Origin of the sequence: Paenarthrobacter sp. NPDC091711 (assembly GCF_044756605.1) — a bacterium.
Classification (GTDB): domain Bacteria; phylum Actinomycetota; class Actinomycetes; order Actinomycetales; family Micrococcaceae; genus Arthrobacter.
Window position 1 is genome coordinate 1 of the sequence record NZ_JBIVTF010000010.1, and the last position, 113508, is coordinate 113508.

A 113508-nucleotide genomic window follows, 5' to 3' on the forward strand; every position below is an offset into this window, starting at 1 on the left:
CACCCGGGAGGGTGTGGGAGAGTAGGACACCGCCGGACAACCATTAACGGGGAGCCCCGACCAACACAGGTCGGGGCTCCCCGCATTTAACAACCAAAAATCACCAACAGGCCGCCCACGAAGACGGCCGGAACCCAGCTAGAAGCAGCCGCGACTGAGGGTTGAAGGACCCCCCAGTCGCGGCTGACATGCGTCGGGTCAGTGCCAGAACGCGCTGAGCGGACCGGCCAAGGCTTTGCCCTGATCGAAGCCGGCTTGGGCAGCTGCCGGCCGAAGCGACAGGTCCATGGCGTTGACGCCAAACAGGTGCTCAGCCTCCTTGACCGGGAAGACCGTTTCAACCCGGCTTCCGCTGCGGCGTAGTTCGTCTACCTGTGCGGTTAAGTGCATGCCCCATTCCATGGGAGTTCGCGTCCTACCTCCAAAGGGTGACAGCACCAGCACGCGACTGTACCCGCCCGCGAGGTCGGCGTTATCGGCGTTGGAACGGTAGCCGCCGTCGATATAGTGATTGCTGCCGATGCCGTAAGCGAACCCACTGGCACAGCTGGCGGCCACAGCGTCAACCAACTCCACTCCGCTATGGCGGTCGAACACCACCGGTTCACCGGTGCGGGCTTCAACCGCCGTGAGGAGCACTAATCGTTCCGGCCACTCCTGATGGGGTAGTCGGGCAGCAACGGTTTGGCGCCAGCGTGCACTGGAGCCTTCCATCGCTTCGGCCATGTCCAGAGCCGCGGCACCCATGCGGCGTCTCATATCGGCCATGTCCGTGGAGTCCTCCAGGATTCTTCCGGTTCGTTCCATATGGTCGGTCACAGCCCGGGCTCCGTTCCTCCCGCCGGCGTGCTTGGCAGGAGCTGATGGCGCGGAATCGGCGCCAGGGATCACTGCGGGCATCACTGCGGGCTTCCGCGGGGCCGCGGCAAGGACGGCATCAAAGAGCTCGGCTGGAGTTGCCCCCACCAATTGGGCCGCCGCCGTCGAACCGGCCGACGTGCCAACGGTGAGGTCCGCAGCGGTTACGTCCAACCCGGCGTCGAAAAGTCCAGCGGCGACGCCGATCAGCCATGCGTTGCCTGTGGACCCGCCGCCACCGAGGATCAGCGCCCGCTCACCAGCGGGCACTCTTTGTGAGGCGTCAATAGCCGGGTGGGGCTGGTGAGACACCAGCTGAGCGGAATCCTGCAGATGGGAGGGTGCAGGGACGTGCAAAGAAGAAGGAGTTGTGTTCATGGGAGTCGCCTTTCGCGATGTGCCTGTTTGGCGCTCCCAGTGGGCGACTAACTCAGTCGCGGGATCGTGGACAGGGGAGCGCCCACTGTGGATACTGCGTTCATGGGACTCACCTCCTGTCGAAAATCACGATCACCGGAAAGTTATCACCCTGCTGAATCCTGCGCAATCTTTGTGGGTGCCCGCCGGTAGAGTCCAGAGATGATTCTCACGCGAAACCTGGACATTGAATCAGCGGGCGAAGATGCCGCTCAGCTCCTCCTACGACCACTGGAAATTTCGGATGCGTCCTGTCTGGCCGCTGCCTACCGGCGGAACCGAGAGCACCTGGCGCCGTGGGAACCAGTCCGGGCCGACGATTTCTTCAGTACCGCAGGTCAGTCGGCGGTAATAGGGGGCAAGTTGGACCTTTATGAACAGGGCCTGGAGGTGCCGTGGGTTTTGACCACCGCACAGGGGGTCGTCGGGATGTTTACGCTTTCCGGCATCGTCCGGGGTCCCTTCCTGAGTGCCAACCTCGGCTACTGGGTGGATGAGGGATGCACCGGTAAGGGCGTGGCGTCCGGCGCGGTAGCCGCCGTCGTCAGCATGGCCACCGAGGAACTCGGCCTTCATCGAATCCAAGCCGCTACGCTGGCGCACAACGCGGCCTCCCAAACCGTCCTGAAACGGTCCGGTTTCGAGCGAATAGGGATAGCGCCGTCCTACCTCCAGATAGCCGGGGAGTGGCAGGACCACGTGTTGTTTCAACGTATTTTGTTCTAGTCGAGGCGGCCAGTGAGTGCCCGGCTTGGGTCGATCGCCAACGCCATAGGGTACGCCAAGGGCGTAAAGCACTCCTAAAAACCCCGAAAATCCGGTGATTTTGGTCAAAAAGGCGCGGAAACACGCGGAATTTGCTGGCCATGCCAGCCCAAGCTGGTAAGTTTTCGAACAGTGGCTTGCTCGCATTCCGCTTGAAAGCTCAAAAACGTATGAGTCCAGGAGGACGTAAATGGCTAAGAACCGTAGTGAACTCGTTGCAGAGGTAGCAGGCAAGGCTGGCACCAGCCAGGCAGCAGTCAACTCCGTGCTCGATGCACTGTTCGAAGTTTTCGAGACTTCTGTCGCCGCCGGCGAAAAGATCACCATCCCGGGCTGGCTCGCAGTTGAGCGCACCGACCGTGCAGCTCGCACCGGCCGCAACCCGCAGACCGGCGAAACCATCCAGATCGCAGCCGGCCACAGCGTCAAGCTGACCGCTGGCTCCAAGCTGAAGGCTGCTGTCGCCAAGAAGAAGTAACTACTCTTCGGCGAATGCCTAAAAGGGACGGCAACCTGCTGGTTGCCGTCCCTTTTGTTAGTTAATGCATATAGCGCCTCTTCCGATTCGCAGCCCGGCGGCAGGTAGCGGACAATGGATAGGTGCCATCAGCAAGAAGTTCCGCTACTGCCCCTTCGCCTGTTCCCAAGCCCGGAACGCGGGGAGGCACTACAGTCGCGGGCATTTCCTTGCCGTGGCAACTGGCTGGTCTGGCGGTGCTGTTCCTGACTCTCGCAGCGGCCCTTATCTTCTCCGGCGCCTCAGCTGCCCGGCAGGTCTCCGACCCCGGCGAGTTGGTCCGGTGGGGCCTCCCCATCGCGAAAGCCATCCACAATGTGTCAGTTGCAACGGTGGTTGGCGGCCTGATCTTTGCCGTCGGCATCCTGCCCAAGAACATCGGCGGATCCCGGTCCCGTGAAAAGGACCTTGACGCCCCCGAACATCCGGCCTTCGCACGGGCCTTGGCCGTTGCCGCGGCAGCAGGCGCAGCCTGGACATTGTCCGCAGTGGCGGTCCTCGTACTGACCTACGCAGATGTCGCAGGACAGGGGCTCTCCGGAGACGCGGAGTTCACACGTTCCTTGGTCTACTTCATGACAGACATCGAGACCGGCAAGGCCTGGCTCGCGGTCACCATCATTGCCGCCGTTGTCACCACTGCGTTGTTCGGCGTGAGGTCGCTGACAGGCCTGGCGTTCACGCTCCTGTTGGCCCTGATCGGCCTGATTCCCACAGCCCTGATTGGCCACTCCTCCAGTTCAAGCGACCATGAAGGCGCCATTAACTCCCTGGGCCTCCACCTGGTGGGTGTGTCCACTTGGGTTGGCGGCATCATCATGCTCGCGGTCCTCTCCGGCATTCTCACGGGTTCCCGGAGCAAGGGAACACCGGACATCACCGAGCAAACCCTGCGCCGCTTCTCGTCGTTGGCCGGTTTCGCCTTTGTCTTGGTGTTCGCTTCCGGTGTCATCAACGCAGCCATACGCGTGACAAACCCTGCCGACCTTTTTGGCTCCGCCTATGGCCAGCTCATTATCGCCAAGTCCCTAGCCACCCTGGTGCTCGGTGGTATCGGCTTCATGCACCGCCAGTGGGTCATCCCACAGCTTGGCAAGAACGGTTCCCTGTCCGCCCGCCGAGTGCTGTGGCAGCTCGTCTTGGTTGAGCTGCTGGTGATGGGCGCGACGTCGGGACTCGCCGTTGCGCTCGGACGCTCGGCGCCGCCGCAGCCCACCACCTACGCACCCGATGCCTCGCCGTCGTTCATCCTCTCCGGCTACGAGCTCCCACCGGAGCTCACCCCGGAACGCTGGTTGACTGAATGGCGCTTCGACTGGCTGTGGGTGGGCGTCGCCCTGTTCGGTGCCGTTTCCTACATCCTTGGCATCATCAAGGTCCGTAAGCGTGGCGACAAGTGGTCATGGTTCCGGACGGTGAACTGGCTCATCGGGCTGGTAGTGCTGATGTATATCACGTCCGGTCCGCCCGCCGTTTACGGGCGCGTGCTCTTCTCTGCACACATGGTGGATCACATGGCTCTCACCATGGTGGCTCCCATCTTCCTGGTCCTCGGTTCCCCCGTGACGCTTGCCTTGCGTGCCTTGCCGGCCCGGGGTGAAGGCGTTCACGGCTCGCGGGGGCTACGCGAATGGCTGCTGCTGTTCGTGCACTCAAAGTTCTCGCAGATCGTGACGCACCCGTTGTTCGCCGCTGCCAACTTCGCGGGCTCGATCGTCCTGTTCTACTACTCGGACCTGTTCAGCCTGGCGATGCGCGAGCACGTGGGCCATGAGCTCATGAACGTGCACTTCCTGCTGACCGGCTACATCTTTGTGCTCAGCATGATCGGTAGCGATCCTCTTCCCCGCCGCGCCCCGTACCCTATGCGCCTGCTCCTCCTGCTGGCCACCATGGGCTTCCACGCATTCTTTGGCGTGGCCATCATGGGTGGCACAGGGCTGCTGGCCGCGGATTACTTCGGAAACCTGGGCAGGGCCTGGGGCCCGTCGGCTATTGGGGACCAGCAACTGGGCGGTGCAGTGGCTTGGGGCATCGGCGAGGTTCCCACCCTGCTGGTGGCAATCGGCGTCGCAGTGATGTGGTCCCGTTCGGACGAACGGGAGACCCGCCGGGTGGATCGGGCCGCCGACAGGAATAACGACGCCGATCTCAGTGCTTACAACGATATGTTTGCCCGGCTCGCCGACCGCGACGCCAAGATCATCAATCGACCTACCCAGGCAGCCAGGACCCCTCAGGCGTCCATGGAGGCCCAAGGATCCACGCCGGCGCGGTCGGAACGCGGCAACGCCGAACACGCCACCACAGACTCTGCCGGGCAGACCGAACCGAACACCAAGCTGGAAGGACGCTGATGAGCGAAACCGTACGTACCCAACTCCGGGTCCGGGCCTCCGAACTGGAGGGCCGCGGCTGGCTCAACACGGGCGGGAAATCGCTGGACCTCGAGTCCTTGCGCGGCAAGATCGTGCTGCTGGATTTCTGGACCTTCTGCTGCATCAACTGCCTGCACGTGCTGGACGAACTGCGCCCCCTTGAGGAAAAGTACTCAGACGTCCTGGTGACGGTCGGCGTGCATTCGCCCAAGTTCGAACACGAAGCGGATCCCGTGGCACTGGCATCCGCCGTTGAACGCTACGAAATCCACCACCCCGTCCTGGATGATCCCGAGCTGGCAACGTGGAAGGCTTACACCGCCCGCGCGTGGCCCACACTGGTAGTCATTGACCCCGAGGGCTACATCGTGGCCCACCTCTCCGGCGAGGGGCACGCAGGCGGCCTCGCCGTCCTCCTGGAGGAACTCGTAGCCGAGCACGAGGCCAAGGGTACGCTCCACCGCGGTAACGGACCGTACGTTGCTCCCGAGCCGACGTCGGGCACTCTGCGTTTCCCCGGAAAGGCCACGCAGCTCGCCAACGGCAACTACCTGGTAGTGGATTCCGGCCATCACCGGTTGGTGGAGCTCCGCCCCGATCTTGAAACCGTGGAGCGCATCATCGGCTCCGGCACCAAGGGGTTCCTGGACGGGCAATCGGAGATCGCGCAGTTCAACGAACCCCAGGGCGTGACCGTCCTGCCGTCGGAATTGGCGTGGAAGCTCGGCTACGACGCAGTGGTTGCCGACACCGTCAACCATCGCCTGCGTGGCGTCACGTTGAGCTCAGGCTACGTGCAGACCCTCGCCGGCAACGGTGTTCAGCGGCTGCTCGACGCCGGCCCCGCCCGAGTGACGGACACCGGTGCCGGAACGTGGTCTGAACACCACGACGGCGGCCCGGCTGACTTCGCTGCCGACGCGATCGATGTTGGGGCGTTGGGTCTCGGCACCGAGGTTTCACTGTCCTCGCCGTGGGACGTGGTCTGGAGCGAAAAGCTGCAGCGAGTGGTCATCGCCATGGCAGGAACCCACCAGATCTTCGCCTTCGACCCCCTGGCCAACGAGGTTTCCATACTCGCCGGTTCCGGACTCGAGGGACTCCTAGACGGCAAAGCGGAGGAGGCATGGTTCGCCCAGTCGTCCGGTTTGGCCATTGATGGTGAAGACAACATCTGGGTTGCCGACTCGGAAACGTCATCCTTGCGTCGCCTGATGGTCAGCGATTCCGGCGTGACCGTGGAAACCGCAGTGGGCAAGGGCCTGTTCGATTTCGGATTCCGCGATGGCGGGGCCGATGAAGCACGCCTGCAACACCCCTTGGGTGTCACGGTCCTGCCGGACAATTCCGTGGCCATCGCGGACACCTACAACGGTGCCGTGCGCCGATACGACCCCGCAACCAAGTCCGTATCCACCTTGGCGAGGGGCCTCGCGGAGCCCAGCGACGTCGTCGTGGTTCAGGTTGAAGGCAGCGACCCGCTGCTGGTGGTTGTTGAGTCCAACAAGCACCAACTGGTCCTGGTTCCCATTCCCAAGGAAGCCCTGCAAGTGGATGAGGGAGCCTCGCAGACGCACCGTCCCAAGAGCCCGGTGACCCCCGGCACCCTGGAGCTCGCGGTGCGTTTCAAGGCACCCACCGGCCAGAAGCTGGACGACCGTTGGGGCGACCCCACGCAGTTGAAGATTTCCTCCACACCACCGGAGCTTCTGGTCTCAGGTGGTGGCACCTCGGTGGGCTTACTTCGCACTCTGGAACTCTCGGCCGACGTACCTGAGGGCATCCTGCACATCACTGCCCGCGCGGCCGCATGCGATGGTCCCGAGACTGAGGACGGCGAAATCCCGGACCACGCGGCCTGCCACCTCTACCAGCAGGACTGGGGCATTCCCGTAGTCCTGCAGGCCGACGGTGAGTCTGAGCTGGTGCTGGACCTGCGCGGCATGGACTAAGTCTCGTCACGCTGTCTCACTACACGGGAATGGCCCGGGTTTGACCTCTCAGGAGGTTGCCCGGGCCTTTTTCATGCCGTGGCAGCAGTCCCACGTGGACCGCTCGTGAGCCGCGGATTATCCACATAGCCCACTTGGGCAGTGCCGGCTCTATGCCTGGAACGACAGGCTGAGGGGATGGGAGTCGAGGAAGCCTTGCACCGTCTAGGGGGCGCGGCTAGACGGCCGGCTATGACCAGTCTCGGCGTCACCGACGCAGCGTTGAGACGTGCCAGCCGTGGAGGAGTTCTCCAGCCCGCGCGGGGAGTGTATGCCTTAGCCTCGGCTGATGCCGCCCACGTCGGGTTAGTTACCAACCGTCAGCTGCTCACGTGCATTAGTGCGGCCGGTTTCTACAACCTCTGGGTGCTGGCGAGCAGTGATTCCGTGCACGTGTACCAAGCCCGTGGAGATGCCGGCGCCGCAGTAGTCCAGCACCGTGGGTTGCTGTTGCCTCCCCACCCATACCGCCCGGTCGCCTCCCTGGCCGATGTGCTGATACATGCTGTGCGGTGCCGGCCGTGGACGGAGGCCTTGGTGATGGTGGAGTGCGCAGTGGGCAGGGGTGACATGACAGTGGACTTCCTGCTGATGCGTCTGGAGGGCAAAAGGAACGGCAAAGCCCGGGCTGTCCTCGGGTGGGTGGACCGCGGAGCGGAATCGCTGTTGGAGACGCTGGCCAGAACGCACTTCCGGCTGGCGGGGATCAGCGTGCAAACACAGTTCTATCTGGAGGGTGTGGGCTACGTGGATCTAATTCTGGAGGGCTGGTTGTTAGTGGAGCTTGATGGTCGTCACCACTCTGACTGGGCTCAGGTTAAAAAGGACCATCGTCGAGGGAATGTCTCAGCTGTGAAGGGGTACACAGTGCTCCGCTACTACTATGCCGACGTAGTCCATCATCCTGAGGAAATGGTTCAGGAGGTCTTGGCGGTGCTGGCCCGGGGGAAACCGCTCAAGACACCGTCACGCTGAGCAAGGTTTTGCCGGCTCTGGAGAGGCCCATCCCCAGGAATCCAGGGAACTCGGGTGGGAATCAGGCTAAAAAGTTGCGGGGCGTGACACGGCTGGGCCACGGACGGGGAAGAAAAGTCAGAAGGTCAGCATCGGGGTGACCGTCACAGTGTCAGCGCCCACGTCCAACTGGGTGGTGAAGCTGAAATCGTGCTCCACATTGAGGTCGTTGACGAACCCGGTGAAGAGGTTGATCTCCCGGGCGGTCAATGTGGCCTTGCCGTTAAGGGGGGCCACTACCCACTTGCCGCCGAACGGCTCAATGGTGATCTTGGGGTACTCCGTGATGGCCCACTTGATGGTTCCATCCACCACGCGGGCATTGCTGGCGTGATAGAACGGGCAATCGGGCTGGAGGCGCTGCTGTTCAGTGGCTTGGGCGGCACACGTGTCCAGGAATTCCCGGACCTTGCCTGCGACGGCTTCATTCATGGCCTTGGTGGACCGTGTCTGCAGGTTCAAGGGTGCCTGGCCGCCGTCGCGCGTTGCCACCAGTGCGGAGGCCGACGGAGCTTCGAAGTAAGTGCCGTTCAGGCTTGCCTCGTACTTACCGGGGAAGAAGACGGCAAAGTTGTTGCGCCCATTGGGCATGTTCACGGGTACACCGTTGAGGGTGGCCTCGCTGGAATTGACCACGGTGACTTCAATGGTGGGAAGCGTGGTGGGGACGAACGCCCATTTAGCGAAGAACAGCCACTGGGTCCCGGTCCGTTCCATCAGGAATTCCGTGTGGAGGCGGCTGCCGTCAAGGGTGTAGTCCACAGGCACAGCCATCCGGTTGCTGCCCCGGGCTTCGGGGTTTCCCACCTTGATGTCGGTCATCTTGGATGCGGCCGTTTGCAGGGCTGTGCCGTCCAGCATGGCGGCGTTTGCGCTGGGTACTTTGGCGCGGAGCAGGCCCAGCGCTTCTTCGCCTTCGCCGTGCTGCAGGGCTGTCAGATACTCCTTGACAGGCTGCTGCGGACTGGCCACGGAGGAGCTCACCAGGTTGATGCACACGATGGCTCCGGCGGCAGCAAGCATCAGACCGAGCAGCCATCCGGCTGCGGTCTTGACGAACGCTTGACTCAACTGCACGCCCTTTACGTTACCTGCCACCGCAGCCAACCCCGTGCAGGAAGACCTTGGAACGACATATATCCACCGATTGGAGAAGGCTCGACGCCGGGTGGCAGCGGGCGTTGCTGCCGCCCGGCGTCGTGGTTCCGGCCTTCAAACAGGACTAGCGGCGACGCCGCGAGGACGTGCCGAAGACCCCACGCATGAGGTCGCGGCCCAGCTGAGTTCCCATGGAGCGGACCATGCTCTTGAGCCCGCCACCCAGCGCTCCACCGAGGGCACCGGCGATGTCGCCGAACATGCCGTCCTGTTGTGAGGACTGCGGTGCCGGAGCGGGAGGAGCAGGCGGTGCCGGGAAAGGCTCAGGCGACGAGGACCGTGAGCTGGGACGGCCCAGGATTTCCTCTTCGATCCGGCGCGCTTCGGCGTCGATGTCCGCCTGCGAAGCCCCGAGAGTACCGGAGGCCCCAGGGGTTCCGGAAGAGGGCACCGGGGGCAACCCCGGCGCAGCATCTCCAGTAGGAGCGGTTGCCTGGCCAGTGAGTTTCTCGTAGGCGGACAGGTTGTCCACGGCGGTGCCGTATTTCGCCAGCAAGGAGGATGCGGCCACGGCGCTTTGGATAAGTTCGTTAGTGCTGGGCCCCATCACGGACTCGGGAGCGCGGAGCCGGGTCAAGGCAACGGGCGTGGGTGCGCCTTTCTCGTTCATGACGGTGATGACGGCCTCGCCGATGCCTGCGGAGGTGAGTGTCTCTTCCAGGTTGTAGTCGCTGACCGGGAGGGTGGACACCGTGGCCTTCAAAGCCTTGGCATCTTCCGGGGTGAAGGCGCGCAGGGCGTGTTGGACGCGGTTGGCGAGCTGGCCAAGGACATCGGCGGGAACATCCTTGGGCGTCTGGGTGACGAAGAAGATGCCCACGCCCTTGGATCGGATGAGCCGGACCGTGGTGGTGATCGCTTCGAGGAAGGCCTTGGACGCGCCGTTGAACAGCAGGTGCGCCTCATCAAGGAAGAAAACGAGTTTAGGTTTGTCCAGGTCGCCGGCTTCGGGCAGGTCCTCGAAGAGGTCGGCCAGGAGCCACATGAGGAACGTGGAGAACAACAGCGGCTTGGTCTGCAGCGTGGGAAGCTCCAGGCAGCTGATGACGCCGCGGCCATCGGGTGCCGTGCGGAGGAGTTCGGCGGTATCGAATTCGGGCTCGCCGAAGAACTTCTCCATGCCCTGCGCCTCAAGGGTGACCAGCTCGCGCAGGATCACGCCGGCCGTGGCTTTGGACAGCCCGCCGAGGTTGGCGAGCTCGGCCTTGCCTTCGTCCGAGGTGAGGAACTGGATAACAGCCCTCAAGTCCTTGAGGTCGATCAGTTCCAGGTTGTTCTGGTCCGCGAAATGGAAGATCAGCTGGAGGCTGGACTCCTGCGTGTCGTTCAAATCCATGATGCGCGAGAGCAGGATGGGCCCGAACGAGGTGATGGTGGCGCGGACGGGGATGCCGTGGCCGTCGCCGCCCAAGGAGAGGAACTCCACCGGGAAGTTTTTGGCCTGCCAATCCTGCCCAAGCGCTTGCGTGCGTGCGGTCAGCTTCTCACTGCCGGTGGCGGGCGTCGCCAGTCCGGACAGATCACCTTTGATGTCCGCGAGGAAAACCGGAACACCCGCCGTCGACAATTGCTCGGCAATCATGTGCAGCGTGACTGTCTTACCTGTGCCCGTGGCGCCAGCCACCAAACCGTGCCGGTTCATCATGGCGAGCGGAAGCCGGACCTGCGCTTCTTTGTGGATCTCGCCGTCTACGATCGCGGCGCCGAGTTCTATGGTGGCACCTTCCAGGGTGTATCCCTGCTGGATGGTGGCGAGTTTTTCGGCAGTCGTCTTGTTGGCCATGCGCATAGCTTAGCTCTGCACGGCAAGATCCTTGCTGAAGGCCAAATGCTTGATGTCTTCCGGGTCCGCGGCGAGTTCGAACAGTGCTTTGTAGCCTGTGGCGAGGTAGAGGTTTTTGGCCTCAGGCTGGCGCGGCCCGGTGGTGAGGTACAGCTTCCGGTAGCCCCGGCGTCGAGCTTCATTCTCCAGTTCTGTCAGCACCAGCCGTGCCAGACCGCGGCGGCGGTGGGCCGAATGCGTCCAGATCCGCTTCAGTTCCGCGGTGTGCTGGTCGTAGCGCCGGAACGCGCCGCCAGCCACTGACTCGCCGTTCTCCTGGATGATGATCAGGGCGCCGTGCGGGGCTTCGAATTCCTCGGCCGGGTACCTGTTCAGTTCTTCGGCAGCGCCGCCGGTGCCGAACAGGTTGCCGTAGCGGGTTTCGTATTCGACGGCGAGCTCGTCCAGGAGCGGACGAACGCGGGGATCGCGCATGGGCAGGCTGAGGACGGTAAGGCCCGACGTCGGCAGGGTTGGCGTGGAGGTCATGTCAGGCCTTTCGTAGGTGGATCCCAAGTAGGTAGCAGTTGACGTCGTTCTGAGGGCTCATAACGACGTCAACTGCGACTCAGTTGGGTGGGTGGCGGCAACTGTGGAGAGGATGCGGCGTGCCAGGGCATCGTTTTCCCTGAACGGTGCCGCGTTGGTGTTGGGACGGGCAAACGCACCCGCGCCCCAGCCGGACGTCCACGGCCCCACCGCGAACAGCCCCTTCTGAGGAATAGCAACAGGGGACAGGACCTCGTGATTCCCGGACACCAGGAGTTTGCCGGTGGAGTGGGCGCCCTCCGAGGTGAGGAGTCGTTGTTCGGTGCCCCATCCGGCGTGGTGCAGGTCAGCCAGGGCGGGGTTCGCGGAGCGTTCCACGGACGCGGAAGGCAGCCGAGCCTCAATGTACGCGGACGCATCCACCACCACGGGCGATTGGAACGTCCCGGCAACGAACCTCCCCATGGAGTCGTCGGCGCGGACCCACATGCCAGGGCCAAGGAACTTCAGGAGCCCGGCCCTGTGCAGTGCGAGCATTTCGCGGAGCCGGTGCGCTGGCGGCCCCGAGTCCACGAAGCTGAAGAAGCCGTGCCACCAACCGTGAATGGTCTGTTGAGAGCGTGCATTGAGCCGGTCTTGCGGGACCAAACGCCCCAAGTCCATGTACACGTACAACAACGCCGTGAACAGGGCGAGGGTTTCGGAGTGGTCCGGGCTGGTCCTGAGGTTCAGGTCGTTCTGGATGTAGGCGGCCACGGAGCGCTGGACAGTTTCATGGTCGGCGAAAGCGCAGCCGCTCAGGGGGTGGTCCAGCTTTTCGAGGTCCAGGCGCAACGCAGGATCCGGTATGGAGAAGGCCGCCAGTTCTTCCCGGGCAGCGCTGTACCAGTCAACGGCATCCAGGCGCGCCTCAAAGCTTGCCCACGTCCCCAACACCCGCGACGGGTAGCCGGTGAACAGCTCGCGGTAGTAGGCGTAGCCGGCGTCTTTGGCGATCAGCGGCCACAGGTGTGTGCGGAAATCGAGTTCCTGGTGCGTGGCCAACAGAGCGTCAATGGCGGAGGACGTGAAGTATCGCGGACGGGCCACCGCTTCACCCCGCAGAGCCGAGGAGATCTTGGAATGGTACGGCACACCGCGCCGTGACCCGGCCCAGACCCGCGGCTCGGCGCCGGAGGGCACATAGTCCAGTTCGCCGTCGGGCCTTTCTTCAAAGCGGCCGCCACGGCCCTCAAACAACAGCACCAGCAGGTCCACGAAGGCGAGCCCCATGCCGGAGACAATCACATCCTGCCCTGCTTCAATCCCGGAGTAGTCCACATCAGTGGTGTACGACGGCGGCGCATGGAACCCGCCGTGCCGGGCAGCGAATTCACTGTGGCGCGCCGATTCGGGATCAGTCAAGGAATCGGTGTGGCCCAGCGCGTACACCACGACGTCGGCAACCACGTCGGCGCCGGAAGCCAGCCTCACGCGGTGCGCATCGTCGTGGTGCGTTGCAGTTGAGGCCGCGCTGCTGCCAGAAGAACGCTCGACGCCGGTGGCTGTGTCGCGGTGAACGGTCACGGTGACCTCGGGGCCAAGATTGCTCACGGCCCGGCGGAAGAACCACTCGAGGTACTTGCTCTGCAGTTGCCGGGTGGGAAAGGACGATGGTGTCAGCGCGCGGAGTTGGTCCAGAAGGTGCGGCTCCAATGCCGGGACGTCGCGGATACTGCCATCCAGGACGCCGGCCGCCCATGTGAACAATCCGGGTCCGTCAGCAGCGGGCCCATCGCAGGCCACGGAGGCATCGGTGAACATGGTGACGTCCGCGGCCGTGGAGTTCAGCAGCAGCCCGGGATCCTGGTCATAACGCCAGATCCTCCCGGAGCCGGGCTCATGGGGTTCGATGACATGGATGTGCAGGGGGCCGCCGAAAAGTTCGGGACGGTTGGCTGCAAGCCGTTCAAGGACGCCGGCCGTGCGCGGGCCGCCGCCGATGAAGGCGATGGCGGGTACTCGTGACGGCATGGGATCTCCTGAAAAACAGTGGTTGGTGATGCCCAATCTAGGGACGTTGAGCCATGCCGGTCGAGGCGGCGGTAACCGCCGTTCACCACACGTCACGCAGCGTTAACGAGCGCAAAATCCCGACTCATAAGGCGCCCCGTGACCACGATTGTGACGCCGTGAGAACTCCCGAGAAGCCGCGCGAAGTCCAGTGAAGAAGTGCAAATTCCCGCCTTGCTGCCGGGTTTCGCGCGGCCCTAGATTGGCAGCCATCCGATAGACAACAACCGATCTGAATTGAGGTGGCGCATGAGTGCAATCGCACCGCCTGCCACGGCGGAAACTGCACCGCCCACCCCGGACTACTCCGAGTACAAGGTGGTTCCGGCCCGGCAGCCCTGGCGCTGGGTGGGAACCGTTCTTGTAGCCGCCGGCGTCGCAGCCATTGCGTGGTCGCTGGTTACCAACCCGCGCTGGGAGTGGGGCGTAGTGGCCGAATGGTTCACCGCTCAGTCGGTAGTAAACGGACTGATCGAGACCCTCAAGCTCACGGCCATTTCCGGTGTCCTCGGTTTCGTCCTCGGATTCATCCTGGCCCTCATGCGTCTGTCCTCTTCGCCGCTGTTGGTCTCGGTGTCCTGGACGTTCTCCTGGATCTTCCGCTCCACGCCGCTGCTGGTCCAGCTCCTGCTCTGGTACAACCTGGGCTACCTGTACGAGAAGATCAGCCTGGGCATCCCCTTCACGGACGTCCGCTTTTTCGAAGCACAGACCACCACGCTCATCAGCCAGTTCGCTGCTGCGGTGCTGGGGCTCACGCTGAACCAGGCCGCCTACTCTGCCGAGATCATCCGCGGCGGTATTCTCTCCGTGGACCAGGGCCAGCTCGAGGCCGCCTCCGCGTTGGGCATCCCCGCGTGGAAGCGATCCACCAGGATTGTGCTGCCGCAAGCCATGCGCGCCATCCTGCCCAACGCTTTCAACGAGATCATCGGCCTGGTCAAGGGCACCTCGATTGTTTACGTCCTGGCCTACTCCGAACTGTTCTACACGGTCCAGGTCATCTACAACCGGACCCAGCAGGTTCTTCCCCTGCTGCTCGTGGCCACGCTCTGGTACGTGGTGATCACCTCGGTGCTGAGCGTTTTCCAGTACTACATTGAGCGCCACTTTTCCAAGGGCGCCCTGCGGACTCTGCCGCTCACGCCGTTGCAGAGGGCCCGGAAGTTCTTCACCACCCACGTTGCTGCCTCTCCCACGAAGGACGCCCGATGAGCATCATCGCTGCACGCAAAGATTCCGCCGCGGCTGCCAAGGTCGCAGACACAACCGCAAACAAGGTCGCAGACAAAACCCAGGGCGAAAGCCCGGCTGCCGGTGCGGCAGGGGAACATGCCGGCACGACGACGGCGCAGCCCACCTCAGTGGACAGGCCGGCAACCCGCGGTCAGGTGGACATCACGAATGTCCGGAAGTCCTTTGGCACCACCGAGGTCCTCAAGGGTGTGTCCTTGTCCGTGCCGCCGGGTGGCGTGGCCGTGATTGTTGGCCCGTCCGGCTCCGGCAAGTCCACCCTGTTGCGCACCATCAACCACCTGGAAAAGGTTGACGGCGGTTACATCACCATCGACGGCGAACTGGTGGGCTACGAGGTCCGCGGCAACAAGCTTCACGAGCTGCGTGAAAAGGACATCCTCAAGCAACGCACCCACATTGGCATGGTGTTTCAGAGCTTCAACCTGTTCCCGCACCTCACCGCCCTGGAGAACGTGATCGAGGCGCCCATCGTGGCCCAGAAACGGTCCAAGGCTGAGGCCCGGAAGCGTGGCCTGGAACTCCTGGACAGGGTGGGCCTGAAGGATCGCGCCGATGCCTACCCGCGACAGCTTTCCGGTGGCCAACAGCAGCGCGTTGCGATTGCACGGGCGCTGGCACTGGATCCCAAGATTCTCCTGTTCGACGAGCCAACATCGGCACTGGACCCGGAACTCGTGAACGAGGTCCTGGACGTCATCCGTGAACTGGCCAAGTCCGGCACCACCCTGATTGTGGTGACGCACGAGATGGGTTTTGCCCGGGACGTCGCGGACACCGTGGTGTTCATGGACCAGGGCCAGATTGTGGAGTCCGGCACTCCTCAGGACATCTTCGCCAACCCCCGCGAGGAACGTACCCGCAGCTTCTTCTCCAAAGTCATCGAACCAGCTTTCAACATCTAGGACATCCCCATGCTTCGCACCACCAGCTCCACCAAGAAACGCAAGATCCTGGCACTTGCTGTCCTTCCCGCCGTCGTGCTTCCCGTGCTGGCCGGGTGCTCCGATCCTGGAGCGTCGGCAGCCCAGCCGGAGTCCGAAGCTGCTAAGAACGGGATTGTCTACAACACGTCCGTGGACCAGAACCGGATCCGGAGCGAGAAAGACACAGCCGCAGCCGCCACTGTTCCTGCGGCAATCGCCAAGGACGGAAAGCTGACCGTAGCCACCACAGCGGGTTCCATTCCGCTGTCCTTCCACGCCACGGATGACAAGACGCCGATCGGTGTTGAGGTGGACATCGCCCAGCTCGTTGCGGACAAGCTCGGGCTGGAACTGGACCTCCAGGTGACGTCCTGGGAGAACTGGCCGCTGAAGACCCAGTCCGGTGATTTCGAAGCAGTCTTCTCCAACGTGGGCATCAACGCAGCACGCGTGAAGCTGTTCGACTTCTCCACCTACCGTGCGGCGTACATGGGCTTTGAAGCGAAAAAGAGCTCCACGTACGACATCAAGGGCTCAGATGACATTTCCGGCCTGAAGATCTCCGTAGGCTCCGGCACCAACCAGGAAAAGATCCTGCTTGCGTGGAACCAGGAACTCGAAGCCAAGGGCAAGGCGCCGGCCACACTGCAGTACTACTCCTCGGACGCCGACACCATCCTGGCGCTCTCCTCCGGCCGCACCGACCTCAACATTGCCCCGTACCCGTCTGTGACGTACCGCGAAAACACCCGCGATGACCTCAAAGTGGTGGGCAAGGTCAACGCTGGCTGGCCTGCAGAAACACTGGTTGCCGCCACCACCCTGAAGGGCAATGGCCTGGCCCCGGCCATCACCGACGCCCTGAACTCCACCATCAAGGACGGCTCCTACGGCAAGGTCCTGGAACGCTGGGGCCTCTCCGAGGAAGCCATCCCGGAGTCCAAGACGGTCACTGAAGCCACCTTTGTTACGCCGGCCGGGACCACCAAATGAAGTTCCAAGTCCTGGACATCATTCCCCACCTGAAAAACCCGGTGACAGGGGAGATTGTCTCCACCGCTGACCGGCTGAACCAGGTGGTGGAAACGGCGAAGAGGGCCGAGGAACTCGGTTTTGACAGCTTCTCCGTGGGCGAGCGTCATGCCGGTGAGTTCGTCTCGTCATCCCCGACGACGGTCCTCGCCGCGATTGCCGCCGTCACCCGCCGCATCCGCCTCCAAACCGGCGTCACCGTGCTCTCCGTGCTGGATCCCGTGCGCGTGGCCGAGGACTACGCCACCATCGACCAACTGAGCCGGGGCCGCCTGGAACTGGTGATCGGCAAAGGCAACGAGGTCCTGCAGTACCCGCTTTTCGGCCTGTCCCTGGACGAGCAATGGGACCTGCTCGCAGAGAAGTACGCGCTGCTCCGGGCACTGTGGCGCAAGGAGAGCGTCACCTGGTCCGGCCGCTTCAGGCCCGCACTCACCGAGCCAACCACCACGACGCCTCGCCCCTTTGCGGGCTCACCCCGTATTTGGCACGGCTCGGCTACAACCCTGACATCCGCTGCGCTCGCAGCCAAGTGGGGTGACCCGCTGTTCACGGCCAACGCCATCCAGCCCCGTGAGAACTACAAGGTCCTGATCGACCACTACCGAGAAGAGTACGAGCGCCACGGGCACGATCCACGGCACCAGTACCTGGGCTCGGGAAGTGGCGCTGGTGGCGTGTTCATCGCGGACACCACGCAGGAAGCCATCCGTCAGTACGGTCCGGTGTACGAGGGATTGACCGCCAACCGCAACGTCCCCGGCAACAACTCGCCGTTCCGGGACATCCAGCACGCCGTAGCCGAGGGCCCGGCCCTGGTAGGCAGCCCGGAGCAGGTGATCGACAAGATTCTCAGCTACCACTCGCTGTACAACCACGATCTTCAGTCCATTTCCTTGCCCACCACGCTGCCCTTCGAACAGCAGCTGGAAATCCTGGAACGCTTCGCGGTGGAGGTCATCCCTGCCGTCCGGGCCGCGGCGCCCACCACACTCTGGGAAGCCGGGGATCCTTTCGCAGGCCGCCCGGAGTTCGCCGGCGCCACCGAGCCGGACGCAGCAGCAACCGTCACCGCCGACCATGCCTTCAACAGGAGCGACAACGCACATGTCTTTGCACACTGAAACAGCATTCGAAGCCTTTGACCAGGAATGGCAGGAGTGGCACGACTCCCACGAGCGGCACCGTGCCCACCCGCATGGCTTCCTCGCCGTGACCCACCTTCACTGGCTCAGCAGCGACGCAACCCGGCTGGAAGGCGCGCCGGGCACCTGGAGTGCGGAGGACGACGTCGTACGCGTTGTGCTGGAGCCCGGCGAAAGCCTGCAGCAGGACGGGGTGGAACTGAAAACACCCGTCGTACTGGGGCCCATTGAGGAACGCGGCGGGATCAACCTGGTCTCCGGCGACACCGTGATTGAGGTTGCCAAGCGCGGCGGCGAGTACATTGTGCGCCCGCGGAACCCGTCCAACGCCCTCCTGCAGGAGTACCAGGGGACGCCCGCCTACACACCCAACGCGGCGTTTGCCGTGGCGGGTACGTTCGTGCCCTTTGAGGCGCCGCGTCCCACCACGGTGGGTGCCGCCGTCGAGGGTATCCAGCACGTGTACGAAGCGCCGGGTGAAATCCGCTTCAAGCTCGCTGGCGAGGAATTGGCGCTGACGGCGTTCAACGGCCACGCACCGGGCTCGTTGTCCGTGCTGTTCACCGACCAGACCTCCGGCAAGACCACCTATGCAGCCAACCGCTCGCTGTCCGTGGTCCCCGCCGCCGATGGCTCAGTCCAGCTCGACTTCAACCGGGCCGTGAACCTGCCATGCGCCTACACAGACCTCGCCACCTGCCCGTTGCCGCCTGCCGAAAACCGGCTTCCGGTGGCCATTGAAGCCGGCGAAAAGATTCCCTACGAACGTCAGGACCAGAAGTGAGTACCTTCGAAGAACGCAAGGCCGGGTTCCTGGCCGTTGAACTCGACGGCGCGGGATATGAGGGCATTGCCGCCGCCGTCCTCGCAGCCGAATCAGCCGGTTTCCACGCAGCAACCTTTAAGGACACCCCGGAAGCCGGACGTGCCAACGCCCTGCAGCGCGCGGCCTTTGCCGGACCCGTCACTCGCACCATCGCCGTCGTGCCGGAAATCGACACCGTCTACACAGAGCCTTTCCACGTTTCCACGCAGCTCGCCAGCCTGGACTACGTGTCCGGCGGCCGGGCCGGCTGGATCGCTACCGCAGCGGTGTCACCTGAGGCTGCTGCCGCCGTCGGACGTTCGTTTGTTGAGGGTGACGCGCTGGCCCAGGAGGCCGCCGCGTCCATCGAGGTGGGCCGACGTTTGTGGGATTCCTGGGAGGACGACGCCGTGATCCGCGACGTCGCTACGGGGCGGTACATCGACGTGGACAAGCTGCACTACGCGGATTTCGAAACGCCCGCTGACTTTTCCGGGGCCGCCTATTCCGTGAAGGGCCCGTCCATCATTCCGAGGCCCCTGCAGGGACAGTTGCCCGTGCTCGCTGCTGCCTCATTGGTGGGCGAGGGCCTGGTTCCATCCGATGCCGTGGACGCCGTGCTGGTGTCCGCTCCCACACCGGAGCTGCTGGCCGCCGAAGTCCGCGACGCGCGGGCACGGCTTGGTTCTTCGGTGGCGATTGTTGCGGAGCTCGACGTCGTACTGGACGCCCGCGGGCAAAGCGCAGCTACGCGGCAGGTACCGTCGCCCGAGAGCGGCCTTGCGCGGTTTGTTGGCTCGGCGGCAGGCCTCACCGAACTGCTCGACTCCCTTCTGAGCGAAGCCGACGGCGTTCGACTCCACCCCGCTGTCCTTGACGTGGAGCTGGAAGAACTGTCACGCCTCGTCCTGCCTGAGCTGCGCCGCCGTGGGGCCTTGCGGCTACCGGTCCAGGACGGCACTTTCCGTGATGTCCTCGGGCTTGTACCTGCGGAGAACCGCTATTCGACCACTGCCGCGGCTCCTCTTGCCGCCGGAAAGTAGGGGAACACCATGACACGCGACATTTTCCAGCCGAGCGGCCAGATCCAGTTCGGGATCTTCTTCCAGGGCGTCAACTCCGGCACCATCTGGAAGGCACCCGAAGCGGGCTCGCAAACGGACTTCGAATCGTTCCGGCACATCGCCCAGACAGCCGAGCGCGGGAAGTTCGCAGCCTTCTTCCTGGGCGAAGGACTGCGCCTGCGCGAACACCTCGGACGCCCCCATGCACTGGACGTAGTGGGCCGGCCTGACGCCCAGACCATGCTGGCCGCACTTGCTGCAGTCACCAGGAACATCGGCTTGGTAGCCACTCAAAACACCACGTACAACGACCCCGCGGACCTGGCACACCGATTGTCCTCACTGGACCTGATCTCCGGGGGCCGCGCCGCTTGGAACATCGTCACCACTGACAACGCCTGGACGGGTGCGAACTTCCGCCGCGGTGGATACCTGGACCACGCCGACCGTTACAAGCACGCCGAAGCGTTCGTGGAAACCGCCAAGCGTATTTGGGACTCCTGGGAAACCCCCACCGGACCCGCCCGGCGGGTCCTCCACGAAGGCCAGCACTACACCGTTGACGTCACCCCCCGCCTCCCGCGCAGCGCCCAGTACCGCCCGGTGCTCTTCCAAGCCGGTGATTCCCCGGACGGCCGTGACTTCGCAGCCCGCCAAGCTGACGTGATCTTCTCCGCCCACCCCAAGTTCGATGACGCTGTGGAGTTCCGCCGCGACATCGTGGCCCGCTCCATCGCAGCCGGCCGCGGTGCCAACGCCGTGCAGATCATGCCTGCCAGCGAATTCATTCTGGCCGCCACCGAACAGGAAGCGCAGGAAAAGAAGGCCTGGGTCCGGAGCCTGCAGATCGGACCACAGCAGGCCATCGCCTACCTGGAACAGTTCTGGGGCAGGGAGCTCTCCTCCTACGATCCCGATGGTCCCCTTCCGGAGATCGACCCCGTGGTGGAGGAAACCTCGGAGACGCGCGGCAGCGGCTTCCACGGCGCCAAAGCACGCCAGCTTGCGGATCAGTGGAGGGCCGAGGCCAAAGACAAAGGCCTCTCCATCCGCCAGTTTGTCACGTCCAAAACGGCACGCATCGACTCCACGTTTACCGGCTCCTACACCGCCGTGGCGGACCACCTCGCAGAATATGCGCGGGTTGGGGCCGTGGATGGCTTCAACATTTCACCGTGGCTCATCCCCACAGGTCTGGACGACATCGTGAACCATCTGGTGCCCGAGCTCCAGGAACGCGGCGTCTACCCCACGGAATACCGGGGCACGACGCTGCGCGAGAACCTGGGGCTGGAGACTCCGGTGCGGTCCGAAGAGCCGGCGCACGTCTGATGAAGGCATTTTTTGCTGGATCATTCCCTCGCTCCGGACCGAAAACCGCTCGATTCCGAGGGCTGTTCTCGGGGCTTAGGGCAATAATCCAGCAGAATTCAGCCGCCGCGCAGGGGACAGGGCCCGACGGCGGCGGCTCGAGTGCCGCCGTCGTCGACGTTTCGCGCGGCACCGTCACCTTGCAGCTGACGGTGTGGGCGCAGCCGCTGTAGTTCTACAGCAGTTCTCTGAACACGTTCCAGCCATTGCCAACGGGCCCGTACGGGCCGTAGAGGCCTGTGGTGGCGGCACCGGTGGAATACAACACGAGGTCGCCGTTCTGGTTGACAGCTGCAAGGTTGTTGTATTTCTGGTGGGCGTAGCTGCCCATGCCCGCCACATCCTGGAATTCATTCCAGCCGCCGCCCATGAATGCTTGGGCACCCCAACCGCCTTGGCCGTTGGCTGAGTAGAGCTGGAGACCGCCGTTGATGTCCCGGCCGAAGACCTCCACGGTGCCGTCACCGTTCATGTCGCCGGCGGGAATGATCTTGTTCATGACCTGCCAACCCCAGCCCACCTTGGACGGGGCGAGCCATCCGCCGTTGCCGTCGCCGGGGTAGAGGAACAGCTCCCCGGCAGCATTTCTGGCCAGGACGTCGTTGGTGCCATCGCCCGTGAAATCCCCGGGACCCACAATGGAGTCGAAGACATTCCAGCCGGAGCCGACTTGCCGTGGTGGAAGCCAGCCGCCGTCGCCGTCACCCGGATACAGGAACAACTGGCCGGACGCGTTCCTCGCCAGGAGGTCATTGAATCCATCGCCGTCGAAATCTCCCGGAGAGAAGACGATGTTGAACATGTTCCAGCCGACGCCCACCTGCCGGGGTTCATCCCACGAGCCGAAATAGACCGGGCACGGGCCCTCGCACATGCCCTTGTAGTACGAATAGGTGCGCGGGTACAGGACGAGCCTGCCGTCATGGGTGCGCGCCAGGGGCTCAAAATTACCGCGCCCAGTCCAACCCATGGCGCGGCTGGACGCCTTGATCGGTGTGGTTTCGGCGCTGAGTTGCGTCCCGGTGGGGCAGCCCGGTTCGCCAGGAGTGAGCGGGTAAACCCTCAAAGAGATGCGGCTGCCCTGGTCTTCAGGGAGGACACGCAAAGTTTCACCCTGACGCTCCGCGGGCAGGGGTTCTCCGTCACGCAACCACTCCAAGGTGATCGCGTCCCCGGAACCATCCGGGTTTCGGCAACCCCAGTAGTCGTAGTTGTACTGCCGCCTCATCTCAGAACCGACGTACGGGACGCCGTCGATGAACGGTGTCGGCTGGGATGCCGCAGTGGCCGGACCCGCCGCAAGCAGCCCGGAGCCCAGCAGTCCCATGGCAAGTGCAGTGGTGATGGCGTGCCTCAATGAGCGCGCTTCAAAGATCCCCATTTTTCCCCCCGGAAAGTATCGCGACGTAGCCGCGTGGCCTGTGCTGAGGTTACCGCACTTCCGTCCGTGGGGTCAGGGGTAGGGGTGGCGCTCAGTGGTTGGTGGTTCAGGGCTTGGCGGGAGCCACCATGAAGACATCAACGGCGTCCTCGGATTCCAGCACGAAGCCGTGGCGCTCGTAGAGGCGACGGGCCGGGCTTCCTTGCAGCACGTCCAGGCGGAACGGACGCTCGTCTACCGAAGCCGACATCACGTGGCGAAGCACGGCACCGCCCAGCCCTTTGCCCTGATGCGCCGGGGCCACATAGAAGTGTTCAATCCAGCGGCTGTCCGGGGCGGGGCGGACAGCGATCACGCCCGCGTCCACGCCGTCCGAATGGATGATGTACGTGTGCTCGGGCTGGAAGCTGTTCAGGAAGCGCTCGCGGACCCGAACAGGATCGAAACGCTGCAACCGTTCGAGGTCCGGGCGCATCACCACGGCGCGCAGTTCGGCAATCCAGGCAGCATCGGTGGCAACGGTGGGGCGGAGGACGAAGTCGACGGACATGGGTTCAAGCCTATGCCCGGCAGGACGTCTCCCGCCCACACAAACCATAGGATGAAACGGACGGAAAGGTGCAGCCACGATGGTCACACGCGAAGAAGTAGAAGCAGCGTATTCACGGACGGCAGGGTGGGTTCGGCACACGCCGCTGGCCGAGAGCGGAGGCCAGGAGGCTTACCACCTGTGGTTCAAATGCGAGTACATGCAGCACACCGGCTCCTTCAAAGCACGCGGCGCCTTCAACAGGCTGCTCACGGCGAAGGAAAGCGGCGAGCTCAACCCTGAGGCGGGCATCGTGGTGGCTTCCGGCGGCAATGCCGGACTGGCCAATGCCTACGCCGCTGCCAAGCTTGGAGTCCCGGCAACGGTGTTCGTCCCGGAATCCGCCCCGGCAAACAAGGTACACAAGCTCTACGCAATCGGCGCCACAGTGGTCCAGGGCGGAGCGGAGTACGCGGAAGCCTATGCAGCTGCGATCCGTTTCGCCGAGGAAAAGGGCGCTGTTTACTGCCACGCATATGATCAGCCCGAGATCGTGGCCGGCGCGGGTGGCGTGGGCCTTGAGCTCTTGGATGAACTGCCCGACGTCGATACCATCCTCGTTGCCGTAGGCGGCGGCGGGTTGATGGGCGGCATCGCCGCAGCCACAGAGGGCAGGGCTCAGGTGGTGGGAGTCGAACCCGAGACTGTACCCACTTTGCACACCGCGTTGGCCCAGGGCGAGCCAGTGGATGTGGCCGTGTCCGGAATCGCTGCGGACTCCCTTGGCGCCCGGCGTATCGGCGAAATCGGCTTTGGAGTTGCCCGGCGTACCGGTGTGCGCAGCGTCCTCGTCAGCGATGAAGACATTGTGACCGCCCGCAGGGCCCTCTGGGAAAATTACAGGATTGTGGTGGAGCACGGTGCAGCAGCGGCTTACGCGGCACTGCTCTCAGGCGCCTACGCTCCACGGGCGGGCGAAACCGTTGCAGTGATCCTCTGCGGAGCCAACACCGACCCCGCCCACTTCTAACTGCACCCAACTAGACCCGCACCGCACCCAAGTAGGTCGCAGTTGAAGCCGTTTTGGACGCTCAGAACGGCCTGAACTGCGACCCAGTTGCGGCGGCGGGCACAAGAATCCCCGCCGGTTGATGTCCGGCGGGGATTCGTCGTCGGCAGGTGGCCCTGCCATAGCGGTTCCTACTTCTTGGGCAGGCCTGCCGGGTTCAGCTCGGACGCAGGAATCGCCTCCGATGAGAGGCCCCAACGGTCCAGGATCTTCGCGTAGCTTCCGTCCTTGATGAGGGTGTTCAGTGCAGCCTGGGCAGCCACCGCAAGGCCGTTGCCCTTCTGGGTGGTGAAAGCAATTTCAGCCTTCAGCGGCCAGCCGCCTTCCAACGTGCCCACTTCCTTGGTCTTGCCATCCTTGGCAGCTTTGTAGGCCGCGGATGCGTTGGGGCCGAACGTCAGGTCCGCACGGCCCGACTGAAGCGCGAGCTGGGAGGCGGAGTCGTCGTCGTAATACTGGAACTCAACCGGCTTCAAGCCGTTCTTCTTGTTCTCCTCGTCCCAGCGCACCAGGATGGCTTCCTGGTTGGTGCCCGAGCCCACGATGATGCGCTTGCCGGCAACATCCTTGGCTTCCTTGATGGTGGAGATGTCCGAGTCGGTCTTCGCGTAGAAGCCCAGGAGGTCGTTTCGGTAGGTGGCGAAGTCGAACTTCTCCTTGCGCGCCTCGGTGACGGTGACGTTGGAGAGGACGGCCTCGTACTTGCCGGACTCGACACCCAGCGGCCAGTCCGCCCAAGCTACCGGCAGCACCTCAACCTGGAGGCCCAGGCTCTCGCCAACTGCATAGGCAATGTCCACTTCGCTGCCGATCAGCGTCTTGTTGTCCGTGGCGAACGTGCTCAACGGGGGAGTGCCGCCCGTGGTCACCACGGTCAGCTTGCCGTCGGCCTTGATGGCGTCAGGAACCAGGGCGGCCGCGGCGGAGTCCACCGTCACCTTGATGCGGTCCTGCTGCGGGGTCAGGTTGAATTCTTTGGTGGACGAGCTGGATGAAGCGTTCGACGCCGGGGCAGACGCTCCCGTCGCGGCGGTCGCCCCAGGATCGGAGCAGGCAGCCAGCCCCAGTAGCGCCGTAGCGGCCAGCGCCGCGGTGGCGCCGGTCTTGAGAGCGAAGCGTGCCATGTGTTTCTCCTTGGGTTTCCCCTGATCATCGCGACAGGGAGGTCTGATGCGTACTTGTGGCTGCAACTATCCGGCAGCCTCCGGGAGCGGGTCAAAGTGTTCTGAAACGCTGGGATACAGGGGTTCACGGCAGTTAATCGGGCGTCGAACTGGGTCACAAAACTGGTCCGAAACCGTGGGAAATGAACGCGCGACGCAACTCACAGAAATAAGCCGGGTGCCGCCGTCGTTGTCGCTAGAGTGCCCGGCAATCAACCGTGCGGGCACCAAAACGTACCGAAAGGCCTTCCTGTGACTGTTCCTCTTTCCATCCTCGACCTGGCAACCATCGGGAAGGGCCAGACGGTGGCGGAAAGCCTTGCGGGCAGTGTTGCCATGGCGCAGAAAGCCGAAGAGCTGGGGTACCGCCGCGTTTGGTACGCCGAGCACCACAACATGTCCGCGATCGCCTCGTCCGCTACCAGCGTGCTGATCGCCCACGTTGCCGCGCACACCAACACCATCCGCCTCGGCGCCGGTGGTGTGATGCTGCCCAACCACTCGCCGCTGACCATCGCCGAGCAGTTCGGCACCCTGGAGACCCTGCACCCGGGACGGATCGACCTCGGCCTGGGCCGCGCCCCCGGCAGCGACCAGAACACCATGCGCGCGCTGCGCAGGGACCACACATCCTCGGACCGATTCCCCCAGGACGTTCTGGAACTGCAGGGCTACCTCACCGGTCCCACCCGCATCCAAGGTGTTGAAGCGACGCCGGGCAAGGGCACCAATGTGCCGCTGTACATCTTGGGCTCCTCGCTGTTCGGCGCCCAGCTGGCAGCCCAGTTGGGTCTTCCTTACGCTTTCGCTTCACACTTTGCCCCCGCCGCGCTTCAGGACGCGGTTGCCGTTTACCGCCGCGAATTCAAGCCCTCGGATCAGTTGTCCGAGCCGCACGTGATCGCCGGCGTGAACGTTACTGCCGCGGACTCAAACGCCGAGGCACAGGCCATCCATCTGGCTGTGAAGCGCGCCCGCGTCTCACTGTTCTTCGGCGGCGGCCGCGAGTTCACCGATGATGAAGCGGACATGGTGCTCGATTCCCCACAGGGCCAGCACATTGCCCAAATGATGAAGTTCTCCGCCGTAGGTACCAAAGATGTGGTGCGGGATTATCTCGACGAGTTTGCATCGTTCGCTGACGCCGATGAACTGATTGTGGCTCACCAGAGCATCGGCACCGAAGAGCGCCTGCGGTCCGTTGACCTCGTGGCTGAGGTTGCGGGGCTTGTGAGCGCGTAGGGCCGCTTATTGCCCCGTTCACTGCCCCCGGATGAGATGCGCCAGGAGCGCCACATGCAGTGAGGTCCGCGACTCGGCGTCCTCCAGATCCACGCCCAGTAGTTCCTCCAGTTTGGCGAGCCGGGCATAAAGCGTGGGCCTGCTTAGGTATCCGCTGCGTGCCATGGCGGCCTTATTGCCACCGGAGCCGAGGTAGAGCCCCAGCAGTTCCAGGTATTCGCCTTTGCCTTCCGCCTCGGCTTGGAGGACGGCGGACAACTCCGATTCCACGAATTGCTGAACACGGGGATCTTTGCGGAGGAGCGCCAGCAGCCCGCGAAGGCGTACGTCCGTAGCCCGGAAGTAGGGCTTGCCCGTGTTCCGGAGCGTAGCAGCGCTTTCGGCCACATGGGCCGCTTCGTCGATTCCTGCCGCGGCCTCCAAAAGCGTCCCTTTCATGCGGCCGACGCCGATGATCCAGGGAGGGGGTGCCGCCAGGTTGGCTTCAATCCCTGGCCCGGCGGCAGCCCCGGTGGCGGCCCCGGCGGCGGCCTCTGCCAAGATCTGCAGCGTCGGCTCTTCCTGCTGGCGGGCGGGGAGGGCGAGGATCATCCCGACTGAACCGGATTGGATGCTTGCCGCCAAGGCTGTACCCGCGCTGGACTTCAATCCCTGTGCCAGCCGTTCAAGGAGCTCGCGCTCGTCCTGCTGCCCGGCCAAGGGGTCACCGGGGAGAATGGGGGAACCCCAGGCTTGGAGTGCGGTCCTGAAAACGAGCGGTACGTAGTAGGACGAGCGTTTCAAGCCCAAGGAACCCGCGCGTGCCAGTGCCTCCGCTTCACTGAGTCCACGGGGCTGGCGGAGCGCGTTGAGGAGTCCGGCTTGTGCGTGGTGGCTGAGCTCGCGCTGATCCCGGTCCGCCAGTCGGTTGATCGCCAGGGTCTGGGCCGCCCGTTCCAGAACCATGATGGCCATGTCCTCATCGGCATCGAATGCCGCGGGTGGCATGGGCACCACCAACCTGCCCCACACTTGTTGACGGACTCCCACCGCCGCCTGGAGCCACTGCTCCGGTCCGGACCTCGCGGTGTGCGCGGGGAAGGGCGTGGTCCGTGATCGTCGCACCCAATCGTCCAGAAGTTCCGTGGTGGATACCCCCTGCCCGGCGTAAGCGAGAACCAGGTGCGAGAGGTCTTCCAGCACCACCGAGGCACCGATCATGGTGGCCGCTTGCTCCACCACACGCTGGGTGTCGGCGCTTTCCAAGCTCAGAACAGTGAACGCTTCGTGGACGTCCCGGGCACGTTCCACGCGTTCCAATTGTTCGGCCACGATCATCCTGTGGACGATCTCCGTGACTTGGACAAACCTCACCCGCTGTTCCACTACAATCACGGGCATTGAGGCGGTGCGGGCAGCTTTCTCCAGGGCCTCCCGGCTGCGGGGCCGCTGGCCGACGAGTTCCACGATTAGTCCGGCCGCTCCGGCTGCTTCCAAGGAGCGGATGAACGATGCCGATTCTTCGGGGGACTTCTCCAGCTCCAGCCCGGTGGTCAGCACCAGTTCTCCGCCTGACAGAAGGCCGCCGACGTCGAGTATTTCGCTGACGTGAACCCAGCGAACAGGCGTGTCCAAGCCCTTCAGGCCGCCCAGCACGGTGGGTGCGGCGGCACGCAGCACAGGGAGCTCAAGGATGGCACTGACGGTGGGCAGCATTTACACAGTGTAAGGCTCAATGAAGATTCCTTTACAGATCGGCCCTACTGTGCCGGCTCGTGGGCGGACAGACTGATTTCAGTCTTCAAACCACCCCGCACCAAGGAGAACTCTTGAACACCATTGAGCACTGGATCAACGGCAGCTACGTCCCGGCTGGAGACCGCACCGCTCCTGTCACCAACCCGGCCACGGGAAAGGTCACCGGGCAGGTTGCCTTGGCCAGCGTCCAGGAGGGCAACGCCGCCGTCGCCGCCGCCAAAGCTGCCTTCCCGGCATGGCGGGATACCTCCCTCGCCCGCCGCACCCAGGTCCTTTTCGCTTTCCGCGAGCTCCTGAACTCCCGCAAGGACGAGCTCGCCGCGATCATCACCTCCGAGCACGGCAAGGTCCTGGATGATGCTCTGGGCGAAGTGAGCCGAGGCCAGGAAGTGGTGGAGTTCGCCTGCGGTATTCCGCACCTTCTCAAGGGCAGCTACACCGAAAACGCCTCCACAAAAGTGGACATCCACTCCATCCGGCAAGCACTGGGCCCCGTGGCAATCATCAGCCCGTTCAACTTCCCGGCAATGGTCCCCATGTGGTTCTTCCCGATCGCCATCGCGGCAGGCAACACCGTGATCATCAAGCCCAGTGAGAAGGACCCCACGGCCGTCAATTGGGTGGCCGAGCTCTGGAAGGAAGCCGGCCTGCCCGATGGCGTCTTCAACGTCCTTCACGGCGACAAGGTAGCGGTGGATACACTGCTGACGCACCCGGATGTCAAAGCCGTTTCCTTCGTGGGCTCCACGCCGATCGCCAAGTACGTGTACGAGACTGCTACCGCCCACGGCAAGCGGGTCCAGGCGCTTGGCGGCGCGAAGAACCACATGATTGTCCTGCCCGACGCCGATCTTGACCTCGCTGCCGACGCCGCCATTAACGCCGGATTCGGTTCCGCTGGTGAACGCTGCATGGCTGTCTCAGCGCTCCTGGCCGTCGGCGACATCGCCGATGCTTTGGTGGATAAGATCGCTGACCGTGCCCGCTCGCTGCGCACCGGCGATGGACTGCGTGGTTGCGACATGGGCCCCTTGGTCACGTCCCAGCACAGGGACAAGGTTTCGGGATACGTCGACGCCGGTGAAGCAGCAGGTGCCACGCTCGTCGTCGACGGTCGCGGCGTTGTCCCGGACGCTGAAGGCGACGGCTTCTTCGTAGGCCCCACCCTGTTCGATAACGTCACCACGGACATGTCCATCTACCAGGAAGAGATCTTCGGACCCGTGCTCTCTGTGGTCCGGGTGGACAGTTACGACGACGCCCTGGCCACCATCAACGCCAACCCGTACGGCAACGGCACCGCAATTTTCACGAACGACGGCGGTGCGGCCCGCCGCTTCGAGAACGAGGTTGAGGTGGGAATGGTGGGAATCAACGTCCCCGTTCCGGTGCCCATGGCCTACTACTCGTTCGGCGGATGGAAGAACTCCCTGTTCGGCGACACCCACGCCCACGGTTCTGAAGGTGTCGGATTCTTCACCCGGGGCAAGGCCGTTACCACCCGCTGGCTGGATCCCAGCCACGGTGGCATCAACCTCGGTTTCCCCCAGAACTCCTAAGCGCCAGAAAAATTGTCAGTGCCAACGTCAGGACAATCAATATGACCGCCATCCTTGAACCACCACAGACGGACCGCGACGCAGCGCTCCGCGCCTACGAGCTGGACCGTAAACACGTGTTCCACTCCTGGTCCGCGCAGGACACGCTCGATCCCATGGTCATAAGCGCAGCTGATGGCTCACACGTCTGGGACGGTGAGGGCAACAAGTACCTGGACTTCTCTTCCCAGCTGGTCAACACCAACATCGGCCACCAGCACCCGGCCGTTGTAGCAGCCATCGCCGCACAGGCCGCCAAGCTGTGCACTGTTGCTCCCAGCTATGTCAACGAGGCCAGATCGGAGGCGGCGCGGTTGATCGCCGAGCGAACCCCTGGGGAGCTGGACCGGATCTTCTTTACCAACGGTGGAGCGGATGCCAACGAACACGCCGTCCGGATGGCCAGGCTCCACACGGGCCGCCACAAGGTCCTCTCCGCCTACCGCTCGTACCACGGTGGAACGCACTTGGCCGTCAATATCACCGGCGACCCCCGGCGCTGGGCCAGCGACAACGCATCCACAGGCACCATCCACTTCTTCCCGCCCTACCTCTACCGCACGGCGTTCCACTCCACCACCGAGGCAGAAGAAGCCCAGCGCGCCCTGGAGCATCTGGAGCAGCTCATCGAGTTCGAAGGCCCTTCCAGCATCGCGGCCATCATGTTGGAGAGCATCCCCGGAACGGCGGGGATCTACGTTCCTCCGGCCGGTTACATGCAGGGTGTGCGGGAACTGTGCACCAAGCACGGAATCGTCCTCGTCGCAGACGAGGTCATGGCTGGCTTCGGACGCACGGGCAAGTGGTTCGCCGTGGAGCATTTTGATGTTGTCCCGGACCTGATCACCTTCGCCAAGGGCGTGAACTCCGGCTACGTTCCCCTGGGCGGTGTAGCCATCAGCCCTGAGATTGCAGCCACCTTTGGTACGCGCGCCTACCCCGGCGGGCTGACCTACTCCGGCCACCCACTGGCCACCGCGGCCGCCGTCGCCACCATCAACGCCATGGAACGCGAAGGCATTGTGCAGCATGCGGCAAGGCTCGGCACCGAGGTGATCGGCCCGGCGCTCGCCGGATTCGCCGAACGCCACCCCTCTGTGGGTGAAGTACGGGGCCGGGGCGTTTTCTGGGCCATCGAGCTGGTCAAGGACCGCGCCACCCGCGAACCGTTGGCTCCGTACGGTTCTTCCAGCCCTGAAATGAACCAACTCGTGGCGGCATGCAAGTCGCGCGGACTCATCCCGTTCGCGAACTTCAACCGCATCCATGTGGTTCCGCCGTGCAATATCAGTGATGAGGACACCCGGGCGGGCCTGGCCATTCTGGACGAGGTCCTGGATATCGCGGATACGTTCGCGCAGTAGTTGTACCGCGACAGGTCCTGCTCCCCGAGCCGGTAGGAGGCGCTCGGGGGCGGGACCTGCCGCGGATAGATCCAGCCGCGTTTAAATCCATGGAAAAGCTTTACGCGTTTGCAATCTACTAGGTAGTCAAGCGAAACCGTTGGGGCGGAGACTGTAACTATCCGCCCCGGAAGGATTCGCCATGCCTACTCACCTGAACCAAGCAGTAGCCGACTCGGCGCTGCTCATGAAGTCTCTCCCGCTTGGCCTCCTCCGTACCGTCCTCCAGTCTGACGCGGAGAATGGAATCACGCCGCAGCTTTTTGCGGAACTCAGGGAACTCGCCCGCGTCCCCGGCCTGCTCGTGGCATGCAACTACGGCGGAACACTTTGCTCCGCAGAGGGAGTATCCACCGAAACGTTGCCTCTGGATAGCGCGGCGGTGGCGCTCCGTGCGCTCGCAGCCTTGCCCAACACTCACACGGCCATCATTTCCGGACGGTCCTTGCGGGATCTTGCAGCGGTCTCCCGGCTTCCGGCCGAGGTCCATCTGGTGGGTTCCCACGGTGTGGAGTTCGACATGGGCTACGCCTACACCCTTTCCCTGGCCACGGAACAGTTGCTCCAACACGTGGCTACGGCGTTGACCGAGGCGGTGGGCTTTGAGAAGGGCATCAGCATTGTCCGCAAGCCCGTGGGGGTGGCGGTGCATACCCGGCCGGCCACACCCGAGGTAGTGGACAGGGTGATTTTCCTTTCGCAGAAGATCGCCATCGAGTTCGGGCTCTACTTCATCATCGACGGCTCCGTCCTGGACCTCACCGTGGAGGAGTCGGCCAAAGGCCAGGCGCTGGAGCAGCTGCGCGCCCGGCTCGGAGTGAGCGCGGCGCTATACGCAGGTGACGCCGAGAGCGACGAAAAAGCGATCGCCACCCTGCGAGGACCGGACCTCGGCCTGCACGTCGGTCCGGGGAATACGACGGCGGCGCACACCATTGCGGACCCGGAAGCCTTTGCGCGTGTGCTGGCTTTGTTGTTCGAACTCCGGCGGGCGTGGCTGTTCGGCGAAGATGCGGTGGGGCTGGAACGGCACTCCATGATCGGCAACGGGAGCTCCACGGCGCTGCTGACCCCGGACGCCAAGGTCTGTTGGATGAGCCACCCCCTGCCTGATTCAGGATCTATTTTTGCCCACATTCTTGGCGGTGAACCCGCTGGCCACTTCAGCATAGAACCGGTGAAGCCGTCGCAGGTGCTGGCGCAGCGGTATGTGGATAACACCATGATCGTGGAGACGCGCTGGGCCGACGTCACCGTGACTGACTATTTGGAGCCGGCGCCGGAAGGTATCACCAGCCTGGTGCGGGTGCTTTCCGGGACGGGCACCGCGCGCGTGGTTTTTGCGCCCAGGCCGGACTATGCCAATGCGCCCTTCAGCATGGAGATCCGCGGCGACGACGTCCACATCATGGGTACATCGGACCCCATCATCCTGTCCGCGCCCGGGGTTCCATTCCGGATCACCAGCGACGGCAAATATGCCACGGCCACGGCTGAAGTTCCCCTCAGCCATGGTCCTGTGGTGCTGAATCTGCGCTGCGGTGACACCGAGCCGCCACCCGCGGACCCAGGCGGCGAACCAAACCGGCGTACCGCCGTCGGGCAGTCTTCCCGGGAGTGGATCAAGGCACTGCAACTGCCCAGCATCAAAACGTCGTTGGTGCGCCGATCCGCCCTGGTGCTGAAGTCGCTCGTTCATGAGCCCACCGGCGCCGTGTTGGCCGCGCCCACCACTTCACTGCCTGAGGGCATCGGCGGTACCCGGAACTGGGATTACCGCTACTGCTGGCTGCGTGACGGTTCCATGACCGTGAATGCCTTGGTGTCATTGGGCTCAACGCAGGAGGCCGACGGTTTCCTGGCCTGGCTGGACCGTATCCTCCAGAATGCGCCGGGGCCCGAGTGGCTGCATCCGCTCTACTCGGTGACCGGGGCGCCGCTCTCCACGGAGGCAATTGTGGAAAGCCTGCCCGGTTACGCGGGCTCGCGGCCGGTGCGCATTGGCAACGCGGCAGACCACCAGGTGCAGCTGGACGTGTTCGGGCCCATCGCCGAGTTGATCCATGATCTTGCCGAACGCCGCGGGTTCCTGCCCGATGAACACTGGTTCCTGATGGAGCAGATGGCCCATGCGGTGCTGGCCCGCTGGCACGAACCTGATCACGGGATTTGGGAAGCGCGGCGGGCCCCAAGGCACCACGTTTACACCAAGGTGATGTGCTGGGTCACGCTGGACCGGGCCCTCCGGGCTGCCGCTTTGCATGGGCGCACACCCCACGCCGATTGGGAGCCCACTGCCCGCACAATCCGGGAGGAAGTCCTTCGCGAGGGCTGGGACTCGTCGGCAGCTTCTTACACTGTGGCTTACGACAGCCCCGACCTGGATGCCGCCGTCCTCCACATTGGGCTCTCGGGTCTGTTGGATGTTCAGGACCAGCGCTTCCTGGATACCGTCACTGCGGTTGAGCGCGAGTTGCGCGTGGGACCCACCGTTTTCCGGTACAGGTACGACGACGGGCTGCCGGGTTTGGAGGGCGGCTTCCACATTTGCACCACCTGGCTGATTGAGGCGTACCTTGCTGTTGGCCGTCTGGATGATGCCTTGGAGTTGTTCAACCAGTTGGTGGCATTGTTCGGACCCACGGGCCTGTTGCCGGAGGAATACGATCCCGGCACGGAGACGCATCTAGGCAATCATCCTCAGGCGTACTCGCATCTGGGCTTCATCCGCTGCGCCCAGCTCCTGGATTATTACCTGGCCAGCGCGGACGTGGAGTAACCCAACTGAGTAGCAGATCAGGTCGTTCTCAGCGCTGGGAACGGCCTGATCTGCTACCTACTTGGGCGGGAGGGCGCTAGGCGAGCAGCAGCGCCACGGCGATCATGGCCGGGACCGCCACGATGGTGGTGATGAGCACTGTGTCCTTGGCTACGGTGATGCCTGCTTGGTAGCGGTTGGCCGCCACGAACACGTTCTGGGCTGTGGGCAACGCGGAGGTGACCACCACGGCAAACAGTGCGTGACCGTCCATGCCCAACGCGAAGCGAGCGAACAGGTACGCGATCAGCGGGTGGACCACCAGCTTGAATCCGCTCGCCAGCAAGGTATCCAAACGGCGTCCTGAGGCTTTCTTCAGTGGTTTGGATCCGTTCAGGCTCATGCCGAAGGACATCAGCATGGCCGGAATCGCTGCACCGCCAATGAGATGGATGGGCTCCAGAATCAGCGCCGGGACCTGGAAGCCAGTACCGGCCACCAGCAACCCGAGCGCTGAGCCCACGATCATGGGGTTCTTCACGATCATCAGCAGGAAACGCAGGGGAGTGGTGCGGTGCGAGCTGGTGCTGGCATCGAGCGCCATGAGGTACATCGGCGTGAAAAACGCCAACTGGAAAATTAGCAGCGGCGCCACATAGCTGGCGTCACCCAGCACGAAGACAGCAATGGGGATGCCGAGGTTGGCGGAGTTGGCCAGCGACGCACTCATGGAAGACATGAGCGACTCCGGCATACTGCGTTTGAGCCAGAACTTCACCATCAGGAAGAACAGCAGGCCCGTCAGTACGGCGCCCACGGCCGTGACCAGGAGTGGAGCCGCAAAAACGTCGTGCAGTTTGGCCTTGCTCAGGGTCTCGAAGAGGAGCGCCGGGCTGGCCACGAAAAACGTTAGCGAACTCAGCACGGACCGGGCGTTCTCACCCAGGATGTTACGACGTCCAACAAACATGCCCACCAGGATGATGGCCCACACCACGAAGAACCCGGACAGGACGCCGATCATGGCGTTGCGCGGCAGCGGATTCGTTGGGTCACGAATGACAGCTTAGCCACAAACCCTGGCCGAGTAAGCGTTTTCTCGTGAGAGTTCCGTCATGCGGACGTCCCGGCATTCGAGCAGTTCACGCCCACTTGGCGGACTTCAACTGCACAAAAACGCGCTCGACGTCGGCACTTCGGTGAGTGTCGACGTCGAGCCTTATGCCCGGGTTGGCTCTTCTGGGGTGCCATTCGCCTTCTCGAGGGCAGACAGCAAACGTCCCACCTGATTGACGGCGGACCTGATCCGGTCCGGATCGCTGATAGTGAGGAATTGAAGCATGAGGCCGTCGAGCGCGGCGAAGACGGCAAGGGACGCTTCGTTGCCGGTGTCCAGTCCGCGCCGTGCCAAGGCTTCTTCCACTGTGCTGACGTAGTTGGCGTAGAGGCGCTCCACCATTTTCCGGATCTTGGGGTTTCGCCTGGACTCAAGGATCATCTCGAACTGGAACAGCTGCAACTCGGGTTCTGCGGAGACGGTAGCGATGAGGGTGTCGGCGAAGTGTCCGTCGAAGTCCGCAATCCCGGATAGTCCGGTTTCGTCAATGGATCGCTGGACGGACCATTCCATGGTGGCTGCAAGGAGTCCTTCCATAGAACCGAAGTGGTGAGTGACCAGTGCGTGGTTGACCCCGGCCCGCGAGGCCACTGATCTGTAGGTTGCCCCACGCAGGCCTTTCTCGGCCACGACTTCAAGCACGGCGGCCAACAGGGCATCCCTGCCATCTCCGTAGGGCAGCTTGCGTGCTTCCTGGCTCATACAGCGAGTCTAGCGGTGAATAAATCGGGGCGCGGAGCCCATTGACACCTCAAACTATACAAACGTATAGTTCTGCATGTGGCCCGGATCACCCGCCACCTAAAACACCCAAAACCCAGAGCAGCTTCAGCCTCGCCTCCCGGACACTTGCGTCGGGCCGCAGGGCACCCTATCCCTCCGCAGTGGCGATGGCGCCAATGCATTTCGGAAAGAACAGCCTCATGAACGAATCCAGTCAGACCTCGGCCCCACTCGGTCAGCCGGGTGCGGGACCCCTCAGTGCCGGCCCCCAGAATGCTGGCGCCAAGAGTGCCGGCCCCCAGAATGTCGGCGCCTCGGCCCGTGGCGTCCGGCTCAGGGCCAACAAACTCGGCGTCGTGGCCATAGCCTTCTTCGCCATTGCCGCAGCTGCTCCCATGGCCGCTGTTGTGGGGGCCAGCCCCGTCATCTTCTCCGCGAGCGGTCCTGGGACGCCGGTGATCTATGTGATTGCGGCCCTGTTGGTAGCTCTGTTTTCGGTGGGATACCTCAGGATGAGTCAACACATCACCAACGCCTGCGGATTCGTTGCCTACATTGCCAAGGGCCTAGGCAACAAATGGGCCACAGGCGGTGCTGGAATCGCCATTCTTACCTATCTCAGCCTTCAAATCGGATTGTGGTCCCAATTCGGCGTTTTTGCCCAACAGCTCACCGAAAGCCTCACCGGCCTTGGCCTGCCGGTCTATTTCTGGATTGTGGTTGTTATGGCCATCACCACGGTGCTGACCATGAAGGGCGTGGATGCCAGCTTGAAAGTGCTGGGAGTCCTCATACTCGGCGAAACGTTGGTAGTGGCCGCGCTTGTCGTTTCCCTGGTGGCGCAGAAGGGCTTGGGGATCTTCACGTTCGCCGGGTTCACGGGCGAGAACATTTTTGGGCCTGGTCTGGGGATCTCATTGCTGTTCGCTTTTGCCTGCTTCACCAGCTTCGAGGCCACAGTGGTCTTCGCCGAAGAAGCCAAAGAACCCCGGCGTACCATCCCGCGTGCCGCGTACCTGGTCATCGCTTTCATCGGAGTCTTCTATATGGTCTCCACATGGGCCATCAGCGGCGCCGTGGGCATCGATGGGATTCAGGCCGTTGCCACTGACAACCCCTCCGGGATGATCTTCGAGCTCGCAGAATCCAGCGCCGGGGCCTGGCTGAGCATCGCCATGCAGGTGCTGGTTGTGACGAGCTTCATCGCGATGCTTCTGGGCCTGTCCAACATGTTTTCCCGCTACCTCTTTGCCCTCGGCAGGGCGGGCGCTCTCCCGGCCAAGCTGTCTTCCGTTTCCGCAACGGGGGCGCCGTCCTTTGCGGGCTTGGTCAATTCCTCGGCTGTCCTTGCAGTGATCAGCGCCTTCCTCCTGGCAGGAGCGGACCCAATCGCCACAGTCTTCACTTGGTTTGTGGCTTTGGGAACGGCAGGCTTCATCTCCATCCTGCTGCTGACTTCAGCGGCAGTCCTGGTGTACTTCGCCAGATCCGGGACCCGGGACAACCTCTGGGTCACCGTGATTGCGCCCGCTCTTTCCTTCCTGGCGTTTGTGGTGGTGGGTTACCTGACCCTGGACAACTATGACGTCCTGCTTGGCGGCGCAGGAGGGGCGGCGCGGTGGCTCCTTCTTGGCATCCCGCTGATCTTCGTGGCCGGACTGATTCGGGGAAGTCAAAAGCCCGCCATCAATTACGCCGCAGAAATTCTCTGACCTGAACTGTCCACACACTGAAACCAACTTTCCACCTAAAGGACCTGACTCATGACCACCACTGAACTGCAGGACTACGTTCCCGAGGAAGAATGGCCGCCTGTTTCCACCATGCTGGACGGCTTCGGGGATCAGACCCTGCCGGCGTCTCCAGCACTGGCCGACACAAAGATCGTCCTTGTTGCAGCTGACGGCACTCCTGTTGAGTACAACTTCCTCACTGCTTCAGAACTCGCGTGGGCCGAGGACACTGCCACCGGAACCGCTCACTACAAGGCCATTGAAGCCCGCCCGGGAATCTTCATCATCGATTTCGTCCGTGGGCAGGGCGACGGTAAGGACGCCGACGCCCAAAACGTCACCATCATCCTGGATCAAACCACAGGTGCCGTGACCACCGCCGTCTCCGGATTTGTCGTCTCGGATGGAAAGGTGCGGGGAATTACCCACTTCACGCACTCAAACGCCAGCGGCCAACCGACGGTGCACCAGAGGTCCGCAGACCTTGTGGGGAAGCGCATCTTCTACCGTTACAGCGACGTCGAGTCCTATGAGCACATTTACCTGAATCAAGGAACCTTCACATGGCACTGCGTCCGGGGAGGGGAGGCGGGACTGGCTGATACTGACCGTTGCATGACGTGGGCTGTCGCGGAGGATTTGTACATCTTCTTCTGGACCGAACAGGTGATGACCGTTGAGGCCGTGCTTTTGATCGATCTTCGCGAACAGCGGTCCATTGGCCGGATGTTCGGTTGGGACAATCCTGCCGCGGAACCAGTCACGCTGCCGTTCAATTCCAGGCTCACCGTCCTCAACGCCACGAGCTACCCCCAAGACACCCACAAGCACTGACACGCACAAGCATTGACACCCACAACCCACCACACCAGAGGAGCAACCCATGTCCCAGGTCTTCCACGCCCACCTCGACCATGCAGCGTTTGAACCTTTTGCGCTCGGTGCCGTTCAATGGCTTCGGCGTCCCGGAGACAACGGAAACGAGGTCCTGAGCGGCGGCATCTGGAAAGTCTCGCCCGAGGAAGCACCGGAACCCTTCGACCTTCCCATTGACCAGGATGAAACCATTTACATCATTTCCGGCCACCTCCGCATCGAGGTCAAGGGTGGGAGCATCCTGGAGCTGAAGGAAGGTTCCATGGCTTCACTGTCCAAGGGGGCGATGACCCGCTGGACGGTGTTGGAGCCCACCATCGAATTCTTCGTTTACAGCTGAGGATTGGGCACGTGGAAACATCCGACGTCATTGTCATAGGCGCTGGCTTTGCTGGGCTCACAGCGGCAAGGGAACTGTCCCGCAGCGGTTACGGCACTATCTTGCTGGAAGCAAAAGACCGGATCGCCGGGCGCACCCATCTGGACGAACGTCTTGGCCGGAACCTGGAACTAGGCGGTACCTGGGTGCACTGGACCCAACCGTATGTTTGGGCGGAAATGGGCCGTTACGGTATCAAGGCACTGGCCGGACCAGAGTTCACCAAGGCCTTCTGGACGGTGGGCGGCCAGCGGCACGAAGGCACTGCAGAAGGTCTGCTGGAGTTGCTTGATGGCCCGAACCGGATGCTCTTGGCCGACACCCGACGCTACTTTCCCATGCCGTGGGCGCCTCTGGAAAACCCTGATATTGCGGACATTGATCAGCTCACACTTGCCGAAGCCATTGACCAGCTGGGCCTTCCCGAGGACCAGCGTCAACTCCTCAGATCATTCTGGACCTTGAATTTCAACGGCAGGCTGGACCAGGCAGCCTATACCCAGGCGTTGCGCTGGTGCGCGGTGGCAAGCGGCGACTGGCAGCTGATGTTTGAGGCGTGCGCCAGTTTCAAGATCGACGGCGGTACCCGCCGCCTCGCCAAGGCGATCCTTGATGACTCAACGGCCGAGCTGCGGCTGAACCAAGTGGTGGCGTCCATCCACCAAGGTGACGAGGGAGTCTTGGTGACCACCAAAGCCGGAAAGCAGTACGCAGCGCGTCAGCTCATTCTCGCCATCCCGCTCAGTGTGCTCAATGACATTGACGTCCAGCCGGCGTTCTCTCCCGGTAAGAGGGCAGCGGCAGCAAGGGGACAGGCAGGGCGCGGTGCAAAATTGTGGGTCAAGGTGGAAGGTCGTCAGGAAAGGTTTGTGGCCTTCGGGCCCGAGACCGCTGCCCTGAACTTCGTCCAGGCCGAATACATCGACCAGGACACCACCACCCTGGTCTGTTTTGGTCCCGACGCCGGGGCAGTGGACACCGCCGATGTCAGTGCAGCTCAACAGCACATCGACGCACTGGTCCCGGGATTGAAAGTGCTTGAGGTCGCGGGTCATAACTGGGTGGCCGATGAATACGCACGCTCCACCTGGCCCATGCATTACACCGGCTTCCTCACCCGGTATCTGGCCAAACTCCAGCAGCCGGAGGGCAGGATCCGGCTCGCGGGATCTGACATCGCCAACGGGTGGGGAGGCTTCATTGACGGCGCCATTGAGAGCGGCCTCGACGCTGCCCGCCGAACAGCATCCGCACTCGGCAATGATGCCGGATTGCACCTCAAGGCCCGCGTCGCGGCTGTCTGAAGTCCGGTATAAGTCAGCCCACAACGCGCTCGACGTCGGCACTTCGGTAAGTGCCGACGTCGAGCGTTGCTGTGGTTACTTTGTTGTGGAGCTTTAGCTGAGGTGCGCTGCGTTGCTGAGCGCGTGCGGCGGGCGCATGAGGCCGGGAGTGTGGCCCTCGGCGGGGTCGTTGCCGAGCTGCAGGATCTTGTTGTCCTTGCCTACATGGACCACCCGGGGCTCGTAAGTCCGGGCCTCTTCGGTGGTCATCTCCGCGTAGGTGATGAGAATGACGGTGTCACCAACGTGGACCATGTGGGCCGCTGCACCGTTGATCCCGATCACGCCGGAACCGCGCTCGCCGGCAATGGTGTACGTCTCCAGCCGGGCACCGTTGGTGACGTCCACAATGGAGACGAGCTCGCCGGGAAGGATGTCGGCCGCGTCCAGGAGGTCCAGGTCGACAGTGACCGAACCGACGTAGTGGAGGTCGGCATGGGTCACCGTTGCACGGTGAATCTTGGACTTGAACATTGTGCGGATCATAATGCGATCAGTTTAGCGCGGCACCCTCACCCGGCGCTGTGACGTACCAGACGTTCGCGTTCTGAGCGCTGGTGAAGGGCTACCCTCGGGGCCGACGCAACGCCCTGGCTGCGGCCATTGCTTCTTCAGCAACGATTTCGTAATTGTCTGCCGGTGCGCTGAGAGCTACAGAGTGCTCGCCGTATTTCTCGAAAGCGAGTTGTACGAGGAAGCGTATCGTGCATCAATATCACCGGTCGCACGGTCCAAGATGCCATGGAGCAGGAGTGCGGCGCCACCTACGATTTGGATGTCTAAGGTGACGCCGCGGGCTCCAAGCCGGGCTTCCAATTCGCGAAGCAGTTCAACCACGTCGTCACGTCGGAATTCGAGCACCGTCAAACCGTGGCCAGATCTCTCTCGCGGATCCAAACGTTCATGGCAGCGATTTCAGCGGGAGTTTCACTCCGGATGAGGTCTTTCATCCGGTCACTGACCGGATGAAGCTTCTCGGCCAGAAAGACCGGCTGCGACGATGCCTTGGCGTTTCTCGCCCACTTTGGTGCGGGAGAGCCGGTTTTGGCCGACACCCAGAGAGTCACCGCGCCAAGCGCTGCCCGGTAGGCGTCGTCATTGAAGGCAGGGGCGGCAGGCATCAGTGCCCGGCCCGCAGCAAGCGAGGAATTGGTGTATTCGCCCAGCAACCGAATGGCGTAGTGGTAGTCGCCTTCGTTTAGAGTGCGTGCGAAGTCCCCCGCAAATTCATGGGACGCGCTGTCATTGGAGGTTATTTCCAGGCCAAGGACGCGCATCGCCTTCAGGGCCAACCCAAAGGATGCTCCTTCCTTTCCTGATTCCAGGTCCACAACAAACTTGCGGGAAGACCCAATGGAATCGGCCAAGGCTTGCTGGGTATAGCCACGGGCTTTTCGTCGCTCGCGAATGGTCCGGCCAATAGCCTCCGCGTTCATGTCCATCTATACATTATGGCACCATTCGGTTACTTTTTTGTCCGTATGATGCGCAGCTTCCTAAGAGCCTCCTGGAAGGGCCGCATATGCATCTCTGAACTCGTAGCGCACCAGCTCTTCGCCTGCCACCACCAGCGCACGCAGCTCAGCCAGCCCGCCGGCCACCACGCCCGCAGCGCGTGCTTGGACCAGGACATTGCCCTGCGCGGTCGCTTCCACAGGGCCCGCGATCACGGTTTTGCCCGTGGCGTCCGCAGTGAGCTGGCAGAGGAGCCGGTTCTGCGAACCTCCCCCCACAATGTGCACCACTCCGGTGCTGCGGCCCGTTAGCCGCTCGGCGTCGGCCAGAGTCCGCGCGTAACCGGCCGCGAGGCTGTCCATGATGCAACGCACGACGGCGGCGGGCCGGTCCGGGAGCACAGCACCGGTGTTGCGCACGGCAGCGCGGATACGGTCCGGCATGTTGTCCGGCGCCGTGAACGCGGGGTCGTCAGCGTTGATCTGTGGACCGCCGGTTGGCAGTGCCGCCGCCGAGTCGAGCAACGCGGGCAGCGACCGGCTGAATCCCTGCGCAGCCCAAGCCCTCTGGCATTCGCTGAGCAACCACAGGCCACCGACATTGCGGAGGTATCGAATGGTGCCGTCCACGCCGCGTTCGTTGGTGAAGTTGGCCTTACGGCTCGGTTCAGTGAGCACGGGCTTGTTCAGTTCCACGCCCACCAGCGACCAGGTGCCGGAAGAGATGTAAGCAAAGTCTTCCTTATCAGCGGGAACGGCTGCCACGGCAGACGCGGTGTCATGTGAGCCCACGGCCACCACTGCGGTATTTGCGGGCAGGCCTGTCTGCTCAAGGATCGCCGGCAACAGTGTGCCCACGGTTTCTCCGGGCTGGATGAGCTCAGGGAAGATGGTCCGGGGCAGGCCCAGAGCGTCCAGGAACTCCGTAGCCCACTGGCCCGCAACAGCGTCGAACAGTCCTGTAGTGGAGGCGTTGGTGGCCTCGGTCCTGCGCTCACCCGTGAGCAGGAACGCGATCAGGTCCGGAATCAGAAGAGCCTGCACACCGTCCAGATTCGGTTCTGAAGCGAGCTGATACACGGTGTTGAACTGCAAATACTGCAAGCCGGTGGTGGCGTACAGCTTCTCAGGGGGGATGACTGCATGGACCCGCTCCACCGTGGCCCGGCTGCGCTCGTCCCGATAGCTGAACGGAATCGAGGTGAGTTCGCCGGCGTCGTTCACCAGGCCGTAGTCCACAGCCCAGGTGTCGATGCCGATGCTCACAATGCGTTCCCCGTTGGCGCCCGCCACGGAAGCGGCGGCTGCCAAACCCTTGAGTACCTCAGCGAACAGGGCGTCGAAGTCCCAGTGGAGGCCGCCGTCGAGCTCTACCACCCCGTTGGGGAAGCGGTGGATCGTCTCGAGGGAGACGCCTGTGGAGGGGGAGACACGACCCAGCATCACGCGGCCGGAGGAGGCGCCGATGTCGATGGCGGCAAAAACCTGGTTTGTCTGCGGAGCGGACACCGCCCCGGAGTGTGCCGGGGCGGTGTCCGTGGTGGTTCCGTTGGTCACTGTCGGTCCTAGCGGAGGAAGGCTGCTGCCACGCCGGCGTCCACGGGGATGTGGAGGCCGGTGGTGTGGGAGAGCTCGTTGCTGGTGAGCACGGACGCGGCGTTGGCCACGTGTTCCGGGAGGACTTCGCGCTTGAGGAGCGTGCGCTGGGCGTAGTACTTGCCCAGTTCCTGCTCGTCCACGCCATATACAGCGGCGCGCTTGGCGCCCCAGCCGCCGGCGAAGATGCCGGAGCCGCGGACCACGCCGTCGGGGTTGATGCCGTTGACGCGGACACCGTACTCGCCCAGTTCAGCAGCGAGCAGGCGGACCTGATGCGCCTGGTCAGCCTTGGTGGCGGAGTAGGCGATGTTGTTGGGGCCGGCGAACACGGAGTTCTTGGAGGAGATGTAGATGATGTCTCCACCGAGGCCCTGATCGATCATCACCCTGGCCGCGGCTTTGGACACCAGGAACGAGCCCTTGGCCATGACGTTGTGCTGGAGGTCCCAGTCTTTTTCCGTGGTTTCCAGCAGCGGCTTGGAAATGGACAGGCCGGCGTTGTTGACTACCAGGTCCAGGCCACCGAACGCGAGCACGGCTTCCTGGATGGCGGCAGCGATCTGGGCTTCGTCGGTGACATCGGCCTGGACGCCGATGGCGACGTCGGAACCGCCCAGTTCCTCGGCGACCTTCTGTGCGTTCTCAAGGTTCAGATCGGCAATCACTACGCACGCGCCGTCGGACGCCAGTCGGGTGGCGATCGCCTTGCCAATGCCCGACGCCGCTCCGGTCACCAGCGCGATGCGGGTGGCATGGGACTTGGGCTTGGGCATGCGGGCGAGCTTGGCTTCTTCCAGTGCCCAGTACTCGATGCGGAATTTCTCGGATTCCTCGATAGGCGCGTAGCTGGAGATGGCCTCGGCGCCGCGCATCACGTTGATGGCGTTGATGTAGAACTCGCCGGCCACGCGGGCGGTCTGCTTGTCCTTACCGAAGGAGAACATACCCACGCCCGGAATCAGCACGATTGCCGGGTCAGCGCCACGTAGCGCGGGCGAATCAGCGTCTGCGTGCCGGTCGTAGTACGCCTGGTAGTCCTCGCGGTACGCGGCGTGCAGGTCCTCGAGGCGGTTGACCGAGTCTTCGATCGACGCGTCGGCCGGCAGGTCCAAGACCAGGGGCTTGACCTTGGTGCGCAGGAAGTGGTCCGGGCAGGAGGTGCCCAGCGCGCCGAGGCGCGGGTGCTCTGCGGACTCGAGGAATTCAAGCACGACGGCGTCATCACTGAAGTGCCCCAGCTGCGGTTTGTCGGTGGAGGCCAGGCCGCGGATCACGGGTGCCAGGGCGGCCGCCTTGGCTTTTCTTTCAGTTTCCGGCAGGGCGCCGTAGCCGGGGAGCTTGGCGCCGAAGGGCTCGGTCTTGCCGTTGTCCTTGATGTAGTTCTCGGCCTGGTCAATGATCCAGTGCGAGTTGGCCTCTGCTTCTTCGCTGGTGGCGCCCCAGGCGGTGATGCCGTGGCCGCCCAGGATGGTGCCGATGGCCTGCGGGTTGGCTTCCTTGATCGCCGCGATGTCCAAGCCGAGCTGGAATCCGGGGCGGCGCCAGGGAACCCACACCACTTTGTCGCCGAAGACCTTGGAGGTCAGGGCTTCGCCGTCCACCGCCGTCGCGATGGCAATCCCCGAGTCAGGGTGCAGGTGGTCAACGTGAGCAGCGTCCACGAGCCCGTGCATGGCGGTATCGATGGACGGCGCAGCTCCGCCCTTTCCGTGCAGGCAGTAATCAAACGCGGCCACCATTTCGTCTTCACGCTCGACGCCGGGGTAAACGGACTTGAGTGCCTGCAGCCGGTCCAGTCGGAGTACTGCGAGGTTCTCAGCCTTCAGCGTGCCGAGGTCTCCGCCGGAGCCTTTGACCCACAGGAGTTCAACGTCCTGGCCAGTGACAGGATCCTTCTCGGTGCCCTTGGCGGAGGTGTTGCCGCCGGCGAAGTTGGTGTTGCGTTTGTCCGCACCGAGGCGGTTGGAACGGGAAATCAGGTCTTCAACAGTGGTGTTGTCTGTGTTCTGCATGTTCATGCCTTTATGCGCCCCATCCGGCTTGCTGGCCGCCTGCGCGGTCCTCGTTGATCTTCTTCTGGTATCCGCTGGCCTTGTACGCGGCCATCGGGTCGGCGGGCAGGCCGCGGGATTCGCGCCACTCGGCCAGGACCGGGCGGACGTCGGTGTAGAAGGCATCGTTGAAGATGCCGTTGGCGGCCAGGACATCCCCGGCACGCTGGGCTTCGGAGAGTGCGGCGGTGTCCACGAGCAGGGCGCGGGCGGTCATTTCCTGGACGTTGAGGACCGAGCGGATCTGGCCCGGGATCTTCTCTTCGAGGTTGTGGCATTGATCCAACATCAGCGCGACACCGGAGTCCTTGCCGAAGCCGCCGCCGCGGATGACCTCGTGCATGATGCGGAACAGCTGGAACGGATCAGCTGCGCCAACAATCAGGTCGTCATCGGCGTAGAAGCGGGAGTTGAAGTCGAAGGATCCCAGCTTGCCCAGACGCAGGAGCTGCATCACGATGAACTCGATGTTGGTGCCCGGGGCGTGGTGGCCGGTGTCGAGGCAGACGAAGGCCTTCTCCCCGAGAGCAAGGGTCTGAGCGTAGGAGGTTCCCCAGTCCGGAACATCGGTGTGATAGAAAGCGGGCTCGAAGAACTTGTACTCCAAGACCAGGCGCTGCTCGTCACCGAGGCCCGCGTAGATCTCCTGGAGGGACTCGGCAAGGCGGTCCTGGCGGCCTCGGATATCGTCTTGGCCCGGGTAGTTGGTGCCATCCGCCAGCCAGATCTTCAGGTCCTGGGACCCGGTGGCATGCATGATCTCGATGCACTCCAGGTGGTGATCGATGGCCCGGCGACGCACTGACTCGTTGGACGAGGTCAGGGAGCCGAACTTGTACTCGTCATCCTGGAACGTGTTGGAGTTGATGGTGCCCAGCCCCACGCCCAAACCTGCAGCGTACTCACGCAGCGCTGCGTAGTCATCAACCTTGTCCCAAGGAATGTGCAGCGCCACAGTAGGAGCGAGCCCCGTGAGTTCGTGAACCTTGGCGGCGTCGGCGATCTTTTCCTGAACGGTGCGCGGAGTACCCGGGGTGCCGAAGACCTTGAACCGGGTCCCGGAATTTCCATAGGCCCAGGACGGCACTTCAATGGCCAGTTCCCCTAGACGGCCCAGGGCCGATTCTGTGGTGTTCATGCTTGTTCCTTTTGGTATTCGTGGGCGGCGTGCTTATTGATGTGTGTGGGGTCGGCGGCATCTGTGACGCCTGCTGCGGCGAGCTGATCCTCAAGGTTGAAAACTTCCTCGACGATTTCGAAGCCCTGGTCTGGAGGGAGGTCACTGTTGGCGAACAAGGTTGCCATCTCGGCCTGCCAGCGGGCGTTAACCTCAGTGATTGCCATGCGGGCCTGCGCTTCCGCGTAGTCTTCGCATTCCAGGTAGCCGATCAGCTGGCCATCGGGGGCGAGGAACAGGGAGTAGTTGTTCCACCCTGCGTTTTTCAGTGCGGACAGCATCTCCGGCCATACGACGGCGTGGCGCTGCTTGTACTCGGCCATCAGTTCCGGCTGGACTGAAGAGCGGAAACAAACCCTCATGTGCGGATCTCCAGGGTTACTCGTCTTTGAATCGTTTCATTTGTTACGATTCAAATTACCCTCGTAAACGGGAGGGTGTCAAGGCGTTTCCAACACATTGACGTCAGCCAGCGGAGATCGGAAAGCATGTCCCAGACAGCCAGCATCAAAGACGTTGCCACTCACGCCCAGGTAGCAGTGGGAACTGTTTCCAATGTGCTGAACTATCCGGACAGGGTTTCGCAGAGGACCAAGGAACGCGTCCTGAAATCCATCGCTGAGCTCGGCTTCGTCCGCAACGACGCCGCCCGTCAGCTCCGCGCCGGCCAAAGCCGCACCATTGGCCTGATCGTGCTGGACGTTGGAAACCCCTTCTTCTCCTCCGTGGCTCGCGCGGCGGAAGATGCGGCGGCGGCCCTGGGCAGCGTGGTGCTGGTGGGGGACAGTGGGCAGGACTCCTCCCGCGAAGCCCACTACATGGACCTTTTCCAGGAGCAGCGCGTACAGGGTCTCTTGATTTCTCCGGTGGGCGACGTTTCGGGACGCATTGATACGCTCCGCGAACGCGGCGTGCCCACGGTTCTGGTTGACGAACTCGCGGACACCGATCGCTGCAGCTCAGTCTCCGTGGACGACCAAGAAGGTGGCTATTTGGCCGCCAAGCACCTGCTGGACACGGGCCGCCGTCGGCTGGCTTTTGTTGGCACCCCCACCATCCGTCAGGTGGCCAGCCGACTCAAGGGCGCGCAGCGTGCCGTGGGCGAGGTGACCGGTGCCAGCATTGAGGTGCTCGACTCCGCCGGGCAGACAGTCCTCGCCGGGCGGCAGGTGGGAAACAAGCTGGTGGAGCGCTCGCCGGAAAAGCGTCCCGAAGCCGTGTTCTGCTCCAACGACCTCCTGGCGCTCGGCGTCATGCAATCGCTGACCATGCTGCGGACCGTCCGGATTCCGGAGGACATCGCGCTCATTGGCTATGACGACATCGATTTCGCCATTTCTGCGGTGGTCCCTCTGTCTTCCATCCGCCAGCCCACTGAGGCGCTGGGCCGGACCGCGATCGAGCTGCTCGCGGAGGAGCAGGATAGCGGCGGAACCAAGCACAGGTCCGTAGTGTTCACCCCCGAGCTTGTGGTCCGCCAAAGCACAGCCGGCGCTTAAAATCGGCCGCGGCGAACCCAACTAGGTAGCAGATCAGGCCGTTCTGAGCGTTCAGAACGGCCTGATCTGCTACCTACTTGGGTCAATTACAGCGCGTAGATGCTCCACGCGGCCGTGCGCTCGGCCCCGGGTTCCAGGCGGATCAGGTCTGTTCCACTGTTGAAGGCATCCGGCGGGCAGGTCATGGGCTCCACGGCCAGGCCGATCCTGCCCGGAATCGGTGCCGGCTTGTCAGCCGTATGGATCTGCAGCCACTGGCAGCTTTCGTCCCAGGACATCCCGACGCCGGACCCTCCGACGCCGGTGCCCGCCGGGTCCCGTACGGAAAGCCGCGCCAGCCCGTCGTCGAACGTTATTCCTGTGAAGGCGTGGTCGATCTCGGTGCTGCCGATGGCGCGCGGGGAACGGAAGTCGTAGGCGTGCCCGTCCACGCCCGCAATACCAACGGGCAGCAACCTGTCGGGCGTGACCTCAAGGAACGAGTCAGCAGCGAACTCAAGGATCCACTCGTCCAAGGCCGAAGATCCTGCCACGAGGTACGGGTGCGGGCAGACCCCATAGGGCGCCGCGATGCTGCCGGCGTTCCGGGCCGTGACCGACGTGTGAAGCCCGGCGTCGTCCAGCACAAACCGGGCCGAGAGCTCCAGCACGAACGGGTACCCCGCCGGGGGCCCCACGGTGCAGGTCAATGTGAGTGACCCGGCGTCGGCTTCTTTCGAAGTCCAATCGAGCGGGAAGGCCAGTCCGTGCAGGGCAGTGCGCCGCTCAGGTTCGTTGACAGGCAACTGGTGATCGACGCCGTCGAACGTGTATTTGCCGTCCGCGATCCTGTTGGGCCACGGCGCAGCAATGATGCCGCGGTAATCCGGGATCGGACCGCCCTCCGGAAACGGGACAACCAGGTCCCTGCCCTGGAACTGCAGAACGCGCAGCGCGGCCGCGCGGGCGGTCACAACTGCTGTGTAACCGCCCGCGCTCAGCGTGAATTCAGTGCTCACAGGCCGCCGGCCAGCTTGTAGTACGCGGCGTTCCAGTTGAGTTCCTTCTTGAACTGTTTGATGGTGGTGTCCTCGTCGATGGTGAGAAGCTCGGTCTTGGCGATTTCGGCGAAGTCCTCGAACACCTCCAGACCCACCTGCGTGGACAATACCGTGTGGTGCGCGGCGCCGGCAGTGAGCCACGCGGCGGCGGATGTGGCGAAGTTGGGCTTCGGTTCCCAGAGCGCGCGGGCCACGGGCAAGTTGGGCAGCGGCTGGTCGAGGTCGACGACGTCCACCACGTTCGCCACCAAGCGGAACCGGTCGCGCATATCGGACAGTGCGACGACGATTCCCGGCCCGGCGTCGGTATCGAACACCATGCGGACGGGGTCTTCCTTGCCGCCGATTCCCAGCGGGTGGATCTCCACACGCGGTTTCTTGGCGGTCAGCGATGGGCAGACCTCCAACATGTGGGCACCCAGGATTTTCTCGCTGCCTGGCTCCAAGTGATAGGTGTAGTCCTCCATCAGCGAGGCACCGCCGGGCAGATCCCCGCCCATGACTTTCGCCGCGCGGACCAGAATGGCGGTTTTCCAGTCGCCCTCCGCGCCGAAGCCGTAACCGTCGGCCATGAGGCGCTGGACTGCCATGCCAGGGAGTTGGCGCAGTTCGCCGAGGTCCTCGAAGGAGGTGGTGAAGGCCGCGGAACCGTTGGCCTCCAGGAAGCTGCGCAGTCCCAGCTCGATCTTGGCGCTGTACCGCAGCGACTCGTGGCGGGTACCGCCGGCCTTCAGCTCGTCAGCCACTTCGTAAAGGTGCTCGTATTCGGCAACCAAGGCGTCGACGTCGGACTCGTTGGCACCGTGGACCGCTTCGGCGAGCTCGTTGACGGACCACGTGTTCACCGAGACGCCGAAGCGCAGCTCGGCTTCGGTCTTGTCACCTTCGGTGACGGCGACGTTGCGCATGTTGTCGCCGAAGCGGGTGAGCTTCAGCGTACGGACGGCGGCCCAACCGGCCGAGGCACGCTGCCATGCGCCAACTTGGCGGGCGACCTCGGGATTGCTGACATGCCCGACGACGGTCTTCCGCGGCACGCCGAGGCGCGACTGGATGTACCCGAATTCACGGTCACCGTGGGCCGCCTGGTTGAGGTTCATGAAGTCGAAGTCGATGTCAGCCCAAGGAAGGTCCCGGTTGGCTTGGGTGTGCAGGTGCAGCAGTGGCTTGCGGAGCAGGTCCAGGCCCTGGATCCACATCTTTGCGGGGCTGAAGGTGTGCATCCATGCGGTCACGCCGATCACTGCGTCATCGGCATTGGCTTCCAGTGCGGTGCGGCGGATGGCATCAGAATCGGTGAGGACCGGCTTCCACACAAGCTTCACCGGTACGTCGCTGCTGGCGTTCAGGGCGTTGGCAATCTCCTGCGACTGCGCTGCAACCTGCTTGAGGACGTCCTCGCCATACAGGTGCTGGCTGCCCGTGAGGAACCAGACCTCGAACTGTTCGAGGGACGTGTTGTTGGCGGATGATGTGGTGGCGCTGGGCATTTTCATGGCTCCTGGGTGTGGTCCGGGTTTGGGCGCTGGCGGCTGCCGGCTGAGGCGGGTTAGCGGCCGTAGACGTTCTGGTATCGGTGGTAGAGCGACTCGATCTTGGCTGGGTCGATGGGCAGCGGTTCGCCGAGTTGGCGGGAGATGTGGACCGTCCTGGCCACTTCCTCGCACATCACGGCGGCTTTGACTGCGCTGCGGGCGTCCTTGCCGATGGTGAAAGGCCCATGGTTCTGCATGAGCACCGCGGGGGAGTTGGAGTTCTTGAGGGTCTCCACAATGCCCTGGCCGATGGAGTCGTCGCCTATGAGCGCGAACGGTCCCACGGGAATGGATCCGCCGAATTCGTCGCCCATCATGGTCAGTACGCAGGGGATTTCCTCACCGCGTGCTGCCCAGGCCGTGGCATAGGTGGAATGCGTGTGCACCACGCCGCCCACCTCTGGCATGTGCCGGTACACGTAGGCATGTGCGGCGGTATCAGAGGACGGGGAGAGGTCCGGGTTGCCCCAATCCACGGTTCCCGCGCTGCCGGTGTTCATTCCCCGCACAGGTGTGCCATAAAGATCGGTGACCACCATGAGCTCCGGTGTGAGCTCGTCGTAGGAAACGCCGGAGGGTTTGATAACCATGAGATCGTGCCCGGGGATGCGACCCGAGACGTTGCCCGCGGTCCAGACCACCAGTTCGTAGCGGGTCAGCTCGGCGTGGAGTCCGCAGACTTCCTTGCGGACCCGGGAGATGGTTTCCAGCAGGGCGCTCATGCGGAGGCTCCTTCCAGGGCGGTGGCCTGGGGCTGTGAACCCTGAATCGCGGCGCGCTGGATGGCCTTGAGGCGGTGCATAACGTTATTGGTGCCGCGGCCAAAGTAGTCGTGCAAGGTCCGGTATTCCTGGAAGAGGACCTCGTAGGCGGCCACGTTTTCCGGGATCGGCGTGTAGACAGCGCCCGGAGCTGAGGCCATGGCGGCGGCGGCTTCACGGATGTCCTTGTACTTCCCGGCAGCCACTGCAGCATGGATGGCCGAGCCGAGGGCGGGGCCCTGTTCGGATCCGATGGTGGAAAGCTGCAGGCCGGTGATGTCGGCGTACACCTGCATCAGGAACTTGTTCTTCAGCAGCCCGCCGGCCACGATGAATTCCTTGACCGGGACGCCGGAATCGCGGAAGGCATCCACGATGGTGCGGGTGCCGAACGCTGTGGCTTCAAGCAATGCCCGGTAGGTGTCCTCGGGTTTGGTGGCCAGCGTTTGGCCCACCACGGTGCCGGAGAGTTCGTGGTCCACCAGCACGGAGCGGTTGCCCGAGTGCCAGTCCAACGCGATGAGGCCGTGCTCGCCAATGGCCTGCTTCTCCGCGAGTTCGGTGAGGTATTCGTGGATGCCCAGGCCTTTATCCTTGGCGGCCTGGTGGTATTCGGGTGGGACGCCGTTCTTGGTGAACCAGCCGAAGATGTCGCCCACTCCTGACTGGCCTGCTTCGTATCCCCACAGCCCGTCCACGATTCCGCCGTCCACCACACCGCACATGCCCGGGACTTCACGCAGGACATCGCCGTTCATGACGTGGCACGTGGACGTGCCCATGATCGCGACGAGCTGTCCGGGCTGGACCGCGTTCGCGGCCGGGGCGGTGACGTGGGCGTCCACGTTGCCCACAGCCACGGCGATCCCTGCCGGAAGCCCGGTCCACGCTGCTGCTTCTTCGGTCAGATAGCCCGCGGCATCTCCCAGACGGCCGATGGTGTGTTCAAGCTTTGCGGACACAAAGTCCTTGTAGTCCGGGTTGAGTGCAGCCAGGAAGTCCTCGGACGGGTAGTTGCCGTCCTGGTAGATGCCCTTGTACCCAGCGGTGCAGGCGTTGCGGACGTACCTGCCGCAGAGCTGCCAGACGATCCAGTCGGCGGCCTCAACCCAATGATCCATTGCGCCGTAGACTTCAGGGTCTTCCTCGAGGAGCTGCAGGCCCTTGGCGAACTCCCATTCTGAGGAAATCAGTCCACCGTAGCGCGGGAGCCAGGACTCGCCGCGTTCTTCTGCGAGTTGGTTGATGCGGACAGCCTGCGGCTGGGCCGCGTGGTGACGCCAGAGTTTCACGAACGCGTGCGGCCGGGTAGCGAAGCGTTCCAGTTCGTTCAGCGGCGTGCCGTCCGCCGTCGTCGGAACCATGGTGCACGCGGTGAAGTCGGTGGCGATGCCCACCACGTTGGCCGGGTTGATACCGGCGTCAGCGACGGCGGCCGGTACAGCATTGCGCAGGACGTCGCGGTAGTCGTTGGGGACCTGGAGCGCCCAGTCGGCCGGGAGTCGATGGCTGCTGCCGGGGACTTTGTCTGTCACCACAGCGTGCGGGTACTCGAACACGCCGCTGCCGAGTTCGGCGCCGTCGGATACGCGCACAACGACGGCGCGGCCGGACAACGTGCCGTAGTCCACGCCGATGACGAACAGTTCGTCGAGCGGGAGATTTTCTGGGGTATTCATGGGGTCTCCATCCGGCTGGCCAAGGCCTCATTGCCGGGGGTCGGGGTGGAAAGTAAAGAATGTCTGATGCAATTGTTAGCGCTCACAACTTTGATGTCAAGAGTTAGTCGTTTGGGAGCGAGGCTCATGACGCGGGTTCGTAGCGGGCGCACCCAAGTAGGTAGCAGATCAGGGCGTTCTCAGCGCTGAGAACGACGTGATCTGCTACTTACCTGGGGGTGGGTGCTTAGTTTGCTGCGGGGGCCGTGGTGGAGCGGATGACCAGGCGGGGTGTGACGGTGGCGGCTGAGACCGTGTTGCCGTTTTCGAGGCGATCCAACAGCAAGCCGATGCAGCGCTGGCCGAGCTCCTCAAAGTCCTGCGCCACCGTGGTCAGCGGGGGAATGAAGTATGCCGACTCTGGCTGGTCGTCAAAACCCACCACGCTGACGTCGCCGGGGACCTGAACCCCTGTTTCATGGAACGCGCGGAGGACGCCAAGGGCCATCTGGTCATTAGCCACGAAGAGAGCGGTCACGGAACGGTCAGCCGCAATCTTCAGGCCTTCCCTATAACCACATTCGGCGCTCCAGTCGCCCTCGATCAGTGTGGCTGGCTCCAGGCCGGCCTGAGTCAGTGCATCCTGCCAGCCCTCGATACGGGCTGCTGCATCAATCCAATCGGACGGCCCGGACAAGTGGCCGATCTGAGTGTGGCCGAGGTCCAAAAGGTGCTGGACCGCAAGCCGTGCCCCCTGCTTCTGATCGACCGTGGCGCCGCTGAGATGTTCGTCGCCCACTGACCCCACAGCCACCAGCGGAACCTGAGCGGTGACATCGCGGAGGACGTCGAACGTACCCGGGTGGGGAACAGTGACCACAATGCCATCTACGCCTTGGTCCATGAAGTGGGCAATAGCGTCCTTGATGGTCTCCGGGGTGACTTCCCGCAAACCGGCGACGCTCACAAAATAGCCCGCGTCCCGGGCAGCTTGCTGCACACCAAGGAGGGTGTGAGACGGCCCGTACTGTGCCATTTCGCTGCCGAGCACGCCAATGGTCTGGGAACGCCGCGTCACCAGGCTGCGAGCAGCCGTGTTTCGTCGGTAGCCAAGCTCGGTGATTGCCTGTTCCACGCGCTCGCGGGTCTTGGAACTCACGTTGGGGTGGTTGTTCAGGACGCGCGACACGGTTTGGTGCGAGACGCCTGCCACGCGGGCCACATCCTCCATGACAGGAGGTCGCTGATGTGCAGATTGTTCAATGCTCACCCTGTCACGATAGAGCACCGGTGTGGGATCAGCCTTTCGCGACCCCCGCGGCGTAAAGCCGGTAGCGGGCCAGGAACCCGGGAACCCCGGAAGCACTCTGCGGTGTGAACTCCCGCCCTTCAAGCTTCCAGCCCGGGAGCTGACCGGTGAGAACGCCTGCGGCCTGCCTGGCAGCGCCATCGGCCACGTACTCGCCGGGCCTTGGGACGAAGACAGGCAAGCCGAACGTTGAGGCTGCAATCTGTTGGACCGCGTCTGATTGCGCTCCGCCGCCAACCAGAATGATGCGCTGGGCAAAGACACTCTGCGCCTGCAGAGCAGCCAGCCCGTCAGCCAAGGAGCACAGCACGCCCTCGATGGCTGCCCGGGCCAAGTTGGCGGGAGTGTAATTGGAAACCGTGATGCCGTGGAGCGATCCCGTGGCATCGGGCAGATTGGGTGTCCGCTCCCCTTCGAAGTACGGGACGAGGGTCAGCCCCTCCGCGCCTTCGGGGGCGGACAGGGCCAGATCGCCCAGTTCTGCGAGGGTTACACCGAGCAGTGCAGCTGTCGCGTCGAAGATCCGGGTCGCATTGAGCGTGCAGGCCAGCGGAAGGTAGTTGCCGGTCGCGTCCGCGAAGCCTGCCACGAGTCCGCTGGCATCCTGAGCGGGAACATCTGATACCGCGAACACCGTCCCCGATGTTCCGATCGAAATAACAACGTCCCCGACGGCGGCGCTGACGCCCAGCCCTGCTGCGGCGTTGTCTCCCGCACCCGGGCCGATCAACGCGCCCGTGGGAGTCTTGCCCGCCGCTTCCAAAGGCCCCACGACGATTGGCAGCAACGGGACGTGGCCCAGCGTGCGTTCCAGGACCTCGGGCAAGTACTCTCCGGTGGTTGCCGAAAAGTAGCCTGTGCCGGAGGCATCGGAACGGTCGGTGCGGAGGAGTTCCAACGATGTCGGGCCGGTTCCGGGTCCGTGACCCGCCAAACGCCAAGACAGCCAATCGTGCGGAAGGCACACCGCAGCCGTACGTTGGGCATTGGCGGGTTCGTTCCGTGCGAGCCAGCGAAGCTTGGTGGCGGTCAGGGATGCTACCGGAACTGTGCCTGTGGTGGAGGCCCAATATGAGGCCCCGGCAGCGGCATCGCCACCGCCGGCTTCAAGGATTAACTCCTCCGCGTCGGGCGCCGAACGGGTGTCGTTCCACAGCAGGGCCGGCCGGACGACGTTGCCGGATTCGTCCAAGCACACCATGCCGTGCTGCTGTCCACCGATGGAGACGGCATCGACGTCGTCAAGGCCGCCTGCCTGGGTGATCGCGTCCTGCAGGGCTGTCCACCAGTGATCCGGGTGGACTTCGGTGCCGTCAGGGTGGGAGGCCCTGCCTTGGCGCACCAAGGCACCGGTGACGGAGTCCCGGATGATCACTTTGCAGGACTGGGTTGAGCTATCGATCCCGGCTACGAGAGGCATGCGTTAATCCTTTTGGGGTCCGCAGCCAGGCCGTTCCGTGAGTGAATTCCGGAACGACCTGGCGGCGGGTTATCAGTGTGGTGGGCTGATTTAGCGGGCGCCGAGCAGGTGCTCGATGGCCAGCTGGTTGAGGCGGACGAAAGCGAACGAGCGTTCGGCGGCCTGATCGGCGTCGAACGTTTCGAAGGCGCTGGCGTCAGCGAGCAGGTCCGCCGTGGTTTCGCCGGCGTTCAACGTCGGCTCGCCCAGCTCGAACACGCCCGACGTAGCAAGTGCCTCCTGAACGTCCGGATCTGCGCGGAAGGCCAGAGCGCGTTCCTTCAGCAAGAGGTACATGGACATGTTGGACTTGGCCGATTCCCACACGCCGTCGTAGCCGTCGGTACGTGAGGGCTTGTAGTCGAAGTGGCGGGGGCCGTCGTACTTTGGTCCGCCGTTGGGGAAGCCGTTCTCCAGCAGGTCAACCGTGAAGAAGGCGCTGGTGAGGTCGCCGTGGCCGAAAACGAGGTCTTGGTCGTACTTGATGCCGCGCTGGCCGTTGAGGTCAATGTGGAAGAGCTTGCCCGCCCACAGGGCCTGGGCGATGCCGTGGGTGAAGTTCAGCCCGGCCATCTGTTCGTGGCCGGTCTCCGGGTTGAGGCCCACGATGTCGCCATGTTCGAGCTGCGCGATGAACGCCAGGCCGTGGCCGACAGTGGGGAGGAAGATGTCGCCGCGGGGTTCGTTCGGCTTGGGCTCCAGTGCGATGCGGAGGCCGTAGCCCTTTTCCTTGATGTACCCGGCTGCGGTGTCCACGCCTTCCTTCATGCGGTCCAGCGCTGCGGAGAGGTCCTTGGAGCCGTCGTATTCGCTGCCTTCACGGCCGCCCCACATCACGAAGGTCTCTGCGCCAAGCTCTGCGGCGAGGTCAATGTTCCGAAGGATTTTGCTGAGGGCAAAGCGGCGGATGGAGCGATCGTTCGACGTGAAGCCGCCGTCCTTAAACACCGGGTGGCTGAAGAGGTTGGTGGTCACCATGGGTGTCTTCAGCCCGGTCTCTGCCAAGGCTCCCTTGAAGTTCTTCAGGATGAGGTCGCGCTCGGAGGCCGTGGCGTCAAAGGGAATCAGATCATTGTCGTGGAAAGTGATGCCGTAGGCGCCCAGCTCGCTGAGTTTGTGCACGGCTTCCACAGGGTCCAGTGCCGGGCGGGTGGCTACGCCGAAGGGATCAGCGCCGGTCCAGCCGACGGTCCAGAGACCAAAGGTGAAGCGGTCCTGCGGGGTGGGCTGCGGGGTCATATTTGCTCCTTTGCAAAGCACTGGGGAAGAACTTGAAGAAGTGCGTTCCAATTAGTTTTCAATCTGAACTATATGGGGGATAATGGATCATGGTCAATGGAAGCTGGAAAAAAGTTCTTCGAATCTGCAGGGAGGTCCCACGCCAGTGAATGAAGCAGCCGCGCCTGGGCGGGTAGGGGACGTCCGCCGTCGAAATCTTTCGCTCGTCTTGGACTCCATCGCCCGAACCGGGGACGCCAAACCCAGCCGCGCACAGCTCGCGGCCGGTACCGGACTCACTAAAGCCGCCGTATCCAGTCTTGTTGCCGACCTCGTGGAATCCGGGCTGGTTTCCGAGGTGGGTCTCTATCGTGACGGCGAGCGGGGTCGGCCGGGGCAGGGGCTCGAACTCAGCTCGCGCCGCGGCGTGGTGGGAATGGAGATCAACGTTGACTACCTGGCTGTTGGGCTGGTGGACCTTGGCGGAAACCTCCGGTTCCACTCAACGGTGGAGTCGCGGAACCGCGGTCTGGCTCCGGCCAAGGTTATGGAACGCCTTGGCCTCTTGACGGCTGAGGTGAAGGCCGAGGCCGCCGCCGCCAATATCGCCATCCTGGGTGGTGGCCTCGCGGTCCCGGGGCTGGTGGATGAGCAGCGCAACCTTGTCCTTTCCGCGCCTAACCTGCACTGGGAGCAAGAGGAGCTGAATCCCCGGGCCCTGCTGGAGGGTGCCCCGCTGGGTGTCCGACTCTCCAACGAGGCCAATAGTGCTGCTCTCGGTGAGCTTTGGTATGGCACTGGACAGCCGGACTTCCTCTATGTTTCTGGGGAAGTCGGTGTGGGCGGGGGCGTCATTATCGGCTCCGAGCTTTATACCGGACCTGGCGGTACTGCGGGCGAACTTGGCCACATTGTGGTCCACCCGGATGGGCCGGGCTGCTCCTGCGGCGGCACGGGATGCCTGGAAACGTTCGCTGGACAGGAAGCCATTTTCGAGGCTGCTGGAACTCCGCAAGGATCGCTGGGCGAGCGCACGGAACTGCTTCTAGCGGCCTTGGCTGCTCAGGAGCCGCGGGCCACTCAGGCAGTTCATGACGCCGGGAGGTACTTGGGCGTTGCGCTCGCCTCTTCTGCCCGCTTGATGGACATTGAGGTTGTAGTCCTCGGTGGGCACTTCGCCGTGCTTGCGGAGTGGCTCAGGCCGGCGCTGCTCACAAGTTTGGAGCGATACGCGCCAGGCCTGCTGGATCCGGGCAATCTCACGGTTTCCACCCTTGAGCACTCCGGAACGCTCCTCGGCGCTGCCGGCCAAGTGATCCGGTCCGTGATTGAGTCGCCATTTGAGTTCCTGCTGGCGAGCAAACTGGCCTGAATGTGTGGAAGGCTACCGTTTGGCGGCCTCCACGCGTTCCTCGCGCTGTTTTTTCTGTTGCTCGCGCATGGTCTGTTCACCCTTGAGCGTTGTGGCTTCCACCCACTGAAGGACCCCTCCGGAGTTGTCCGCTCGGAAAACCTGACCGTACCGGATACGGCTGAAGATGTCCGGCATGCGGTTGCTCAGATAAGCAATGGCGACTCTGCCCATGGCCCAGGCTGCCAGCCAGCCATTCGCAATGCCAACCACTACGGCGGCCGCAGTGAGTCCCGCGGAGGGATCCAGCGCGGTCAAGGTGATCATGGCGCTGGTGGGTAAGGTGCCTGCAAAAATGGCGAGTATGACCAGCCACACATGAATGCTGATGTTTCCATTGGCGTCGTTGGGGCCCACCCGTCGTCGGGGATCAACACCTGGGGAAACACCCGTAGCTGACATGAGGATGGCCGCACCGCAGGCCGCGCCGAATGTGGCCGGAAGCGCCGCCAGCAGGAATGGGATGGCCCACCACTGCCGGCTCAGCAGCACGAAGAGAACCGAGATAAACAGGGCTTGCGGGAGGAACACCAGCAGGGTGGCCCATTGCCTGCCGCGGACGTCAGCGCGGATGGATGTGGCATCCTGGCCAACGATGTTCTGCCATACGGCCGTTCCGTCTTGGCCGTAGAGGTTGCAGGCGCTGAGTCCAAGCATGGCCGCGACAATGAGTCCGGCGAAGCCTGAGACTCCGGCGTAAGTTCCGCTGGCCAACGCGAATCCTCCAATCGCGATTCCGGTCCACACCGCAGTCCTAAGCTCCAACGCGCGCCACGGGTCGCGCCACCATTGCCGGACTTCCTTGGAAATGACCGCCCCCATCTGGGTGGCGGGCAGAATCCCACCGCCGGCCACGAAGCCCCGGGACCTGGCCTTGCCGCGCGGGCGGTGCGAGGGAACGTCGGTTCGAGGAGTGAGGAGGGCAATCGTTGCTGCGATCAGGATGGCGTCCAAGGCTGCGAGCGCGCCCAGTAGCAGGACGCCGCCCGTCCAGTCCCCGGCGGCGGCCTGCTCCATGGCCAGAATTGGCCATGAGGTTGGGGATGCGTTGAGCACGGCGTTGACGGTGGTGTCCTCTATGCCACGGGACAGGAGGGCCGGAACGGTCTGAATGGCAACCTGGGCCACCATCCAGCCCGTAAACATCACGGCGAACATGAGCCCGAATTGGATGGCAGCGATCTCGACACCCAGTTTGGAACGCATGGCGGCGCCGAGTAGCCCGTAGACAAGACGGGAGAGCGTGACGGCGAAGATCCATGTGAGCGGAGCGCCGGCGACGGCCAGGATCACCGTGGCTGGCGACAACAGCCACGCGTGGACGGCAGAGCTGAGGAAGGCCAGGAGGACGAAGGCGGAGGCGATGCTAACGAAGACGCTCAGCAGGAGGCCTCGGCCCAGCCGCCTGCGCTCGATCGGAAGCAGGGCGAAGTAGTCGGGCCTCAGCAAACCGGTCCCGCTCATGAGGACGGGGCCCAGCGCGGCTCCCAAACCCCACCCGGCAAAGGCGAGCGCCAAGACCGTCGACCGGACGTTGGGGCCGGCCGCGAAGAGTGCTGCAGCCCAGGTGGCGAGGACCAGGACGGCCCCGCTGATCCACCCCGCCATGCGGAGGCCCTTGGATGAGTTCCTTAACAGGGTGAACTTCAGGGCAATCAGGTTCCGATCCATGACAAGTCCTCTCCGGTGAGTTCCGTGGAACCCACCAAGTCAACGAAGCGCTCCTCCAACGTTTGCCCGGAGCGGACATCTTCAAGCGTTCCGTCGGCTACCACCTTGCCCCGGACGATGATGGCGACCCGGTCGCAGAGTTCCTCCACCAGACTCATGACGTGACTGGAGATGATGACGGAACCGCCCGTGGAGGTGAACCTGCGCAGGATGCTGGTCAACACCCGCCCGGACACCGGGTCAACGGCTTCGTATGGTTCGTCGAGTACCAGGACGGAGGGAGCGTGCAAGAGTGCCGTGGCCAAGCCGATTTTCTTGCGCATGCCCGTGGAGTATTCACCAACAAGGGTCCCGATGCTCTCAGCTTCTTCGAGTTCCAGAATCCGAAGCAGTTCAGCACTGCGGGCGGCCGTGGACGCTGCGTTGAGACCTCGGAATCGCCCCCAGTACGTGAGCAGCTCCCCTCCGGTGAGCCGCTCGGGAAGCGCCAGGCCGTCGGGTAGAACACCGAAATGCTTCTTAGCTTCAACTGGATGTTCCCAGACGTCGACACCTTGCACTAATGCCCTGCCGCTGCTGGGACGCAGAAGGCCCACGGCCATGGACAGTGCTGTTGTCTTCCCTGCCCCGTTTGGACCCACCAGCCCGTAGAAGGAGCCGTGGGGAACCCGCAGGGAAATGTTGTCCACCGCCGTCTTGCCGGAGAATTCCCGGAAAAGGCCGTCCATTTCGAAAGCGAAGGATGAGTCGTTGGATGTGGGAAGGGGTGCGCTCATGCACTTACTCTCCGGCAACGGGACGCGCAGTGCATCGTCCACCTGACCACTTGGCCCGGTCAGGCGGCTAGTCTTTGCGGCTGGTACGCGGGGATGCTTGGAGTGACCCTCCCGGCTCCGTATTCTCGAGGTATGGCAGATGCGGAGCGAGGTCTGTGGTGGGCTTTAAACCCCTTCGTGGCCACACGGAGCCCAGGGCAGTGGGTCAGCGACTCGGTGGTGTTTGGTGTGTCGCTCTTGCTGTGGCACTACTACGGGTTTGATATTGCGGGCTATTTCGCGGCCCTTCCCGCCTGGTACTGGCCAATTGACCGTGTATTGGGTCTTCTTGCTTGCTTGTCGCTGTGGTGGCTTCGCCGCTACCCCATGGCTATTGCCTGTTTCCTGATTCTTCCCGGTTCCATTGCGGTGACCGGAGGGTTCGCTGTGTTGGCGGGAATTTACCGTGCAGCCTCGTTGGCTAATCCGAGGGCGATGATCCCTGTGACCATTGCCCACATCATTCTGGCCCTTCCCTACCACTGGTACTTTCCTCTACCAGGCATGAGCTGGCTGGTGTGGGCCATTGTCATTCCGGTGGTCTACCTTCTCCCGTTGAGTTTCGGGCTCCTGTCGAGATCCCGCATGCAGGTGATCGAAGGCCTTAAGCAGGTGGCGGCGAACGACAGGGAGCGCTATGAAGCGGAGCTAGCCAGCGCGCGTCGCGGCGAGCGGGAAAAGATCGCGCGTGAAATGCACGATGTCCTGGCCCACCGCATCTCACTGCTTTCGGTGCATGCCGGTGCACTTGAATTCAGGACCTTGCCCCCGCCGGCGGATGCGGTGCCGCGGCTTTCGGAGGCGGAGATTCACCAGGCTGCGGCCATCATTCGCAGCAATGCCACCATTGCAGTGGAGGAATTGAGGGAGGTCTTGTCCGTGCTTCGTGACGACGCGGAATCGCCTCTGCAAACCCGGGGGAGGCCGCAGCCCAGGCTCAGCGATGTGCCTGCGTTGGTGCAGGAGGCGCGGAGTGCCGGTCAACACGTGGACATGGACTTTGATGAGTCTTTGACTGCCAGCCTGCGTGACACCCTCCAACGCACCATTTACCGGATTGCGCAGGAAGGGCTGACCAACGCGAGGAAGCACGCCCAGCATGCGAGGGTTTCTGTTCTCATCCGTGGGATAGACGGCACCGTTGAAGTTTCCATCTCCAATCCGGTTCCCTTGGGCTTGACGGAAACTGATCTTGCCGTGACAGGCAAAGGGCTGATCGGATTGAGGGAACGGGTCCGGATTGACGGCGGCGTCTTGGAGCACGGTATCTCGCAGGGCAGGTTCACCCTTGTGGGTCGCTTGCCGTCAGGAGCGTCATGACGGGAACCACTCGCGTGCTGATTGTCGACGACGACCCCATCGTCTGCTCTGGCCTGCGCCTGATGCTTGGAGGGGCGGCAGACCTTGTAGTGGTGGGGGAAGCCTCGGATGGTGACCAAGTGATCGCGGCGGTGACCGAGTTGGAACCGGACGTTGTGTTGATGGACATCCGTATGCCACGTGTTGATGGGCTGGCGGCTCTCCGACTGTTGCAGGGGCAGCGCCTTTTCCGGGGGATCCCTGTGATCATGCTGACCACGTTCCGGGCGGACGCCGACGTTCTGGAGGCCCTGCGTTCCGGAGCTTCCGGCTTCCTTTTGAAGCACACCCCGCCTGCTGAGATCGTGGATGCGGTCCGCAAAGCGGCGCAAGGGGACCCCGCAGTATCTCCGGCAGTTTTGCGTCAGCTGATCGATCACGTGATCGAGCCCCCTAGTTTTGGAACCGAGGGCGGGAACCTTGCCCGGTTGTCGGACAAAGAACGCGAGGTTGCCTTCGCAGTTGCCGAAGGGCTTAACAACACGGAGATAGCTCAGCGGCTGTACATGTCCTTGGGAACCGTGAAGTCCCACATTTCCAGTTCGCTGTCCAAACTCGGCGTGGAGAACAGGATCCAGTTGGCCATCATGGCACACGATGAGCGAAACAGCTTCTAGTGAATTGGGGCGCAATCAGACCCTGCGCAGCACCATCAGGGCTTCCATACCGTCAAGGTAACGTTCTAAAGCGAAGCTGAGCTCGTCTCCGGCTTGCTCCATGACGGCCAGCTCGGGATCGCTGAACAGGCCCAATACTTCGCGATGTGTCCCAGGGTCCAAGAGTGTGAAGAGCAAGCCCACGTAGGCCTCGAAGGCAGCGGGGGAATCGTTGTCAGCCACGTCGAGTTCCATCCTCGTGCTGGAGCGAACCAGGTTGGCCAGCATGAGGGCGGAATTGAGTTTTTCCGACGCCGTGAGCGGCGTTGGCGCGAGCGCCCGCAGGAGTTGCTCCAGCCAGAGAAGCTCGTGGGGCGAGGCCGGAGGGCCTGTCACCGGGTGGTCGAGTATCCACGGATGTTGCCGGTACCTCTGCTCAATGGCTTTGGCCCAGTTGCGGGTGGCCACTCGCCAGTCGGGCTCACCGCCGGGTGCGGTGGGCCCCGGGGTGCCGTCAAGATCCGGTTCGCCGAATGCTGCGTCCACCATGAGGACCAAGAGCTCCTCCTTGGAGCGCAGGTGGCGGTAGAGGGACATGGAAGTGAAGCCCAGTTCCTTGCCCAACCGGGCCATGGAAACGGCGGCCAGCCCCTCCTTGTCGGCGAGCCGGATGGCAGCGTCCACAATCCGGCCTGCGCTTAGCTCTGCTTTTGAGCCCCTGGTGGATGGACGCTCCAGCCCCCACGCGATGGCGATGCCCGGCGGCAAGTCCACGGGGTTCGGTTCGTCCTGCGGCATGGCTTCCTTCCCTCGCAGCCAGCCTAACTGTTTCGGGTATACACAGCGAACTGCTTCTGCTATAAACAGTTTATGGCATAAACAAATAATTGGGGGGGCATCATGACTGGATCAGCAATCGATATTTCGGATCTCCGCAAGAGTTACGGCGGCAAGACCGCCTTGGCTGGCATCGATTTGAGCGTCCCCCAGGGCAGCGTTTTCGCCCTGCTGGGTCCCAACGGGGCGGGGAAATCGACGCTGGTGGCCATCCTTACCACGCTTCTGCGCGCCGATGGGGGGACTGCCGCCGTAGGAGGGTTCGACGTCGTACGCCAGGGCGCTGCGGTTCGGAACCTTCTCAGCGTCACCAGTCAGGCCTCGGCCGTGGATGAGTTCCTCACCGGCCGGGAAAACCTGACCATGATTGGCCGCTTACACCTTTTGGCAGGCGCGAGGGCTACCAGCCGGGCTGATGAGTTGCTGCGGGAATTTGATCTTCAAGAGGCGGCGGGCCGCAAGGTGTCCACGTATTCCGGAGGCATGGTTCGGCGCTTGGATCTTGCCATGAGCCTGGTGCGGCGTCCGGAAGTGCTCTTCTTGGACGAGCCCACAACGGGGTTGGATCCGCGGAGCAGGCTGGCGGTATGGAACGCTGTGCGCGGCCTGTCACGGCAAGGAGTCACCGTGTTCTTGACCACCCAGTACCTGGAAGAGGCTGATCGGCTGGCGGATTCCATAGCGGTGCTCAACGATGGGCGCATCATGGCTCGGGGAACCGCAGAGGAGTTGAAGCGATTGGTCCCCGCCGGCCATGTGGAATTCGGGTTCCAGGACCCGCTGGACTTCGGCAAGGCCCTCGCGCTCGTCCGAAGCGAGGAGGGTGCGGGTTTGAACGTGACGCACGACGACGATCTGCTCACCATCCGTGTGGCAACGGCTGACACCGCGGCCGTTGTCACCTCGGTTATTGCCAGCCTGAGTGCTGCGGGATGCACGGTTGGCAGCATCTCCATCATCAAACCCACCCTGGATGATGTCTTCCTGGCACTGACAACCAAGAAGGAGGCGAAGCGATGACCTCGGTTTTTCTCTACGCCGCAAACACTGGAACCATGGTCAAACGGGAACTTTTCCGGACCATCAGGACCGTGGATTCCCTTGTGATCTCACTGATGGTGCCCGTGGGCATCCTGTTTGCCTTCGTCTGGGTTTTCGGCGGAGCCATCCAATCCGGTGGCGGGTACGTGAATTACGTGATGCCGGGGCTCCTGTTGATGTGTGCGGCCTTCGGTTCGTCTCAAACTGCCGTCAGCGTGGCCCAGGACATCAAAGCCGGCGTGGTGGACCGGTTCCGGACCATGCCCATTGCCGGCTCTACAGTCTTGGCTGGCCACGTGGTGGCCAGTACTCTGCGGAACCTGGCCACCAGTGCGGTTCTGATGGTTTGTGCCCTTGTTCTGGGGTTTCGGCCGCAGGCATCCTTCGGGGGTGTCCTCGCGGCGGTTGCGCTGCTTCTGGCCTTCATTCTCGCTTTCACCTGGTTATCCACGTTGGCAGGCCTGCTCCTCAGTCCGGAAGCGGCCAGTGGCCTTACCAGCATCACTATCTTCCTGCCGTATGTCAGCAGTGCGTTCGTGAGACCGGAAACCATGCCGTCATGGTTGCAGGGTTTTGCCGAGCATCAGCCGTTTACGCCGGTCACGGAGGCGTTGCGGACGTTCCTTATGGGCGGCGATGCTGCCGCCTCGGGGTGGCTTGCTGCGGCTTGGTGCCTGGGGCTGGGAATGGCAGGCTGGGTGGGCGCCTCGATAATCTTCCGAGGTCGCAGGCGATAAATCGGTGCGGGACTTCCGAAGCATTCATCAGTATGCTTACTATTGATGGGTTAGCTGTTCGCGAATACCAACCCCACGGACGAGTGCCCCATGACTACACAAGACTCAGCCCACACAAGCACGGCCAAGGCGCAGACCGCTCCTTCTCCGGAGGATTCGCGTAAGCCCGACAGCCCGAATGACCTCGCCAAGCCCACGTGGATGTACATCGCCAAGCGGACGCTACGGGAGTTCACCAAGGATCAGTGCCCGGATGCAGCGGCAGGGCTGACCTACTACGCCGTCCTCTCGCTGTTTCCCGCCCTCCTGGCATTGGTTTCGCTGATCGGCATCTTTGGCGACGCCGGACGGACCACCTCGGCTCTGCTTGACATAGTCCAACAGTTCGCGCCGGGGCCGGGTGTTGACGCCCTGCGTCAGCCAATCGAGGAACTGACGAGGTCCAACACGGCCGGGCTTGCCTTAGTTTTCGGTATTTTGGTGGCGCTTTGGTCGGCATCCGGATACACCACAGCCTTCAGCCGGGCCATGAATCGTGTGTACGAAGTGGACGAGGGCCGCGGATTCGTGAAACTGCGCGGCACCATGCTCGCCGTTACCATCGTTGCCGTCGTCGGCGCTGCGCTGGCAGCCGCCATGCTGGTCCTGAGCGGGCCCGTGGCGGAGGCCATCGGCGGTGCCATCGGATTGTCTGAAACCTTCTTGACCGTGTGGAATATCGCCAAATGGCCGGTCCTCATAGTTATCGTGGTCGCGATCATTGCCGTGCTCTACTACTTCACCCCCAACGTCAAGCAGCCCAAGTTCCGTTGGATGAGCATGGGTTCGCTCATTGCCCTGGTGATTTTCGCGCTGGCGTCGCTGGGCTTCGGTTTCTACGTTGCAAACTTCAGTAACTACAACAAGACGTACGGTGCCCTCGCGGGCGTCATCATCATGCTGCTGTGGCTCTGGATCCTCAACATGTCCTTGCTGTTCGGTGCCGAGTTCGACGCCGAAATGGAGCGCGGCCGCCAACTGCAGGGCGGCATTGAGGCAGAAGAAAGCATTCAACTCCCGCCGCGCGACACGAAGAAGAGCGACAAGATGCAGGAGAAGGACGACGAAGTAATTCGGGACGGCGAAGAAATCCGTGAAACCCACGGCGACGAGCCCGGGAAGAGCAAGTAACCCGCATGAAGACTCCCGCCGTAAGCACCGAAATGCGTAGCAAGAAGCTCAAAGCCATCAAGAATGGCGACAACGTCCGGATCAGTGGTGAGGTTTTTCAGGTCAACTCCGTGGAACCTGAAGAAGGCTCCCGGAACATCAAGCTGGAACTGGAAGGGCTCGACGGCGGCTCGGTCACCTTGATCGGCCGGCCGAAGGCCAAGATGCAGCTGACTGCTCGATCTTCCTGAGCGATCAGGCTTCGGCGGGGAAACCCTGATCGGCGTCATCCCACCAGCCCTCCCAGGCGCTGGACGTCAGCCGCACAGAAACAGCAGGGGCGTGTTCGCTGGCGGAATCGCCGGACGGCCCGCTGTGGCTGCCGCTGGCGTCGAGGAAAAAGGTCAGTGTCTTCAAGAGCATCATGGTGGTGTCCTTTCAGGGGTTTCGTGGACGTCTTTGTCCAGGTAAAACCAGCGTAGGTGCCCATTGTTTCCTCCCATCGACGCAATGTTTCAGCTGTGTAGCACTTATCTCACCTGCGCGTTCGAGGACTTACAGCTGACACAAAGGCCAGCGTGCGGTCACCACCTACTTTGAAACGCAAAGCTCCGCGACACACGCACAATGCGGCGTGTCCACCGATGCCAGCAATCAAAGTGGGTGGTGGCCGCACCGTACACGAACCAATCACGCTGAAGGCCCGACGGCGGCACTTACCCGCGCGTCGTCGTCGAGCCTTGCGTGCACGCAAAAGCGGGCCCCTGCCGTGACCTTGGCAGGAGCCCGCTGGCTTTGGAGCGATCCTCCCGCAGCGCTTAGGGCATCCGCGGGAGGATCACGTTGTTACGCGAACGGGAGGACGAGCTCCGCGTAGCGCTGCTTCATGGTTTCGAGGACACTGTCCCCATCGGCATCCCAGATTTCCTGGTTGAAGATCTCAACCTCAATGTCGCCCTTGTATCCGGCTTCCCTGACCCAGGTGCCGATGGTGGCGAAGTCGATGACGCCGTCGCCCATCATGCCGCGGGACAACAGCGCGTCCGCAGCGATGGGCAGGTTGAAGTCGCACACCTGATAGGAGGCAATGCGGTTTTCGCGGCCGGCACGTTCGATCTGCGCCTTCAGTTCCGGATCCCACCAGACGTGGAAGGTGTCGACGGCGACGCCAACGGCCTTTGCGTCGTACGGCGCGGCGAGATCGAGTGCCTGGCCAAGGGTGGAGATGAGTGCGCGGTCCGCTGCGTACATCGGGTGCAGTGGTTCCAACACCAGACGGACGCCGTTTTCGGAGGCGAAAGGAACCAGTTCTTCAAGGCGGTCCGCCACGCGCTGACGAGCGGCGACGACGTCCTTCTCACCCGGGGCGAGCCCGCCAACCACCAGGAACAGTTCCTGGGTGTCCAGCGCTACTGCTTCGCGCACGGCTTCGAAGTTGTCTGCCAATGCAGCGGCCTGTCCCTCGGGATCGGCCGCCGTCAGGAAGCCGCCGCGGCACAACGAGGAAACGCGGAGTCCGGCGTCCTTGATGAGCTTGGCTGCCTTGTCCAGTCCGGCCTCGGCAACGCGGTCACGCCACGGCCCGATCGCGGGGATGCCTGCGCGGGCGCAACCGTCAACGGCCTCGGCCAAGGTCCACTTTTTGGTGGTGGCGCTGTTCAAGGAGAGACGCGAGAAATCGGAGCTCATGCGCCCACCCCGTTGATCCGCAGGAAGTCCGACATCCGGAACGCGGCCAGCGAGGGGTCCTTCAGCAGACCGGCCTGGTCTGCCAGTTCGAACGTCTTCGCCAAATGCAGCACCGAGCGGCCCGAGTGCAGTCCACCCACCATCTGGAATCCGGGCTGCTTGCCGTTGAGCCATGACATGAACGCGATGCCGGTCTTGTAGTAGAACGTGGGTGCGCTGAAGATGTGCTTTCCGAGCTCACGGGTGGAGTCCAGGATGGCGCGCCCTTCGGCGCCCTGACCGGCGTCGTATTTCTGCAACGCGACCGAAGCGGCTGGGTAGATGGCAGCGAAGATGCCCAGAAGGGCGTCCGAGTGGTGAGTTTCGTCGCCGTCGATCAGTTCCGGGTAGTTGAAGTCGTCGCCGGTGTAGAGGCGGACGCCTTCCGGCAGGTTGGCGCGGAGGGCGACCTCGTGTGAGGCGTCCAGCAGCGAAACCTTTACGCCGTCAACCTTGTCCGAGTGCTCGCGGATCAGGCTGAGGAACGTTTCGGTGGCGACGGAGACGTCGTCGGAGCCCCAGTAGCCAGCCAGTGCGGGGTCAAACATGGTGCCGAGCCAGTGCAGGATGACGGGCTGGTCGACTTCCTGAAGCAGCGTCGAGTAGACGTGCAGGTAGTCGTCGGCACCATTGGCAACCTTGGCCAGGGCGCGGGATGCCATGAGGATGACCTTGGGGCCGGCCTCACTGACGACGGCGATCTGCTCACGGTAAGCGTCGATGACGGCCTGGATTCCGGCCGCCCCCTCAGGGAGCGTCGCAATGTCCAGCTGGTCGCTGCCTGCGCCACAGGACACGAGGTCGCGGACGGACTTACCGGCGATAGCGGCGTTGCCCGCTGCCACCACGGAGGCGGCCTCGGCGCCGGTGCGCTTGATGAGCTGCTGGGTCGCGGCCCAGTCCAAGCCCATGCCACGCTGTGCGGTGTCCATGGCGTCGGCAACGCCCAAGCCATAGGACCACAGCTCGTGACGGTACGCCAGGGTGGCGTCCCAGTCGAGCTGGGCCGGCGCGCCGGGGGTGTTGTCCGCGGCGACCTCAGGGATGACGTGTGCTGCGGCGTAGGCGCGGCGGGCCGTCAAAGGAGCGGTCGGCTTGACCCACGATGTGGCCGCCTGAAGGCGGTACTCGCGGGTGCCGCCGTCGTTGGTGGGAAGAATCAGTGACGTCATTAGAGGGTGATCTCCGGGATGTCGATGGTGCGGCGTTCAGCCGAGGACTGCAGGCCGAGCTCAGCCAGCTGCACGCCGCGGGCTGCGGAGAGCAGACCGAAGCGGTGCTCGCGGCCGGCGACGACGTCGCGCAGGAATTCTTCCCACTGCAGCTTGAAGCCGTTGTCCAGTTCAGCGTTGGCGGGAACTTCCTGCCACTGGCTGCGGAAGGATTCCGTGACGGGCAGGTCCGGGTTCCAGACGGGCTTGGGGGTGTGGGCGCGCTGCTGCGCAACGCACTTGTTCAAACCGGCGACGGCGGAACCGTGCGTACCGTCGATCTGGAACTCCACCAGTTCGTCGCGGTAGACGCGGACGGCCCAGGAGGAGTTGATCTGGCCGATGACGTCGTCGCCGCCCGGGGTCTCCAGTTCGAAGATGCCGTAGGAAGCGTCGTCGGCGGTGGCCTTGTATTCCTTGCCGGCCTCGTCCCAACGTGCGGGGATGTGCGTGGCGGTCTTGGCGTTGACGCTCTTGACCTTGCCGATGATGCCTTCAAGGACGTAGTTCCAGTGGCAGAACATGTCCGTGGTCATTCCACCGCCGTCTTCCTTGCGGTAGTTCCAGGAGGGACGCTGTGCAGCCTGGACGTCGCCTTCGAAGACCCAGTAGCCGAATTCGCCACGGATGGAGAGGATGCGGCCGAAGAAGCCTTCATCCACCAGACGGCGGAGCTTCACCAGGCCGGGGAGGTACAGCTTGTCGTGCACAACGCCTGCCGTGACGCCGGATTCCTTGCCGATCTGGGCGAGCTCGATTGCCTCTTCCAGGGTCTCGGCCGTGGGCTTTTCGGTGAAGATGTGCTTGCCGGCGCGCATTGCCTTCTTCAAGGTGGCGGCGCGGAGGCTGGTCATGGAAGCGTCAAACACGATGTCCACGGTGGGATCGGCGATGACGGCGTCCAGGTCGGTGGACCATTCGGAGACCTTGTGGAGCTCGGCGAGCTCGCGGATCTTGGCTTCGTTGCGGCCAACCAGGATCGGTTCCACCTGAACCTTGGTGCCGTCTTCGAGAGTGAAGCCGCCAGCATCGCGGATGGGGAGGATGGACCGCAGCAAGTGCTGGCGGTAGCCCATACGGCCGGTGATGCCGTTCATGGCGATACGGATCGTCTTTGTTTCGAAGCCCATGTTTTCTCCAGTGCCTTGTGTGCCGGCCGCTGAGCGTTGCCGGTGCTTACTTCTGTCATGTGGGAAAGCGCATTCCCGCTGCAATCGATCATGCACCATGGCGCGCCGTGTTGGCAAGCGCTTTCCCAAAATTCTGAGAGAACTGCCATAATTTCCTTAGCGCCAGTCCCGACGCTTGCAGAAAAGGAGGGCCCCCGTGGCCGCCAGCACACTGAGTGAAGTTGCCCGTTTGGCCGGGGTCTCCCTGGCCACGGCATCCCGGGTCCTTAACGGCTCCGCCCGCAAGCCGGCCGAGGACATCGCCGAGCGCGTCCGCGACGCCGCCGACAAGCTGGGTTATGTTCCCAATGCGCAGGCGCAGGCGCTCGCCAAGTCCAGTTCAGGGTTGATCGGACTGATTGTCCACGACATAGCCGATCCCTACTTCTCCGCCATCGCCCGCGGCGTCCAGGAAGCGGCCCGCCAACAGAACCGCATGGTCCTGCTGGCCAGCACATCCGGCGCACCGCACGACGAAAAGGAAGCAGTAGCTGCATTCGCTGCCCGCCGTGCCGACTCCATCGTGATCGCCGGATCGCGCTCCGTCCGCGCCGAGGACAAGCAAGGAAACACTGAACTCGCTGCCGAATTGGACCGCTACTGCCGCAACGGCGGGCACGTGGGAGTGGTGGGCCACCCGGTAGTTGGAGCGTCCACCACCGAGGGCTACCACGTGGTGAAGGTCCCCAATGAGGAACTCGCTGCGGGGCTGGCCGCCGAACTGGCCGCTACCCACGACGGCGAATTCCTGATCGTTGCCGGCCCCGAAGGGCTCTACACCTCAGACGACCGGGTCCGCGGATTCCAGCGAGGACTCGCAGACGCCGGCCGGCCCACAGCGGAAATCATCCGCACCGGATTCAACCGCGCCGGGGGATATGAAGCCGGCCTGGCGCTCGCGGACCGGATCAAGGCGTCCCCGAACCGGCTGTGCATCTTCGCCGTCAACGACGTCATGGCCATTGGCGTTACCGCTGCGCTCCGACCCGAAGGCGTGTGGATTCCCCGGGACGCCACGATTGCCGGCTTCGACGATATTGAGACCCTCCGCGACTTCCGGCCCGCTCTTTCAACGGTGCATTTGCCGCTCGAGGACATTGGACGCCTCGCCGCAGGAGACCCTGACACTCCGCCTGTCAGCGGCGCGGTCAAGCTCCGCCGCAGCACTGAAACCCCGATGGAATCGCAGGTATGACCGCAGCGGAGGCTGAGGCGCCCCGAGCGCTCACAGTGATTCCCGCCGTCGGGCCTTCCGGTCTGGCGGCGCCCGCAGTCCTGGTTCTGCCCGGCGGAGGCTACTCGAAAACGGCAGACCATGAAGCCGAACCTGTGGCAGAGTGGCTCGCTTCGCTGGGGATCCACGCGTTCGTGCTGCGATATCCAGTGGCTCCGCATCGGCACCCGGCGCCGTTAGCCGCCGCCAAGCAAGCCATGATCTGGATCCGCAACGGAGGGCATGGCCTGAAGGTTGATCCCTCGCGTGCGGGTGTCCTCGGGTTCTCGGCGGGTGGGCATCTGGCCGCTACTTTGTCTGTGCAGGTGCCCGCGGGCGATCCTGCGCTGGACATCCGCGAGTCGGTTCCGGACCTCAGCATCCTCTGCTATCCGGTCATTTCCTTCGTGGATTCGGTGCACCAAGGGTCCGTGGACAACCTGGCCGGCGAGGGGGCGGGGCCTGAAATCCTGCGGCAGCTCTCCGCCGAACTGCACGTCACCCCGGCAACACCCCCGGCGTTCCTCTGGCACACGGCCGACGACCAATCCGTCCCTGTCGGCCACAGCCTGGCCTACGCGGGAGCGCTGAGCAGGGCCGGAGTTGCCACGGAGCTGCACGTTTTCCCGAACGGCATCCACGGCATCGGCCTCGCAGCAGGCACGCCCGGCGCCGAGCAATGGACCGGGCTCTGCGCCGCGTGGCTCCGCCGGATGGGTTGGGCTGTATAGCCCGGGCAGCGTGGTCCGCCGGAAAGGTTAGTCCTCGCCCAAAGTGATGGTGTGCAGGAAAGCGGCGTCGTTGAGCACGTTGTCCGGAAGGTCGTCCTCGACGAATTCCAACATGATGTCCGTGTCCTTGCCGTTGCCCCGCAGAACATCGGTGACGGTCTGCCACAGCAACTTCCGGTTGCGCAGCGGGAAGCGCTCGGCCTCCGGCCCCCACGAGAAACAATGCACGCCCACCACATGCGGCAGGACCTGGTGGAGGGACTCCAGCGCCTGCTGGTCTGAAAGTCCGACGGCGGGCTGCCAGTAAGTGCCGACGTTGGCGTGGTTGACCCGGTTCAGGAGGTCGAGGGTGGTGGCGGGGGAGTCGGTGAGGGTGTTCCCGTGGTATTCGAAAGCAATGGCCACGCCGCGTTCAGAGGCCAGGTCGGCAATGCGTTGGGTGTCCTTCACCACCGCGTCCCAGTGCTCCTGGCTCGCGCCGGCCGAGCCAAGCTCCCCGGCCCATACCCTGATCCTTGGGGCGCCGACAGCGATGGCAAGGTCCAGCGCGCGCCCGAAGTCCCCGAAGGCGCCGCAGCGGTAGTACGAGCCGAGCGACAGAACTGTCAGTCCGGCGGCTTCAGTGGCGGCCTTGGCGTGCGAGGCTGAATCAGCATCACTCACATGGACATCAGTACCCCACTCGATGCCGGCAAGACCCGCATTCGAGGAAATTCGGACCACCTCGTCGATCCCGTGCGAGCGAAGGGTGACGGAGCAAATGCCAGGCGTGAGGTCAGCCAGAGTGGTGAGGTCGATCATGCTTCACAGGATACCGGGAATGCGCTTACCCGGTAAGGGCGGATCGCCTGGTGAGCATTTCCGCACCCGAATCCGCCAGCCGCGCGCACCCGCTCCCGCCGTGCGCACCCCATAAGCGCCAGCACCGCACCCGTTCCCCCCACGCGCACCAGAGGTTACTGGTGCAAACGGCGGAAAAGGGTGCGACGTCCGGAACCACTGCTGAAGGACGGGGTGGCCTAGGTATGGGCGTAGGTCAGCGCCAAAGCCGCTCCCGCTCCCGCCACACGCACCCCTTAAGCACCAGCTCCGCACCCGCTCCCGCCACACGCACCAGAGGTTACGGGTGCAAGCGGCGGAAACGGGTGCGACGTACGGTGCCACTGTCGAGGGACGGGGTGGCCCAGGTATGGGCGTGGTCAGCGCCAAAGGCGCGCCCGCTCCCGGCGGTCCTCCGCACCCGCCCCCGCCCCACGCACCCCATAAGCGCCAGCGCCGCACCCGCTCCCCCCACACGCGCCAGAGGTTACTGGTGCAAGCGGCGGAAAAGGGTGCGACGTACTACGCGACATCATTTCGGCCAAGCCGCCCGGCACACTAGTTCGACTTACTTAGGGTCCGCCCCATGATGGCCTGGGTGAGGGCATCGATCACTTCGGCGTTTGCCAGCGGGTTGCGGATCAGGGTGAAATCGACGTCCCCCACTGGCGGCAGTCCGAACCTCTGCGTGATGACTTTCAAGTCCTCCGGAACCAGGGACGCCGGCATTACCGCCACACCAATGCCTGCCCGGACTGCGGCAAGCACCCCGCTGATCTGCTTGGTGCTGCACGTGATCCGCCAGGTCCGGCCCTCGGCTTCCAAGGCATCGATGGCGAGCTTTCGGCTGAGGCTGGGTGCCGGGTAGGCGATGAGTGGGACCGGCGCTCCTGGCTCCAGGACGGTCTGCTCCACACCCACCCAGGCGAAGTTGTCGTGCCGGACTACCGTGCCTTCCTTGGCTCCGGCCACCCATTTCACGAAGACCAGGTCCAGTTGCCCGGCATTGAGTCGTTTGTAGAGCTGGTCGCTTTGGCTGACGGTGAGTTCCAGGTTGATTTGCGGGTATAGCTGCCGGAACTCGCGGAGGATGCGGGGGAGGCCCGTGATGGCGAGGTCGTCGGCGGTTCCGAATCGGAGGCGCCCGCGCATGGCCGAACCCGAAAAGTAGCGGGCGGCGGAGTCGTGGGCGGCAAGGATGCTGCGGGCAAAACCGGCCATCGCATCGCCGTTATCGGTGAGCCGGACTTCGCGCGTATCGCGGGCAACCAGCACCCTTTTGGCGGACGCCTCGAGCTTGCGGACATGCTGGCTGACAGTGGGCTGCGCGAGCCCAAGACGCTCTGCGGCTTTGGTGAAACTCAGCGTTTCCGCGACGGCCAAAAAGGAACGGAGCTGGACAGGTTCGAACACGGAACTCCTAAAGCGCAGGTCAGCGCCGGGCCGGAGTACTGCGCCGCTTTCCCTGGTGCCGCAAGCAGCTCATTGCGTTCCGCAATGCTAGTTATAGGCGCAATACGCTTCCATAATTGTTGCTGGCAACCTTAGCGTTAAACGCATCCCACCGAAACTCTCCATCCGAGGACTACCTTTGGCACCCCCACCGCCTTCAGCGGCAAACGTCAGCCAGCCCGTCATCGATTCCCTGTCCGCACCTCCGCCCGCGGACACCGTCACCCAGCCACTCGCCGTCGTGAGTGAAAAGCTGCCCTGGCGGCATACCTTCATCTCCCTGAAGGTGCCCAACTTCAGGATCTTCGCGATCGGCCACTTCATCGCCGTGATCGCCATCTGGATGCAGCGCATCGCCCAGGACTGGATGGTGCTCCAGCTGTCCGGTTCCGTCACCGCCGTCGGAATTACGGTGGCGCTGCAGTTCATGCCGTCGCTTTTCCTTGGCCCGTGGGGCGGAATGATCGCCGACCGCTTCGCCAAGCGAAAGATCCTCATCATCTGCCAATCCGCGGCAGCGGTACTTGCCGCCCTGCTCGCGGTGCTCTCGCTGAGCCAGCGCGTTGAGGTCTGGCACGTCTACGTGATCGCACTGGCGTTGGGCTTCGTGACCGTCCTGGACCAGCCGGCCCGGCAAGTGTTCGTCAACGAGCTCGTGGGTCCCAAGTACCTGCGGAACGCCATCAGCGTGAACTCCACCACCTTCCAGCTCGGCGGCCTGATTGGGCCCGCCCTTGCCGGTGTGCTGCTCACCGCAGTGGGTGCCGGCTGGGCCTTCGCCGCGAACGCGGTGGCATGCTGCTCCACGGTGGCCATGCTGCTGATTCTCCGCAAGGACCAGCTGCACCTCAGCCAGCCGACTCCCCGCAAGAAGGGAATGCTGCGCGAAGGTCTCAATTACGCACTCAGCAAGCCCACCATCTACTGGCCATGGTTAATGGCCGGCTTCGTGGCAGTTTTCGCCATGAGCCTGCCCGTGCTCCTGGCCGCCTTCGCGGACCACGTGTACGACGCCGGTGCCGGAGGCTACGGCCTGCTGAACGCGATGGTTGCGCTCGGTGCGCTGACCGGCGCAGTGGCGTCCACCCGCCGTCGTCAACTGCGATTGCGGTCGGTGGTGACCTCTGCCGGTCTGTATGGCCTGATGCTCTGTGTGTCCTCGCTCATGCCAACCATGGTGTGGTTCAGCGTCACCATGGTCCTCGCCGGATTCTGGTGTCTCATGTTCCTTACCGCGGCCAACCAAATGGTGCAGACCAGCTCTAACATGAGCATCCGAGGGCGCGTCATGAGCCTGTACTTGGTGGTGCTGATCGGTGGGCAGGCAATCGGCGGGCCCATGATGGGTTGGCTCGCCGAGCACCTCGGACCCCACCTGGCCGTCCTGATCTCCGGTGGTGTGCCGGCCATCGCGGCGGTGGTAGTCGCCTTCGTCCTGGCCCGGAAGTCATCCCTGCACATCAAAGTGGACCTGCGGGATCGGCGGCGGGTGCTGCGGATCGTGCAGGAACCGCAAACGGCTTGAAGTGAAGCGCCCCCGTGAGCCGGGGGCGCTTCATGGTGCGTCGAACTAATGGCTAGGCCACTGGCAAGTGCGGGTAATCCGCTGAACGTCCCTGGAACTCCAGGACGTCCGGATTGCGAATCACACCATCGCGAATTTCGATTGCGCGGGAGACGGTCTCGTTGGCATCCCAACCGTCCGGTCCCGCCACCACGGTGTCCAGAAACGGAAGCAGGGCCTCGCTGATTTCCCAGCTGGCCGAATTCCAAAGGTAGGACGGGCTGTGGTCCACGGCGTAGTAATTGACGTGCCCGCCCACGCGGAACATGGGCTCGTCGAACGTGGTGGTCCGCGCCCAGCTGAAGCCCATGCCTTCGTCGCAGGACACATCCACAATCAGGCTGTCCGGTTGGAATTCCGTCAGGTCTTCAGTGCGAAGGTACGTCAGCGGGGCGTTCGGGTCCTGCAGGGTGCAGTTCACCACGATGTCCGCAGCGGCCAGGAACGGCGCCAAAGGCTTGCGTCCCTTGTCCGTAATGACTTCGCTGAGGAACGGCGCCTTGCTGTCATGGTCGAACTGCACAATCCGTACTGAATGGATCGGAGACCCAACGGCGGCGACGCCCCGATTGGTCAGGACCTGGACGTCGTGAATGCCATGGGCATTCAGCGCCGTGACGGCGCCGCGGGCCGTGGCACCGAACCCAATAACGACGGCGCTGAGCCGGCGGCCATAATCGCCCGTTGAACCCGTGAGGGCCAGAGCATGCAACACGGAGCAGTATCCGGCGAGCTCGTTGTTCTTATGGAAAACATGCAGGCCGAACCCGCCGTCGCCCGCCCAGTGATTCATGGCCTCGAAGGCGATGAGCGTGAGCTTCTTGTCAATTGCCAACTGGGTGATAGCCCGGTCCTGCACGCAGTGAGGCCAGCCCCACAACGTCTGACCGTCGCGGAGCTCGGCCAAATCCTGGGCCTGCGGCTTCGGGAGCAGGATGACATCGCTGTTGGCGATCAACTCCTCGCGCGTCCCGAGCCCGCCCACCAAAGATTCAAGTTTGCTGTCCGGGACACCGAACCGCTCGCCGTAGCCGTGCTCAAAACGAAGCTGCCGGCGAACTTCAGGAGCGATGCGCTCCAAATGCTGCGGGTGGATGGGCAAGCGGCGCTCATTGGGCTTCAGTGAGGAAGCGAGGACGCCAACGCTCAGCTGGCCGGTTGCTGCTGTCACTTCTTGTTTCCGGTGGAAGGCTTTGCCGCCTCGGTGGCGGAAGACTCGGAAGCCCGCTTATCCGCGCGTTTTTCCTTGATGGATTTGCTGGATTTCTTCGATGCAGTTTGGCGCGGTGATTTGTCGCCCATGATGGCTCCCTTAGAGCGGAGCCGCGATGGCTCCTGACTCCTGACGATACACCTCCCCGGAAGGCGCTGTGGCCGGAGTCACCAGGGCGGGAGTGTTTTTACGACGGCGCGGCCGCCCTCTCAGGTGACGGCCGACGTCGATTGGTGAGTACCGGCGTCGAGCGTTCAGTGCTGAGACAAAAGAAACCCCGGACCACTGGATCCGGGGTTTTCTTGGAGCGGGCGACGGGAATCGAACCCGCGTATCGAGCTTGGGAAGCTAGCGCTCTACCATTGAGCTACGCCCGCGTTGCCCGGGAAAAATCCCCCGAGCGAGTCCTAGCTTAGCGCAGTTGCGGGACTCCTCATGACCGGCGCACCGTGTGCCGGCTTTGGCCCTATTTGAACAACTTCAAGCTGTTCCATCCTGAGCCCACTTGTCCATACGTGGTCCACTGGCTTCGGCCCAAACCGTAGTTGTAGAGGTTCCCATCTGACGTCTGGGCGGTAATACCACGGGTGCCTGCGCCCGTCAGTCCAAAGCTCGGAGCCATGACACGCATGTACTGCCAGCCGGTACCTACTGTTGTGGCAGGGCCGTAGAAACCTGCCCAGCCGTCGCCGCGGTAATTGATCAAAGCCCCGGAGGAAGTCCGGGCCAGGATGTCGTTGGCGCCGTCGCCTTCCCAGTCTGCGATGGTCAGCTCCATGCCTTGCCAGCCGCTGCCGATTGTGCGCGGGCTGCTCAGCGCGCCACCAAACGTGTTGGGGTAGTAGCGGAGCACACCGTCCGGGAAGTATCCGACGACGCCGGGCCGGCCGTCCGCGTGGGTCCACTTGCCCACGGTGATGGTCATCTGGTCCCACCCGCCGTTCCCTACAATCACTTGGCCTGCGAAGCCCCCGCCGGGAAGGCCCCGGAACACGCCCAGAGTGCCGTTGTTCCACTGTGCCAAGAGGTCATAGACGCCATCGATGTCCCAGTCCACAACGAACGCCTGCTTTAAACCCGTCCACCCCGAACCGATCTGCACCGCATCCATGTAGCCGCCTGCCGCCGTCGACGGGTACCTCAACAGGCGGCCGGAGGCGTCCGCCGCCGCCAGGTCTGCGCCTGATTTGATGCTGGCGGACACCGCGGTATTGCCGGCAAAGTACTGCTCCAGGGTGGGGAAGCCGCGCCGATTCATGTCAGTGGCCAGGGCCACGCCCACATAGCGCAAGTGCCATGGCTCGTAGCTGTAGCCCGTGATTCCGGTGTAGCCATCGGGATACCGGACAATGAAGCCGTACTTGTGGGCATTGGCCGCCACCCATTTGCCCGCGGCGGTGTCACCAAAACATGTGCTGAGGCCGCAGGAACCTGCCGCGTTGCCGATGTCCATAGCCAAGCCGGTCTGGTGCTCGCTGTAGCCGGGGCGGGCAGAAATGGTGTCCGCGTACGCCTGGCCGTAAATGCTGACGTAGTACGCGTAGACCTGTTGCTGCTGGGCGTAGGAACGGTAGCCGCTCACGATCGACAAGCCGCCGGTCCCGGCGTCGGCCGCACCCTGGAACAGGCCGTTAAGCCAGGCCGCCGCCTCTGCGCGCATGTACTGGCCCGAGCCGCGTGCGTTGACAAGGTCCGACGGCGCGTAGCTGGCAGGGTTCAAAGGCCGGGACTTGTTGACCAGCACCGAGTAGCTGGTGGGGTCACCAATGGGGTCCACGCTGGGAAGAGGATTCACTGTGGCGGGAACGGCAGCTGCCATGGCCGGGACCGCCGAAACAGCGCCACCAGCCACTGCAACAGCCAGGAAGACCGCACAAGCAGCCACCCGCCGTCGGAACTTACCTCTAAGACCTTGGCGATCCTGAACCTGCATGACGTCCCCCATCTCGATTGTGTCAACGTGGGGCACTCTACCGTGTGGCCGGGCAGGTGTCAGTGGTGACTTTATTGGTACGTCAGATAACCATTCGGTCAAGGCTCGCCTCCAGAGGACCCAAGCGAAGTTCTGCTGGCTACGCTGAAAGTGTTAGCTGCTGAGTAGGGGGAACCGGGCTACGTAACTGATCCGTACGCCGAAAGAGGTTTCCATGGCCTTCGCAGACCATGAAGTGGTGATTCACCGGGATGCCATGACCATTTATGCCTTCCTGATGGACGGACTGAACAACTCATTGTGGCGCTCAGGGATCCGCAGCATTTCCCTCCGATCCGGCGGCCGCGGGCAAAAGGGCGCCCTGTACCAGCAGACCATCAACGGACCCGGCGGCCGACCCGTGGCCGCGGACTTCCAGATCACCGAAGCACGGCCCGGCGCCGAAGTGCGGTTCGCCGTGGTCGCCGGACCCGCGCGGCCAACCGGCGGCTACTACCTCAGTACCGAAGGCCAGAGCACGCGCCTACGGTTCGCTTTGGACTACCACCCCAAGGGGTTGCAGAAGCTGATGAACCCCATGATCCAGAAAAGCATGGAGCAGGAAGTGGCTCAGTTGGAGCAGCTGAAGACCGTCATGGAATCGCGGTCGGCGGCTTGAGCCCTACTGGGCCAGTTTGAAGCCGCCCCACCCGCCACCCACTGCCACAGGCGTAGTGAGCTTTCCTGAGGTTAGGTCCCAATACTCCAGGACACCGTTGGCGCCCAACCCGGCAACGCCGGTGGTCCCCGCCCCATCGACTCCTTGCAGAGCACGCAGTCCGGAGTAGTCCGTCCACGCCGCGCCTACCACCGGCCGGGCCTCCTGTTTGGGAGTACCCAGGCCGCTGCCGCGGTAAAGGCGCAGGTATCCATTGGGCTCAACGGTCAGCAGGTCCTGGAATCCATCTGCGTTGTAATCCACCATGCTGAGCCGGACAGCCCTGTTGCCTGTGCCAATGGCAGCCTGGGAACGGATGAACGTGAGGCCCGCGTTCCTGTACAACCACAGGCCGCCGGAGGCGTCCATGGCAACGATTTGCGGGAGACGGTTGTTGGCGCACCAGTTGCCGATGGCAAGGTTCAGGGACTGCCACCCCTGGCCAAGGACGCCCGGGGAACCAAAGCCGCCGCCAATCCTCCCCGGGTAAACGAGCAGCGCGCCATCGGTTCTTTGGGCAATGAGATCAAAGACGCCGTCACGGTCCCAGTCGGAAACGAACAGTTCCTTGAGCCCCGTGAAGCCGATGCCGATCTTCTTGGCGCCACCATACTTGGCGTCCCCCAAGGACGGGTAGGAGTAGACAGTTCCGTCCGAACCGACGGAAACGAGGTCGGCAGCGCTGCCAATGGCGGCCTCACTCAGGTTGACAGTGGGGGGCTGGTGCCTGTCTCCGGGCTGGCAAACAGCCACCGGATCCGTAGGCGGTGTGACCGTGCCTCCCGGGCTCGTCGTGGTCCCTGCCGGGAGTGTGGTGTAGCCGAAGAAATTCACCACACCCCAGAGCGTGAAACGGTTGGGAGTGGTCTGCCAGTTACCGTCCGTGTACGTGATACCGATGCCCATCACGTTGAACCGGGGATCACGCAAGAGGGCATCATGACCAGGGGAGCCCTTCCACCACTCCACCAGCTGCGCCGCGTCCCGGTCCCAGCGAACAGCGATCACCTCACCCGCGCCATTGTTTGGATTAAGCGCCCGGGGATCTGTCCAGAAATTGGCGCGGTGCTGGATCACCTCACGCGTTGCAATGTTGTTGGACCAGTCCTGGGCCAGGCTGGCCACCGTCGCGTGGTACTTCACGGGAGCCAGGCCCAGCGACGCGCGGTAGCTGTTGATGGCGTTGAACACCGTCAGGATCGCTGCCGCATTGCTGTCAGGGAGGAGAGCCAGTGCTCCGTTGTCCGGGTTTGTGTCGCCGCTGGGGCTCTTGCCGGGGAACGGCGTGGTCGGTGCTGATGAAGGGGCTGGGTTGGCGGTTTCAGTGGGCGTCGGAGTGACGGCCGGTGCGCTCGGGGTGGGCGTACCCGCCGTCGGTTCGGATGATGCGGCCGGTGCGCTCGGTAATGGTGAGGTACTCGGTTCGGCCGTTTCGCTGGGGGAAGCTGAGGCGCTTTCGCTCGGGGAGGCCGGATCTGTGGGAGCGCCTGATGGGATCGGCCCCGCGGCTGGGGCCGTCGGTTGAATTTCGCTCGGGGTTTCGCCAGAAGTCCCCTGGGGAGTCGGTTCCGTTGCCGGTGGTTCGGTGACACCAGTGTCAGAGGGGTTGTCCGGACCCCACGAGGGCCCAATGCTGGGCACAGGCGGCGGAGTTTCAAAGACGGGATCCACTGCCACGGGTCCGCTGTCCGAACCGGTTCCCGTGGAGACTCCAGGTGTCGGCTCCAAAGGCCCGGTGTCCGGGGTGGGCACCGTGGCTGGCTGGGATGCGTTGCCGGCCGCCGGGAGGGGCGCAGAAGGTGCGGGATCCGCCGTCGTGGTTTCCTTCGGTGCCGTCAGTCCTGACGGGACAGCTGCCGAAGGGGCGGAAGTGGGGCCGGGATTCGTCTGCGTTGAAGGGAAAATCTGGCTGGAAGCGGCCACCCCAAGAGCCAGCGTGCAGGCCAGCACAATAGCGGCAGGCGCAGCCAGTTTTCTCACAATTACCCCGCGAATGCTCGTTGCCCCCAAGTACGGGCGCGGTTCTACATGTCCGGGAACTATAGTCCCATGGGGCGGCGCGGACAATGCATGGGGTATTTTTGATGCTGTGCTGATCTCTGACCGCGATATTCGTGCCGAAATAGACTCCCAACGGATTGTTCTTGAACCGTACGACCCCGCGATGGTTCAGCCGTCCTCCGTGGACGTGCGTATTGACCGGTTCTTCCGGCTCTTCGACAACCATAAATACGCCCACATCGACCCCGCCGAGGAACAGCCGGAACTGACCCGGTTGGTGGAAGTGGAGGGCGACGAGCCGTTCATCCTTCACCCGGGAGAATTCGTGCTCGGCTCCACGTACGAAACTGTCAGTCTGGCCGACGACATTGCTGCGCGCCTTGAGGGGAAGTCGTCCTTGGGTCGCCTCGGGCTGTTGACGCACTCCACGGCCGGCTTCATCGATCCCGGTTTCTCAGGTCACGTGACCTTGGAGCTCTCCAACGTTGCCACGTTGCCCATCAAGCTGTGGCCGGGCATGAAGATCGGCCAGCTGTGCTTCTTCCGGCTGACGTCCTCAGCGGAGCACCCCTACGGTTCCGGCGAATACGGCAACCGCTACCAAGGCCAGCGTGGACCCACCGCGAGCCGCAGCCACCAAAACTTCCACCGGACGTCCATCTAGCGTCTTTCCCGGCGCCGTCGAGGGGTTAGCTTTCGGGGCTTTGGGGTGTCTTTGAGTTGAGATCCCGCCGCTCGGCCGGGGGACATGACGTGCTTGCTACGCGGGGGCGCGCTCGGGCGTACGCGGTGGGGCTCCCGGTGTCTTCCGGATGGCCTTGACCACCGGTTCCACGAAGCGGGCAGCAAGTGGACCGAGAATGGCCATGATGAGGACATAAGCCGTAGCGAGTGCCGCGAGTTCGTCGGGCACTGCGCCCGAAGCAACAGCCAGCCCCGCAATGACTATGGAGAACTCACCACGGGCGATCAAGGCTGCTCCTGCGCGGAAGCGGCCCGGCACAGCGATGCCGGCGCGCTTGGCGGCCCATATTCCCGTCAGCATCTTGGTTGCGGCGGTGATGACTGCCAGCACCAGAGCCCATCCAAGGACCGGCGGAATGGACGTGGGATCCGTGTTGAGCCCGAACGCTACAAAGAAGATCGCCGCGAAGAGGTCCCGCAACGGTTCCAGAATCCTGGTGGCGTTGTGAGCCGTCGCGCCTGAGATGGCGATGCCCAACATGAAGGCCCCCACTGCGGCCGACACTTGGAGGGCGGAGGCAATGCCCGCCACGAGGAGTGCGAGGCCCAGCACGTTGAGCAGGAAGACCTCGGAGTTCTCACTGTGCACCGCTTGCGAGACGCGGTGGCCGTGCTTGAGGGCGATGACCAACACCACCGTGACCACGGCGAGGGCAATGCCCACGGTTTGCAGTCCGCCCAGGAACCCTACGCCGGCAAGGATGGCGGTCAGGATGGGAAGGTAGATGGCCATGGCGAGGTCTTCAAAAACCAGGATGGAAAGCACTACGGGGGTTTCGCGGTTACCGATACGGCCGAGGTCGGTGATCACCTTTGCGGCGATTCCGGACGACGAGATGTAGGTGACGCCACCCATGACGATTGCGCCCACGAGCCCCCAGCCCAGAAGCAAGGCCAAGCCCGCACCCGGGATGAAGTTGAGAATAAAATCCATGACGCCGGCCTGCCAGGACCTCCGAAGCCCAGTGACGAGCTCCGACGCCGTGTATTCCAGTCCGAGCATAAGCAGCAGGAGGATGACGCCGATTTCTCCTGAGAGATGGGCGAACTCGTGCATGCCATCGAGCTTGACGAACCCGCCGGCTCCGAAAGCCAGGCCCCCCACCAAGTAGAGAGGAATGGGGGACATGCCTATGCGGCCCGCTAGTCGAGCAAGGAGACCGAGGCAGAAGACGACGGCCCCCAGTTCAACGAGGGCTAATGCGAGCGGATCCATTCCGGTCAGCCGTTGCGCAGGATGTCGGCTGCCGAGTCAAGACCTTCCTGCGTGCCGACTGCTACGAGCAAATCGCCGGTGTGAAGTACGACGTCGGGTGCCGGCGACGGGACCACCTCGCCTTCGCGCATGATCGCCACGATGGACACACCGCTGCGCGTGCGTATCTGTGCCTTGCCCATGGGTTGGTTCGCGAAGGGCGATTCAGGGGTGATGGAGAACTGGCGGGTGACGATGCCCGGTATCTCGCGATGCTCCTCGGCCAAGCGCATGGCAATGTGTTGACCACCCAGAAGGTTCCCCAGCGTCGACGCTTCATCGGCCGTCAACGGGATGGATGCCTGGCATGTGTCAGGATCATCCCACGTGGACACGAAAAGTTCTGTCTCGCCCTCACGAAGTTCCACGACACCGATGCGACGGCCCGAGGCCGTGACGAAATCCTTACGGATCCCGAGGCCCGGGAGTTCTGTCTCATCCACGTTCATAGCTCCACCCTAACTCTGTTGTATAGGTCTGGTACGGCGTTCATGCTTAGCCAGTCCTATGTAGTTAACGCTCTGGGACCACTGCTATTTCCACCTGGGCCGGTGGTTTCACCGGCAGGATCACCAGCAGGCCTGCAAGCAGCACCACCATGATTCCCAGGATGCCCCAGCGCTGGGCTTCACCTTCTGCAACAAGCGGAGCGGCGATGGTGATGCACAGGGTGAAGAGGGTGGGGGCGAGGAAGCTGACGGCCCTGCCCGTTGTGGCGTAAAGCCCAAAGAGTTCACCGGATTCGCCGGCGGGGGCGAGCCTTGCCAGATAGGCGCGCGAAGACGATTGGGCTGGCCCCACGAACAGGCAGAGCAACAGGCCGAAGACCCAGAACGTGGAGGTTCCGGGCCAAGCGTTTCCGAAGAAGACGTAATCGCCGTTGCCGAGAACCAGGATGGCCGTGCCTGCGATAAGGAGCCCCACCAAGGAGAGGATGATGACAGCCTTGGGCCCGATCCTGTCGTCCAGGAAGCCTCCGGCGATGGCACCGGCGGCAGCTACAACGTTGCCGAAGATGGCGAAGAAGATGACGTCCTTCAGTTCGAAGCCGAAGGTACCCGCCGCGATGACGCCACCGAAGGTAAACACGGCCGCCAGGCCGTCGCGGAAGATAGCGCTGGACAACAGGAAGTAGATGGTGTGGGGACTGGTTTTGTAGATCGCTCTGATACGGCGAAACAGCAACTTGTACGATGCCGCAAAACCCAGGGAGGCGGTGTCTTTCTTCACGGAAACTTCCGGCACGGCGAACATCACGGGAAGGGCAAAGATGAAGAACCACAGGGCCGAGAAGATCGCAACGAGGCGGATGTTGAGGGAGTCCTGTGTGGACGAGCCGAACCAGTCAAAGGAAGGCTGAACAAATAGCTGCAGGACAAGGAGGAGCGCCACGATTCCGCCGAGGTACCCCATGGCCCAGCCAAAGCCACTGACCCTGCCAATGTTCTTGGGGGTTGAGATCTGGGCCAGCATGGCGTTGTAGTTCACACCTGCAAACTCGAAGAAGATGTTGCCTGCCGCGATCAGGCACACGCCGAGGAGCAGGAACTCAGGCTGCGGGAAAACGAAGAAGCACAGCGCGGTGAGGACCGCCGTGGCGGCGGTGTTGACGCCCAACCAGAGCTTGCGGCGACCCCCGGCGTCCGAACGCTGACCGGTGACAGGAGCAAGCAGCGCAATGGCGAGGCCTGCGATGGCCAGGGCGGCACCGAGGGCTGCCGAGGCAGCGTCCTCCCCGCCGAAGGCATTGGACGTCAAATACACGGTGAAAACGAAGGTGGTCATCACCGCTTGGAAGGCAGCCGAGCCCCAGTCCCAGGATGCCCAGGCGAGTATCTGCGCCTTTTTGGAGGCGACGGGCCCCGAGGCAAGCTCGGACGTCGGGTGGGAGGCTTCGGGAACTGCGGCCGCGTTCATAGCTTGAATGCTATAGGGACCGGGATACCCGTGGGCGCATGACAGACCGGGTTGTGGAGAACGCCGCTTTAAGCCGTGCGCGCAGACGGGTTCCGATGCCTAAAACTGTCAGTCCGCCTTGATAAACTAGGTAAACCGAACCCAACGTATGACCGCCTGCTCCAACTTTTGACAATATGTTCCTGACTTTGCGGAGATAACAGTGATCACAGTTCTCGCCATCACCTTTGTAGCGGCAACTGTGGCGCCCTTGATCTTTAGCAAACTCGGCAGAAACGCGTTCTATGCCCTGGCAGCGGTGCCCGCAGGCGCCTTTATTTGGCTGCTGCTCCAGTACAACGCCGTATATTCCGGCGGAGGCATAGAAGAGGTCCTTCCGTGGATCCCCAGCTTGAAGCTGGAACTCGCCTTCCGCATGGATCCCTTGGCTTGGGTCATGTCGCTTCTGATCCTCGGCGTCGGATCTTTGGTGTTGGTTTATTGCGCCCGTTATTTCAAGAACGAGGACGCGGACCTCGGCGGATTCGGAGCTCAGCTCCTTGCCTTCGCCGGGGCAATGTTTGGTTTGGTGACGTCCGATGACCTCCTGATGCTGTTCATCTTCTGGGAGCTCACCACCATCCTGTCCTACCTGCTGATCGGCTATGCGCGCACCCGGTTGGCTGCACGCCGATCTGCGTTGCAGGCACTTATGGTGACCACTGCGGGTGGGCTGGCAATGCTCGTAGGCCTCATCATCATGGGCCAGGCTGCCGGCACATACCGGATTTCAGCCATTCTGGACCAAGCCGGGACGCTCATGAGCGGACCGATGCAAGGAGCGGTGGCTTCCGCCGTCGTGCTTATCCTGGCCGGCGCGGTGACCAAATCGGCGCTGGTCCCGTTCCACTTCTGGCTCCCGGGAGCGATGGCCGCCCCCACGCCTGTGAGCGCCTATCTGCACGCCGCAGCCATGGTGAAGGCGGGCATCTACATCGTTGCGCGCCTGGCACCGGGCTTTTCGGAGTCGGAGTTCTGGCTGCCGGTGGTCTTGGGGCTGGGCCTGGCCACCATGCTCGTGGGCGGCTACCGGGCGCTTCGCCAAACCGACATTAAGCTCATCCTCGCTTACGGCACTGTCAGCCAGCTCGGATTCCTCACCATGGTGGTGGGTCTGGGTCGCCCTGACGCTGCCCTCGCCGGGCTGGGATTGCTGCTCGCCCATGGCCTGTTCAAAGCAGCATTGTTCCTGGTGGTGGGCATCATCGACCACCAATCGGGGACACGCGATATCCGCAAGCTTTCCGGAGTTTTCCGTTCTTCGCGGGCCCTCGGAGTGGTGGCCGGTATTGCGGCAGCGTCCATGGCCGGCGTGCCGCCACTGGCTGGTTTCGTGGCCAAGGAGTCGGTCTTCGAAGCCTTCGTCCATTACGGCACCGGCGATGATGCTCCGGTATGGGGCATCTGGATCCTGATCGGGCTGGTCATCGGTTCCATCCTCACTTTCGCCTACAGCGCCCGCTTCATGTGGGGCGCGTTCGCCGTGAAGCCGGGCGTTGAACCCACACCTTTCAAACCCATCAAGCCCGCGTTCCTTGCTGCCCCGGCCATCCTCAGCGTGCTCACCATCGTGTACGGCCTCTGGCCGGCCCCCGTGGACACATGGATCCAGCCTTATGCGGCGTTGTTCGCCAACCGTCCAGACGCGGTCGACGCCGGGCACCTGGCTTTGTGGCATGGCGTCACCCCCGCTTTGGGCCTGACAGCGATTACTTTCGCGGCCGGCGCTGCGATGTTCTACGGGCGCAACCTTGTCTCCCGTGCTCAAGGCTTGGTTCCTGACTGGGTGGACGGCGACCGCGCCTACCAGAACACCATCGGCGCCTTGGACGATGTTGCGGTGTGGGTCACCGGCCGCACACAGCGTGGTTCCCTGTACTTCTACCTGGCAGTCATCCTGACGGTAGCTTTCGCTGTGCCGGCGACCGCCTTGATCATGGCTAACAAGCCGCTGCCTGACGGTATCTACGTCATTGACCCGAATTCCCCGCTCCAGTTGGTGGCTGGAGCCGGAATCGTGGTGGGGGCACTGGCCGCAGTCCGTGCCAACAAGCGTTTCCTCGCTGTTCTCATGGTGTCCGTCACCGGCTATGGCATTGCACTGATGTTTGCTTTGCAGGGTGCGCCGGACCTCGCCCTCACCCAGATGCTGGTGGAAACCATTGTGCTGGTGGCGTTCGTGCTGGCCATGCGCAGCCTCCCCGCAGAGCTCAGGGACAGGACCGGAGGCCGGCTCAGGGTGATTCGTGTGATCATCGGTGCGGCGTTCGGTATCACCATGATCTTTGTGGCGATTTATGCCATGGGCGCCCGTGTAGCTACTCCCATTTCGCTTGATTTCCCGCGGTTGGCCTATGAAGGCGGCGGCGGTCTGAACGTGGTCAACGTGACCCTCGTGGATATCCGCGCTTGGGATACCTTTGGCGAGATTTCCGTGCTGGCTATTGCAGCCACGGGTGTCGCCAGCTTGATATTCGTGCGCAGCCGCGGCGATCGCATCAAGACCTCGGACGCTGTGCCGGAAGGCAGCGTGGGGCGCCGCACCGGCGTCGACCGCGATTCGCACGACGGCGCCTCGCTGGCCGTTGCCAAAAAGTTCACTGACGTCACCCGCGACGCGTGGCTGGTGGCCGGACGCACGCTCGCACCTGAGCGACGCTCGATCATCTTTGAAGTGGTGACGAGGCTGATCTTCCACTCGATGATCGTCTTCTCCATTTACCTCCTCTTGGCCGGACACAATTTGCCGGGCGGCGGCTTCGCAGGCGGCCTCACCGCAGGACTCGCCCTCACCATCCGGTATCTGGCTGGTGGCCGATTCGAGCTGAGTGAGGCAGCGACCATCAGCGCCGGCACGCTTTTGGGGACGGGACTTGCGACGGCGGCAGCCTCCGGTGTTGTCCCGCTCTTCCTTGGCGGACAGGTATTCCAGAGCGCCATCATTGAGTTCTGGCTGCCGGTGTTTGGCGACGTCAAGTTCGTCACGTCTACGATTTTCGACATCGGCGTGTACATCGTGGTGGTGGGGTTGGCGCTGGACGTCCTCCGCAGCCTCGGTGCCGAAATCGATGAGCATTTTGAAGGTAAAGGCGCGCCGCTGGCGGAGGAAGATGCCGCCGAGCATCCGGAACTTGCCCACGAAGCCGCCGAGTCCGCTGCGCTCGGGAAGGGTAACTCATGAGCATCAACCTGACCCTCTTGATCGTCATGGGCGTCCTGTACGCCTGCGGCATCTACCTGATCCTGGAACGCAGCCTGACGCGTGTGCTGTTGGGTTTGATGCTGTTGGCCAACGCCACCAACATCCTCATCCTGAGCACCGGAGGTTATGCCGGCCTGGCACCCCTGTTCAGTAAGGAAACGAACCCGGAGACCTACAACGATCCCTTGCCCCAGGCGCTGATCCTGACGTCGATCGTCATTTCCTTCGCGGTGACGGCCTTCATGCTGGGGATCATCTACCGCACCTGGGTCCTGGCCCGTCAGGACGAGATCCAGGATGACCTCGAAGACGTGCGCGTGGCCAAGACGCCGAGCTTCGACGCCGAGGACGACGCCATTGTTCCGCTGGAAACCTCGGAATTCGCGGTCACTCCTGCAAGCCCGGCGGATCGTGAAAAACCGGACGCCACGGAGACCCCCAATACGGCAACAACCCAGGAAGGAGGCAGCGCGTGAATCTCGCGAACCTGTCGCCGCTAGCTGTCCTCCTGCCAATTCTGGGTGCGGCTCTGGCCTTCCTGCTGATCCGCCACCACAGCGCCCAGCGGGTGGTGAGTATTGGCATCCTCAGTGCAACCCTCCTGCTCGAATGCCTACTCCTGATCTCTGTCTGGGACGGGGGTACCACCTCGGTCACTTTGGGCGGATGGTTGCCGCCGTGGGGCGTGGTCCTGGTGGTGGACCAGTTCTCCTCGCTCATGCTGGTGGTCTCCACCGTGGTGAGCCTGGCGGTGTTGATCTACGCAACGGGGCAGGGTATGGCCGACGGCGACCAGGAAGCCCCGGTCTCGATCTTCCACCCCACCTACCTGATCCTGGTGGCGGGCGTTTCCAACGCGTTCCTGACCGGTGACCTCTTCAACCTTTACGTCGGTTTCGAGATCCTGCTGACAGCAAGCTACGTCTTGATGACGCTGGGTGGGACGGGTCCGCGCATCCGTGCAGGCGTCACGTACGTGGTGGTTTCCGTGGTGTCCTCCGTGCTGTTCCTCATTGCCATCGCCATGATTTACGGGGCCACCGGAACCATCACCATGGCGGACCTGGCCATCAAGCTGGCCGAGTTGGATCAAGGTACCCAGAACCTGCTGCACGTGATGCTGCTGGTGGCGTTCGGCATCAAGGCAGCCGTCTTCCCCCTGTCCTTCTGGCTTCCGGACTCTTATCCCACCGCCCCCGCTCCAGTGACCGCCGTGTTCGCGGGCTTGCTGACCAAAGTGGGCGTCTACGCAATGGTCCGCACGGAAACTCTCCTGTTCCCGGGGGACACGCTCAATGTCCCGCTGATGGTGGTGGCGTTATTGACCATGATTGTCGGAATTCTGGGTGCCCTGGCCCAGAGCGACATCAAACGTCTCCTGTCCTTCACCCTGGTGAGCCATATTGGTTACATGGTGTTTGGCCTCGCCATGAGCTCCGTGGCCGGGCTGGGCGCCGCGGTCTTCTACGTAGCCCACCACATCACCGTCCAGACCAGTTTGTTCCTGGTCACGGGACTCATTGAGCGGCGTGGTGGAAGTTCTTCCATTGACCGTTTGGGTGGCTTGGCGAAGCTCTCTCCGCTGCTGGCCTTGCTGTTCTTTATCCCCGCAATGAACTTGGCAGGCATTCCGCCGTTCTCAGGTTTCCTTGGAAAGCTGGGGCTGCTGCAAGCAGGTGTGGAGCTGGGGACGCCGTTGGCGATCACGTTGGTGGTGGGTGGCGTGGTCACCAGCCTGCTGACACTGCTGGCGATCGCCCGCGTCTGGAACAGGGCGTTCTGGCGCAAGCCGGAGGACGCTGAGTACCCGGACCCCGTGTTGAAAACCCCGGGGAACGTGGGAGTACTTCCGCGGACCATGGTGGGATCCACGGCTGGACTGGTGGTGTTCGGTGTTGCACTGACGGTCTTTGCAGGTCCGTTGTTCAGGGTTGCTGACGGGTCCGCCGGGATCATGTTGGACCGTTCGGCGTATATCCACTCGGTTCTGGGGGACTCCGTTGTGGTGCCACCGTTGGCTCAGAAGGGTGAAACGCAGAAGGACCAGAGCCCAGCGGATGATGCACGGACGGGGGAAGCCAAATGAGCCGTAAACCGATCTCGTTCCGCACTGAACTGCCCCTCCTGATCTGGCTGGTGATTGTGTGGGGTGCCTTGTGGCGGGACTTCAGCCCGGGCAACCTCCTGTTCGGCGCCTTGATTGCCGTGCTGGTGGCCAAATTCTTCTACCTACCGCCGGTGGAGCTCAGCGGCAGGTTCAACGTCCTGCGCGCCATACCTTTTGCCCTGATGTTCCTCGCCAAAGTGGTGGCAGCGAGCTTCCTGGTGCTGTACCTCGCTGTAGCCAAAGGGCCCAGGGTCCGCAGCGCCGTCGTCGCCGTCCCGTTGCGGAGCCATTCCGATCTCATGGTGACGGCCACCGGTCACGTCATCTCGCTGATCCCCGGCTCCCTGGTGGTGGAGGTGGACCGTTCCACTTCCACGTTGTACCTGCACGCACTCAACATTTATGAAGAGGCGGACATCGACAAAATTCGTCAGGAAACCCAAGACATTGAGGCAGGGCTGATCCGCATTATGGGTACGCGCGAAGAAGTCGAGGCACTCAGAGCCGAACAGCGTCCGGGGCTGGAAGGGGCAGCGCTGTGAAGGAAGTAGTCCTGGTGGTAACCGCCGTGATCCTCAGCCTGGCTGCCGCGGGTGCGATTGTCCGCATCGCCGTCGGGCCTTCCCTCTTGGACAGGGTCCTGGCATCAGATGTTTTGCTGGCCATCCTCGGTGCTGCCCTGGCGATCGACATGGCGCTGAACAAGCACCTGAACAACCTGATGCTGCTGGTAGCCCTGGCGGTGATCGGGTTCATTGGCTCGGTGACCGTTGCCCGGTTCGTGGCCGAGCGGAGGGAACAGAACAATGAGTCCTGACGCCTCCGGTCTTGACGTTGTCATTGATGCTGTCACCGCTGTGTTCCTGGTAGTGGGAGCCCTCATGTCCCTCGGTGCAGCCATTGGTCTGCTGAGATTCCCGGACCTCATGAGCCGCATGCACGCAGCCACCAAACCGCAGGTCCTGGGGCTGTTCCTCATGTTGGCCGCGATCGGACTCCAGATGCGCACATGGTGGGTGTGGCCGGTTCTGTTGGTGGCATGGATTTTCCAGCTCCTCACAGCGCCAGTGTCCGCGCACATGGTGGGCCGCTCCGCGTACCGCACCAAGCATGGACACCGCGAAAAGCTCACCAAGGATGAACTGGAGGCCGTGGTCCAAAGGGCGGCTGCCGGCCAGGAACCCGGGAGCGACAACTAAACTGCGATAAACAAAAACAAGCGCGGGCCCACTACAGCGGACCCGCGCTTGTTTGTTCTCTGGCTGATATCTAGACGATGTCCTGGGACTTGGCGAAGCGGGCGATGGCACGCTGCGTTCCGCGGTTGGCGAGGACCTGGATGAGGGTGCTCACGAACGCGGAAATCAAGGCAAAAGTCAGGGCCGAGCGCAGGCTCGTCTCCACGTCATCGTTGCCTGTGGGCGGCTTGTTGCCGGTGGCTTTTTCCCACCCTTTGTTGACGAGTTTGGTTCCGACGAAGCCCGCTCCGAGGCTCACTCCGGTACCCAGTAGCTTGAGGAAGAGATTCATGTCCCCAGCCTAGCTGCAACGCAGGGCGAACACTGTCAGCGGCGGTTTTCCCGTTCCTTCAGGAACGCGGCCATGGAGCCAACCGGCGCCAGGACCGGGACAACCGTGTGTTCGGCCGACCATACGTGGTCCACCGTCAGGAACCCGGAAATTTCCTTGAGCAGGTAATACGTGGGTGGCATCAGCTTCAGGGTGCCCGCCGCCTCGGAGGCGAGAATTCCGGCCACCGGCATCCAGAGTGATTTCCAGGCCTCCGTGGTTTGGTGCTGGGGCTCAGCCCCTGGGGCGGGCTTGGCGACGTAGAAGTAGGTGTCGAAGCGCTTGGGCATGTCCGTCGGGGTAACCCAGTTGGCCCAGGGACGGAGATCAGCGGCGTTGATGTTCAGTCCGGCTTCTTCACGGACTTCGCGGATTGCGGCTGTCAGCACTGTCCCGGCATTCCTCGCTGCTTCGCCCGGCTCCGCCCCGATGGAGCTCTGGTTCCAGTCTGCCGAGTGCCGTTCGAGCAGTTCCGCCGGGTAGTCCCACCCGGACCCGTCCGCAGAGTCCACGCGTCCTCCCGGGAAGACCACCATGCCAGCGGCGAAGTCCATGGTGTCCACCCTGTGCTGGACGAACGCTTCGAGCCCGTCCGGGGCGTCGCGGAGCAAGATAACGCTTGCGGCGAGACGTGGTTGCGGCACAGTGCCCTCAGTGCTGGGTGGGTCCTGCTTGGGAAGGTCAGTCATGAAATGTGCCCCTTTGCCGCGGTGACGTCTGCTGGTTCATTCTCTCAGGTCCGGCTGTGGGGCCTGGTGTGCGTGCCAAAACGCGGGGGGAGGGCGCAGAGCGGGCCTCGCAACGCACCCCGTACTCGTTGTGGGGCCTGGTGTGCGTGCCAAAACGCGGGGGGAGGGCGTAGAGCGGGCCTCGCAACGCACCCCGCAGCCCCCGGAAGGCGATTGTGACTGGACAGCAACACCCGCCACGGGCTCAGGTGTAAACTGAACCAGCCCATCAGGGCAGATTTGATAACGACAGGGGAGCGCCGCCGTCGGACCCTGCAGAGATGCAGGAGACGCGAGGGCGCTGAGAGTGCGGACAGCCGCAGACCCTCGAACCTGATCCGGTTAGTACCGGCGCAAGGGAGTCGAGCTTCTCAGAGTGTCCGGATCCGGGGGGCGCAGGCCAACCGGGTTGCGGGGAGCACTTTCCCCTCCTGTAACCTCAGGAGGCAGAAAATGACCACGGTAAACGTGAAGAAGACCAGTTATAACTGGCGTGTTGTAGACATTGTTGTGGCGGCTTTGATCGCTATTGCCGGCGGCGTGATCTTCTGGGCATGGTCCCAAGGCGCGGCACTGGTATCCATCCCCATGAACGCGACGTATCCGCCGCTCACCGGTCTGATCGCCGGTGGGTGGATGATCCCCGCTGTCCTGGGCATGCTCATTATCCGCAAGCCGGGTGCAGCGCTGTTCTGCGAAGCTGTGGCCGCCACGGGCGAGCTCATCATGGGTTCGCAGTACGGCACCACTGTGCTCATCTCCGGCATTCTGCAGGGACTGGGCGCCGAGCTCATCTTCGCTGCGTTCCGGTACAAGAAGTTCAACCTGCCCACGGCCCTCCTCGCGGGCGCTGGCGCGGGCCTCTTCTGCGGTTTGAACGACTCCTTCCTGCCCTGGGGCTGGAACATCGCCTACGAGGCGGTGGACAAGCTGGCGTACATCACCTTCACCACCATTTCCGGGGCGATCATCGCGGGCGCACTCTCCTGGGCTGCGACGCGCGGCTTGGCGAAGACCGGCGTGCTGAGCTCCTTCGCCTCGCGCAAGGCCGCTTCGGAGCCAGTTTTCAACTGATGTCCGCCACGCAAAACGGCGCGGTGCGGCCTGCCGCCATCTCAGCCGAGGGCTGGGGGTGGCGGCATTCCGGCCGGGCCCAAGCCGCCATTCAGGGCCTCGACCTTCGGATTGAACCGGGGGAGCGGGTGCTGCTGCTGGGTCCTTCCGGCGCCGGCAAGTCCACGCTACTGCATGCCTTGGCGGGCGTGCTGGGTGACGAGGAAGACGACTCGGATGAAACCGGCTCACTGCTGATCGACGGCGTTGCTCCCCGTGAGCAGCGTGGCCGCGCCGGGCTGATGCAGCAGGACCCGGAAACGCAGGTGGTCCTCTCCCGGGTGGGGGACGACGTCGCGTTCGGTGCGGAGAACCTGGCCGTCCCGCGGGAGGAGATCTGGGCGCGCGTCCATGAAGCGCTCGACGACGTCGGCTTGCGTACCGCGGCAGGCGGCGGTTTGGCGTTGGATCACCCGACGGCGGCACTCTCCGGAGGCCAGAAGCAGCGCCTTGCGCTGGCAGGCATTTTGGCGATGCGACCCGGCCTGATCCTGTTGGACGAACCTACGGCCAACTTGGATCCGGCCGGCGTTCTGGAGGTCCGTGATGCGGTAGGGCGGTGCCTGGACAAGACCGGCGCCACCCTTGTTGTGGTGGAACACCGCGTATCCGTGTGGAAGGACCTGGTGGACCGGATTGTGGTCCTGCAGCCGGGGTCAACCGCGGCTCACGGCTCCGCTGGCGCAGCCGGGGCCACAGGGGGAGTCCTCCTGGACGGCCCGCCGGATCACGTCCTTTCAGAAGCCCGCAGCATGCTCATGTCAGCCGGCGTCTGGGTGCCTGGATACGTCCCGGCAACCCGGGAGCGCAGCAACGAGACCCACGCCGCACAGCTACTTCTCGCGTCGCAGGACCTCGCTGTTTCCCGGGAAAAGCCACGACGCAAGGGCTTCAAGACCATCCCGCCCGTGCCGGTTCAGATGGGCATCAGCGCACAGGTCAGGGCCGGCCAGGCACTGACCATCACGGGTCCGAATGGTGCCGGCAAGTCCACTTTTGCGCTCACGTTGGCCGGTCTTCTGGCGCCGGTGGACGGCAAGGTCAGTGCCGCCGTCGAGCTTTCCGAGGGCGCCGGCATTGATCCGTACAAGTGGAAAGCCGAGCAGTTGATTTCCCGCATTGGGACGGTTTTTCAGGAACCTGAACACCAGTTCGTTACGGGCAACGTCCTGGATGAGCTCATGTTTGGTCCGAAGCATCTTGGCCACGGCGAGGACCGCGTGGATGAACTGCTGGAGCGCTTGCGGTTGACGCACCTGGTGGATGCCAACCCGTACACGTTGTCCGGCGGGGAGAAGAGGCGACTCTCGGTGGCCACGGTCCTCGCGGCCCATCCGAAAGTGCTTGTCCTGGACGAGCCCACGTTCGGTCAGGACGCTAACACCTGGGCAGAACTGGCGTCGTTCCTTTCCGAGCTGCTGGACGCCGGAACCGCGGTGGTCTCCGTGACCCACGACCAAGAATTCAGTGCCGTGCTCGGCGGAACGGAATTGCGGCTCGGCCCGGTCCAACAGGGTGAAGCCACGCGTCAGGAAGCGGGTGCAGCATGAGGGACGCCCTGAACCTGCGCGGGAACCACGCCCTCCTGACCAAAGCCAACCCTTTGGCCAAGTTCGCGTCCGTCTTCCTGATTTCCCTGGTGCTGGCCTTGTCCATCGACTGGGTCTCCGCCTCCACGGCACTCCTTGCGGAACTGGCGCTCTTCCCGCTGGCCGGACTCACCCTCAGGCTTCTGTGGCAGCGGGCCTGGCCCTTGATCATCGCGGCAGCGATCGGCGGCTGGAGCACCGCAATTGTGGCGGCGGACAGCGGCGCTGTACTGCTCGACGTCGGACTCTGGTCCATCAGCGAAGGTTCCCTGGAGCTGGGGCTGGGTTTCATGCTGCGCGGCTTGGCGATTGCGTTGCCGGCGATCCTTCTGATGACCTGCACCGATCCCACCGACTTGGCTGATGCCTTGGCGCAGAAGGCAAAGCTGCCGCACCGCTTTGTCCTGGGCTCCCTCGCGGCGATGCGGCTGGTGGGGCTGATGGCTGAGGAATGGCAAACAATCGGAATGGCCCGCCGGGCCCGTGGCGTGGGGTCCCAAGGCAGCCCGTTCCAACGGCTGAAAGCAACCCTCGGCCAGAGCTTTGGCCTGTTGGTCCAAGCCGTCCGCAGGGCTTCCCGGCTGGCAGTGACCATGGAAGCACGCGGTTTCGGCGGCGGGCAACGGACGTGGGCGCGTGAATCCAAGTACTCGATGCTGGATGCGTGGGTGGTCCTCGGCGGACTGGTCATCGCAGCCGGTGCGGTGCTGACGGCCGTAGGGACCGGAACCTGGAGTTTCGTCTGGCGCTAGCGCTGTAGGCGTTGGTGAGCTGGCACCAAGCGTGCCGCCGGCCTGTTGGGGGCGCCGGCGGCACTTCGCTGTTCAGAGGTGGTTATGGCGCCTGCTGCTCCTGGATTTCGTCGAACCCTGCGCGGGTCAAGAAGCCCAACTGGGCTTCCTTCTCAGCGAGCTGAATGATGGGACCCAGCTCAAAACACGTCGCTTCCAGGCGCCGGAGGGCCTTGGCGTTGCGGGAGTCCGGCTCCACCACAATCCGGTCCTTGCCCGGCAGGGAGAACATGTACTTGATCAGGGACGTGCCAAGCTTCGGCGTGAAGTGCGGAATGGGCCGGGTGGCCGGGGCTAGAAGCAGGTGCATGCCGATGTCTGCCTCGCGGGCCGGGTAGGCCTCGCCCACGGGATCGTGCAGCGGCTCGTAAGTCTGGAAGAGGGCCAGTGGCTCGCCATCAAGGATGGCCAGGAAGGTGTGGTGGGTTTCCAAGGAGTCAAGGAACTCGTAGATCTCCAAGACTTCTTCCCGGGAGTTCTCCGTCATGCCCCAGAACTTGGCACGGGGCTGGGTGACCCATTCGAAGATGAGGTCTATGTCCTCGGCAGGAACCAGCGGGACAAGCCGCAGCGCGCCCCATCCTTCGAGGTCTTCGGAGTAGACGGTGGAGCGGACGGAGAAGTCCTGGGTGGTGGTGGTCATGGCTTCCTTCGGGGCTGATGCGGGCTGGTGCGGAGTTGATGCGGGTTTGCTGGGAAACGGGGTGGGTCAGCGGTGATCCCTGGTCAGTTCAGGCCAGTCAGTGACCACGGGGGCGAGTTGCCCTGCGGTCCAGAGCGGGAGCTGATCGGCGAAGTGCTGGTGGCCCGGTGTGCCGGAAGAACCGAATGGCACTATCCAACGGCTGTTGCGCCGATCGGCCAGGTCCCAGACGTAACGGGCTACGGGTCCACGGAAGCTTCGGTCATCCACGCCGGGCAGGCTCTCGGTGCACAGAACACAGCCGGTGTCTCCGCTGAGATCAGCAGTGGGCGCGGAGGAGGCGAGCGGTCCGGGGAGGACATGAACGGCCAGAAGCTTGTGCCGGTCACCCCAGGCAGCGCCGTTGAGCATGGCCTCCTCCAAGGCCACGTCTTCAAGCGCTGCGGCGGCTTCCACTCCAACACTGATGCCAAGTTCGTTGCCACGAACCAGCAGGGTCTCCACGGCGAAACCAATGCGGGAGGCCACGGACAGCCACGGCCCGAAGAGTGGCGAGTAGCCGGTGGGCTCATTCAGGGGAGCCAGTGCAGGGTGCCGGGCCAGGCGCTGGACCATGGCACCGCGCCATGCTGCGAAGACCGCAGCCTGGTGGCTACCGGCATCCATCACTCCATCCCACGTCAACAACAGCGAACGCAGTTCCTTGGCCTCCGCGGACAGGTCCTCGGCGGCCAGCCCGGACAGCAATGACCGGAACAGTGGCCACGGACCCAGCAAGGCGTCCATGTGGATGGCTTGCTGGTCATCCGCGGACAACGGCGCCGGAGTCGACTCCAGGAGCTCCCTTATACGCAGGGCACGGTGTGCGGGCGCGAACTCCATGGCCACGGCATCACCGCCGCCGGCATCGCGGTCGTTCGCGCTCACGGCAAAACGCTGAACCTCGGTGCGGGGCAGGACCACATACTGTCCTTCCCACTGATGGCGGGCCGAGAAGGCCGGGGCGGGCAAGCGGCGGTTGGCCGGATTTCGTTGCGGAACCAGTCCGGCAACAAAATGCCGAACAGACCCGGAAACGTCCGCGGCCACCACGCTGTTGACGGGCTCCACCCAAGCATCGAACGCGGCTTCCACCTCGGAGGCGCTCCGGCTCCGCAGCAGCGGGAGGAGGGCCTCGAAACCCAGCCGCCCCTCAACCCTGGCCGGGAAGCGCAAACTGAGTGCTCCGCCGTCGGGCGTTTCGGAGATGACCGGACCGCGCGCGGTTTCGATAATCTCAACGGACACCGGCTCACCGCCGCGGACGGTGATGGTTTCGGAACTCACGACGACGGGTTCCCAGGCTTCCGCTCCCCGCGCCTCGACGCGTTCTCCAAAGGTGTCGCTGATCCGTCGCAACTCCTCCACGAAGAGGTCCTGGTAATCGGCCATGGCGTTGGTGATGGCCCAGGCGGTGTTGCCGGTGTGGGCAAAATGCGGGAGGCCGGGAACACCGGGGAACGCGAATCCGATGGCGTCGAACTCTGGGCAGGCCAGCCGTATTTGTTGGTACACGCCGGGGAGTTCCATGAGCCGGTGGGGGTCGCCGGCTATCAGCGGCAGGCCGGTGGCCGTCGTCGAGCCGTGGGCGGCCCACGCGTTACTGCCTGACCAGACGGGCGCTTCGATGCTGAACAGGCTGACGGCATCCTCGCCGAGCGTCCGCGCGACGTGTGCCCGAAACAGTTTGTTGGGGAAGGTGGAGAAGAGGATGTGGTGCACCAGAAAGACGCCGAGCGGGGTCCACGGGTTCCAAGGCTCGGGTTCGCACCCGGACTCTTGGAACTCGGCTCCGCCCCTATGGCCTTCCGCCAGTGCTTGATTGACGCCCGCCACGTACTGCCCGCACCAGCGTTGAGTGACGGCGTCGAGGTTATCGAAGCAGCGGCGCGCGGTGTCATCCAGCCGCGCTTGGCGGGCAAAACGGTCCCAGAGCACCGCGTCTGCGCCCAGTACTTCGGCTGTGCGGCCTTCCGAACGCCACCGTTCCAGCTCGATCTGCCAGGAGCGGTCCGTGGCCGCATTCATACCTTGCAGAAAGGCGAGTTCATCGGCTGAGTCAGCCCACAAGTGCGGGATTCCCCACTGATCCCGGTACGTTCCGGGGCCGCCTGCCGGGGCGGGTTGCTGCGTTGGGGCAGGCGTCATAATCTTAGGCCGCTTTCGAGCTTAGGTTAGGCTTACTTAAGCTCAAGATAAATGGCTTTGGCCCCGTTCACAAATCGTGGACATTCGTGAAGGAGTGTTGCTTGAAGCGCAATTGGGAAGGCGTCGTCCTCAAAGTCATGGGCGCCAAGGACTTCACCCTGGAAGTCACGGGGAGCGAAGAAATCACCCCGGACTTCCTCCGCGTGCACGTGCGGGACGGCGGACTACTGGAGCGCAGCGGCCTGCATCCCACCATGTGGATCCGGCTCTGGTTCAACGATTCCGGTAAGGCCCACCAGCGCGCCTACACCTTGGTCAACGCGTCCCCTGCGGACGGTACGTTCAGCATGGACTTCGCGATGCACCACGGCGTTGCTGCGGATTGGGCGCGCTCAGTGCAGCCAGGCGACACCATTGATGCCACCGTCCAAGGCAGCTCCTTCACTTTCCCGCGGCCAGCCCCGCGGCGGATCTGGGTGGTAGGCGATCCCGCTTCCATCCCGGCCATCAATTCACTGCTGGATGAGCGGCAGCGCGTTGCTGCAGGCGCAGCTCCCGTGACGGCGTGGCTTGAATACCAGCACGACGCCGACCCCTCGCTTGAGGTGCGTACCTCCGATTCCGACGTCGTCACCTGGGTTCCGCGCAAACGTGACGGTGCCGCCCTGGTGGAGGAAGTCTGCGCTGCGCTCACGGCAGACGCTGTTTCCGTGGGGGACGACTTTTTCTGGATCGCCTGCGAAGCATCAAGTACGCGGGCAATCGTCAAGCACCTGAGGAAAGAACTCGGAGTGGATAAGCACCGGATTGATGCTCTGGGGTACTGGCGGGTCTAGCGATTGGCGGGTTACTCGCGCCAGTTAAGAAAGCCCTTCTGTCCCTCCGGCGGCGTGAGCACCACGTCGCGCCCATACTTCTTCCTGGCGTCAGCCCCGGAGAAGGCGTCCGGGACGATGCGGACCGCTTTGGTGACTTTGCCGTCCTTCAAGAAAACGAAGAGTGCCGGTGACGCGGTGTAGCGGCTCTCCTTGGTGAGCGGTTCCCCAAAGGCTTCCTCGATGTCCTTGGCCGGGGTTCCAGAGGTGACAAAACCTGCTTGGTCCCAGTCGAAGTCCGTGGCATCGGACAGCTTGAGCGCCGTGCCGTTCGTGGCGGACTCCAGGACCTGATTGTTGAGGTGGTCGTTCGTTTCGGGCATGACGGATCCTCCGAGGGAACAGGCGGCCAAGGCGCAGGCCAGAACTAAGGTGAGCAGGCTGGTCATGGTGACGCGGGGCACCGCAGTCTTGGCGCGGCGTCGAACGTTTGTGGTGGCAGGACGACTCACGAAGTAGTCCTGGACTCGTCGTTGAACTCCGGATCCTCACCAGGTGCCGGCTCGGCATTACCCGCGTCACCCGTCTGGTCGGCGGGGATCTGGTTTGACGGGTGCGGCAACAGGTCAGGTCCCACCACCACAGTGTCTCCGTTGTTGACGGCTTCCTCGATCAAGTCTGCAAGCTCCTCAGCACTGGCGTCCGGATTGGCAATGGCCACATTGCGACCAACCTCATTGTTGTACAGATCCATTGCTTCGCGTGGAGCCGGGTTTCCGGGAAGTTGCTCGTGGGCGGTGGCGTAGTCCTCAGCCCAGTCAGCGCCGAACTCCTTGACCATGAGGGCGTTCCAATAGGCGTGGCGGAAAGCGTCATTTTGGTCATCGTTGCGGTCTTCGCTGGGGAATCGCTCATCGGCAACACTGAAGGCGTCGTCGTGAATGCCCTTGAAAGCGTTCAGCTCAAAAGGTCCAAGGCCGTTCAGCAGTTCCGCTTCCTTCTCGGTAACCACCCTCTGATCCGTCACGAAACGCAGCGGATCCCAGTCGCCGGGCCAGTTGGTGGTCTCGGCGTCGCTGACTTGGTACTGCTCCAGGATTTCCTGGGGCGTGGGCTGGGTGGGGTCCGTGGCCTTTGTTGTGGGATCATTAGCCGGTTTGGCGGAGTCGCCCGAATCGCCTGAACCGCTGCCTCCGCTACCGCTGCCGCCGCCTCCCTGAGTGGACGCACTCGACTGCTCGTCCGCATTGGTGAGCACCGACTTGGACGCTTCTTCTATCCCTCGGGAGGCCCTTTCAAGCAGCGGCCGCAAGTGGCCCTGCCACTCGGAGGCGAAGCGTTTGGCGTCTTGTCCCTGCCAGTAGCCGCCCTGCGCGATCAAGGAGTCGAGTTCCCGGGCGCGGGTGGTCAGCAGCGAGGCCCCGCTGGCAAGGGTTTTCGATAGTGCTTTGAGCTGATCGACGTCGGCGCCGTAGAAAGGCATATTTCCCCCTGAGCTTTCCTGTACATCCTTCGCCAACTCCCGTTGGGGCACAATGGGGAGCTCTACCCTTGAAGAAACTGAGGGAAAGCGTTCACCCACGGCGAGTCGCCGACGTCGTGCTCTTTATCGCACAGGGCGGGTACGGTGTGATGTTTACCGCTGAATTGGCATGTTGCACTGAACTTCTAGCTCACTTGTGATATTTATTGGTTATGACGCAACCTACCGCCGAACATGTAGGCCTCCTGCTCCGCGACGCCCGTGGCGAAAAAGGCTGGACGCAGGGGCAGCTGGCTACTGAGCTGGGAACCAGCCAGAGCGCAATCGCCCGGATGGAACAGGGCAAACAGAATCTCAGCCTCAGAATGATCGAACGCCTCGAAGCCATTTTTGGGCGCTCCATCGTCAAAGTGGCCAAGCCGCAGATGACCCACCTCCGCGTGGAGGGCGGCCGGACCCTCTCCGGTGAAGTGGACGTCAACAGCAGCAAGAACGCCGGCGTGGCCCTCCTGTGTGCGAGCCTCATCAACCGCGGCACCACCACGCTGCGACGGCTCGCCCGGATCGAGGAAGTCAACAGGATCGTTGAGGTGCTGACCTCCATCGGCATGGAATGTACATGGCTCAACGGCAGCGACCTCCGCATCCGGCGCCCCGAGGTGCTGGATCTTGAGTCCATGGATGTTGACGCCGCCCGGCGTACCCGCAGCGTCATCATGCTGCTGGGTCCCCTCCTGGACGAAACCAGCGAATACCTTCTTCCCTACGCCGGTGGCTGTGACCTCGGAACGCGCACGGTGGAACCTCATATGCAGGCGCTTCGCCAGTTCGGCCTTGAGGTAGAGGCGAAGTCCGGTTTCTACTCCGTGACTGCACCTCCCGCCGACGATCTCGATCGCTCCTTCGTCCTGACCGAACGCGGCGATACCGTAACGGAGAATGCCATCATGGCGGCGGCCCACCGCGAAGGCACCACCATCATTCGGAACGCCAGCCCCAACTACATGGTGCAGGATCTCTGCTTCTACTTGGAGGGCCTCGGTGTGGAGATTGACGGCGTGGGAACCACCACGCTGAAGATCACCGGACGCTCGGCCATTGATGTGGATATCGAGTACTTCCCGTCGGAGGACCCGATTGAGGCCATGAGCCTGATCACCGCCGGCATCGTGACCAACTCCGAGGTCACCATCCGCAGGGTTCCCATCGAGTTCATGGAAATTGAACTCGCCACCCTGGAGCAGATGGGCCAAAACCTCGAGGTTTCCGGCGAGTACATGGCACGCAACGGGCGCACCCGTCTGGTGGACGTAACCACCAAGCCATCGGAGCTCCGCGCCCCGCAGGACAAGATCCACCCGATGCCGTTCCCTGGCCTGAACATCGACAACCTGCCGTTCTTCGCAGTGATCGCGGGCAATGCCGAGGGCCAGACCATGATTCACGACTGGGTCTACGAGAATCGTGCCATTTACCTGACGGAACTCAACAAATTGGGCGCTCAGGTGCAGCTCCTGGACCCGCACCGGATCTACGTCAACGGCCCCACCAAGTGGCGTGCCGCGGAAATCGGCTGCCCGCCCGCCCTGCGCCCGGCCGCTTGCCTGCTCTTGGCCATGTTGGCTGCCAGGGGAACCTCGGAGCTTCGCAACATCTACGTGATCGAGCGCGGCTATGAGGACCTTGCAGAGCGCCTGAACACCATTGGCGCGAAGATCGAGTACTTCCAGGACTAGCGTCGGTCGCTGCCGGACGCGCCTGTTCCCGCTGGACGCGCCCGTTCCCGCCTTTTGCGCTCCCGTTTCCGCCATCTGCGCCAGTTACCTCTGGTGCGTATGGCGGCAACGGGTGCGCACGGTTGAGGAGCCGGCCAAGGCGAGCTGGAACTGGTCAAAGCGAGCTGGAGCCGGTCAGGCGGCCTTGGAGTCCGGCTCTTCCCATGTCATCAGGTACGCGCCGATGGTCCCTTCCACTAAGTAGAAAAAGAGCGGCGGAATGTCCTTCTTCGCCACAAGGATGGCGCCGTAGGCGGGTGCGCTGGCCGCAGCCGTAATAGCGATCCACCGTTTTGTCGGCAAGGAAAGCAGGCTCCCGCCGAGCGCAGCCAACGCCACAACATGCAGTCCGGAGTATGCCAGGAACGGCGCGTTGGACCCCCTGCGGTAGGCGAAACCTTCGATGTCAGCAGCCCGCCGGGCGAGGCTTGAGACGAAGAACGGGGCGCCGGCGAGCAGGGCTGCGGCTGCAGCGAAAGCCCACTTCTTCGCCTTCCCGCGCGATGCATTGTCCGGGACAGAACCACCATCCGTGACGGCGCCATTCTCCTGAACAGCTTGGGCGAACGCGGCGAATCCCACCGGCACGGCGACAGTTCCCACGGCCGTAAGGTGCTGGCCGACGATCCATCCGCGCTGGCCTGCCGTCAGCATGCGCAGCCGCTCGGCGTCGTCGGGCGTGATGTAAACGCGTGAGACCGGAGAGATTCCAACGAACCACACCACCGTGCCGGCAACGATCACAGCACCGGCACGGCGATAGGGATGGTTCCCGCTCATGGCAGCAAGGTTAGACCTGTTTGAAGGCCTTCTCCAGATCCAAGATGAGGTCGTCCACGTCTTCGAGCCCTACGGACAGGCGCACGACACCATCGGAAAGACCGATTGCTGCGCGACCCTCCGGTCCCATGGCCCGGTGGGTGGTGGTGGCAGGGTGCGTGATGAGGGACTTGGAGTCGCCCAGGTTGTTGGAGATGTCAATGACGCGGAGGCCGTCGAGCAGGGCGAACGCAGCCTCTTTGGCTGAACGCCCGGCCGAAGGAGACAGCTCAAACGTCAGGACGGTGCCGCCCGCCTTCATCTGCTTCGCTGCAAGTTCGTACTGTGGGTGAGACTTCAACAAGGGGTACTTGACCCAGCTGATAGCAGGCTGCTGCTCGAGCCACTCTGCGATCTTCAAAGCGGATGCTGAGCTGTGGTTCACGCGCAGTCCGATGGTCTCCAGGCCCTTGGTCAGCACCCAGGCATTGAACGCGGACAGTGCAGGACCAGTGTGCCGCATGAGCTGCTTCACCGGGCCATCGATGAATTCCTTGGTGCCAAGGATCGCGCCGCCAAGAACGCGTCCCTGTCCGTCGATGTGCTTGGTGCCGGAGTACACGATCACGTCGGCGCCCAGCTCTCCACAGCGTTGCAGCAGGGGAGTGGCAAAGACGTTGTCCACCACTACGGTGGCCCCGGCAGCATGCGCCAGCTCGCTGACCGCAGCGATGTCCACGATCTCCTGCATGGGGTTGGACGGAGATTCGAAAAAGACCGCGGTAGTGGGCTCGGAGAGGGCTTCGCGCCACTGCTCCAAATCCGGGCCGTCCACGAAGACCGTGTGAACGCCCCAGCGCGGCAGGATCTCATTGAGGATCACAAAGCAGGAGCCGAACAAGGAGCGGGCGGCAACCACGCGGTCGCCGGCAGCCAGCAGGGCACCCAAAGCAGTGAAGACCGCGGACATGCCTGACGCCGTCGCAAAGCAGGCTTCGGTTCCTTCGAGCAGCCGCAGCCGCTCCTGGAAGGTTGCGACGGACGGGTTGCCGTAGCGGGAGTAAACGAAACGTTCGTCCTCACCGGTGAAGGCGCGCTCGGCGGCAGCGGCGGATTCGTAGACGAAACCGGAGTTCAGGAAAACGGCCTCGGACGTTTCCTGGAAATTTGTACGGTCAAGACCACCGCGGACGGCCTGGGTGTCGGGGCTCCAACCGGCGGCGTCGGGATTGAAAGTCACTTACTCGGTCCCCAAATTCGTCGGCAGGCCACGGTTCTTCCAACCGTTCACTGTGCGCTCGCCGTAGCGGTCCGGTTCTCCTTCAAAGCCCTCCAGGACGTTGTAGGCAGTGAAGCCGGCCTGCGTTGCGGCAATGGCGGCGGAGATGGAGCGCTGGCCGGAGCGGCACAGGAACACCAGCTCAACGCCGTCGTCTTCGGGGGCCTGCTGACGCAAATCCTCGATGAAGCGGGAGTTGGGGATACCGCCGGCAAGGTTCCACTGAATGAACAGGGGATCGTTCTCGGTGGCTTTGGTGTCCGGGATGCCGATGTGTGCCCACTCGCCCTCGGTGCGGACGTCCACCAGGATGGCGCCTTCTTCCAACTTGGCCCACGCATCGTGCGGGGTCAGGTCACCTGCGTAGCTCATGCGTGGCCCTCGAATGCTTCGTCGTCGTAGTTCTCCAGCTGGTCCACTGCGGTGGCAACGGCGGCATCGGCATTGGCGATGGCGGCGGGGAGCACGATTGCTTGGGCCACAATAACGTCCGTGCCGTTGAATGTGGCTGCCGGGCTGCCATGGAGCACATAGCCCTCGGCGAGGGCATTGTGGATCCGCTCGCAGAAATCACGGGTGTCCGGGCCTGTAATCAGGCGATAGGAAAGTTTTTCTTCAGTGGGTTCAGGCATAGCTGGTGCTCCTCAGTCACGCTTGCAGTTCGAGTTGTCGATACGCCGAGTAGTCACCTGAGGCACCCCGCCGGAGAGAGGGTTGCCGACCAGCAAGTCAGGGCTTTGCGCTGGTACTCATTACTCAAGAAAAACGTAACATCCACGGGCCTCGGGCTGCACTTGCGGGCTGTTGTCCGGCCGTCATGTTGCGTAATCGGAGGCCGCTTCCCTTATACGTGCTTCAGTGCACGCACTGCGGCGCCCACCGTGGGGAAGAAATGGTCGGGCGTGAACCGGGCTGCCGTGCCCAGCCGGATCAATTTGTCCTTGACAGGTCCCTTCAGTTCGGCGAACACGAGGTCCACACCTTTGCTGGCCAGCCATTCGTCCAGCGTGACGAGGTCATCCAGCGCGGTGGTGTCGATCCCGGTGATGGGCTCTGCGGCGAGGATGACGTGGGTCACCGGGTCCGCAGTCTCCTCCGGGGCCTCGTCCAACTGTTCCCGGACGAAGGCCGCCAGAACCTGCCCGTTGCCGAAGAAGAGAGGTGCATCGAAGCGGAGGATCAGAAGCCCGGGGATGCGCTCGGCGTCGGGGTGCCGCTCGAGGTCGTGATACCCGGGGAGCCCAGCTTCGGCTCCGAGTTCTGTCCGGTAGGGATCCCACGCCCGCCGAACAAAGTCCAGGAGTGCCAAGGCTATGGCTACGACAATTCCCTGCAGTACGCCTACGGTCAGAACTCCCAGGAAGGCTGCCAGCATCACCACCGATTCGCTCCGGCTCAGGCTGAGGAGCCGCTTAACGCCAGCGGGGTCTGCCAGGGCAATGGCCGCCGCGATGACGACGGCGGCCAAGGTTGCGGAAGGAAGGTACCCGGTAACTCCGGGAGCCAGCAACATGAAAGCAACAACCAGCACCGCGCCAACCACCCCGGTCATCTGGGACTTGGCGCCGGCGTCCACAGCCACAGGGGTGCGCGAGGTACTGCCGGAGACAGGGAATCCGCCCAGCAAGCCGGTGGCCGCATTGGCTGCCCCAAGGGCTGCCATCTCCCTGTTGCCCGAGACTTTCTTCCCTTCCTTGGCTGCCAGGGTTTGGGACAGGACGCCAGTATCCGCGAACGCCATGAGGGCAATACCGGCCGCAGCGGGAAGCAGCATCAGAGCGTCAGCCCAGCCTATGCCGCCGAGCGCGGGCATCGGCAGCCCCTGCGGCAAAACCCCGGTGACCTTGACGTCGTCGTTCAGGCCCCAAACGGCCGTTGCAACGCATGAGCCCACCACCGCCAGCAGGACGCCGGGCACCTTCCACTTCAGAAGTTTGGGGATCCAGATGAGCGCGAGTGAACCTAAGCCCAGCAGCAGCGCGGTGATGTTGACTCCGCCGCCCAGCAACCCGGTGGTGACCTTCGCGAGCTTTTGCCAGATGTCGCCGTCGGCCTCTATCCCCAGGAACGCCGGGAGCTGGGACAACGCCACCAGCAAAGCGATCCCGTTGAGGTATCCGAGCCGGATGGGTTTGGACAGCAGCCCGGTGATGGCACCGAGTTTCAGTGCGGAGCCCGCGAGCATGATCACCCCGATCAACACAGCCAACAGCCCGGCGAGTGCCACCGATCTTTCACTGCTGCCGGCTGCAAGCGGAACAATAGCTGCGGCGATCATCGGGGCAAGGGAGGAATCTGGTCCCAACACGAGAATGCGGGATGGCCCCACCACGGCGTAGACCAGCAACGGGATCACCGTGGCGTAGAGCCCGGTGACAGGGGGCAAACCGGCCGCCTGCGCGTAGGCCATGCCCGCAGGCACCAGCAGGGCGAACAGTGCAGCACCCGCCACGGCGTCGTGCCGCAGCCATTCGCGTTTGTACCCCTTGAGTGCCCAGACGCCCGAAAGGCGATCCTTGGCGGAAGTGCGGGTGGCTGAACTCATACAGCGATCATTGCGGACCCACGGTGTTTGCGGAACAAGGTGAACGCTGTATGTGGAAAATGCAACCATCATGAGTCCGGCCCAAATGTGACGTCCCGGGAGCATAATTGACCCAGTACGACCCCCTGTAACTTCGCATGAAATCAGGTCGCGGTGAACGGACAAAGCAGTTCTACACTCAAGCCCATGCTGCACTTTGGATGGTTCGTAGGCCACGGTTTCGGTGTTCAGGGCTGGGGGACTCCCGGCTATGGCCTGGGCTATGACTGGAAGAAACCCGCCCTGTATCAGGAGGCCGTCCGGGCGTTTGAACGATCCGGGTTGGACCTGTTCATCATTGAAGATTCCCTCACCGTTCCGGACACCTATGGCGGCACAGCCGAGGTATCCCTGGCGCACGCGTCGTTCGCCCCGAAGCATGATCCGTTGGCGTTGGTCCCTTACCTTCTCTCCGCCACCGAGCACCTCGGGATCGTCCCGACGGTCAGCGCCTCCTTCTACCCGCCTTTCACGGCCGCCCGGCTCCTGGCTACGCTGCAGCACTTCTCCGAAGGGCAGCTTGGCTGGAACGTTGTCACTTCCGGCAGTGACCTCGCCGCGCAGAACTACGGCCTGGACCAACAGATCGAGCATGACCTCCGGTACGAGAAAGCGGAGGAATTCGTCGACGTCGTCAGGCGGCTTTGGCGCAGTTGGGAACCGGGAGCCGTGCTTGAGGATGTTGACGCGGGGGTGTTCGCGGACCACAGCAAGGTGCACCCCATCAACCACCAGGGTGACTTCTTCAAGGTCAGGGGCCCACTGAACACTGCGCCTTTACCCGAGGAACCTGTGCTGGTTCAGGCCGGTGCTTCTCCCCGGGGCAAGGCATTTGCCGGCGGCAATGCTGACGTGGCCATTGCCCTGGCCCGTGGCGTTGACGGGATGAAGTCCTACCGGGACTCGATTCGCGCAGAAGCTGTGAAGGCCGGCCGCAATCCCGACGACGTCAAGGTACTTTTCGTCCTGAAGCCCACCGTTGTTGGTTCCCCGGCCGAGGCCGAGGAGTTGCGGGCCCAGAGGCGGGAACTCACCCAACGCGACATCGACAGCCAGTTGAACTCCATCTCCTACCTCTCCGTGATCGACTTCAAACAGTTCGACCTCGACGCTCCACTGCCTGAATTGAGCACCAACAGCAACCAGGGCACCCTGGAGCATTTCGCCAAGGCCGCACCTCCGGGTTCCACGCTGCGCCAGATCCTGCAGGCCCGCAGCGGCGGCGCGGGCGACTCGATCATCGGCACGGCAGGCGAGATCGCGGACTACCTGGAGTCGACAGGGTCCGAGGTGGGCGGCGATGGGTTCCTCTTTTCCGGCTTCGTGGACCCGGTGACGGTGCACAGCGTGCTGGACAAGCTCACGCCTGAACTACGGCGTCGCGGCCTGTTGAGGAAGAGTTACGGCAACGGCGGGTTCCGGCAGAACCTCTTGGACTTCTAATGGTGACCGGAACGCCGCTGACCTTGGTGATTGGCGCGGCTCCGGTGCGTGCTGTGGATGTGGCACGTGTCGCCGAAGACCCTGCGTTTCACGTGAAACTCAACCAAGATGCGTTGTCTTTGCTAGAGAAGTCGCGGAAAGTTGTGGAGGTAACAGCAGCCTCCGGGCAACGCGTGTACGGACTCAACACCCTGCTTGGCTCCGGCCGGGATACGGCAGTGGAGGAGAAGTCGCTCCTTGCCTATCAAGTCCAGGTAATCAGGTATCACAACAGCGGGGTGGGCTCGTACCTGGACCGCGCCGCCGCTCGGGCCGTGATCCTCACCCGACTGATCGGTTTCAGCCGCGGCGGCTCCGGAGTCCGACCCGAAACCGCTGTGTTTTACGCCGAAATGCTCAACCGAGGCGTGTTCCCCGCCATCCCGCGCGAAGGTTCGGTAGGCTCCTCGGATCTGACCCAGCTTGCCGCCGTCGCCGCCGTTGCCATCGGGGAGGGTGAAGCGTTTGGCGCGGACGGCACCCTGATTTCCGGTGCCAAAGCGCTCGCCGACGCCGGCCTGCAGCCCCTTGTTCCCGCGCCCGGTGAGGCCCTCGCCCTGGTCAGCGCAAACGCATACTCGGTGGGCGCCGGAACGCTCGCTTTGCTGCGGCTTCGGCACCTGGCCGAGCTGGCCGACGTCGCACTTTCCCTCTCGCTGGAAACGATCGCGAGGTACGACGGCGGCGGGAACCTCAGCCCGTTTTCGCCGGCAATCCAGGCAGCCAAGGCGGTGGACGGGCAGCGGGACTCGGCCGGCGCCGTGCGCCGCCTCTTGGGCGGTGGGTGGCTGGAGGATGTTCGTCCCGAAGCGTCCGTTCAGGATGCATTGTCCTTCAGGGCCGCGCCGCAAACTCACGGAGCCTTTCGAACCCTCGTGGCGCAGCTCGATGCTGCCTTGGAGGTGGAACTGAACGGCCGCGGTGACAATCCGCTGGTTGATGTCGAGTCCGGGGCCATGGTGTCCGGCGGCAACTTCCAACCGATGCAGCTGGCGCTCGCGTTTGAGGGCCTGCGGCTGGCGTTGGCGCACGTGGGAATTTCCAGTGAGCGTCGCATCGCCAAGTTGTATCCGCCGCAACGGGCTATCCGCGCCCGCCATCTGGAGTCGGCGTCCTCCGGGGAGGGCCTGGCTCAGGAGGAACTGCCCGGGCTGCTCTGGTATTCGGCTGCCGGACTGCTGGCCGAGCTCAGGTTCCTTGCCGCCCCTGCCACGCTGGGGGCGCCGACACTTTCTGCCGACGTCGAGGACCATTCAACCCTGGCCCCGCTTGCCTTGCAGCAACTCGAAAAGTCGGTGGAGGCCGCGGAAAAGCTCTTGGTGATCGAGGCGCTGACGGCCTCATATTTGCTGCTTGAGGCAGGAGCCGCGCAGCCGCTGGGAAAGGGGACCGGATTCGTGGTGGGTCGACTCGCGGACGTGCTCGCCCACCGGCCATCCGCTCCGGACTTGGTGGAACGGGCGCGGACGGAATTACGTGATGCCGTCGCCCGGGAATTTTCGGAGGCTGGGGAGAGAACGTGGTGAGTACAGTGATCCGCAAACATGGAGTGCACGCGGCTGTCTCCGTCCCTGACGGGCTGGACGCTTCAGTCCTGGACAAGGTGGGCAACACACCTCTGGTGACGTTGGAGGCGCTGGGCCGTGGTTTGGGCAGCAGCATCCATATCAAGCTTGAATCCGAAAACCCGGGCGGCTCCATCAAAGACCGGACGGCGCTGAGCATGGTCCGGGCGGCGGAAAAATCAGGAGAACTGAAGCCGGGCGCCACCATTGTGGAGAGTACGTCCGGCAATACCGGGATAGGGCTGGCCCTCATTGGTCACCTGACCGGACACCCGGTAGTGGTGGTTACCGGCGACACGATCTCCGAGGAGAAGCTCGCCGCGCTGCACAACTATGGCGCCCGCGTCATCCTGACCGACTGGAACGCGCCGTCGGAATCGCCGGAGAACGCCCGTGCTGTGGCAGCGCGGATTACCGCGGAGACACCCGGAGCGTGGCGGCCGATGCAGTTCGACAACCCTGCCAATCCTGCCGCGCACTATGAAACCACCGGGCCGGAAATATGGGAACAAACTGGCGGGTTGATCACCCACTTCGTAGCAGGCATCGGAACCGGTGGGACCATCAGCGGGAACGGCAGGTTCTTGAAGGAACGCGTGGCAGCCTCGCGGGCGGGTGGGCATCTGGAGGTTGTTGGTGCAGACCCCTACGGCTCCGCCTACAGCGGCGGACATCCGGGCGAGATCCTGGTGGACGGCGTGGGCAACTCCTGGCCCGAGCCCGAATGGCCTCAAGCCTTCGATCGCTCCATCGTGGACCGTTTCCTGCGCATCCCCAACGATGAGGTCTACACCACCGTTCACCGGCTCCTTGACGAAGAAGGGCTCGCGCTGGGACCGTCCTCAGGTCTCGCTGTCGCTGCGGCCATTCGCGTGGCACGGGCGGCGCCCCACGGTTCCGTGGTGGTGGCCATCGCGCCCGACGCCGGAACGAACTATATGAGCAAGGCCTTCAACCCGGTGTGGCTGGCAGAGCACGGCATCCGGCTCGCGGCCGACACCGCTGCCGCGCGCGAGTAAACCCTCTCTCACGTCCCTCGGGTTTGGGGTGATCCCTCTCTCACGTCCCTCGGGTTTGGGGTGATCCCTCTCTCACGATGACCTGCGGCTTTCCCTGAGGCCTGCTAGCATCTGAAACTTCGGCCCGGCACCTTGTCGCCGTAAATTGGGGGTTTTCTTGTTTTCACTTGTTGGTATTCTCTACACGCTGCTGATGGTGGCTGTCGCGGCCTTGGTGATTTACGCCTTGGTGCTCGCAATCATCTTCCTGCGCCTGCGTATTCAGGAGCTGAAGCGGGGACAGGAACCCCCGTTGCGTTAGGCTCCAAGCATGCCTGAACAGGAAACAAAACCACGTCTGGCCGGCTATCTGGACAAGCAGCAGCCGGATCTCTACGCCACACTAAGCCACTATTCACAGCAACTGGTGGACGAAGCTGACCGGCTTGGCATCCCGCGCCGCACCCTGGAACTCATCAACTACTTGTGCTCGCAGATCAATGGCTGCGCCTTCTGCCTGGACCTTCACCATCGTCGGGCCCTGAAGTATGGCGAGACGGAACAACGCCTGTCCCTCGTTGCCGTGTACAAGGAAGTGCAGTTGTTTGAGCCCGCTGAGACTGTGGCCATGGAGATTGCGGAGCAAATCACCCGCATGAGCTCATCGA

The 113508-nt window shown here is 63.3% G+C and carries 101 protein-coding genes, 1 tRNA gene and 2 riboswitches (1 of these 104 only partly in view); of the genes, 50 read left to right on the forward strand and 52 right to left on the reverse strand.

The features are described 5' to 3' along the window. Nucleotides 1-198: 198 nt before the first annotated feature. Nucleotides 199-1236, reverse strand: coding sequence for a patatin-like phospholipase family protein (locus tag ACIQH5_RS15075; RefSeq protein WP_400404714.1), 1038 nt, complete (start codon nt 1234-1236; stop codon nt 199-201). Between the two features lie 201 nt (nt 1237-1437). On the opposite strand from ACIQH5_RS15075, the gene ACIQH5_RS15080 reads away from it, so the two are divergent. The 5 genes from ACIQH5_RS15080 (at nt 1438) to ACIQH5_RS15100 (ending at nt 7901) form a co-directional block, all read left to right on the forward strand. After that, nucleotides 1438-2001, forward strand: coding sequence for a GNAT family N-acetyltransferase (locus ACIQH5_RS15080; RefSeq protein WP_400404717.1), 564 nt, complete (start codon nt 1438-1440; stop codon nt 1999-2001). 229 nt (nt 2002-2230) lie between these two features. Continuing rightward, on the forward strand, nt 2231-2518 hold the full coding sequence (locus ACIQH5_RS15085; RefSeq protein WP_011776355.1) for an HU family DNA-binding protein: 288 nt from the start codon (nt 2231-2233) through the stop codon (nt 2516-2518). Between the two features lie 122 nt (nt 2519-2640). Next, the gene (locus tag ACIQH5_RS15090) at nt 2641-4914 is read left to right on the forward strand and encodes a cytochrome c oxidase assembly protein (RefSeq protein WP_400404719.1); all 2274 of its coding nucleotides are present in this window, start codon (nt 2641-2643) and stop codon (nt 4912-4914) included. Next, nucleotides 4914-6887 carry an NHL domain-containing thioredoxin family protein gene (locus ACIQH5_RS15095; RefSeq protein ID WP_400404722.1) on the forward strand — a complete coding sequence of 658 codons (1974 nt, stop codon included), beginning with the start codon at nt 4914-4916 and terminating at the stop codon, nt 6885-6887. Before ACIQH5_RS15090 ends, ACIQH5_RS15095 begins: the two co-directional genes overlap by 1 nt. Nucleotides 6888-7118: 231 nt before the next feature. Continuing rightward, nucleotides 7119-7901, forward strand: a complete 783-nt coding sequence (locus tag ACIQH5_RS15100) for an endonuclease domain-containing protein (RefSeq protein WP_400404725.1) — start codon at nt 7119-7121, stop codon at nt 7899-7901. 117 nt (nt 7902-8018) lie between these two features. On the opposite strand, the gene ACIQH5_RS15105 is transcribed toward ACIQH5_RS15100, so the two are convergent. The 4 genes from ACIQH5_RS15105 to ACIQH5_RS15120 all read right to left on the reverse strand — a co-directional run bounded on the left by ACIQH5_RS15105 (nt 8019) and on the right by ACIQH5_RS15120 (nt 13422). After that, complete coding sequence (locus ACIQH5_RS15105) at nt 8019-9047, reverse strand: hypothetical protein (RefSeq protein ID WP_400404728.1); 1029 nt, start codon at nt 9045-9047, stop codon at nt 8019-8021. A 115-nt stretch (nt 9048-9162) separates the two neighbouring features. Then, entirely contained in the window at nt 9163-10881 is a 1719-nt protein-coding gene (locus ACIQH5_RS15110; protein ID WP_400404730.1) for a helicase HerA-like domain-containing protein, read from the reverse strand. Between the two features lie 9 nt (nt 10882-10890). Further along, a complete protein-coding gene (locus ACIQH5_RS15115) occupies nt 10891-11409 on the reverse strand; it encodes a GNAT family N-acetyltransferase (protein WP_400404732.1) in 519 nt (172 codons plus the stop codon). Nucleotides 11410-11466: 57 nt separating this feature from the next. Continuing rightward, a complete protein-coding gene (locus ACIQH5_RS15120) occupies nt 11467-13422 on the reverse strand; it encodes an FAD/NAD(P)-binding protein (protein WP_400404734.1) in 1956 nt (651 codons plus the stop codon). A 288-nt stretch (nt 13423-13710) separates the two neighbouring features. Here ACIQH5_RS15120 and ACIQH5_RS15125 point away from each other — a divergent pair, with 288 nt between their 5' ends. From ACIQH5_RS15125 to ACIQH5_RS15155, 7 genes are read left to right on the forward strand one after another with little or no spacing between them, the layout of a single operon-like run. Beyond that, nucleotides 13711-14676: an amino acid ABC transporter permease gene (locus tag ACIQH5_RS15125; RefSeq protein ID WP_400404737.1), complete on the forward strand. Its 966-nt coding sequence runs from the start codon at nt 13711-13713 to the stop codon at nt 14674-14676. Beyond that, entirely contained in the window at nt 14673-15620 is a 948-nt protein-coding gene (locus tag ACIQH5_RS15130; RefSeq protein ID WP_400404740.1) for an amino acid ABC transporter ATP-binding protein, read from the forward strand. Before ACIQH5_RS15125 ends, ACIQH5_RS15130 begins: the two co-directional genes overlap by 4 nt. A 9-nt stretch (nt 15621-15629) precedes the next feature. Further along, nucleotides 15630-16634, forward strand: a complete 1005-nt coding sequence (locus ACIQH5_RS15135; RefSeq protein ID WP_400404743.1) for an ABC transporter substrate-binding protein — start codon at nt 15630-15632, stop codon at nt 16632-16634. Next, nucleotides 16631-17797: an LLM class flavin-dependent oxidoreductase gene (locus ACIQH5_RS15140; protein WP_400404745.1), complete on the forward strand. Its 1167-nt coding sequence runs from the start codon at nt 16631-16633 to the stop codon at nt 17795-17797. The genes ACIQH5_RS15135 and ACIQH5_RS15140 overlap by 4 nt, the downstream gene beginning before the upstream one ends. Beyond that, a complete protein-coding gene (locus ACIQH5_RS15145; protein WP_400404748.1) occupies nt 17781-18602 on the forward strand; it encodes a DUF1684 domain-containing protein in 822 nt (273 codons plus the stop codon). The genes ACIQH5_RS15140 and ACIQH5_RS15145 overlap by 17 nt, the downstream gene beginning before the upstream one ends. Next, complete coding sequence (locus tag ACIQH5_RS15150) at nt 18599-19666, forward strand: LLM class flavin-dependent oxidoreductase (protein ID WP_400404750.1); 1068 nt, start codon at nt 18599-18601, stop codon at nt 19664-19666. Before ACIQH5_RS15145 ends, ACIQH5_RS15150 begins: the two co-directional genes overlap by 4 nt. A gap of 9 nt (nt 19667-19675) precedes the next feature. After that, nucleotides 19676-21019, forward strand: a complete 1344-nt coding sequence (locus tag ACIQH5_RS15155) for an NtaA/DmoA family FMN-dependent monooxygenase (protein ID WP_400404752.1) — start codon at nt 19676-19678, stop codon at nt 21017-21019. Between the two features lie 214 nt (nt 21020-21233). On the opposite strand, the gene ACIQH5_RS15160 is transcribed toward ACIQH5_RS15155, so the two are convergent. Together ACIQH5_RS15160 and ACIQH5_RS15165 are read right to left on the reverse strand one after the other, a co-directional pair. Continuing rightward, the gene (locus tag ACIQH5_RS15160) at nt 21234-22439 is read right to left on the reverse strand and encodes an FG-GAP repeat domain-containing protein (protein WP_400404755.1); all 1206 of its coding nucleotides are present in this window, start codon (nt 22437-22439) and stop codon (nt 21234-21236) included. A 106-nt stretch (nt 22440-22545) separates the two neighbouring features. After that, nucleotides 22546-22989, reverse strand: a complete 444-nt coding sequence (locus tag ACIQH5_RS15165; protein ID WP_400404758.1) for a GNAT family N-acetyltransferase — start codon at nt 22987-22989, stop codon at nt 22546-22548. 79 nt (nt 22990-23068) lie between these two features. On the opposite strand from ACIQH5_RS15165, the gene ACIQH5_RS15170 reads away from it, so the two are divergent. After that, nucleotides 23069-23998 carry a threonine/serine dehydratase gene (locus ACIQH5_RS15170; RefSeq protein ID WP_400404761.1) on the forward strand — a complete coding sequence of 310 codons (930 nt, stop codon included), beginning with the start codon at nt 23069-23071 and terminating at the stop codon, nt 23996-23998. A gap of 170 nt (nt 23999-24168) precedes the next feature. Here ACIQH5_RS15170 and ACIQH5_RS15175 read toward each other — a convergent pair whose 3' ends face one another. Further along, nucleotides 24169-25161, reverse strand: coding sequence for an ABC transporter substrate-binding protein (locus ACIQH5_RS15175; RefSeq protein WP_400404765.1), 993 nt, complete (start codon nt 25159-25161; stop codon nt 24169-24171). Between the two features lie 291 nt (nt 25162-25452). Between ACIQH5_RS15175 and ACIQH5_RS15180 the strand changes: the two genes are divergently transcribed. After that, a complete protein-coding gene (locus ACIQH5_RS15180; protein ID WP_400404768.1) occupies nt 25453-26442 on the forward strand; it encodes an LLM class flavin-dependent oxidoreductase in 990 nt (329 codons plus the stop codon). A gap of 18 nt (nt 26443-26460) precedes the next feature. On the opposite strand, the gene ACIQH5_RS15185 is transcribed toward ACIQH5_RS15180, so the two are convergent. After that, nucleotides 26461-28137, reverse strand: a complete 1677-nt coding sequence (locus ACIQH5_RS15185) for a PucR family transcriptional regulator (protein WP_400404771.1) — start codon at nt 28135-28137, stop codon at nt 26461-26463. A 113-nt stretch (nt 28138-28250) separates the two neighbouring features. On the opposite strand from ACIQH5_RS15185, the gene ACIQH5_RS15190 reads away from it, so the two are divergent. From ACIQH5_RS15190 to ACIQH5_RS15200, 3 genes are all read left to right on the forward strand, one after another. Further along, nucleotides 28251-29738 (forward strand): CoA-acylating methylmalonate-semialdehyde dehydrogenase, encoded by a 1488-nt coding sequence (locus ACIQH5_RS15190; RefSeq protein WP_400404774.1) that lies wholly within the window; start codon nt 28251-28253, stop codon nt 29736-29738. A 41-nt stretch (nt 29739-29779) separates the two neighbouring features. Then, on the forward strand, nt 29780-31141 hold the full coding sequence (locus tag ACIQH5_RS15195) for an aspartate aminotransferase family protein (protein WP_400404776.1): 1362 nt from the start codon (nt 29780-29782) through the stop codon (nt 31139-31141). Between the two features lie 181 nt (nt 31142-31322). After that, on the forward strand, nt 31323-33959 hold the full coding sequence (locus ACIQH5_RS15200; RefSeq protein ID WP_400404779.1) for a trehalase-like domain-containing protein: 2637 nt from the start codon (nt 31323-31325) through the stop codon (nt 33957-33959). A gap of 76 nt (nt 33960-34035) precedes the next feature. On the opposite strand, the gene ACIQH5_RS15205 is transcribed toward ACIQH5_RS15200, so the two are convergent. Both ACIQH5_RS15205 and ACIQH5_RS15210 read right to left on the reverse strand, forming a co-directional pair. Beyond that, nucleotides 34036-34962, reverse strand: coding sequence for an AEC family transporter (locus ACIQH5_RS15205; protein ID WP_400404781.1), 927 nt, complete (start codon nt 34960-34962; stop codon nt 34036-34038). Between the two features lie 195 nt (nt 34963-35157). Continuing rightward, entirely contained in the window at nt 35158-35757 is a 600-nt protein-coding gene (locus tag ACIQH5_RS15210) for a TetR/AcrR family transcriptional regulator (RefSeq protein ID WP_400404784.1), read from the reverse strand. Nucleotides 35758-35978: 221 nt separating this feature from the next. Between ACIQH5_RS15210 and ACIQH5_RS15215 the strand changes: the two genes are divergently transcribed. Genes ACIQH5_RS15215 through ACIQH5_RS15230 form a run of 4 tightly spaced genes read left to right on the forward strand, consistent with a single transcriptional unit; the run spans nt 35979 to nt 40070 of the window. After that, nucleotides 35979-37490, forward strand: a complete 1512-nt coding sequence (locus ACIQH5_RS15215) for an APC family permease (protein ID WP_400404787.1) — start codon at nt 35979-35981, stop codon at nt 37488-37490. A gap of 51 nt (nt 37491-37541) precedes the next feature. After that, nucleotides 37542-38345, forward strand: coding sequence for a MoaF C-terminal domain-containing protein (locus ACIQH5_RS15220; RefSeq protein ID WP_400404790.1), 804 nt, complete (start codon nt 37542-37544; stop codon nt 38343-38345). A 49-nt stretch (nt 38346-38394) separates the two neighbouring features. After that, the gene (locus ACIQH5_RS15225) at nt 38395-38727 is read left to right on the forward strand and encodes a cupin domain-containing protein (protein WP_400404793.1); all 333 of its coding nucleotides are present in this window, start codon (nt 38395-38397) and stop codon (nt 38725-38727) included. Between the two features lie 11 nt (nt 38728-38738). Beyond that, nucleotides 38739-40070: a flavin monoamine oxidase family protein gene (locus ACIQH5_RS15230; RefSeq protein ID WP_400404796.1), complete on the forward strand. Its 1332-nt coding sequence runs from the start codon at nt 38739-38741 to the stop codon at nt 40068-40070. A 93-nt stretch (nt 40071-40163) separates the two neighbouring features. Here ACIQH5_RS15230 and panD read toward each other — a convergent pair whose 3' ends face one another. The 6 genes from panD to ACIQH5_RS15260 all read right to left on the reverse strand — a co-directional run bounded on the left by panD (nt 40164) and on the right by ACIQH5_RS15260 (nt 46752). After that, the gene (gene panD, locus ACIQH5_RS15235) at nt 40164-40595 is read right to left on the reverse strand and encodes an aspartate 1-decarboxylase (protein WP_178995752.1); all 432 of its coding nucleotides are present in this window, start codon (nt 40593-40595) and stop codon (nt 40164-40166) included. Between the two features lie 377 nt (nt 40596-40972). Then, a complete protein-coding gene (locus ACIQH5_RS15240; RefSeq protein WP_400404799.1) occupies nt 40973-41551 on the reverse strand; it encodes a helix-turn-helix domain-containing protein in 579 nt (192 codons plus the stop codon). A 54-nt stretch (nt 41552-41605) separates the two neighbouring features. Further along, nucleotides 41606-43120 (reverse strand): rhamnulokinase family protein, encoded by a 1515-nt coding sequence (locus tag ACIQH5_RS15245; RefSeq protein WP_400404802.1) that lies wholly within the window; start codon nt 43118-43120, stop codon nt 41606-41608. An 8-nt stretch (nt 43121-43128) separates the two neighbouring features. Further along, nucleotides 43129-45180: a bifunctional aldolase/short-chain dehydrogenase gene (locus tag ACIQH5_RS15250; RefSeq protein WP_400404805.1), complete on the reverse strand. Its 2052-nt coding sequence runs from the start codon at nt 45178-45180 to the stop codon at nt 43129-43131. Nucleotides 45181-45184: 4 nt separating this feature from the next. Continuing rightward, nucleotides 45185-46351 carry an L-rhamnose isomerase gene (rhaI, locus tag ACIQH5_RS15255; RefSeq protein WP_280624094.1) on the reverse strand — a complete coding sequence of 389 codons (1167 nt, stop codon included), beginning with the start codon at nt 46349-46351 and terminating at the stop codon, nt 45185-45187. After that, nucleotides 46348-46752: an L-rhamnose mutarotase gene (locus tag ACIQH5_RS15260; RefSeq protein WP_400404808.1), complete on the reverse strand. Its 405-nt coding sequence runs from the start codon at nt 46750-46752 to the stop codon at nt 46348-46350. The genes rhaI and ACIQH5_RS15260 overlap by 4 nt, the downstream gene beginning before the upstream one ends. 126 nt (nt 46753-46878) lie before the next feature. On the opposite strand from ACIQH5_RS15260, the gene ACIQH5_RS15265 reads away from it, so the two are divergent. Further along, entirely contained in the window at nt 46879-47889 is a 1011-nt protein-coding gene (locus ACIQH5_RS15265) for a LacI family DNA-binding transcriptional regulator (protein WP_400404811.1), read from the forward strand. An 86-nt stretch (nt 47890-47975) separates the two neighbouring features. Here the strand turns inward: ACIQH5_RS15265 and ACIQH5_RS15270 are convergent, their stop codons facing one another. The 7 genes from ACIQH5_RS15270 to xylA all read right to left on the reverse strand — a co-directional run bounded on the left by ACIQH5_RS15270 (nt 47976) and on the right by xylA (nt 56890). Beyond that, the gene (locus ACIQH5_RS15270; RefSeq protein ID WP_400404814.1) at nt 47976-48887 is read right to left on the reverse strand and encodes an aldose 1-epimerase family protein; all 912 of its coding nucleotides are present in this window, start codon (nt 48885-48887) and stop codon (nt 47976-47978) included. Next, nucleotides 48884-50419, reverse strand: coding sequence for an L-arabinose isomerase (araA, locus tag ACIQH5_RS15275; RefSeq protein ID WP_400405064.1), 1536 nt, complete (start codon nt 50417-50419; stop codon nt 48884-48886). The genes ACIQH5_RS15270 and araA overlap by 4 nt, the downstream gene beginning before the upstream one ends. A 59-nt stretch (nt 50420-50478) precedes the next feature. After that, the gene (locus ACIQH5_RS15280; RefSeq protein WP_400404816.1) at nt 50479-51186 is read right to left on the reverse strand and encodes an L-ribulose-5-phosphate 4-epimerase; all 708 of its coding nucleotides are present in this window, start codon (nt 51184-51186) and stop codon (nt 50479-50481) included. Continuing rightward, nucleotides 51183-52904 (reverse strand): ribulokinase, encoded by a 1722-nt coding sequence (gene araB / locus ACIQH5_RS15285; RefSeq protein WP_400404818.1) that lies wholly within the window; start codon nt 52902-52904, stop codon nt 51183-51185. Before araB ends, ACIQH5_RS15280 begins: the two co-directional genes overlap by 4 nt. A 226-nt stretch (nt 52905-53130) precedes the next feature. Then, nucleotides 53131-54114, reverse strand: a complete 984-nt coding sequence (locus ACIQH5_RS15290) for a LacI family DNA-binding transcriptional regulator (RefSeq protein WP_400405065.1) — start codon at nt 54112-54114, stop codon at nt 53131-53133. Nucleotides 54115-54181: 67 nt separating this feature from the next. Continuing rightward, entirely contained in the window at nt 54182-55612 is a 1431-nt protein-coding gene (locus tag ACIQH5_RS15295; protein ID WP_400404821.1) for a xylulokinase, read from the reverse strand. Between the two features lie 90 nt (nt 55613-55702). Beyond that, nucleotides 55703-56890 (reverse strand): xylose isomerase, encoded by a 1188-nt coding sequence (gene xylA / locus ACIQH5_RS15300; RefSeq protein ID WP_400404824.1) that lies wholly within the window; start codon nt 56888-56890, stop codon nt 55703-55705. 82 nt (nt 56891-56972) lie between these two features. Between xylA and ACIQH5_RS15305 the strand changes: the two genes are divergently transcribed. Next, nucleotides 56973-58241 (forward strand): ROK family protein, encoded by a 1269-nt coding sequence (locus ACIQH5_RS15305; protein ID WP_400404827.1) that lies wholly within the window; start codon nt 56973-56975, stop codon nt 58239-58241. A 12-nt stretch (nt 58242-58253) separates the two neighbouring features. Here the strand turns inward: ACIQH5_RS15305 and ACIQH5_RS15310 are convergent, their stop codons facing one another. Next, nucleotides 58254-59951: a hypothetical protein gene (locus ACIQH5_RS15310; protein WP_400404830.1), complete on the reverse strand. Its 1698-nt coding sequence runs from the start codon at nt 59949-59951 to the stop codon at nt 58254-58256. Continuing rightward, the gene (locus ACIQH5_RS15315; protein WP_400404833.1) at nt 59936-60727 is read right to left on the reverse strand and encodes an ABC transporter ATP-binding protein; all 792 of its coding nucleotides are present in this window, start codon (nt 60725-60727) and stop codon (nt 59936-59938) included. Before ACIQH5_RS15315 ends, ACIQH5_RS15310 begins: the two co-directional genes overlap by 16 nt. Nucleotides 60728-60859: 132 nt before the next feature. Here ACIQH5_RS15315 and ACIQH5_RS15320 point away from each other — a divergent pair, with 132 nt between their 5' ends. Next, nucleotides 60860-62086: a sensor histidine kinase gene (locus tag ACIQH5_RS15320; protein ID WP_400404836.1), complete on the forward strand. Its 1227-nt coding sequence runs from the start codon at nt 60860-60862 to the stop codon at nt 62084-62086. After that, nucleotides 62083-62742, forward strand: a complete 660-nt coding sequence (locus tag ACIQH5_RS15325) for a response regulator (RefSeq protein WP_400404838.1) — start codon at nt 62083-62085, stop codon at nt 62740-62742. The genes ACIQH5_RS15320 and ACIQH5_RS15325 overlap by 4 nt, the downstream gene beginning before the upstream one ends. Nucleotides 62743-62757: 15 nt before the next feature. Here ACIQH5_RS15325 and ACIQH5_RS15330 read toward each other — a convergent pair whose 3' ends face one another. Continuing rightward, nucleotides 62758-63519, reverse strand: a complete 762-nt coding sequence (locus ACIQH5_RS15330; RefSeq protein WP_400404840.1) for a TetR/AcrR family transcriptional regulator — start codon at nt 63517-63519, stop codon at nt 62758-62760. Between the two features lie 102 nt (nt 63520-63621). On the opposite strand from ACIQH5_RS15330, the gene ACIQH5_RS15335 reads away from it, so the two are divergent. The 4 genes from ACIQH5_RS15335 (at nt 63622) to ACIQH5_RS15350 (ending at nt 66736) form a co-directional block, all read left to right on the forward strand. Further along, a complete protein-coding gene (locus ACIQH5_RS15335) occupies nt 63622-64578 on the forward strand; it encodes an ATP-binding cassette domain-containing protein (protein WP_400404842.1) in 957 nt (318 codons plus the stop codon). Next, nucleotides 64575-65336, forward strand: coding sequence for an ABC transporter permease (locus ACIQH5_RS15340; RefSeq protein WP_400404844.1), 762 nt, complete (start codon nt 64575-64577; stop codon nt 65334-65336). Before ACIQH5_RS15335 ends, ACIQH5_RS15340 begins: the two co-directional genes overlap by 4 nt. Before the next feature lie 90 nt (nt 65337-65426). Next, nucleotides 65427-66506: a YihY/virulence factor BrkB family protein gene (locus tag ACIQH5_RS15345; RefSeq protein ID WP_400404847.1), complete on the forward strand. Its 1080-nt coding sequence runs from the start codon at nt 65427-65429 to the stop codon at nt 66504-66506. Between the two features lie 5 nt (nt 66507-66511). Next, nucleotides 66512-66736 (forward strand): hypothetical protein, encoded by a 225-nt coding sequence (locus ACIQH5_RS15350; RefSeq protein ID WP_400404850.1) that lies wholly within the window; start codon nt 66512-66514, stop codon nt 66734-66736. A gap of 4 nt (nt 66737-66740) precedes the next feature. On the opposite strand, the gene ACIQH5_RS15355 is transcribed toward ACIQH5_RS15350, so the two are convergent. From ACIQH5_RS15355 to ACIQH5_RS15370, 4 genes are all read right to left on the reverse strand, one after another. Beyond that, a complete protein-coding gene (locus tag ACIQH5_RS15355) occupies nt 66741-66911 on the reverse strand; it encodes a hypothetical protein (RefSeq protein ID WP_400404852.1) in 171 nt (56 codons plus the stop codon). 420 nt (nt 66912-67331) lie between these two features. Then, complete coding sequence (locus ACIQH5_RS15360; protein ID WP_400404855.1) at nt 67332-68174, reverse strand: sugar phosphate isomerase/epimerase family protein; 843 nt, start codon at nt 68172-68174, stop codon at nt 67332-67334. Beyond that, entirely contained in the window at nt 68171-69385 is a 1215-nt protein-coding gene (locus tag ACIQH5_RS15365; RefSeq protein WP_400404858.1) for a dihydrodipicolinate synthase family protein, read from the reverse strand. The genes ACIQH5_RS15360 and ACIQH5_RS15365 overlap by 4 nt, the downstream gene beginning before the upstream one ends. Then, nucleotides 69385-70554, reverse strand: coding sequence for a Gfo/Idh/MocA family protein (locus ACIQH5_RS15370; protein WP_062068445.1), 1170 nt, complete (start codon nt 70552-70554; stop codon nt 69385-69387). Before ACIQH5_RS15370 ends, ACIQH5_RS15365 begins: the two co-directional genes overlap by 1 nt. A 196-nt stretch (nt 70555-70750) precedes the next feature. Here ACIQH5_RS15370 and ACIQH5_RS15375 point away from each other — a divergent pair, with 196 nt between their 5' ends. Both ACIQH5_RS15375 and ACIQH5_RS15380 read left to right on the forward strand, forming a co-directional pair. Then, complete coding sequence (locus ACIQH5_RS15375) at nt 70751-71788, forward strand: LacI family DNA-binding transcriptional regulator (RefSeq protein WP_400404861.1); 1038 nt, start codon at nt 70751-70753, stop codon at nt 71786-71788. Then, entirely contained in the window at nt 71785-72537 is a 753-nt protein-coding gene (locus tag ACIQH5_RS15380) for an alpha/beta hydrolase (protein ID WP_400404864.1), read from the forward strand. Before ACIQH5_RS15375 ends, ACIQH5_RS15380 begins: the two co-directional genes overlap by 4 nt. Before the next feature lie 27 nt (nt 72538-72564). Here ACIQH5_RS15380 and ACIQH5_RS15385 read toward each other — a convergent pair whose 3' ends face one another. Together ACIQH5_RS15385 and ACIQH5_RS15390 are read right to left on the reverse strand one after the other, a co-directional pair. Beyond that, nucleotides 72565-73338 carry a sugar phosphate isomerase/epimerase family protein gene (locus ACIQH5_RS15385; RefSeq protein WP_400404867.1) on the reverse strand — a complete coding sequence of 258 codons (774 nt, stop codon included), beginning with the start codon at nt 73336-73338 and terminating at the stop codon, nt 72565-72567. 576 nt (nt 73339-73914) lie between these two features. Then, a complete protein-coding gene (locus ACIQH5_RS15390; RefSeq protein WP_011776307.1) occupies nt 73915-74769 on the reverse strand; it encodes a LysR substrate-binding domain-containing protein in 855 nt (284 codons plus the stop codon). A gap of 178 nt (nt 74770-74947) precedes the next feature. Between ACIQH5_RS15390 and ACIQH5_RS15395 the strand changes: the two genes are divergently transcribed. Further along, nucleotides 74948-76333 (forward strand): MFS transporter, encoded by a 1386-nt coding sequence (locus ACIQH5_RS15395; protein ID WP_400404870.1) that lies wholly within the window; start codon nt 74948-74950, stop codon nt 76331-76333. Between the two features lie 52 nt (nt 76334-76385). Here the strand turns inward: ACIQH5_RS15395 and ACIQH5_RS15400 are convergent, their stop codons facing one another. From ACIQH5_RS15400 to ACIQH5_RS15415, 4 genes are all read right to left on the reverse strand, one after another. Then, complete coding sequence (locus ACIQH5_RS15400; protein WP_400404872.1) at nt 76386-77543, reverse strand: N(5)-(carboxyethyl)ornithine synthase; 1158 nt, start codon at nt 77541-77543, stop codon at nt 76386-76388. Continuing rightward, nucleotides 77540-77674 (reverse strand): hypothetical protein, encoded by a 135-nt coding sequence (locus ACIQH5_RS15405; protein ID WP_011776304.1) that lies wholly within the window; start codon nt 77672-77674, stop codon nt 77540-77542. Before ACIQH5_RS15405 ends, ACIQH5_RS15400 begins: the two co-directional genes overlap by 4 nt. A 214-nt stretch (nt 77675-77888) precedes the next feature. Continuing rightward, nucleotides 77889-77962, reverse strand: a tRNA-Gly gene (locus ACIQH5_RS15410). A gap of 89 nt (nt 77963-78051) precedes the next feature. Then, nucleotides 78052-79518, reverse strand: a complete 1467-nt coding sequence (locus ACIQH5_RS15415; RefSeq protein ID WP_400404875.1) for a D-alanyl-D-alanine carboxypeptidase family protein — start codon at nt 79516-79518, stop codon at nt 78052-78054. A 214-nt stretch (nt 79519-79732) separates the two neighbouring features. Between ACIQH5_RS15415 and ACIQH5_RS15420 the strand changes: the two genes are divergently transcribed. Further along, on the forward strand, nt 79733-80176 hold the full coding sequence (locus ACIQH5_RS15420; protein ID WP_400404877.1) for an SRPBCC family protein: 444 nt from the start codon (nt 79733-79735) through the stop codon (nt 80174-80176). Between the two features lie 3 nt (nt 80177-80179). Here the strand turns inward: ACIQH5_RS15420 and ACIQH5_RS15425 are convergent, their stop codons facing one another. After that, nucleotides 80180-82195 (reverse strand): CAP domain-containing protein, encoded by a 2016-nt coding sequence (locus ACIQH5_RS15425; RefSeq protein ID WP_400404879.1) that lies wholly within the window; start codon nt 82193-82195, stop codon nt 80180-80182. Between the two features lie 109 nt (nt 82196-82304). Here ACIQH5_RS15425 and dcd point away from each other — a divergent pair, with 109 nt between their 5' ends. Next, complete coding sequence (dcd, locus tag ACIQH5_RS15430) at nt 82305-82880, forward strand: dCTP deaminase (RefSeq protein ID WP_011776299.1); 576 nt, start codon at nt 82305-82307, stop codon at nt 82878-82880. Nucleotides 82881-82976: 96 nt separating this feature from the next. Here dcd and ACIQH5_RS15435 read toward each other — a convergent pair whose 3' ends face one another. From ACIQH5_RS15435 to ACIQH5_RS15445, 3 genes are all read right to left on the reverse strand, one after another. Then, entirely contained in the window at nt 82977-84176 is a 1200-nt protein-coding gene (locus ACIQH5_RS15435) for a cation:proton antiporter (protein WP_400404881.1), read from the reverse strand. 5 nt (nt 84177-84181) lie between these two features. Next, on the reverse strand, nt 84182-84664 hold the full coding sequence (locus ACIQH5_RS15440; RefSeq protein WP_024818355.1) for a cation:proton antiporter regulatory subunit: 483 nt from the start codon (nt 84662-84664) through the stop codon (nt 84182-84184). A 64-nt stretch (nt 84665-84728) separates the two neighbouring features. Continuing rightward, nucleotides 84729-86132: an MFS transporter gene (locus ACIQH5_RS15445; protein WP_400404883.1), complete on the reverse strand. Its 1404-nt coding sequence runs from the start codon at nt 86130-86132 to the stop codon at nt 84729-84731. A gap of 202 nt (nt 86133-86334) precedes the next feature. Here ACIQH5_RS15445 and ACIQH5_RS15450 point away from each other — a divergent pair, with 202 nt between their 5' ends. From ACIQH5_RS15450 to mnhG, 6 genes are read left to right on the forward strand one after another with little or no spacing between them, the layout of a single operon-like run. Next, nucleotides 86335-89352 (forward strand): Na+/H+ antiporter subunit A, encoded by a 3018-nt coding sequence (locus tag ACIQH5_RS15450; RefSeq protein WP_400404886.1) that lies wholly within the window; start codon nt 86335-86337, stop codon nt 89350-89352. Continuing rightward, a complete protein-coding gene (locus ACIQH5_RS15455; protein ID WP_105692226.1) occupies nt 89349-89849 on the forward strand; it encodes a Na(+)/H(+) antiporter subunit C in 501 nt (166 codons plus the stop codon). Before ACIQH5_RS15450 ends, ACIQH5_RS15455 begins: the two co-directional genes overlap by 4 nt. After that, nucleotides 89846-91459, forward strand: coding sequence for a Na+/H+ antiporter subunit D (locus ACIQH5_RS15460; protein ID WP_400404888.1), 1614 nt, complete (start codon nt 89846-89848; stop codon nt 91457-91459). Before ACIQH5_RS15455 ends, ACIQH5_RS15460 begins: the two co-directional genes overlap by 4 nt. Continuing rightward, nucleotides 91456-92022, forward strand: coding sequence for a Na+/H+ antiporter subunit E (locus ACIQH5_RS15465; RefSeq protein ID WP_400404891.1), 567 nt, complete (start codon nt 91456-91458; stop codon nt 92020-92022). The genes ACIQH5_RS15460 and ACIQH5_RS15465 overlap by 4 nt, the downstream gene beginning before the upstream one ends. Further along, nucleotides 92019-92297 carry a monovalent cation/H+ antiporter complex subunit F gene (locus ACIQH5_RS15470; RefSeq protein ID WP_400404894.1) on the forward strand — a complete coding sequence of 93 codons (279 nt, stop codon included), beginning with the start codon at nt 92019-92021 and terminating at the stop codon, nt 92295-92297. The genes ACIQH5_RS15465 and ACIQH5_RS15470 overlap by 4 nt, the downstream gene beginning before the upstream one ends. Then, complete coding sequence (mnhG, locus tag ACIQH5_RS15475; RefSeq protein WP_400404897.1) at nt 92287-92679, forward strand: monovalent cation/H(+) antiporter subunit G; 393 nt, start codon at nt 92287-92289, stop codon at nt 92677-92679. Before ACIQH5_RS15470 ends, mnhG begins: the two co-directional genes overlap by 11 nt. Nucleotides 92680-92749: 70 nt before the next feature. On the opposite strand, the gene ACIQH5_RS15480 is transcribed toward mnhG, so the two are convergent. Then, complete coding sequence (locus ACIQH5_RS15480) at nt 92750-93010, reverse strand: DUF4235 domain-containing protein (protein ID WP_024818347.1); 261 nt, start codon at nt 93008-93010, stop codon at nt 92750-92752. 35 nt (nt 93011-93045) lie between these two features. Continuing rightward, nucleotides 93046-93738 carry an NUDIX hydrolase gene (locus tag ACIQH5_RS15485; protein WP_400404899.1) on the reverse strand — a complete coding sequence of 231 codons (693 nt, stop codon included), beginning with the start codon at nt 93736-93738 and terminating at the stop codon, nt 93046-93048. 280 nt (nt 93739-94018) lie between these two features. Then, nucleotides 94019-94155: riboswitch (TPP riboswitch) on the forward strand. Nucleotides 94156-94230: 75 nt separating this feature from the next. Between ACIQH5_RS15485 and ACIQH5_RS15490 the strand changes: the two genes are divergently transcribed. The 3 genes from ACIQH5_RS15490 to ACIQH5_RS15500 are packed head-to-tail and all read left to right on the forward strand — an operon-like array spanning nt 94231 to nt 97231. After that, nucleotides 94231-94851: an ECF transporter S component gene (locus ACIQH5_RS15490; RefSeq protein ID WP_400404902.1), complete on the forward strand. Its 621-nt coding sequence runs from the start codon at nt 94231-94233 to the stop codon at nt 94849-94851. After that, nucleotides 94851-96440 (forward strand): ABC transporter ATP-binding protein, encoded by a 1590-nt coding sequence (locus tag ACIQH5_RS15495; RefSeq protein ID WP_400404905.1) that lies wholly within the window; start codon nt 94851-94853, stop codon nt 96438-96440. The genes ACIQH5_RS15490 and ACIQH5_RS15495 overlap by 1 nt, the downstream gene beginning before the upstream one ends. Beyond that, on the forward strand, nt 96437-97231 hold the full coding sequence (locus tag ACIQH5_RS15500) for an energy-coupling factor transporter transmembrane component T family protein (protein ID WP_400404908.1): 795 nt from the start codon (nt 96437-96439) through the stop codon (nt 97229-97231). The genes ACIQH5_RS15495 and ACIQH5_RS15500 overlap by 4 nt, the downstream gene beginning before the upstream one ends. An 82-nt stretch (nt 97232-97313) precedes the next feature. On the opposite strand, the gene ACIQH5_RS15505 is transcribed toward ACIQH5_RS15500, so the two are convergent. Together ACIQH5_RS15505 and ACIQH5_RS15510 are read right to left on the reverse strand one after the other, a co-directional pair. Continuing rightward, entirely contained in the window at nt 97314-97913 is a 600-nt protein-coding gene (locus tag ACIQH5_RS15505; RefSeq protein ID WP_400404911.1) for a GNAT family N-acetyltransferase, read from the reverse strand. Between the two features lie 66 nt (nt 97914-97979). After that, nucleotides 97980-100100, reverse strand: coding sequence for a penicillin acylase family protein (locus tag ACIQH5_RS15510; protein ID WP_400404913.1), 2121 nt, complete (start codon nt 100098-100100; stop codon nt 97980-97982). A gap of 101 nt (nt 100101-100201) precedes the next feature. Here ACIQH5_RS15510 and ACIQH5_RS15515 point away from each other — a divergent pair, with 101 nt between their 5' ends. After that, nucleotides 100202-100936 (forward strand): siderophore-interacting protein, encoded by a 735-nt coding sequence (locus ACIQH5_RS15515; RefSeq protein WP_400404916.1) that lies wholly within the window; start codon nt 100202-100204, stop codon nt 100934-100936. Nucleotides 100937-100947: 11 nt separating this feature from the next. Here ACIQH5_RS15515 and ACIQH5_RS15520 read toward each other — a convergent pair whose 3' ends face one another. Continuing rightward, complete coding sequence (locus ACIQH5_RS15520; RefSeq protein WP_400404919.1) at nt 100948-101427, reverse strand: hypothetical protein; 480 nt, start codon at nt 101425-101427, stop codon at nt 100948-100950. After that, nucleotides 101424-102398, reverse strand: a complete 975-nt coding sequence (locus tag ACIQH5_RS15525; RefSeq protein ID WP_400404921.1) for a WXG100 family type VII secretion target — start codon at nt 102396-102398, stop codon at nt 101424-101426. The genes ACIQH5_RS15520 and ACIQH5_RS15525 overlap by 4 nt, the downstream gene beginning before the upstream one ends. Before the next feature lie 212 nt (nt 102399-102610). Here ACIQH5_RS15525 and ACIQH5_RS15530 point away from each other — a divergent pair, with 212 nt between their 5' ends. Beyond that, entirely contained in the window at nt 102611-104134 is a 1524-nt protein-coding gene (locus ACIQH5_RS15530; protein WP_400404924.1) for a UDP-N-acetylglucosamine 1-carboxyvinyltransferase, read from the forward strand. Between the two features lie 174 nt (nt 104135-104308). Here the strand turns inward: ACIQH5_RS15530 and ACIQH5_RS15535 are convergent, their stop codons facing one another. From ACIQH5_RS15535 to ACIQH5_RS15555, 5 genes are all read right to left on the reverse strand, one after another. Next, nucleotides 104309-104953, reverse strand: a complete 645-nt coding sequence (locus tag ACIQH5_RS15535; protein WP_400404926.1) for a hypothetical protein — start codon at nt 104951-104953, stop codon at nt 104309-104311. Nucleotides 104954-104963: 10 nt separating this feature from the next. Next, complete coding sequence (locus ACIQH5_RS15540) at nt 104964-106172, reverse strand: O-succinylhomoserine sulfhydrylase (RefSeq protein WP_062068382.1); 1209 nt, start codon at nt 106170-106172, stop codon at nt 104964-104966. After that, the gene (locus tag ACIQH5_RS15545; protein WP_062068380.1) at nt 106173-106583 is read right to left on the reverse strand and encodes a rhodanese-like domain-containing protein; all 411 of its coding nucleotides are present in this window, start codon (nt 106581-106583) and stop codon (nt 106173-106175) included. Further along, the gene (locus ACIQH5_RS15550; protein WP_400404929.1) at nt 106580-106843 is read right to left on the reverse strand and encodes a DUF1737 domain-containing protein; all 264 of its coding nucleotides are present in this window, start codon (nt 106841-106843) and stop codon (nt 106580-106582) included. Before ACIQH5_RS15550 ends, ACIQH5_RS15545 begins: the two co-directional genes overlap by 4 nt. A 13-nt stretch (nt 106844-106856) precedes the next feature. Continuing rightward, nucleotides 106857-106968: riboswitch (SAM riboswitch) on the reverse strand. An 87-nt stretch (nt 106969-107055) separates the two neighbouring features. Further along, nucleotides 107056-108756, reverse strand: a complete 1701-nt coding sequence (locus ACIQH5_RS15555) for a SulP family inorganic anion transporter (RefSeq protein ID WP_400404931.1) — start codon at nt 108754-108756, stop codon at nt 107056-107058. 153 nt (nt 108757-108909) lie between these two features. Here ACIQH5_RS15555 and ACIQH5_RS15560 point away from each other — a divergent pair, with 153 nt between their 5' ends. The 5 genes from ACIQH5_RS15560 to ACIQH5_RS15580 form a co-directional block, all read left to right on the forward strand. Then, on the forward strand, nt 108910-110238 hold the full coding sequence (locus ACIQH5_RS15560; RefSeq protein ID WP_400404934.1) for an NtaA/DmoA family FMN-dependent monooxygenase: 1329 nt from the start codon (nt 108910-108912) through the stop codon (nt 110236-110238). After that, on the forward strand, nt 110238-111803 hold the full coding sequence (locus ACIQH5_RS15565) for an aromatic amino acid ammonia-lyase (protein WP_400404937.1): 1566 nt from the start codon (nt 110238-110240) through the stop codon (nt 111801-111803). Before ACIQH5_RS15560 ends, ACIQH5_RS15565 begins: the two co-directional genes overlap by 1 nt. Further along, the gene (locus tag ACIQH5_RS15570; RefSeq protein ID WP_400404940.1) at nt 111797-112861 is read left to right on the forward strand and encodes a PLP-dependent cysteine synthase family protein; all 1065 of its coding nucleotides are present in this window, start codon (nt 111797-111799) and stop codon (nt 112859-112861) included. Before ACIQH5_RS15565 ends, ACIQH5_RS15570 begins: the two co-directional genes overlap by 7 nt. A 157-nt stretch (nt 112862-113018) precedes the next feature. Then, entirely contained in the window at nt 113019-113162 is a 144-nt protein-coding gene (locus ACIQH5_RS15575) for a hypothetical protein (RefSeq protein WP_165450169.1), read from the forward strand. A gap of 9 nt (nt 113163-113171) precedes the next feature. Beyond that, on the forward strand, nt 113172-113508 hold the 5' portion of the coding sequence (locus tag ACIQH5_RS15580; protein WP_400404944.1) for a carboxymuconolactone decarboxylase family protein. 146 nt of this gene lie beyond the right edge of the window; 337 of the gene's 483 nt are visible here — the first part of the coding sequence; it begins with the start codon at nt 113172-113174; its stop codon lies off the right edge, out of view.

Coding starts and splice junctions, on each gene's coding strand:
- ACIQH5_RS15075 (WP_400404714.1), bottom strand. CDS start 1,236: ATGAACACAACTCCTTCTTCTTTGCACGTCCCTGCACCCTCCCATCTG.
- ACIQH5_RS15080 (WP_400404717.1), top strand. CDS start 1,438: ATGATTCTCACGCGAAACCTGGACATTGAATCAGCGGGCGAAGATGCC.
- ACIQH5_RS15085 (WP_011776355.1), top strand. CDS start 2,231: ATGGCTAAGAACCGTAGTGAACTCGTTGCAGAGGTAGCAGGCAAGGCT.
- ACIQH5_RS15095 (WP_400404722.1), top strand. CDS start 4,914: ATGAGCGAAACCGTACGTACCCAACTCCGGGTCCGGGCCTCCGAACTG.
- ACIQH5_RS15100 (WP_400404725.1), top strand. CDS start 7,119: ATGACCAGTCTCGGCGTCACCGACGCAGCGTTGAGACGTGCCAGCCGT.
- ACIQH5_RS15110 (WP_400404730.1), bottom strand. CDS start 10,881: ATGGCCAACAAGACGACTGCCGAAAAACTCGCCACCATCCAGCAGGGA.
- ACIQH5_RS15115 (WP_400404732.1), bottom strand. CDS start 11,409: ATGACCTCCACGCCAACCCTGCCGACGTCGGGCCTTACCGTCCTCAGC.
- ACIQH5_RS15120 (WP_400404734.1), bottom strand. CDS start 13,422: ATGCCGTCACGAGTACCCGCCATCGCCTTCATCGGCGGCGGCCCGCGC.
- ACIQH5_RS15125 (WP_400404737.1), top strand. CDS start 13,711: ATGAGTGCAATCGCACCGCCTGCCACGGCGGAAACTGCACCGCCCACC.
- ACIQH5_RS15130 (WP_400404740.1), top strand. CDS start 14,673: ATGAGCATCATCGCTGCACGCAAAGATTCCGCCGCGGCTGCCAAGGTC.
- ACIQH5_RS15135 (WP_400404743.1), top strand. CDS start 15,630: ATGCTTCGCACCACCAGCTCCACCAAGAAACGCAAGATCCTGGCACTT.
- ACIQH5_RS15140 (WP_400404745.1), top strand. CDS start 16,631: ATGAAGTTCCAAGTCCTGGACATCATTCCCCACCTGAAAAACCCGGTG.
- ACIQH5_RS15145 (WP_400404748.1), top strand. CDS start 17,781: ATGTCTTTGCACACTGAAACAGCATTCGAAGCCTTTGACCAGGAATGG.
- ACIQH5_RS15155 (WP_400404752.1), top strand. CDS start 19,676: ATGACACGCGACATTTTCCAGCCGAGCGGCCAGATCCAGTTCGGGATC.
- ACIQH5_RS15160 (WP_400404755.1), bottom strand. CDS start 22,439: ATGGGGATCTTTGAAGCGCGCTCATTGAGGCACGCCATCACCACTGCA.
- ACIQH5_RS15165 (WP_400404758.1), bottom strand. CDS start 22,989: ATGTCCGTCGACTTCGTCCTCCGCCCCACCGTTGCCACCGATGCTGCC.
- ACIQH5_RS15170 (WP_400404761.1), top strand. CDS start 23,069: ATGGTCACACGCGAAGAAGTAGAAGCAGCGTATTCACGGACGGCAGGG.
- ACIQH5_RS15175 (WP_400404765.1), bottom strand. CDS start 25,161: ATGGCACGCTTCGCTCTCAAGACCGGCGCCACCGCGGCGCTGGCCGCT.
- ACIQH5_RS15185 (WP_400404771.1), bottom strand. CDS start 28,137: ATGCTGCCCACCGTCAGTGCCATCCTTGAGCTCCCTGTGCTGCGTGCC.
- ACIQH5_RS15195 (WP_400404776.1), top strand. CDS start 29,780: ATGACCGCCATCCTTGAACCACCACAGACGGACCGCGACGCAGCGCTC.
- ACIQH5_RS15200 (WP_400404779.1), top strand. CDS start 31,323: ATGCCTACTCACCTGAACCAAGCAGTAGCCGACTCGGCGCTGCTCATG.
- ACIQH5_RS15205 (WP_400404781.1), bottom strand. CDS start 34,962: ATGATCGGCGTCCTGTCCGGGTTCTTCGTGGTGTGGGCCATCATCCTG.
- ACIQH5_RS15210 (WP_400404784.1), bottom strand. CDS start 35,757: ATGAGCCAGGAAGCACGCAAGCTGCCCTACGGAGATGGCAGGGATGCC.
- ACIQH5_RS15215 (WP_400404787.1), top strand. CDS start 35,979: ATGAACGAATCCAGTCAGACCTCGGCCCCACTCGGTCAGCCGGGTGCG.
- ACIQH5_RS15220 (WP_400404790.1), top strand. CDS start 37,542: ATGACCACCACTGAACTGCAGGACTACGTTCCCGAGGAAGAATGGCCG.
- ACIQH5_RS15225 (WP_400404793.1), top strand. CDS start 38,395: ATGTCCCAGGTCTTCCACGCCCACCTCGACCATGCAGCGTTTGAACCT.
- panD (WP_178995752.1), bottom strand. CDS start 40,595: ATGATCCGCACAATGTTCAAGTCCAAGATTCACCGTGCAACGGTGACC.
- ACIQH5_RS15240 (WP_400404799.1), bottom strand. CDS start 41,551: ATGGACATGAACGCGGAGGCTATTGGCCGGACCATTCGCGAGCGACGA.
- ACIQH5_RS15250 (WP_400404805.1), bottom strand. CDS start 45,180: ATGAACATGCAGAACACAGACAACACCACTGTTGAAGACCTGATTTCC.
- rhaI (WP_280624094.1), bottom strand. CDS start 46,351: ATGAACACCACAGAATCGGCCCTGGGCCGTCTAGGGGAACTGGCCATT.
- ACIQH5_RS15260 (WP_400404808.1), bottom strand. CDS start 46,752: ATGAGGGTTTGTTTCCGCTCTTCAGTCCAGCCGGAACTGATGGCCGAG.
- ACIQH5_RS15265 (WP_400404811.1), top strand. CDS start 46,879: ATGTCCCAGACAGCCAGCATCAAAGACGTTGCCACTCACGCCCAGGTA.
- araA (WP_400405064.1), bottom strand. CDS start 50,419: ATGCCCAGCGCCACCACATCATCCGCCAACAACACGTCCCTCGAACAG.
- ACIQH5_RS15280 (WP_400404816.1), bottom strand. CDS start 51,186: ATGAGCGCCCTGCTGGAAACCATCTCCCGGGTCCGCAAGGAAGTCTGC.
- araB (WP_400404818.1), bottom strand. CDS start 52,904: ATGAATACCCCAGAAAATCTCCCGCTCGACGAACTGTTCGTCATCGGC.
- ACIQH5_RS15290 (WP_400405065.1), bottom strand. CDS start 54,114: ATGGAGGATGTGGCCCGCGTGGCAGGCGTCTCGCACCAAACCGTGTCG.
- ACIQH5_RS15295 (WP_400404821.1), bottom strand. CDS start 55,612: ATGCCTCTCGTAGCCGGGATCGATAGCTCAACCCAGTCCTGCAAAGTG.
- xylA (WP_400404824.1), bottom strand. CDS start 56,890: ATGACCCCGCAGCCCACCCCGCAGGACCGCTTCACCTTTGGTCTCTGG.
- ACIQH5_RS15305 (WP_400404827.1), top strand. CDS start 56,973: ATGGATCATGGTCAATGGAAGCTGGAAAAAAGTTCTTCGAATCTGCAG.
- ACIQH5_RS15310 (WP_400404830.1), bottom strand. CDS start 59,951: ATGGATCGGAACCTGATTGCCCTGAAGTTCACCCTGTTAAGGAACTCA.
- ACIQH5_RS15315 (WP_400404833.1), bottom strand. CDS start 60,727: ATGAGCGCACCCCTTCCCACATCCAACGACTCATCCTTCGCTTTCGAA.
- ACIQH5_RS15320 (WP_400404836.1), top strand. CDS start 60,860: ATGGCAGATGCGGAGCGAGGTCTGTGGTGGGCTTTAAACCCCTTCGTG.
- ACIQH5_RS15325 (WP_400404838.1), top strand. CDS start 62,083: ATGACGGGAACCACTCGCGTGCTGATTGTCGACGACGACCCCATCGTC.
- ACIQH5_RS15330 (WP_400404840.1), bottom strand. CDS start 63,519: ATGCCGCAGGACGAACCGAACCCCGTGGACTTGCCGCCGGGCATCGCC.
- ACIQH5_RS15335 (WP_400404842.1), top strand. CDS start 63,622: ATGACTGGATCAGCAATCGATATTTCGGATCTCCGCAAGAGTTACGGC.
- ACIQH5_RS15340 (WP_400404844.1), top strand. CDS start 64,575: ATGACCTCGGTTTTTCTCTACGCCGCAAACACTGGAACCATGGTCAAA.
- ACIQH5_RS15345 (WP_400404847.1), top strand. CDS start 65,427: ATGACTACACAAGACTCAGCCCACACAAGCACGGCCAAGGCGCAGACC.
- ACIQH5_RS15350 (WP_400404850.1), top strand. CDS start 66,512: ATGAAGACTCCCGCCGTAAGCACCGAAATGCGTAGCAAGAAGCTCAAA.
- ACIQH5_RS15355 (WP_400404852.1), bottom strand. CDS start 66,911: ATGATGCTCTTGAAGACACTGACCTTTTTCCTCGACGCCAGCGGCAGC.
- ACIQH5_RS15360 (WP_400404855.1), bottom strand. CDS start 68,174: ATGAGCTCCGATTTCTCGCGTCTCTCCTTGAACAGCGCCACCACCAAA.
- ACIQH5_RS15365 (WP_400404858.1), bottom strand. CDS start 69,385: ATGACGTCACTGATTCTTCCCACCAACGACGGCGGCACCCGCGAGTAC.
- ACIQH5_RS15370 (WP_062068445.1), bottom strand. CDS start 70,554: ATGGGCTTCGAAACAAAGACGATCCGTATCGCCATGAACGGCATCACC.
- ACIQH5_RS15380 (WP_400404864.1), top strand. CDS start 71,785: ATGACCGCAGCGGAGGCTGAGGCGCCCCGAGCGCTCACAGTGATTCCC.
- ACIQH5_RS15385 (WP_400404867.1), bottom strand. CDS start 73,338: ATGATCGACCTCACCACTCTGGCTGACCTCACGCCTGGCATTTGCTCC.
- ACIQH5_RS15405 (WP_011776304.1), bottom strand. CDS start 77,674: ATGGGCGACAAATCACCGCGCCAAACTGCATCGAAGAAATCCAGCAAA.
- ACIQH5_RS15415 (WP_400404875.1), bottom strand. CDS start 79,518: ATGCAGGTTCAGGATCGCCAAGGTCTTAGAGGTAAGTTCCGACGGCGG.
- ACIQH5_RS15420 (WP_400404877.1), top strand. CDS start 79,733: ATGGCCTTCGCAGACCATGAAGTGGTGATTCACCGGGATGCCATGACC.
- ACIQH5_RS15435 (WP_400404881.1), bottom strand. CDS start 84,176: ATGGATCCGCTCGCATTAGCCCTCGTTGAACTGGGGGCCGTCGTCTTC.
- ACIQH5_RS15440 (WP_024818355.1), bottom strand. CDS start 84,664: ATGAACGTGGATGAGACAGAACTCCCGGGCCTCGGGATCCGTAAGGAT.
- ACIQH5_RS15445 (WP_400404883.1), bottom strand. CDS start 86,132: ATGAACGCGGCCGCAGTTCCCGAAGCCTCCCACCCGACGTCCGAGCTT.
- ACIQH5_RS15455 (WP_105692226.1), top strand. CDS start 89,349: ATGAGCATCAACCTGACCCTCTTGATCGTCATGGGCGTCCTGTACGCC.
- ACIQH5_RS15465 (WP_400404891.1), top strand. CDS start 91,456: ATGAGCCGTAAACCGATCTCGTTCCGCACTGAACTGCCCCTCCTGATC.
- mnhG (WP_400404897.1), top strand. CDS start 92,287: ATGAGTCCTGACGCCTCCGGTCTTGACGTTGTCATTGATGCTGTCACC.
- ACIQH5_RS15480 (WP_024818347.1), bottom strand. CDS start 93,010: ATGAATCTCTTCCTCAAGCTACTGGGTACCGGAGTGAGCCTCGGAGCG.
- ACIQH5_RS15485 (WP_400404899.1), bottom strand. CDS start 93,738: ATGACTGACCTTCCCAAGCAGGACCCACCCAGCACTGAGGGCACTGTG.
- ACIQH5_RS15490 (WP_400404902.1), top strand. CDS start 94,231: ATGACCACGGTAAACGTGAAGAAGACCAGTTATAACTGGCGTGTTGTA.
- ACIQH5_RS15495 (WP_400404905.1), top strand. CDS start 94,851: ATGTCCGCCACGCAAAACGGCGCGGTGCGGCCTGCCGCCATCTCAGCC.
- ACIQH5_RS15500 (WP_400404908.1), top strand. CDS start 96,437: ATGAGGGACGCCCTGAACCTGCGCGGGAACCACGCCCTCCTGACCAAA.
- ACIQH5_RS15505 (WP_400404911.1), bottom strand. CDS start 97,913: ATGACCACCACCACCCAGGACTTCTCCGTCCGCTCCACCGTCTACTCC.
- ACIQH5_RS15510 (WP_400404913.1), bottom strand. CDS start 100,100: ATGACGCCTGCCCCAACGCAGCAACCCGCCCCGGCAGGCGGCCCCGGA.
- ACIQH5_RS15525 (WP_400404921.1), bottom strand. CDS start 102,398: ATGCCTTTCTACGGCGCCGACGTCGATCAGCTCAAAGCACTATCGAAA.
- ACIQH5_RS15530 (WP_400404924.1), top strand. CDS start 102,611: ATGACGCAACCTACCGCCGAACATGTAGGCCTCCTGCTCCGCGACGCC.
- ACIQH5_RS15535 (WP_400404926.1), bottom strand. CDS start 104,953: ATGAGCGGGAACCATCCCTATCGCCGTGCCGGTGCTGTGATCGTTGCC.
- ACIQH5_RS15545 (WP_062068380.1), bottom strand. CDS start 106,583: ATGAGCTACGCAGGTGACCTGACCCCGCACGATGCGTGGGCCAAGTTG.
- ACIQH5_RS15550 (WP_400404929.1), bottom strand. CDS start 106,843: ATGCCTGAACCCACTGAAGAAAAACTTTCCTATCGCCTGATTACAGGC.
- ACIQH5_RS15555 (WP_400404931.1), bottom strand. CDS start 108,756: ATGAGTTCAGCCACCCGCACTTCCGCCAAGGATCGCCTTTCGGGCGTC.
- ACIQH5_RS15565 (WP_400404937.1), top strand. CDS start 110,238: ATGGTGACCGGAACGCCGCTGACCTTGGTGATTGGCGCGGCTCCGGTG.